This window comes from Desulfoluna sp., assembly GCF_030145185.1.
Lineage (GTDB): Bacteria > Desulfobacterota > Desulfobacteria > Desulfobacterales > Desulfolunaceae > Desulfoluna.
Genome location: NZ_JAQYWB010000020.1, coordinates 1 through 86,204, shown reverse-complemented (window position 1 = coordinate 86,204; position 86,204 = coordinate 1). Strand labels below are relative to the sequence as shown.

Here is an 86,204-nt window from a genome sequence, read left to right as displayed (position 1 = left end):
TGAAGATGTAGTGGTTTACCTCAAGGCTCTGATAACGCGGCAGATGAGTGCACCCGGCTCGCCCGAAGGGTGAGAAAATCAAACAGAATACCGTGGATTACATTTTGCATTTTTGAAACGACTGAAAATATTACGGCAAAGAACGGTCATTACGAATGATTCCTTAGTCCCGATTGTTTTTTCATGAAATATCCGGGTGAGGCCGCTGTTTTCTCCATGAGCAATATCTGGTATACGTACGCTTATGAAAGATGACACCCCCTATCCAGAAGATGGTTTTTCATCCCTGACCCCGGACGTCCTGCTGGGCGCTGTGGAAAAGGAAATAGGCGAACGCCTGACCGGGCTCACCTCCCCCTTGCCCAGCTACATCAACCGCGTGTACGAACTCCTGGCGTTTTCAGGCAAACGCTACGTGGTTAAATTTTATCGCCCTGGCCGCTGGAACAAAGAAGCCATCGAAGAAGAACACCGCTTCATGATGGACTGCGTTAAAAACGATATTCCTGTGGTGCCCCCCTTGCCCCTGGCCGGTGGAGGGACGTTGGGAGTGGTCGGCGGGATTGTCTTTGCCGTCTTTGAGAAACGCTCGGGTCGGGAGATGGAACTCAATACCGATGAGGACTGGCGCAGGGTTGGCACCCTTCTCGGCCGGGTGCATATGACAGGCGCCGCCGGAACAAGCCCCCACCGGGTTCATCTCCATCCGGAACAGTCCTTACGCCATGACATCGACTGGCTGCTGGCAGGCACCGACATCCCTGCCCACATGCTCAAGGAAGTCAAACCGACTCTGGAATCGGTTTATACCATCGCCTCCCAGGCCTTTGATGCCGTCCCGGATGCGGACATCATCCGACTCCACGGCGACTGCCACCTGAAGAACTTTCTCTCCCGCGACCAGGAAGGCCTTCTCATCATCGACTTCGACGACATGGCCACCGGTCCCGCCGTCCAGGACATCTGGCTGCTCCTCCCCAACCGGGTGGACCAGTGCAGACGCGAGTTCAACCTCTTTTTGGAAGGCTATGAACAGTTCCGTGATTTCGACGATCGAACGCTCTGGCTGGTCGAGCCCCTGCGCGCCATGCGCATGATCTATTTTCTCGCCTGGTGCAGCCGTCAGAGAAAGGACTATCGGTTTAAAACCCTCTTTCCCGACTGGGGCAGCGACAACTTCTGGCGCGCCGAGATGAACGACCTCACACGCCAACTGGCTCATATGCAAAAAGAGACACCACGGGGAAACGGGTAGGGAAAAAGGTAGGGGGGAAGAAAGGAACAGAAGGGAAAAAACAAAGGGAATAAAAAGCAGCCTCCGGCGGCGAGGTGTGCCACCTCGAAAGCGGGTTTGCGAATGCGCATCAGGAGTCGCCACTCCGCCTGAAATGCGTCCGCATTCGCGTGAAGTGCAAGAAAACGCACAGTGCATCACAAGTGCATGAGCTTTAGGTGTGCAGAATCCAACTCAGCCGTTGACTTTAACCGGAATAACTCCGGCGATTAGGTGTGCCACCTTGAGAGCGGGATTGCGAAGACTCGGCGGCGTTCGTCTAACCCTGATATTTCACGAGTTGAGTAGAAAACGGTAGGGCGACTGGAAATAAATACTCCTAATATTGGCCCCCCAGAATTCCGTTGGGATTTGACCCGAGGAACGAGGGGCAAAGCCCAGCGGAACCCTGCTTTCAAGATGGCACACCTTGCCGCCGGAGGCATTGCTTTTTGTCCTTTTATCTTTTTCTTGCAACCTTACATCAGGGTTCCCACCGCTTTTTCGGCCACTTCCATAAAAAACTGAGGAAAGATACCCACCAGAAGGATGGCGGCCATGAGGGCCACCCCGAGAAGAGAGGCGGGTTTGCCAAGGGTAAGGGTCTCACCGGGATTCTTCACGGGGGAATACGCGGCGCGAACCAGTTTCAAATAGTAAAAGGCGGAGATGCCTGCATTGATCACCGTGATGATCACCAGGGCGTAGAGGGACTTCTGGATGGCCGCGGTAAACACAAAGAATTTACCGAAAAAACCCACCGTCGGAGGGATACCGGCCATGCCGAAGGCTCCCACAGCAAGCACCAGGGCGAGCAGCGGAGACCGCTTGTAGAGCCCTGCCAGATTATCCAGGGTGACATTTTCCCCGTCTTGCCCGACGTGATAGACCACGTAGAAGCAGGCGAGGTTCATCATCATGTACCCGGCGATGTAATAAATAGCCGTGGAAAACCCCAGAAGGTTCACACAAAGAAGGGCCACCATGACGTACCCGGCGTGGGCGATACTGGAGTAAGCAAGAAGCCGCTTGACGTCTTCCTGCACCAGGGCTGACAGGTTCCCGAGCACCATGGAAAAAACCGCAAAGGCGGCCAGGATCCAATTGAAATCACCCAGGTCCACCCCTCCGGCGAGGGAGATAAAACGAATCAGGAGGGCCACGGCGGCTGCTTTGGGAATCGTGGCCACAAAACCGGCGGTCTCATTGGCCGCCCCCTGATACACATCCGGAGCCCAAAAATGCATGGGAAACATCGCCAGCTTGAAAAAGAACCCGGCGAGCATCATCACCAACCCGACGATGAGCATGGGGCTTGAGGTGAGAAGTCCGGGCACCACCGTCGCCAGCTCCGACAGATAGGTGGTATGGGCAAGACCGAAGACATAACTCATGCCGAACAGGGAGATGCCGCTGGAGAGTGCCCCGAAGAGAACGTACTTGATGCCCGCCTCCATCTGCTCCCGATGCTGTGCTCCTGCTTTCCGGAAGGGAATCACCACATAAAGGGCAAAGGAGGAGACCTCCAGGCTGATAAAGATGGTGATTAGCTCCACGGCGCTGGTGAGAAAAACAAGCCCTGTGGAACTGACGGTCACAAAGAAAAAATACTCCGGCTGCAACCGCTTTTCGATTCCGGACAAGCCTTCCCCCATGGCCAGCACGACAAAAAGGCCCATGGTGATAAAGATCTTGAAGAGCTGAGAAAAGGCATCCACCCGATACGCCCCGAAAAAGAGCGTCCCCTCCTGTCCCCAGGAAGCCACGGCACACACCACCGCCGTGGCCGACATGGCCAGGGTGAGCCCGTAGAGGCGTTTGAAATCCCAAGACGCCAAGCTGGCGAAAAAAAGCACCAGAGCCATGGTCATCAGCGCAAGTTCAGGCAGAAAAATCAACATGTTCATCTGGCCAATCCCCACATCGTCATAGTATCCATTAAAAATTGCCTCCGGCAGGTCACTTGTTCGTAAGAAACATGCCGGACAAAATGTTTCGGTAGCCAAAAGCAACCCGGACTGACAAAAACGTCCGACGGGCTGCTGTCACACCCATCAATGCTCATCGACCAACGCCAGGCCATGAGCGGCTCCGTGGTGGCCCTCATCCAACTGTTGCCGCCCCTCATCCACCTGTTCGAGAAGATGGGTGATGCTGGTGTCCATGACATTCATGAGGGGTTTGGGGTTCAAGCCGATCCAGAAAACGAAGACCAGAAGAAACCCCAGGGTCAGAAACTCCCGCAGGTTCAGATCCCAGAGAGCGTGCCCCTGATCGTCATCCTCAGGGGAGTGGCCGTGCCCATCGGAGTCGGCCCACACCATCTTCTGCGCAAGCCGCAGCATGTAGGCGGCCGCCAGAATGGCTCCCAGGATGGCGAAAGCGCCCACCCAGTTGCTTTGGCCAAAGGCCGCCACAAGAACGAGAAACTCCCCCACGAAGCTGTTGGTCCCCGGAAAGCCGAAGGAGGCCAGGGAAAAGAGGACCAGGTAGGTCACATAGGCGGGCATCAGCGTGCCCAGGGCTTTGTTGTCATCGATCTCACGGCTGTGGGTTCGCTCGTAGATGATGCCCACCAGGATAAAGAGGGCACCGGTGACGATGCCGTGGTTGATCATCTGAAGCATGGCCCCTCGAATGCCGCTGGTGGAAAGCAGAAAAATCCCCAGGGTCACAAACCCCATATGGCCCACGCTGGAATAGGCAATCAATTTTTTAATATCGGTCTGCCCCAGGGCGAGATAGCCCCCTGCCACAATCGAGACCAGAGAGAGAGCCACCAGCCAGGGCACGAAGTAGAGGGTGGCGGCAGGGGCCATGGGCAGGCAGAAGCGGAGAAATCCGTACCCCCCCATCTTGAGAAGGATACTTGCCAGGATCACAGATCCCGCCACCGGGGCTTCGACGTGGGCCGCCGGGAGCCAGGTGTGCAGGGGAAACATCGGGACCTTGATGGCAAAGGCCAGGGTAAAGGCCAGGAAAATCCACACCTGGAAGCCAAAGGAGAACACCACATCCATGAGGGCCGGGATAAAGAAGGTCCCGCACTTGATGTAGACAGCGACGATGGAGACTAGAAGAAAGACACTGCCCAACAGGGTGTACAAGAAAAACTTGATGGAGGCGTAGTCCCGTCGTTCCCCGCCCCAGACGGCGATAAGTAGGTACATAGGCACCAGCATCGCCTCCCAGAAGACAAAGAAGAGGACCAGGTTCAGGCTCACAAAGACCCCGATCATGGCGGTCTCCATCAAAAGAATCACACAGATAAATTCCTTGTGGCGTTCTTTGATGTAATTCCAGGAGCAAAGCACGCACAAGGGCATGATAAAGCAGGTCAACAGCACGAGCAGCACGCTGATCCCGTCCACCCCCACCACGTAACTCAGGTCCAGAAAGGGAAACCAGTGAGAAACTTCGGCGAACTGATAGAGGGCCGTCCCCCTGTCAAAGGCCGTAAATAGAGGCAAAGAGAGCACGGCCGTTGCCGTCGTGACCACGAGCCCCCACGCCTTAAGCATCTTCTCCCCTTTGAGAAAAAAGACCACCAGCCCCCCCAGCAGAGGAAGCAGGAGAAGGGTCGATAAAATCGGATAACCAAGGGTATTTGCGATGAGGTAGGTTTCCATACGTTCCCGCTGTCCATTAAAGTCAGATGACGAAGGTACGGTCAGGCCGTACCCCTAAAAACAATGGCCTCGCAGCCATTCCCGCGATCACACCAGCAGCAGCACGGCGGCCAGGATCACAAAGACTGCGGCCACGGCGCTGCCGATATACTGCTGAATCTGCCCTGTCTGAATCTGCCGCAGTTTGTTCCCGCCTTCCACCACCTGGCGGGCCGACCCATCGATGGTAAAATCAATGCCCTCTTTATCAAACCAGGTAAAGAGACGGGCCAAGGCCAGGGTCAACGGGGTACCGACGGTACGATACAGGGTATCCATCCATTCGTTAAACGCGTGAACCGGATGTTTCGCCAGCCACATGAACCCCTTGGCCCCTTTCCGATAAAACCAGTCGAGATCGAGGCTCATGTGATCTTCGGGGGTGAGTTTTTTCACCATGAGGTAAAAGCCCAGCCCCGTAAAGCTCAGGATCTGAAGAGTCTCGGAGAGGTGATAGGAGGTGTAGGGATGGTAATTCACATCAAAGGGCAGCATGGAATAGAGCCACGCGGTTCCCGGCCCGAACCCCAGAAAGAGGCAGAAAAAAGCGGCGATACACATGGCAAGGTTCATGTTCCAGTAGGCCTCGCGGCCCTTGACGCCGGAGTCTTTGCCGAACCAGATAAAGTAAGGCAACTTAATGCCCACCGACAGGAAGGTCCCCACAGACGCCAGGGTCAGCATCACCAAAAGGACCGGCCTGTGGGCCTCGCCCGCCCCGGCGATGATCATGGATTTACTGATAAACCCGCTGGTGAGGGGAAAACCCGAGATGGCGATGCCCCCGATCACCGTAAAGACCAGGGCGAAGGGCATCGTCTTCCACAGCCCGCCCAATTCGTTGAGTTTTGACTTGCCGGTCATCTCCAGCACGGCTCCAACGCCCATGAAGAGCAGGGCCTTGTAAAGAATATGGGCATAGGCGTGGGCGCAGGTTCCGTTCAGCGCCATGGCCGTTCCGATCCCAATGCCGCAGACCATGTAGCCCACCTGGCTGACGATGTGATACGCCAGGATCCGCCGGGCGTCGTTTTCAATCACCGCGTAGCCGACCCCGTAAAGAGCCATTACCGCGCCCAGAATCGCCAGAGCCTCAAAACCGGGGAAAGCGCGAGCCAAAACGTAAACTGCGGTTTTTGTGGTAAAGGCACACATGAACACCGCCCCTGTCACCGTGGCTTCCGGATAGGCATCGGGAAGCCAGGCATGGATGGGAGGCACAGCGGCGTTGAGCATAAATCCGACCATGATCAGATAGTCGGCCAGGGTGGCCCCGTCCTGGGCGATCTGCTCGAAGGCAAGCCCCTCAACCCCCACATTCCGATACCGAAGCAGGATGCCGCCCAGAAGAATCAGCCCCCCGGTGGTATGCACGAGGAGATAACGGAAACCGGCGTCAATGGATTTTTTCTTTCTGCGGTACCAGATGAGAAAGGTCGAGGCAAACGCCATGAGCTCCCAGAAGACAAACAGGGTGAGGTAGTCCCCGCAGAGGGTCACCCCGAGGGCACCTGCCACATAGAGAAAGGCCGCCGTATGCTGCCCACTCTCGGTCACATGCATGCAGTAAAAACCGCCAATCAAGGCCATGAGTGTAAAGACGTTCAGGAAGACAAAGGTGAGTTTGTCCACCCGCCCGAACACAAGGTCAAAGCCCATCCAGGTCACCGTCCCGAAGCTCTCGGGCAGATGATAGATAAGGAAGATGGAAAGGGCCGGAACCATCACCAGGGTCAATTTTTGCAGCATCGGGTGAATTCGATTCAACACCGGCATCAGGAGCGCCGCCAGAATGAACCAGGTGGCCGGATGCATCAATAGCGCATTACTTGTCATAGTAGTCCTCATCCTGCATCAGCCAGAGGTGATAGATCCCCTTGCAGATAAAGCCCATTGCAAGGCATCCCAAAAGCCCAAAGCCCGACCAGAAACCGATGATGGTGTCCCCAAAGAAGTGGGGCTCATGCCGGAGGGCCATGACATCAAAAACGACAGTACATACCAGCCAGAGAAAAAAGAGCCATTTCAACAGGCCGGACCTATCCCGGAGGAACCCAATGATCTTGACCATTTACAACCCCGCTGTAGCTTGCGTTAACCCGGTAAAAAAGCCAGTATCCAGCACCGAGATGATTTTAAAGAAATAATTCGGGTAGAGCCCGAAAAGCAGAGAACAAAGTGCCGTGATGGCGAGCGGAACCACCATGAAGCGGGCCATGGGTGTCTTCTCCAGGCTCCCGGTTTTCCCCTCATCTTCGGGGAGAGGCTTGCCATAAAAGGCCTTGATCACCACCGGAAGAAAGTATCCCGCATTCAGCAGACTGCTCACCAGAAGCACCGTCAGAAGAATCCAGTTGTGGATCTCCAGGGTGCCTACGGCCAGATACCACTTGCTCACGAAACCGCAGACGGGGGGCACGCCGATCATGGAAAGAGAGGCCAGGGCAAAGGCCCCCATGGTCCAGGGCATGCGATAGCCTAGCCCCCCCATCTCCCGGATATCTTTTTTCCCGGAGACGACGAAGATGACCCCGGCGCAAAAGAAGAGGGTGATCTTGGAGAAGGCGTGGTTGGTGATGTGCACCAGGCCGCCGGTCACTCCTGAGGGGGTCAAAAGGGCCACCCCGAGAAGGATATAGGAGAGCTGACTCACGGTGGAGTAAGCAAGCCGGGCCTTTAAATTGGTCTTGGTCAGGGCAATCACCGAGGCACAGATGATGGTAAAACTCACAAAATAAGCGGTAAAGAGCCCCAACCCCGAAGCGTTTAGAAGGTTCACCCCATAAACGGAGAGCATGACGCGTGCCGTGGAAAAGACCCCCACCTTGACCACCACCACCGCATGGAGCAGGGCGGAGACCGGGGTCGGAGCCACCATGGCCGAGGGCAACCAGTTGTGAAAGGGCATGATCCCGGATTTGGCGAAACCGAAGAGGAAGAGAAGATAACTGACGATGACCAGAATTTTTCCGGTCTCTGACGGGAAGAGCCCGGTCAGGACGCCGTCCGCAAAATCAAGGGTTCCTGCCGTGAGGTAAACCAGCACCATCCCGGAGAGGAGAAAGGCCTTGGAGGTAAAGAAGAGGTAGATGATATACTTCTTGCCCCCCTCATACCCCTCTTCATCCTGATGGTGCATCACCAGAGGGTAGGTGACGATGGAGACAATCTCGTAGAAGAGGTAAAGAGTAAACAGGTTGCCGGCAAAGGCAGCCCCCATGGCTCCACCCACCGCCGCCGCGTAACAGACGTAGAACCGGGTCTGGGCGTGCTCATTCAAGCCCCGCATGTACCCGATGCAGTAGAAGGCGGCCAGAATCCAGAGAAAGGAGGAGGTGCCTGCAAAAATAAGCCCCAAGCCATCGAGCTTCAGGGTCACGGAGATCCCGGGCAGGAGCTGCGCATAGGTGTAACGCAGAACCTCGCCTGACAGCACCCGCGGGGCAAGATTCACCACCGAGGCAAAGGTCAAGACCGCCCCCACCACCGACCATGCCTCGCGAACATTGGGCCGCTTGCCGGAGATCATCACCAGAAAGGCCGCCACCATGGGAATAATGGCGGTAAGGATCAACATACCGGGAGTCGTTTCAATCATCTTCAATCAGCCTTATATGATTAGTGTCTGCCTCCGGCGGCAAGGTGGTGCCACCTTGAAAGCGGGTTTGCGAATGCTCTACGGCTGGCGGTACCCTGGGCACCTCGCGTCCGCATTCGCGAGACGGGTAAGGGGTGACAACGGGTGTCGCAAGCGCATGAGCTATCGGTGCTTCCGTGTCAATTCACGAATTGACTTTAACCGGAATAACTCCGACGTCTGGGTGTGCCGACTCAAAGACGAGTTGCAAATGCACTTGCGGGCCTTATCCTTTCAGATCCGTCACACCCTGGGGATCGCCCGTGGAAAATTTACGGTAGACGGCCAGGATGAAGCTGATGGCGATGGCGGCTTCAGCAGCTGCGATCCCCATGATAAAAAGGGTGAAAATCTGCCCCACGGCGGGATCGGGAGCCAAAAATTTGTTAAAGGCCATAAAATTTAACCCCGCCCCATTTAAGACCAGCTCGGTGGAGATGAGCATGCCGATAAAAGTTTTATGTCGAATCATACCGTAGATACCGGTCATCAGAAGAAAAAGCGCCAGCATCAGATAGGTGTTCAGGTTGGCGTGAAACATCATTGGCTCCCCTCCTCACGCCCGCCCCGGGCCAGGATAATGGCACCCACAATGGCAATGAGAAGCACCACGGAAATCATCTCAAAGGCAAGGCACCAGGTCAGCAGCAGGCTCTCCCCCACATGCTCGATGGAAAAATCCCCCACCCGATGGGCCGCCGGCACCCAGTGGGTGCGCCCGAGAACCATCACCATAAGAAAAAAAGCGGCAGACCCTGAGGCCAAAAGCCCGAGAAGGGCGTTTCTCCCCATGGGCACTTTTTCGGCCACCTCATTGGGCGTGTAGCCCACCATGATGCCGAAGACCAGGACCACACAGATCGCGCCGACATAGATCAGCACCTGCATGAGGGTCAAAAAAGGGCTCCCCAGGTAGAGGTAAAGTCCGGCCACGCCGAGAAGGGAGACCGCAAGTCCCAGGACCCCATGCATCAGAATCTTCGCGCGAACGGCCAGCAGTGCCCCGGTCATGGTCAACACCACAAACCCGAAAAAGAGGACCTCCATCATGAGATTCATGCCCGCTCCTTTACGCGTTTCAAAAGATCGTAGAAAAACTCTTCCCGGGAGAAACCGGCCAGCTCGTATTCATCGGAGAAATCGATGGCGTGGGGTTTGCACGATTCCACACAAAGCCCGCAAAGGCTGCACTTGGTGAAATCCAGGGTAAAAAGGGTCAGCACCTTACCTTTGACCCCCTCCTGCTTTTCCCCTTCCACGGTAATGCACTGGCAGGGACAGGCCTTCATGCAAGAGAGGCAGACGATGCACCGATGGGTCCCGGTTGTCTCGTCTTTCATCAGGTCAATATGGCCACGAAAAGCCGGGCTCACATCAATCTTCTCCCGCGGGTACTGCACCGTCACCACGGGGCTGACCAGGGCTTTGAGGGTGACCCCCAAGCCCACCAGCAGGCTCTTGCTTCCGGTTATCAGATCGCTGAAATATCCACTCATATGCATTTCACAATCAAGGCGGTTAAAAGAAGATTCACCAATGAAAAGGGGATCAGGTACTTCCAGGCGAGGTTCATCAACTGATCGAACCGCACCCTGGGATAGGTCCAGCGAACCCAGATCATGGTGAGCATTAAGAGAAAGACCTTCAGAAGAAACCAGAGGACACCTAAGTACTCTCCGCTGAAGGGGCCGTGCCAGCCGCCGAAAAAGAGAACCGTGGCGACGGCGCAGACGATAAACATGTTGGCGTACTCGGCAATCATAAAGAGCGAAAACCCGAAGCCACTGTACTCAGTATGATAGCCGGCGGTCAGTTCACTCTCTGCCTCGGGAAGATCAAAGGGTGCCCGGTTGGTTTCGGCCGTGGCCGAGACCAGATAAATCAGGCAGGCCACCGGCTGCACGAGGCAGAACCAGACGGTCCCCTGGGCGGCCACGATCCCCTGCATGCTGTAGGTATGGGTGATCAGGACCACCGACAACAGCGAAAGCAGGATGGGGATTTCGTAGGCGATATTCTGGGAGACCGACCGTACGGCCCCGAAGAGCGAATACTTGTTGTTGGAGGCCCAGCCCGCCACGAAAATGGAGAGGACGTTGATGGAGGAGACGGCGATGATAAAAATCAGGCCGAGATTGATATCCCGCCCCACGAGGTTTTTTGCAAAGGGCAGCACCAGAAAAGGCAATACCACCGGGGTGAAAGAGAGCAGCGGAGCCACCCTGAAAACCACGCGATCCGCATCCCGTGGGACAATGAGCTGCTTGGCGATGATCTTCACCCCGTCAAGCACCATCTGAAGCCATCCCTGAAGCCCCACCTCCATGGGTCCCCAGCGCCTCTGGATTTTTGCCGCCACCTTCCGCTCCAGGTAACCCATCACCAGCGCGTTGATAAACACAATCGTGATGACCAGTAAAAAGGCGATCACCATTCGCAGCACGTCATAGAGTGTCATTTGCATCGTATCCATAATCACCTGTCGATTTCCGGTATCACCAGGTCAAGGCTTCCCATAGCCGTCACGAGATCCGAGAGAAGAATCCCTCGACACAGTTCGGGCAGGGGGCTTAAATTGGCGTAGGAGGGCACCCTGATTTTCAAACGGTAGGGGGTATCACTCCCGTCACCCACGAGGTAGTAAGAGAGGGAGCCACGCGCTGCCTCCACAGTATAGTTACACTCCCCGGCAGGGAGTTTTATCTTTTTGGTTTTGGCCATCACCGGGCCATCAGGCAGGGCGTCCAAGGCCTGCTCAATAATGCGAAGACTCTGCACAATCTCCTCCATGCGAACGAGATAGCGATCAAAAGAGTCCCCGTTCTCTCCGGTGGGGATCTCGAAATCAAAGCGATCGTAAATGGAGTAAGGCTCGCTTTTACGGACGTCGTAAGCGATGCCGGATCCGCGAAGGACCGGGCCAGTCAGCCCATAACGGATGGCCATATCCCGATCGATGAGTCCGATCTCCTTGGTTCGTTTAAGGAAAATGATGTTATCGGTAACCAGATCGTGGTACATGGGCATGCGATTCCGCATCCGATCAATAAACTCACGGGTTCGACGAATAAAGGTATCGTCGATATCCCGAGAGACACCCCCGGCGCGGAAATAGCAGTAGGTAAGGCGCGATCCCGTGATCGCTTCGAGGATGTCGAGAATCTTTTCCCGGTCGTCAAAGGCATACAAAATGGGTGTAAAGGCACCGAGATCTAAGACATAGGCCCCAATCCCCACCAGGTGACTTGAGATCCGATTAAGCTCTGCGGTGATGACCCGAATGTACTCGGCCCGTTCGGGGACCTCCACTCCGGCCATGCGCTCCAGGAGCCCCACATACCCGTGGCTGAAGAGAATCGCACCCAGGTAGTCCATGCGAGCGGTGTTGGGGTAAAATCCGCTGGTGGGCCTCACCTCAGCCATCTTCTCATGCATACGGTGCCCGTAGCCCAAGACGGGATCCAGCTCCATGGCATACTCGCCGTCCATCTCCAGCACGACCCGCAGGACGCCATGGGTACTTGGATGCTGGGGACCCATGTTGAGCAGGAACCGGTGTTTGGAACCGGCCATTCTTTCCAGTTTGGTTGCCATCGCTGCTCCACCTTGATGATGTGGCCGGATTCGGCATGAATAAAGGGGGCTTGGGCGGATCGTTTTTATGACTGAAACGCCGCGAAAACCTGGCGATTGCCAATCGCCTTTGCCCCTCATCCCGAGAAAGCAAATCCTATGGGCCGGTGCCGGCTTTGAGTAAATGGGGGTTCCCGGGTTTCGACTCCCGGGTCAATCGATTCGCAGTGTCCGCGCTCTGTTAATCAGCGGCGGGGACGTCCGCCCACCCGATCTCTTCCAGGGATTTTCGGTCCCCCTCTTTTTTCAACAGGGGTTTTAAATCTTTGTCTTCATCGCAGAGAATCAGAGGCACCAGATTGTGATGCCCGGAGAAATGGACCCCGAAAAAATCGCGGGTCTCCCGTTCATGCCAGTCGGCACCCTGATAAATATCGCTGATGGTGTCGATGGCACCGGAATCGGGCAAAGGGACCCTCGCATTGATCCGGCAGGGGTGATCGTAATGAGCAAATTGATAAATCATCTGGATGCGGGGCGAGGCATCCACGGCGGTAAGAAAATCGATGAAGAACCCTTGAGCCAATAGCCACTGGGCAAAGGAGCGCACCTGCTCCGCGTCAACGTGCGCCCGGACATGGTACCCCACCCCATTGACATCCACGGATTCCGCCTGAAATCCCGCCTCCATCAGCTTTAAAATCGCTTCACTGCTCTTCACGCTGCACCTCTCAAGTCATCTGACGCGTCTGTGGCGCCGTCAAATCAGGGAATGGGATGAATTTTAATCTCTTTTTTATGGGGGCGCTGGGGCCAGGGGTACCGCTTACCGGCGATCTTTTCCTGAAGCTTTAAAATGCCTTCGATAAGGGCCTCGGGTCGGGGAGGACACCCCGGGACATAAACATCCACGGGAATCAGCTTGTCCGCCCCTTCGATCACGTTGTAATTTTCCTCGATTTTAAAGGGGCCACCGGAGATGGCACAGTTCCCCATGGCGATCACCCACTTGGGAGCGGGCATCTGGTCATAAAGGGTAATCAAGGCCGGGGCCATCTTTTTCGTGACCGTGCCCGAAACGATCAGAAGGTCACACTGACGCGCCGATGGCCTGAACACTTCGGCGCCATAACGGGCCATGTCGATCCGGGCCATACCCGTTGCCATCATCTCGATGGCGCAGCAGGCCAGTCCGAAGGTCATGGGCCACAGCGAGTTGGCCTGGCACACCGCCAACACCTGGCGGGTCAGGGGATACTCCAGAAGCTTGGCGGCCGGCACCTCCCGGGAGGTGGCCGCGGACTCGTCCTTCAAACATTGTGCGTAGCGTTCGATCTCTTTCATGCTTTTTTCTTCTCCCAGGTAAAGACCCCTTTGGTCCACGCGTAGATCACGGCGAGGCTGAGAATCCCGATGAAGATAAAAAACTCACTGACCCCCCGCACGGCAGAGACTCTGTCAAAAACCGTAACCACGGGAAAGAGGTAGAGCACATCCACATCAAAGGCGAGAAAGATCAGGGCATAAAGGTAGTATGAGATACCGAAGCGGTAATCCCACATCTGGTTGAAGGGCTCGATGCCGCACTCATACGTCTGGTGAGAGCGATTTGTCACAACGGTTTTCGGTCGAATAAGCCAGGCGATGACAAAAGGAAGGAAGGCGGTGAGCAACCCGCCGAAAATAAAAAACATGACATACATGTAATCAATAGCTAACACCGAACTCATAAGCTACCTCTCTTACCGTTTCGCAAACTTAGTTATATATCGACACTGAAGAAAGTAGTGGACCCAGGTAACCCCATCTATTCGAACATCTTTTTTCGGGAACGGTGGATGCTTTTACCAGGCCGAAGAGAGCCTTGCATCACCCCATGAATCAAACAGTGTGACCACAAATGGCCGCCACTGTCATCGCGCTTGAATAACCCTAACAAGGAACGGAAAATCACTCGAAATGTCTTATGTTTCTGTATCATGCTTAGTCGCAGAGCAAAAAGATGTCAAGGCCTTTTTCAAGGAGGAAACGTAGAAAAAAAAAGAGGTGTTCTCTCACATGGATCACAAGGAAAAAAAGGAGTCTAAACCACGAGACGAAACATAGAATGAAGATTAAGACAGTCGTAAAATAAATCACTAAAATAGCAAGGCATAGTAGGAAAATGAGACCCTCTGCCATAAAAAAAACAGGCACACCCCTTTCGAAAACCGCCAGCCCCCTCGCCCCAAAAAAAAGAGGGCCGTGTTCCTGCGCAGTTCACGCAAAAATGACACGGCCCTCATTTTGACAGATTTTTATCGGGTCAGGGTCCCAAAAGAGACAACACCTCTGTAAAATCTTCAGGCAAAGGGGCCTTAAAGGACGTCTTTCGGCCTGTACGAGGATGACAAAAGGTTAGGGTACGGGCATGGAGAAGCTGCCCGGGAAGGCCCTGAATGGCTGCTTTCAGCTCGGGCGTTGAAGACAACCCCCGATCGGCTTTACGCCTGACGTAAATCGAATCCCCCACCACAGGGTAACCGAGCCAATGCATATGGACTCGAATCTGATGGGTTCGGCCTGTCTTCAGGTTGACATCCAGGAGCGTCGCCCCGGGGTAACGGGCCGCCACCGAGTAATGGGTCTCCGAGGCCCTGCCCGCAGAAGAGAGGACCCCCATGCGTTTTCGGTCCTTTGGATCGCGACCGATGGGCTGGTTGATAATACCCGACGCCTCAGCCACTTCCCCATAGACCAGGGCCTGATACCGCTTCACCACCTCCCGCTCCTTAAACTGGCGCGTCAACTCCAGATGGGTTTTATGGTTGAGAGCAACGACCAGGAGACCCGTGGTGTCTTTGTCCAGGCGATGTACAATCCCCGGGCGAAGCTCTCCGCCGATGCCGTCCATATGGGGGAAATGATGCAAGAGCGCGTTGACAAGGGTCCCCGACTCATGCCCGGGTGCTGGATGCACCACCAGCCCCCGCTGCTTATTGACCACCACGAGGTCGTCATCGGCATAAACAATGTCGAGATCAATCGCTTCAGGTGTCACCACCCAGGGTTTGGTCTCAGGAACAACCACCCTCACGCACTCTCCGACGCGCACCTTATGCTTGGGCTTCTTCGTGTCATCATCTACGGTGACAAAGCCGTTTTTGATAAAAAAAGCGGACTGGCTGCGTGAAAGCGCCAGCCCTTTCTCTGCCACAAACAGATCAAGGCGCCGTCCGTGATCTTCGGTAGAAACCGTCACGGAACAGGCGCCTTGCTGATCCACACTTTCGATTATCGTCACCAATGGCCTGCTTACGTCAATTCAGGTTGTGTGCCAGTCATCCCTTCATCACTGAAAAGAGACTCGATTTCATTCATCATAAACTTCTCGTCCTTCTGCTTGGCCATGCAGAGTTCCTTCAAGAGCAAGCTTTGAGCGGTATCGAGAAGCTTGCGTTCCCCAAAGGAGAGATCCTTGGTCAAACGCAGAAGAAAAAGATCTCTGAAGACTTCCGCCACATCAAAGAGAGAGCCTGTTTTAATCTTTTCCATATATTCGCGGTAACGGCGGTTCCAAGTCTGGTTATCAAAGGCACATTCCCGTTTCTGAGTCATGACTTCATAGACCTTGGGAATATCATTTTCCTCAATGACACGCCGGAGACCAACGGATTCCACATTCGCTGTGGGAATCATGATCACCATGCCGTTTTCAAGGACTTTCATAATGTAAAAGGCCATATCCTCTCCACCGATTTCTTTGATTTCGATGGATTCGATACGTCCCACACCGTGTGCCGGATATACCGCGAGGTCACCTACTTGAAACTCCAGAGTATCTGTATGTCCCATGTCCTCACCTGTTGCTACTCGAACGACAACATCAAGAGCTTTATCCAAGAAATTTGAACATTGCTATTGACAGAAGATTCAAATCGTCGTATGCAATCGTCGAGTCAAATAGTAAATTAGGGTAAATGTAGCTGGTAATATGTCATCTTCGGAAATATACCATACATGCATATTTTTATCAATATCAAAGATAACTCCCCCTGCCCAACAACCCACTAAAATGAAAATGTTTTCCGGCACATCAGGCCTTAAAAATTCCACAAAGACCCACTGACATCTTTAGCCGCCCCCTTTTCCAGGGATCCGTCAGGTATGACCGTTCCCTGGCAAGCCCCCCCTGCAAAAAAGAACAAAGGGACCTGTCAGCGAAAAAAATCCCCACCATGTGCCTTCCAGGAACCCGCTCCGACAAAAAAAGGGCTGCCCTCATCATGAAGGCAACCCTTTAAAACCCTTCAGAACATGGAGCAACCCGCCGCAAACGCCGGCTGAAATCACCCCTGTGTCCTTATTTGTCCGTTATGCAAATACTTTTTCAAGGTTGGGCACAACCTGCTTTTTGCGGCTCAGAACACCCTCAAGCCACATTTTGCTGTCTGCAGACTGACCAGCGAATGCTTTTTCAACCATGGAAGCATCGTCAGAGGCAATCAGCATCTCAGAGCCCTCTTTCATAATGTCGGTCAGAAGGAGCAGCACCGTGTGACGCGACCCTTCTTCCTTGAGAGCCTTGATATCTTTCATAAGATCGGCCTTGATGTCATCAAAGATGGCCAGGTCAACCACTTCCAGCTGCCCAACGCCCACTTTTTTGCCACCCATATTGAAATCTTTGTAGTCACGCATGACGAGATCACGGATAGAGGTCCCGGCAACCGCTGACTTGACGTTGAACATCTCAATACCCAAAGCAACCACGTCATCCACACCGGCAATCTTGGCCAAAGCTTCCACAGCTTCCTTGTCCTTGGGAGTGCATGTGGGGGACTTGAAGATCACGGTGTCGCTCAAAATAGCACAGAGCAGCAGGCCGGCGATGTCCTTGGGAACGGCAATGCCGTTGGCATCGAACATCTCTTTAACGATGGTACCAGTACAACCCACCGGACGGATCCAGCACTCGAGGGGCTCGGAGGGGGTCACATCGCCGAGCTTGTGGTGATCCACAATCCCAAGAACCTTGGCTTCTTTCAGGTCATCAGGGCTCTGAGCCAAGTCGGAGTGGTCTACAAGGTAAACAGACTCCCCCGCAAAAGAGGTCTTTTCTACCGGAGCAGCGACACCGAATTTTTCAAGAATAAAGGTGGTCTCGGGGTTCAGGCCACCCTGAACAGCCGCAACCGTGTCTTCACCCAGCTTATTTTTGAGATACGCCAGGGCAATGGGAGAACAAACAGAATCTGAATCAGGAATCTTGTGTCCAATTACATAAATGCTCATAATTTTTCCTTTCTCTTGTTAAACGTGGATCTTTATATTGTCACATAGTTGAACCTTGGGTACGCAAGGTTATAAATCCCATTTTAGACAGAACAGACCGAAAGCAGAAAGGCCTCTTAATATATATAAATACAGTCGCCGACGCGACCCCTGGAATCGGCACGCCAGAGACGACGCGGTAATCCCCACACAGGCAGCGAATCGAAGACACAACAACAAAACTGAGAAGAAAAAACGCAGGAAATACGAGGTGAGGCAGAAAAAAACGATCAAAAAAGGAAGAAGACGGAAGACGGCTCGTGGGGAACAGACAAAAAGAAAAAAAAGGAAGGAAAAACGACCCCAGAGAGGCCGCAAAAACCGACCCTCGGAGGACCGGAAGGCACGGCAGGTGCCCACGCACCGTGAGCGCAAGAACAAAAGAGAAGGCAGCCCCCAGAAGGCCCGCGTAAATACCCACCATCGGTAGATTTTCCATTCGCTCCTTCCTCCCTGCGCGGAAAAAATCAAGCCAAGCTATTTCACGCAGTTAAATGCATTCATTCCCATCTTCAGACCCTGGGTAAGAATGGTGGACACCGCATCGGCGGCCCCATCAATAAAGGGGTCGAGAGAATCGGCCTCCTCCGGAGAGAATCGACCGAGAACCCAGTCACTGACATCCATCCGCGGGTCGGGACGCCCCACACCCATGCGAATCCGTGCAAAATCTCTGACCTTAAGGGTGTCAATCAGGGAGCGGACCCCATTGTGTCCACCGTGTCCCCCCTGGGCGACAATCTTGAGACGACCAAAGGTCAAATCAATCTCATCATAAACCACAAGAATCTCGGCGGGTTCGATATCAAAATAATCCGCCAGGGCCTGAACAGGCTTCCCACTTAAGTTCATGAAGGATTGAGGCTTCGCAAGAATCAGCTCCTGCCCTTCAAGCCGTCCTTTTTCATAGAGGGCGTTAAAACGAGAGCGAGCTACCGACATACCGAGACGCGCTGCCAGCCGATCAATAACCCGAAATCCAATATTATGCCGTGTACTTTCGTAGCGGCCACCCGGATTCCCAAGGCCCACCACCATTTTGACTGAAGATTCACTCATATTTATAATCGCTTATAAGTCAGCAACCCACTCACTCATGATGTTTAGATTGCCACTGCCAAAAAAGACAGCTGAAGGAAGCTTCAATCTTTGGGCGATGAACTCCCTGATTCCGGGCTTCAGATACAGCCATGGCGACCGGAGTCGCCATGGACACAGAAAGGGCTTAAGCCTCTTCGGCTTCGCCTTCGCCTTCTTCATCGTCATCGAGAGCGGCACCTTTGGGGCGCACAACAGTCACAACGGTAAAGTTGACATTGTGGGGAATCTCAACCCCGTCAATCTTGATTTCATCCACGTGAATGGACTTACCGATTTTAAGATCGGTGACATCAATCTTGATGGAGGTAGGGATAGAAAGGGGCAGACAAAGAACATCCAGCTGACGACGAATCACCTGGAGAAGACCGCCCATTTCAAGACCAGCAGCCTTGCCAACCGTTTCTACAGGGGCCACGGCCTTAATCTTTTTATCAAGGGAAACGATCTGAAAATCCACGTGACGCATGTCATCTCGAGCGGGATCGGTCTGCACTTCCCGAATGATGGCAACCTGGGGCTCGGCATCGCCGACCTTAAGGTTCACAACCACCTGAGCGGTCTCGCTAAGCTTGAACGCCTCTTCCACATCAGAAACGAGAACATCAACAGAGATGGTTTCAGAGTTGTCGCCATAAACAACAGCGGGGACTCGGCCCTCATTACGGAGAACGCGAGCAGCGTTTTTGCCCCTGCCTTCCCTTATATTTGTCTTAAGTTCGAAAAGTTCCAAATCGATCCTCCTGAAGAACCTGCTTAATTTTTCTAGTTTGGTGTAATTACACAAACAGCGTTGTAACCGAGTCACCTCGATGACTTCGAATGATGGCCTCGCCGACCAGAGAGGCAACGGAAAGAACCTTAATCTTTTCACAAGCCATCGCCGCTTCACTCATGGGAACGGTGTCCGTTGCAACAAGACTCTTCAACGCCGATTTATCGATGCGTCCCACGGCCGGCCCCGAAAGAACGGCGTGCGTACAGCATGCGTGAACTTCAGTAGCTCCCATCTCGCTAATGGCATTGGAGGCTTCCGTCAGAGTGCCTGCGGTGTCCACCATGTCATCGAGGATAATTGCTGTTTTTCCAGCAACGTCTCCGATAACGGCCATGGCTTTGGCTTCGTTAGGACGGTCCCGACGCTTGTCTACGATGGCCAGGCCACAGCCCAACCGCTTGGCAAAAGCACGGGCTCGTTCTACCCCACCGGCATCGGGGGAGACAATCACCAGGTCATGACCGATAAATTCTTCACGGATGTGTTCAATCAGAATGGGCGCAGCGTAGAGGTTGTCCACGGGAATATTGAAAAACCCTTGAATCTGACCGGCATGGAGGTCCATGGTGATGATACGACATGCTCCGGAGTGGGTGAGCAGATCGGCTACCAACTTGGCGGAGATAGGCACCCGCGGTGCCACCTTCTTATCCTGACGGGCATACCCGAAGTAGGGAATGACGGCCGTGATACGAGAAGCAGATGAACGACGCATGGCGTCAATCATCAGGAGCAGCTCCATGAGGTTGTCATTTACGGGAGAACACGTGGACTGGATGATATACACATCCTTCTTACGCACGTTCTCCTCGATTTCTATCTGAATCTCGCCGTCGCTGAAGCGATTTACCTTCGCGTTGCCAAGGTCTTTAAACAGATACTTGGACACTTTCTGGGCGAGCTCTTTATTGGAGTTCCCCGTAAATATGGAAAGATCGTTCATTCCATTCCCGTTTTCCCGGAAACACTGCCGGTATCAATAAATTTGGCAGGGGCGGCAGGATTTGAACCTGCGAATGCTGGAATCAAAATCCAGTGTCTTACCACTTGACGACGCCCCTGCAATGTATTTTCAAACTATAACAACAATTCGGCCGAAAACAACTGCCACCCGGCATAATTTTCTGGCCTTTCCTCCCTCAGGCGCATCAGAAGCGCTTTACCCGCCTCTGCCATCTGAGATTCACCGAAAAGGCCGAAAACAGACGAGCCACTGCCGGACATCAGCACGCCTTCAGCACCCACACGTTCCAATACGGCTTTGGCGTCCCCGACGGCTGATGACAACAGCTGCGCGGAGGGCTCCAAATCGTTATGCAGGTGATCGAGGGGATCAATCATCCCTTCATTCAACAGACGACTTTTAATTTTTTTTTCGCTTTTTGTCAATCCCAATTTGAGATTTTTATAGACAGCCACGGTGGATAACCCCGTGCCCGGATAGATAATTAGCAGATGATACGGGCGAATTGCGGGCATCGGTGCCAAACATTCCCCCACGCCCGTGGCCAGAGACGGGGTACACCGAATAAAAAAAGGCACGTCGGCACCCAACTCTAAAGCAAGCGTCTCAAGCGCTTTCGTACCCAGAGGATCACCATAAATAGCATTCAGCCCTTTGAGCACCGTAGCCGCATTCCCACTGCCTCCCCCCAACCCTGCACCGGGGGGGATCGTCTTCTCGACAGCGATCCGGCACCCCCCCTTAACACCCGTGGCTCGATAAAACAGAGAGGCCGCTCGCCACGCCAGATTGGTCTCATCCTCAGGGACTCCGGGATAAGTGCAGCGAAGCGAGATCCCCTCCGCGGTGGATTCCAGCACCACACGATCATGCAACCCGATACCGCACATCAAGGAACAGAGCTCGTGGTACCCATCCGCCCGCTTACCCGTGACATGCAGAAAAAGATTGACCTTGGCCGGCGACAACAACTCCATCAGCTCTCCTGATCCTTCAGCTTAACGTACCTCAGCCGCAGATCGTGAAGCATATTGGACATCAGGTTCGTCTCTTCCCCCGTGAGGTTACCGGCGGTCTTCTCCTCCAACATCCCCAGGATATCGATGGTCTGCTTGGCCAGGGGAAGGTTGATCGCCTTTTCACGCCCACCGGGAGCCGTGATCAGCCCCAAGTGCACCAGCGCCGATGAGTTCAGAGAAAAGACAAAGGTGGAAAAATTAATCCCCGGAAGGGGCAACGAGTCATGCCGTTCCCCCTCACCTGACGCCTCACCCTGTTCATGTGCCTTTTTTTCCATACCCTCCCCTTCCTTATTAGAAGCACTCATCCCCCGAGCCTTCACCCGAAGACCCCTCGACCCGATCTCTTCTTCTGTCCACTATAAAAAAACTGAGGCGGTTCATCAAGAAAGAGTTGCTCCCAAGGCTCACACAAGCCCCAAAGAATTCAGCAGAGGGCGCGGATCCACCAGATGTTTTTTCACCCAGCCCTCGTGGCCGGGCAGCTTGGCCGCCAGGCCGATCAATTCCGAAATATAAAAAACCGGCAGGGGCTCCACCTCTTTGCCCCGGAGTTCCAGATTGACCTGGCACAGGGGACAAAAGGCGATGATACAGTTGGCTCCGGCCCGCCGGGCGTGATCCCGGATCCTGTCCACCATACCGTCCACCATATCGGGCTTGGTCACCGCCAGATGGGATCCGCAGCACTGCTTGCTGTGACTCCAGTCCAGAGTCTCCACGTCGAGGACATTCACCAGCTTCTTCAGCTTCTTTTCGTAGGGACGGATATCAAACCCGGTGATCCACTCCGGCCGAGTCAGGAGACATCCGAAATAAAGCACGCCGCGAAGCCCCGCCAGAGGGTTCACCACAGCCTTTTCAAACACGCTGGGCGCATCGGATAAAATTTCCGGAGTAAACTTCAGACGCACCCCGCCTTCGTATTCTCGGCCACAGGCCTTCGCAAGCTTGGCGTTCATGCTCGCATCGGTGGCGAGAATTTTTTCAGCCGTCCGAAGTCGCACAAAACAACTGGGACAGACCACGTAAAGGTCATCGATCCCCTGACGCTCCGCAAGAAGAATATTCCGGCCGGCAAGGAGAGTGGCATAATCTGGATTCACGCTGTGCGCCGGAGAGGCCCCGCAGCAGTTCCAGTCCTCCAGAGGCTCCACCCAGGTCCCCATAAGACGAAACATCTGAAACAGGGAGGTTCCGAAATCCCGAGCCGAGGACATCAACGAGCATCCGGGATAGTAATGCACACGCCGCAGTCGTTTTTCACCCGTGTTCCTGACGTTACTCATCACAGGCCTCCCTGATTTTTTTCATGATCTCTTTGTGCTTCACGCTGCTCGGCAGAAGCTCCAGCCGCCCGAGACGAAACATCTTCATCCCCATCACCGCGTCCTGAAACAGATTGCCCGTGGCGAGCTTGTACCGCGCCATAAATTCGAGCTCGTAAATCCGCCCGCGCTTGCCCACCTGCTTCAAAAATTCACGATGAAAAGCCCAAATATCCGGCTCACCGATCCTGACCTGCTCATGAAGCGCAATCTCTCGAAGCGCATCCATCATGTACGGAATATGAACCCGATTGGGGCACTCGGTGACGCAGGCATAACACCCAATACAAAGCCAGATCGCGCGACTTTCAAGCACCTCCTGCCTCATCCCCAGTTGAATCATCCGAAGAATCTGATTGGGTAAATAGTCCATACCATGGGCCACCGGACAACCGCCCGAGCAACACATACAGTGAAAGCACCTGGAGAGATCCTGCCCACTCCGTGCGGAGACTTCCTCAAAAAATGAATGATCAACTTTCATATCGCCCTCCCCCCGGACATTTCACCGCAGACACTCGCCTGAAAAGACCCGGGCCACGCATCACACTCAGAAAATACCCCGCCCATGGTGCCTTAACCCGCAGTAACAACGCCCAAACCAGCCCATGGCAAAAAAGGACTATTGTCTAATAGTTCCCTCTCCGTGTCAAGCCTGCGAGATCTCTCACACCCAACCGCCGGGAAGAAGGCGGGAACACCCACTTGCTTAACCCACCTTAATCGATAGGTTTATTCCTCCCAGGGACCGCGTTTATAACTAATGACTACTGAAATGTCAACAAAGGAGAGCACTGAATGGCGGATTTAAACAGCCGCCCCATACCGCAATGACGACCCCAGCCAACAGGCCCCCTCATTCGGGCAAATCGGGGTAGCAGCTGAATTTAAAAAAAGTGGAGTCGAAAAGAGTGGAGAACAGAGAAAAAAAAGGAAGGATTCACCGCTAAAAAAAAATCACTGGCAGGGCCAGCATCAAAGAGGCTCCTCGCCAGAAAGACGTACCACCGCTTCATACACCTCCCCCTTGGGGAGCCCCAGGCGCTTGGCCAGACTCTTGGCCAGACGGGAGGGGGATTCAACGGAATCGGCCAACGCCTGCAGCACCTCTTCATCAAGATCTGAAACCGGCGGCGCCTCTACCGCTCGTGCACCACCCACCATCAAGGTACACTCGCCCTTCACCACCGGACGCCCGGCAAGCTCTCCGGCAATCTCTGAGAGGGTCCCGCGAAGAAACTCCTCGTGCCGCTTGGTCAGCTCGCGGGCAAGGACAGCCGGACGATCCCCCATAAGCGATTCCAACTCTCCCAGGAGACGCACAACCCGAGAAGGGGACTCATAAAGAACAAAGGTGTGAGGAAGCAGCGCAAGGGATTTCAAGAGGTCCAGACGTTTGCCCTGCTTTTTGGGAAGAAACCCCTGGTAATGAAAGGCATCGGTGGGAAGCCCCGCAGCGGCAAGGCCAGCAAGCAGCGCAGAGGCACCGGGCAGCGGAATCACACGCACCCCAGCCTGGGAGGCCGCTGAAACGAGGCGGTAACCGGGATCTGAAATGCAGGGCGTCCCCGCATCGGTGACGAGGGCCACGCTCTCGCCGGCAAGGACCTTCTCCACCACACGAACAGAACGCTCCTGCTCATTGTGTTCATGAAGAGCCATCATGCGCGTGGAAATATCGTAGGCAGAAAGAAGTTTTCGGGTGTGGCGTGTGTCTTCGGCAGCAATGAGGGCCACCTCTTTTAAAACGCGAAGGGCTCGCAGGGTGATGTCTTCCAGGTTTCCAATGGGAGTGGAGACGATATAGAGAGCAGGACCTTCGTCCTTCTTATCGGATGGGGATGGGAAAGGCATTTTCAATCACCTGCACGTCAAAGGTATCCTGCCCCGCCAGGATGGCCACCACATCAAATCGGGCCGGCCTCCCAAGGGCATCGTGACTTTTCAGCCAATAAAGGGCCGCACGGGCCAGGGTGGCCTGTTTGGTTTTCGTAACAGCGTCCTCGGGTCGGCCAAAGAGCGTAGACGTCCGTGACTTCACTTCGACAAAGACAAGGGTGCCTTTATCTTCGGCCACAAGATCGATCTCCCCCAGAGGGGTGACAGCATTTCTGGCAAGAATCCGGTAACCCCGACGTTTTAAATATCGGGCCGCACGCCTCTCACCCCACCTGCCAAACCACATACGATAACGCGACATGGTCCCTCCGGGCAACAGATTCAGGGCAGCTCCGTCACCTCACGTGCTCGGACACACCCTTAAACGTCTTGCGATGAATCGGCGTCGGGCCAAAGGTAGCAATGGCCTCTTTGTGCGCCTTGGTGGGGTACCCTTTGTGCCCGGCAAATCCGTACTCCGGGTAGAGCTCCGCATACTCCGCCATCAACCGATCCCTCACCACCTTGGCGATAATGGATGCCGAGGCAATAGAAACAGACCGGGAGTCCCCCTTGACCAGAGCTTCCTGGGAAAGAGGCATGGGCACGTTAAAGGTTCCATCCACAAGAAGAAAATCCGGGACAGACCCCAAGGCCTCCACCGCAACGCGCATGGCCTTCAAACTGGCCTGCAGAATGTTGATGGCGTCAATCTCGCCCGCATCAATCACACCAACCCCAATGGCCTCAGCCCCGGTTTGAATGTAATCATACAGCCGATCCCGCTTTTTGGGCGAGAGCTTTTTGGAGTCATTGATCTCGCCGACGTCTAAATCGGAAGGAAGAATCACGGCCGCAGCCACAACCGGCCCGGCCAAGGGCCCGCGGCCGGCCTCATCCACCCCCGCAACACGCAAAAAACCGTTTAAAACGGCTTTTTTTTCATAGGTCCACATGCAAGCTGGCCCTTTTCTCGAAAATGTCTCCATGGCAAACGGCCCGGATTGAAACAATCCGGACCAGCCACAGATCGGTTTAGTGAAGGCGACGCTCTTTGATACGTGCTGCCTTACCTCGGAGGTTGCGGAGGTAGTAGATACGAGCGCGACGAACACGACCTCGGGTCACCACATCAACGTGGTCGACACTGGGGGAGTGCAGGGGAAAAACCCTCTCAACACCCACACCGTTAGAGATCTTGCGTACTGTAAAATGTGCGCTGACCCCGCCCTTGCTCTTGCTGACGACAACCCCTTCGAAAACCTGAATACGGGTTTTTTCACCCTCAACAATCTTCACATGAACCCGAATCGTGTCACCGGCCACAAAGTGAGGTACGTCGAGGCGCATCTGCTCTTTTTCAATTTTGGCAATTATATTCATTATTTACTCCCAAACGTAAAATTGGTCACCGTTTTATCTAACAAATCCGGTAATCAATATCAGACATCCCAAAGGGCGTCAATATAGATCATGAAGAAAACACCGGCACACCACCCCCGCCTTAGCGACCGAGAAGCCGATCCAAAATGATGGCCACAGCGGCTCGCACCGGTAGATGGTTGTAATGCGTCCCCCCCTCAACGGGTTCCAGGACATAATCTGCCGAGGCAATCACATCATCGGTAACACCCCATGCTGTTCCAAAGAGCAGCACCATGGGCCGGTCTTCCATCAGACACTCCCGACCCGCCTGCCACGTAAGCGCATCGGCGCTTCGCCGGGCTGACGTGGCTACCACACAGGGCGCTTGCCCCGATTTACTGCGAATCTCCGCCACCACGTCCTCAAGGGACCCCCGAATCTTAACCAACTCCAGGGCCTCTTTCCGTGCAGGGTTCAACTCGCCACCCCGGCCGGTGGTCCAATGGGCGATAATCTTCTCTGACAACACCTTCTGGTCTTCAAGGGTGGTCACAATATAATACCCTTTGACACCGAAAGTCCGTGAGGTCCTCGCAATATCATGGATATCAAGGTTAGTCACCGCAGAGCAGATGGTCTCACCGGTTTTACTGCGCACCGGATGATGAACCAGAACCACATAAAGCTCTGCCTGTGTTACGTTACCGTCACCCGACAAGCTCTTCGATCCTTCTGCACCATTCGGTTAATACATGTTTTTCCTCGCGACTGAACGACCGCTGTTCCAGCAGGTCCGGTCTTTTGAGAAAAGTTCGGATGAGGGAAGTTTCCCTGCGCCACCGCTCTATCTTGGCATGATTCCCGGACATCAAAACATCCGGGACACTCTCGCCTCCAAAAATCGATGGCCTGGTGTAGTGCGCATGTTCCAGAAGCCCGCCAGAAAAAGAATCTTTTTCGGCCGACTCGTCTCCCCCCAGCACACCGGGTAAAAGGCGTGTCACCGCATCAATGATCACCATGGCAGCCAACTCGCCGCCGGTCATCACGTAGTCTCCGATGGACACCTCTTCATCCACCATGCCTTGACAGATTCTCTCATCCACCCCTTCATAGCGCCCACAAATAAAAATCAGGCCGTCAGTCGCCGAAAATTCGTGCGCCATGGCCTGATCAAAGGGCCGCCCCTGGGGGGTTAAAAGAATTCGCTTCGCGGTGGGAGCTATCTCAGAGGCTGCACCTATAGCGCGGGAAAGCGGTTCAGGCTTCATCACCATTCCGCATCCGCCCCCATAGGGCTTGTCATCGGTTTCCTTATGCTTTCCATCGGCATAATCACGGATGTTCAATGCCCTGGCATCGATAAGACCACGTTCCACAGCCAGCCGAAGCATGCCGTTTTCCAGAAACGGGTTGATCATCTCGGGAAAGATTGTCAAAACTACAAACTTCACAACAACCCCTCCGGAAGATCCACCACCATGGTCCCCTTCTCCAGGTCGATCTCCTTCAGCACCGACGCAAGCGCCGGCACAAGGATCTCTTTTTTCCCATCCTTAACCACATACACATCGTTGCTTCCCGTAGGGAAAATAGAGGTCACCTTCCCAAGAGACACCCCCTGTACCGTGACAACCTGAAGCCCAATGATGTCTACCCAATAATAGGAGCCATCTTCGGGGTCCGGCAGGTCGGCGCGATCCACAAAGAGCTCACTTCCGACCAACGGTTCGAGGGTATTGATATGTCCCACCTCTTTAAAGGTGAGAAGCAGCCCCTTTTTATGGGGAGCCGCACTCTGTACGGTCAGCACAAGATCGCCACCCGGGGTTGCTGCGGTGAGCTGACAGCCTGCCTCGAAGGAGTCCATGGACTCTGCCCAAGAATAGACTCGCGCCCCGCCTTTCAGCCCGTGAGTACCGACGATCTTACCGATGGCTATACGCCTATTTTCCGAATCACTCTTACTCGACAATTTCCAGAACAGTCCTCTTCTTCACCTTAGCAGATGCTGCACTGAGAATTGTCCTCATTGCACGTGCAGTACGTCCCTGTTTACCTATCACTTTTCCCAAATCCTCTTTGGCCACCTTCAGCTCGAGAACAGACGTCTGATTGCCTTCCACTTCAGAAACCACCACTTCTTCCGGGTTGTCCACCAAGGCCTGGGCAATATAGTTGATCAGCTCTTTCATCTCGCATCTCCTTCCGGGCATATGAGAATTCGGTTAGTGCGTGAATCAGCTTGCAGAAGCCGGTACGCCTTCCTTTTTCAGGATATCACGAACCGTGTCGGTCGGAATGGCACCTTCGCCAAGCCAGTAGTCCACGCGTTCTCCCTTAACGGTTACTTTTGCAGGGTCCTTAAGCGGATCATAAGTCCCGACGATTTCAAGAAATCGGCCATCACGTCGTGCTTCAGAGTCGGCCACCACAATACGGTAAAAAGGCTTCTTTTTCGCCCCACCCCTCGCCAATCGGATCTTTACTGCCATCGCTTTTTTTATCTCCTCACCTAAAACGGAAGCATGCCTTTCAATGAGCGCATACCCCCTTTATTGAATTTTTTCATCATCTTCATCATCTGAGTATAACTTTTCAAGAGCTTGTTCACGTCCTGCACCGAGGTGCCACTGCCCATGGCAATGCGTTTTCTGCGGCTGCCATTAATAATGGCATGTTTGCGCCGCTCCTCCGCCGTCATGGAATTAATAATGGCTTCAATACGGACGAGCTCCCGATCATCCACGTCCAGGTTACCCAGCTGTTTATTCCCCGAAACTCCGGGCAGCATTTTCAGCATATCACCCAGTGAACCCATCTTACGGATGGACACCAGCTGATCCCTGAAATCTTCCAGAGTGAATTGATTTTTACGTAGCTTCTTCTCAAGGTCCTGGGCCTTTTTCTCATCCACCATCTCCGCGGCCTTCTCGATCAGGGTCAGGGTATCCCCCATCCCCAAAATACGGGAAGCCATCCGATCGGGATGGAATGGTTCCAGAGCACTCGATTTTTCTCCGGTCCCGATAAACTTAATCGGCTTACCGGTCACCGCCTTGATTGAGAGGGCTGCCCCCCCTCTTGCGTCGCCGTCCATCTTCGTGAGGACCACGCCGCCGAGATCCAATGCTGCGTCAAAAGACTGCGCAATATTCACGGCATCCTGACCGGTCATGGCATCAGCCACCAGCAGAATGTCCGAAGGCATCAACTCCGATTTGATCCGAACCAGCTCAGCCATCAGGGCTTCATCCACATGAAGCCGGCCCGCGGTATCCAGAATCAGGGTATCACACCCTTGCTGCTGTGCCGCTGCCCGAGCCGATCGGCAAATATCAACCGGGTCCATCCCCGCTTCAGAGTCGAAGACGGGCACATCCAGTTGGGACGCCAATTTTTTCAGTTGATCGATGGCCGCGGGCCGATATACATCCGCAGGTACCAGAAATGGTTTCCGGCCCTTTTTACGAAGATATAGTGCCAATTTACCGGCCGTGGTTGTCTTACCGGAACCCTGAAGCCCTGTCAACATCACAGAAACCGGATGCTCACCGGCAAGGGATAGATCTTCGTGGCTTTCACCCATGAGATCGGTCAAGGCATCATTGACAATCTTCACCACCTGCTGGCCCGGGGTGAGACTTTCCATCACCTCCTGGCCCATGGCGAGTGTCTTGATGTCACCGACAAAGGTCTTGGCCACCTTATAATGAACATCCGCCTCAAGAAGCGCCATACGCACCTCTTTAAGGGCGCTGTCGATGTTCTTCTCCGTGAGTTTCCCGTGTCCCCTCAGATCTTTAAGGACCGAGGTCAGCTTTTCGGTTAAATTATCGAACATACAACCTTAAATCATTATCAGTGGCGACTGCCGCGCATGAAAATCATTGAAATTTTTGCCAGACAAAGGTATACCAGGAAAAAGAAACTCCTTATTATACACGTTTTGCATGGAAAATATATGAAAAAAAGAGATATTAAAGATTTTTCCCGACAAGAGCTCGAAGCCTGGCTCAAAGAGCATAAAATCGCCCCTTATAGAGCGGGTCAGATTTTTAAATGGGTCTATATTCGTCAGGCCGACTCCTTTGAGGAGATGACGGATCTTGGCAAAGAATTAAGGGCATTGCTTGTCAAATACCTTACCATAAACCGCCTCGAAAAAGCAAACGTAGAAATATCCTCAGACGGAACACGCAAGTATCTGTTCCGACTCTCCGACGGGGAGTTCACCGAGACCGTCCTGATCCCCGGGAAAGCCCGGAAAACCTTGTGTATCTCAAGCCAGGTGGGATGCGCCCAGGGATGCAAGTTCTGCCTCACGGCCCAGGGAGGGTTCAAAAGAAACCTCACGGCAGGAGAGATCGTCGACCAGGTACGTGACGTCCTCCACGACCTGCCCAGAGCGGAAGGGGCCGCCGACACAGAAAAAACCTTCCAGAATATTGTCTTCATGGGCATGGGCGAACCCCTGGCCAACCTGCCCCGGGTACTGACCGCCTTGTCCATCATCACGGATGGAGACTATGGCCTGCGCTTTTCATCGCGCCGGGTCACCCTCTCCACCTGCGGCATCGTGGGGCGCCTGCCCGAGCTGGGAGAAAAAAGCCCGGTAAACCTGGCCGTCTCCCTCAATGCCACGGACAACAAAACCCGCAGCTTCCTGATGCCGATCAACGACACCTATCCCATCGAAACCCTGATCGAAGCGTTGAGAACCTATCCCTTGAGCCAGCGGGAAAAAATCACCATTGAATACATTCTGATGAGCGAGATCAACGACACCGATGCCGATGCCGCCCGACTCATCAAGCTGCTCCTCCCCCTGCAGGTCAAGATCAACCTGATCCCCTTCAACGAGCATGAGGGCAGCCCCTTCAAACGGCCCACTGACGACGTTGTGGATCACTTTCTTCAACTGCTCCACAATGCCGGATACACCGCCATCGTCCGAAAAAGCATGGGGCAGGATATTTCTGCTGCCTGCGGTCAACTTCGCGCCAACCAGATCAAAGAACGTACCGAAGATTAAATGAACCCGACCGTCCCCACCTCCCGACCTCAACCAGACAGCCCGATCGGAACGCATTCCGGTCGGGCTGTCATGCACGCAGGAAAAGGGGCTTTCGGCAGCAGCCGCGCCCTCAATTCATAAAAAAAAATCGTTAGATAATACACTCCCTGTAGGCGGCCGGATCCACGGAGGCCACCGCGATCACCCGCTGCCCGGTCTCCCCTTTGACCACGGCCTCAACGACCTCTCCCACCGGCACCTTGGCATACCCGGCGCACAGAGAGGCTCCGAGCTGAACCGTCTCTTCCGTGGCGTCCACATCCACCAGGACCGTTGGGCTGCCTTTGGCCTTTAAATCGATGAGAAGATGACGCGCCGGATCATGGTATTTAATGATCCACCGATTGTCTCCCTGGGTACGGCCGATGATCACCTTTTCTCCGGTAGCAAGCCGAAGGTGGCGCCCTTGCTTCAGCAGATGCAGGTCGCTGGAGGCATAGGCCTTGCCGTTGCCGAAAAGGTCCCGAAGTCGATCGGAATACTTTTGATCCGTCAGCAGACACCCACCGGCCGGTGACGGGTACTCTGTGATGCCGTACGCCTCGGCCAGGGCCATCTGCTCTTTTCGGGAGCGCCCTTGTATCGCCAGAAGGCGTTCTCGATCTACCAGCCCCTCGGTTTCCATCTCCGTTTCTGGAAGGACCCTGGCCGAAAGAGGCCTGAGCACCTTCCCGTCAAAGCCGGACCGTTTTTCAACGTATCGCATGGCCTGCTTGTTCTGAGAAAGGGGTCGCTGACCGGCCACTTCCCCGCTGAAGAGAAAGTGAAAACCCTCTTCGATCATCACCTGACCCGCCAGCCGAAACATCAACGCATGGCAGTCCCTGCACGGGTTCATGTGCTTGCCGTAGCCGCAAGGCGGATCCGTCAGCATCTCTAAATAGGTATCGGTAATCTCACGGACAATCAGGGGAATCCCTGTCATCTCTGAGGCCTTACGTGCCTTGTCTGCAGGAAAAAAAGGGGTCTCAAAACAGATCCACGTCACGTCGATCCCCTGTTCTTTCAGCACCAACCCGGCCAGGATGCTGTCCAGGCCTCCGGAGCAGAGCCCGATGGCCCGTACATTCTTCTTCTTATCTGTCATGGAATGCATCCTTAATAAATGATCAGTTCAAGGCAGGACGATCGCCTGCCGGGACCGGTGAGTCCTCCGAAGCGCTTCGCCCGGTCAGCAACGCGTTGTCTTCCAGGCGCTCGTCCCCCCCCAGAAGGCCGGTGAGAAACCCAGGGTCCCCGCCGGACATCAGTGACTCCACGTGGGTGGAGAGAATCCCCGCCACCAGCTCCTCGCGATCCAGCGCCTCAACATACCTCCGATTCATCATGGAGGCGCGTTTCTGACCGGGTTTCAAAAGGGCGTGAAGCTGAGCTTCGAGGACCCCCCTTAAAGCCTGGACCTTGCCGGACTTGAGTCGACGTGCAAGGGCCGCCAACCCATGGGGATCGGGAATGTTAGGCGAGCTTAAAAAGCGCCCCAGGTGCTCGGCAAATCGCTGAATACCATGGGAAATATGATGGGCTCGAACCATATTCTTACCCATCCATCCGGCGTTGATCCATTTGTAAGAGACCGCCGCCAGGGCATCGGACCCCGGGGCAGTCTCGAGATAGATCGTGATGGCAAGAGAGGTATAAATATAGGAGTCTACCCATCCAAGGCCCGCCTTGGTCAGCCCTTTTTTCCCGGAATAGCAGTAGAGTGTCCCCCCATCCCGTGTGGTCATGGGGTACCCCTTTTTGCCCACATCAGACGGGGCCGTCTGACGTGAGGCGGTCAAAAGAAACCGCCGCCCATGCCAGGAAGAGAGCAGGGTCAACTCATCCTGGTCATACCCATAATACGCACCGGAGTTGCTGTCCGGGGTAATCTCCATGACGTACCGGCTCCGCACCACAATAGGCTCCTGAGCGCCGCCGTCCTCTTCACGAAAACGAGCGCAACGGCCCTTGGTTGCCCCCTTTGCCTCACGAACCAGGCGAACGACACCCGGCACCACGGCACTCACAGGAATATCCGGGTCGTACATATACTGGATAAACCGGGGAAGCGACGAAGGCACGGAAAAGCCGACACCGACGCCGGTCCCTTTTTCCTTCCGGCTCTCTTCCCAGAGGATTCCCGGCTCAGTATTTTTATCGAGAAAAGCTAACAAAGTGTCCAGGTGCTCGGCATCCGGGGTCCCGGAGTGGTCGCGAACCATCACTTCGAAGTGATCAAATGCGGCGGAGAGATTTTTCTCCTCAAGAGAATCAGCAGCGCTGACCCAACTGCAGCTTCCCAAAATAACGGCAAGACAAATCAACACTACTTTTTGCGTCATATACCATCCCGAGCCCCTTGCGGGATCCCGGCTCAATCCTTGTGTTTCTGTTGTTGACACAGTTTTTTATCCAGGGAACCGTCAGAGACAGGCCCAAACGTTCGCCCACTGCGCCCATGAATAATGCCTTTGAAAAAAGTTCTATCGCAAACACCCCACGAGCTGCCGTCATGAACGGGACCCCGCGTGTGCGACGTTTTTGACAAAGCCACCACAAATCCGGAGCCTTCTTTCTTACCCTACCCTCAATTATTTTGCAAATACGATTCGTCATAGAGCCTGATATTACGGCGTATTCTTTTGCAGCCGGCTCCTTGCTGGAACCGCCAGCGCCATAAAAAACGGCCCTCCGTTCGGAGAGCCGTTGTCCTACCTGTACCGAATCATTAAAAGGGGCGTGCTACTTGCTGCCGAAGCTCTCTTCAGACATACCGATCACCGCATCATCCATGGATTCGATGGCGGCAAGACGCCCCAGGGTCACAGCAAGGGTGTTGTTGATATAAAAGGCGCAGGTCTTCACCTGGCCGTCATAAAAGGAAAGGTCCTTCTTCTTGGGCTTTCCGGCCAGGGCTTTTTCCGCGGTGAGTGCGCGCCAGAGAAGCAGCCAGGCAAAGGTCAGGTCACCGGTGGCGGTCAGCAGAGGATGGGACTGGGCAAAGGCGCTCTGCACCTTGGCTCCCATGGCGGCAGTGGCAAGGGACACCACCACCTCGTTATACCGAGTATAAACCGACTCGAGCTTTCCTGCCAGAGGCGCCAGACTCTCTACCTTTTTGGCCTCGTCGATGGTCTTTTTGATCCGCGCGAGAAAGGCCATAAACGGCTTGCCTTTGTTCATGCCTACCTTGCGTCCCAGAAGGTCCATGGCCTGAATGCCATTGGTGCCCTCGTAGATTTGAAAGATCCGGCTGTCCCGCAGAAGCTGCTCCACAGGAAAATCCCTGCAGTAGCCATAACCACCATAAATCTGGACACCATGGCCGCACACCTCGTTGGCCTTATCCGTGACGTAGCCCTTGATCACCGGAGTCAGCACCTCAAGAAGTTGAGCATACTCCATGCGGGTCTCTTCGTCCTCGGCCAGTTTCACCTGGTCGTGGCAGATACCGGAAAAATAGATAAGGCTTCGCATGGCATCCACGTTGGCCTTCATCTCCAGGAGCTGACGACGCACATCCGGATGCTGAATAATCGGCACACTGCCTTCTTTGGGATTCACCAGATTGGCCCCTTGAACACGATCGCGGGCATAGGCCAGGGCGTGCATGTAACTGGCCGTGGCCACGCCAAACCCCTGGAAGCCGACCAGCTGACGGGCGTCATTCATCATGATGAACATATTGCGCATGCCCTTGTTCTCTTCTCCCAGAAGTTCACCGATGCATTGGCCGCTGCTCCCCAGGGTCAGCGAGCAGGTGGCGCTGCCGTTGATACCCATCTTGTGCTCGATCCCGGTACAGACCACATCGTTAAACTCGCCCAGGGAGCCGTCTTCATTCACACGGTACTTGGGCACGAGAAAGAGGCTGATGCCCCGTGTTCCGGCAGGAGCCCCTTCGATACGGGCCAGCACCGGATGAATGATGTTCGGGGTCATGTTGTGCTCCCCGCCGGAGATGAAAATCTTACTGCCGGACAGGGAATACGTTCCGTCGGGATTTTTTTTGGCCGTGGTCTCAAGAGCTCCCACATCAGAGCCGGCACACGCTTCGGTAAGAAGCATGGTCCCAGCCCATTCGCCGGTATAGAGTTTTTTAAGGTAGGTCTTTTTCTGCGCCTCGTTGCCGATCTCCTCCACCATCTTGGCCGCCCCGTGGGTCAGGCCGTGGTAGAGCATAAAAGCCACGTTGGCACCCAGAAAATATTCGTTGGCTGCCAGAGCAACGGTCTTCGGCATCCCCTGGCCGCCCCATTCCGGTGTATCGGCCATGGCAAGCCACTCGCCCTCGATAAAAAGTGCCCAGGGTCGGTAGTAACACTCGGGCAGGGTCACGCTGCCACCATCGAAGGTACACCCAGCGTCCCCGGGCTCCTGAGTGGGCAAAATTTCCTTAATGGCCAAGGAGCGGGCCTCGGAAACAATCATGTCGATGGTCTTCTTATTGAACTCGGCGAAGGTCTCGTTGTCGGTCAGCCGCGTCACCTCCATCTGTTCATGGAGGACAAAATCAACATCCCGTCGGTCAGAAATGGGTTGAGCCATGAAAAATCTCCTTATAATTATAAGATCATCGGTCCGGGTTGATGCCGAAATCCCTTGGGTCCGGGTCCCCCCACGGCCCGATTCCAACCTCCCCCATCAGGAGTCTCAGGAATCAAACCAACCAGCCGCCCCCTGTTGCCCCAGCCTTGAACAAGGACAAAAAAAGACGCTCACTCTCCGTAAAGAGTTTCCGGGCTTTATTTTCGGCTCTTTCACCACAGACACATACATACGCGATTGTAAACATTGTACCGAAAGAAGTGAGATAGTAATGGATGTGACAGGGTATGTCAAGATGAGACCCTTCATACAGGCCCGCCTATCCAGACATTCCGAAGCCGCCCACACCGCCTCCTCAGCCCAGGGCTTTACGTGCTGCCGGCCCATACACCGAAGCGATTTCTTAATCGCATGGGTCCCTTGCAAAAGCGCCGAATTTATCACAAGCCGCTTGTACGGACCCGGTTCTCTGCGCTATGCTGTTTAAACCAATGTCAAAAGGCGCCACCCCAAGAGGACCTTTTTTCTGCAACCCGGCATGGGAAACGCATCCATGCCCACGAACCAGAGGGACGGACATGTACATCAAGTGCTGGGGCTCCCGCGGCTCGATCCCTGTCTCCGGGCCGGGCTACCTGACCTACGGCGGTGATACCACCTGTATAGAGGTGAGAAGCGACACCAACGACCTGGTCATCATTGATGCCGGAACGGGGATTCGTAATCTCGGCACGCTGATGGTCAAGGAGGGGTGCCACGCCTGCCACCTTCTCTTTACCCATGTCCACTGGGATCATGTGATGGGTCTCACCGCTTTTTCTCCCCTGTTCAACAAGGACTGCCGCGTCACCATCCCGCGCCTCCCCTTTGGGGGACACTATATTGAAGAGGCGCTTGACACCCTCTTTTCACCGCCCAGCTTCCCCGTCCCCTACCGGGACATCAAAAAACGCCTGATCTTTGCCGACTTTCCCATGGACCACTTCACCATCGGCAGCCTCACCTTTGACACCATCCCCATCAGTCACCCCAACGGGGGACTCGGCTATCGCATTCGGGAAAACAATCGGCAATTCGTCTTCCTCACAGACAACGAGTTAGGAACGCAGCATGAAGGGGGCGCCTCCTTTGAGGACTACCTTCAGTTCATCCGGGGCAGCGATCTGCTGCTGCATGACGCCGAATACACCCCGGAGGAATACGCCACGCGAACAGGCTGGGGCCACTCCGCCTGGCCCGACACCCTGCGCCTGGCCCTTCAGGCGGAGGTCAAACGCCTCGGGCTTATCCACCACAACGCCGAACACAAAGACGACGCCATCGACGACATCGTCAACGCCTGCCGGGAGGAGATTCTCCAGAGCGGCTCCTCCCTGGACTGTTTTGCCGTGGGATCCAATACGTTGATTGCCGTTTGATTTTTCAGGAGACTAAAATGGAAACACGTATTCAAAAAGCCATTGAGATCCTTTCGCGCAGTCGCCTGACCGTGGCCCTGACCGGTGCCGGTATCTCCGTTGAAAGCGGAATCCCTCCCTTCAGGGGACCGGGAAGCCTCTGGGATAAAATCGACCCCATGGAGTTCGCCCACATCGATGCCTTCATGAAAAATCCGGCCCGCGTGTGGGAGGTTCTCATCGGCAGCATGAAGACGATTCTGGACACGGCCCGTCCCAACAAAGGCCACCTCGCCCTGGCGGAACTGGAAAAGCGGCGTCTGCTTGCCACCGTCATCACCCAAAACGTCGACTCCCTCCACCAGAAAGCAGGAAGCCGGGATGTCATTGAATTTCACGGAACCTTTGCAAAACTCACCTGTCTTGGCTGCGGACACCGGACATCCAGTGCCGACATCACCCTGACCACCCTGCCGCCTCGATGCCATTGCGGGGGCGTCTACCGCCCCGACTGCGTCTTTTTTGGAGAGTCCATCCCCCTTTCAGCCCTCACCCGGGCCCAGGAATTTGTCAGCCAGTGTGAGGTGATGCTTGTGGTAGGCACCTCGGCCACGGTCCAACCCGCGGCTATGATGCCGATCCTTGCCAAGCAGAACAACGCCCGAATCATTGAAATCAATCCCACCCCCACGCCCCTGACCGCCACCAGCGATCTCTTCCTTCAGGGCAACGCGGGCCCCATCCTCACACGCCTCACCGAGGCGATTGCCATCCCCGCCGGACCGTAGGCAAACAGCGGCCTGAAACGCAAAAAGGGCCACCCATCATCTCCTGATCATGGGCCGCCCTTTTAACCACCTTGTCTTCCCCCCCCCTTATGGTATCAGGGAGATCTCCTCACTTCACCTTGACCACCAGGATGGCCATCCCCTCAAGGGCACGCACCAGTTTAATGCTGGCGTCTCCCAAGACGAACTCCTCCGCTTTGCTCATGCGCTTTCGACCAATCACTACCAGAGATGGATTGAGGTTTTTAGCCTGGTCAATGATCCCGTCCGCAATGGTGTCGTAGGGTTCGGTCACCATTTTCAGGGTCACACTCTGCGGGGGAACCCCTTTCTCCACAAACCGATCCCTGGCCTGCTCCAGAACCTCCATGTACCTTGCGGGTTGCTTTTTCATGTACTTTTGCCCCATCAGCTCCTCACCGCCCGATTGCTTCCGGAACACATGGAGCAGGGTGACCTGCACACTCTCAGGGCACCAGGCCATGGCCAGAACATAATCCAGCACCGCCTTGGAACTCATGGAATCACTCAGAGCAATTAAAATGGAATCCATGCCCACCTCCGGTTGGTAGAACCCATTAGAAAATTGAATAAAGGCATCGCGTCACGTCTTCGATCAGCTCATCCGCGCTTTCGTAATACACCTCGCCGCCCCGTGAAAAATGGAGCAGAATATTGTTCAAAGACTTGGGGATATACGGGTACACCTTGCGCAGATTCATCACCCGGTTCCCGTCCAGAATCGACAGGTCCGTGGATTCCAGCGTCTCAAAAAGATCCCCGTACGCCCGGGTGTCATACTTGATCATATGAAGGGTGTGAAACCCCTTGCCGATGGCATAAAGGAGAATATTTCCCATGCCGAAAATATCCAGCCCAAAGGGATTCTCCGTGGCCTCATAATCGTAATCAAAATCAATCCAGGTGTAATGGCCCGACTCTTTGTCGATAATGATATGGTCATTTCGCACATCCCCATGACGAAACCCGTTCAGGTGAAGATACCTGAGCCCCTCAAAGGCTTTCAGCAACCCCTTCAAAACGCCGGGAAGCACCTCCTCAAAATAGGTTTTATGGGGCATGAGAAGCCCTTCGATATAAAAATAGAAATTCTTCCCGCGTACCATCTCGATCACACGAACGCTGTTGTCCCGGTTGTCGTTGTACTCCACCCCCTGCATAAAGGAGCGGTGCCCCCTCACCAACGCCAGAATCTGTCCCTCTTTCGCCGGGTCTCGAAAACAGCGGATCTTGACTCCGCCCAGGGAGGTAACAAAGGTCTCAAAAAAAACCAGTTTCATCACCTTGCGCTCCCCGCTCTCCTCATCCACCACCCACTTCACCCACATCTTCGGGTCCTCCACCCCGAAACGCCCTTCCCGGGCATTGCCGGTGACCCGATACTCCCGACCTCCCACGGCCACACGATCGCCAATATCGATACGCATAAAATCGGAGGTATCCGTGATCAATCGCCCGGCCATCTTAAAGCCCTTTGAGCTTGCGCAGGGGAAGGCTCCCCATGGCTGCCTTCACCTCATTTAAAAAATTCTGAAGCCCATTGTTCTCAATGACCAGCCCGTACTGTTCAGTAAGCACAGAAATGCTCATGATATCGTCCTCATGCAAAATCCAATGCTCGGAGTTGTAGAGTTTGAGCAGCCCCAGAATGTGCTCACTGCGCTTGATGGGCACCGACAGCATGGACACGATCCCCTCTTTTTTCACGGCATCGGAGTGCTTGACCCGCGGGTCGTTGGCGAAATCCTCGAAATAGACCCAGCGGCCCTGGGTGAACTCACGAAACATACTCGAAAATTCCGGCACCACACGCGAATACGCATCGCTGAGGCCATGGCTGCAGACATTAAAGAGTTGTTTTTCTCGATCATCAAAGAGAAGAATACTGGCCGCCTTGATCTCAAACGAAATACAGATACTCTCCACCAGATGGTGTCCCAACATGGTGACGTCTTCATAACGAGAAATGGCGTGGCTGATGGCCCGAAACTGAGGCAGACCGATCTTTCTTTCCGGTTCAAAGGTCATGAAACCTCCTCAAAACGACGCCCACCCCAAACAATGGGGGGAAGATGTCAATTCACAAAAAAATACGAGGTACTGCGAATCAGAAAAAAAATTGGGTTGTGATATGCCGGGTGATGGGTATGACGGCTGTCCGGTGTGAAAGAAATGACTCAGAAAAGAGGAGACCGGACCCTGAGGAAAACAGACGCCCGCAACACAGCAAAAGGTGTTTTTCCATATTTACGGGATGATATAAAAGGCTACTCCAGAATCCACAGAGGAGTCAACACCCTTTTCAGGAAGAAGAAAAAAGGAGGGGAGGACGTAACTATTCAGCTTGGGCCTCCGGCGGCCCTGCCGGAGGCCGCTTTACGGAGCTGAATAGTTACGGGAGAACAAAAGATAATGAGCCATCCGGCACCTGAAGGACGTCCACATTAAAAACCTCCGACAGGCACCGTCTCATGGGATGGATACGATCAAAAAAAAGAACGCCCCCAGGCGTTATTCATTTTGCGAGGCCTCATCCAGAATGAAGAGGTGGATAAACCGCGCATCGGCTTGACAGGGGTCAATGTGTCCATACTCATCGGCCACCTCGGCAAAGAGGCGCTCCAGCCCCTCGGCAAGACGCTCACTGATCTCAGACCGGGACAGCCCGGTTTCCTGGGCGAGCCATGAGAGAAAATGGGTTTTTACCTCATCGGAAATCTGCGTCCTTTCCCCTTCCCTCGTCCAGATACCCGACAAAAGCCGTGTTACCTGCACCAACGTCAGAGGACCGGTGTGGTCAGACTCCCCAAGCCAGGCCGGAGCCCACAGGGTCAGCAGAAGACTCTTAAGCGTCAGGTTGGGGCCTTTAAACGGCTTGGGATCCGGGTCCAGCAGGCTGAGAACGGCATCAATCCCAACAATATCAGAAAAAATAGCCTCGGTGGCCTCGATGTCGGCCAGGGTCTCGAACTCCCGATAAAGGGAACCGCTGATGTAGTTGTCAAAGTAAAGGGGGCGGTTGAGAAGCAACCCGCCGGCAACCCCCATCCAGGCTTCGCCGAGAAGGGAGAGAGAAAGCCCCTGCCCCATCAGCCAGCTCTCTTTTCGCCACCTGTCCGCCTTGAACTTGAGCCTTGCGGCCTGACCATACCCAACCCTGAAGATCTCTTCGAGGCCTGCATCCGTCAGCCACGCACCCAGACTTTTCTCGACCTCGGCCTCTCGATTCAGCGCTTCAAGCCCCAGGGAAATATAGCCACACACCTTCTTGACCACAAAGGTGAGTTCAGAACGCTCACGCACCCATTTTTGATCGGCGGAGATCACCCGGTTACACAGCACCGCAAACTCCATCTGAAGGGCGGAGAGCAGGACCCCGTCATCCAGGTGCCCCAAGGCATCGGAAAAAAGAGTGCCTTCACGCACCGCCCCGGTATGGGCATGGGGAACCACGGTGTCCGCATCCAGGGGCGGCGCCTTTCGCACCCCTTTACGCAAGGCCTCCACCGCCAGAGGCGCGTAGACGCCCAGCGCCTCCTCAAAGGGAAGGAACCCTTTCTCAGAGAGACGCACATTGCGCAGGCGATAGCTCTCCTCCTCCACCTCGGCAGAGAGAACGCTCATGGCTTCGAGCATCACACTTTGAAAACGGGGGTGGTCCCCGGTGGAGAGGGTCTGCAAAATGGAGAACACCACATCGTTACGATCGTCTGGATGAATATACGGAGCACCCTCCTCCACCGGCTCTTCCGGCAGATCTCGATGACGAATGTAAAACCAGTCGTCAAAGGTAAACCAGCCAGGACCAAAATCAGAAGGGTCCTCGTTCTTCTCACGCACCCGGACATCGATGTACCGCGCCAGATAGGCTTCAAAAAACGCCGTGTGCTCGATCAGCATCCAGTTCACGCACCGCCTGGGGTCGGCCTTGAGCAGGAGATCAAACCAGCGGGTCAACCCATCGGCATCCAGAAGATCCCGCTGCCACACCTCGACATCGATGAAATACTCCCACTGCTCGGAGGAAGCCACCGCCAACACAGGCAAGGCGTCCTCCACTCCGATGTCGTTCACAAGAAAATAGAGATCCTGATGGGGAAAAGACTGGACAAGCGCCGCAGGAGTCGGGTCACTGATAATGGCATCCAGGGCCTGCTCAGACTCCATGCCCATGATTTTCAAACGACGCTGATACCGCGCCGCATCCGCGGGAGAGAGGCTCCCGTTTAATTCCATTTTCTCTTCAAGATTCATATATTTTCCTCTATGGCATGGGCCCGATGGACTCGGATATATTCAGATCAGTTAACAACCCCTACAGGGTCTTACAATGTCTTATGGTAATGCCGATCCTCTCTCCTGTCAAAGCCACAACGGGGACTTAACCCGGCTCGCCCGAAGGGTGAGAAAATCAAACAGAATATCGTGGATTACATTTTGCATGTTTGAAACGACTGAACATATTTCCGCAAAGAACTGTCATTACGTATTATTCCATAGTCCTGATTGTTTTCTCATGAAATATCTGGGTTAAGGCTTCCAGTATCGGGCAATAAGGAAGCCGATGACACCCGAAAGAGACAGAAGCAGCCCGGCCTGGACAAACCGGAGGAACATGAGACTCCCCATGCCGAAACAAAAGCTGTAAATGCCTAAGGCCCCCACGCCCCAAAGCAGACAGGCCCGACCAAAGTGATCGCGCCACTCAATATGGGGGTATTTTTTATAAATGGGCCCCCAAAAGGTGGGAAACGGCTTGACGCGTTCGCAAAAGGCCACAAGATGCGCCTCGTCATCCGGTTCCGTCAGAAAACAGACCACCAGCCAGCTGACGGTACACACCCCCACCACAATTAAAAAACGGTACTGCCACCGAACATGGGGAATGAGGTCCCAGTACCCCAGGGCCTTTGCAAACTTGGGAGAAAGAAAGGTGCTGGTCACCCCCGAAGCGGCCAGGGCCGCAATTTCCGCCCAGGCGTTCACCCGCCACCAAAACCACCGGATGACAATCACAATGCCGTACCCTGCGGTGAGCATGGACATGTAATACCAGGCATCCGCCACGGAATCTAAATGGTAGGCCACAAACACCGCCACAAGAAGCATGATCACCGTGCTCACCTGGGAAGCACGAACGTAGTGCTTCTCGGACGCATTTTTCACCATAAAACGGCGGTAGATGTCGTTGACCATATACGAGGCGCCGTAGTTGATGTGGGTGTCCACCGTGGACATGAAGGCAGCCATCAGCGAGGCCATCATCAACCCCAGAACACCGGAAGGCAGAAGCGTCGTCAACAGCATGGCGTATCCCGTCTCAGGACTCGGGGCATCGGGAAAAGCGATAATAGAGACCATGGCGGCAAAAATCATAGGCCAATAGTTAAACCCGAAGGCGAGCACCGCAAAAAAGAGGGTGGCCTTGGAGGCGTCCTTCTCATCTTTTGAGGCGATAATGCGCTGGGTAATGGCCGGCGGTGGGTTCCCCCACCACTTCAACGTCATAAAGACCACAAAGGTGACAAAAAATGGAGTCCCCACCTTTGGGAGAAAGGAGAGTCGAAAGCCCGCGTCGGCGGCGCCATATTTTGCCGTGAACCCGGCCACCACCTGATCGATCCCGCCGATGTATCGCCAGGAATAAAAAGCCAGGAGAAACGAACCGATGCTCCCGATAATAAACTGAATAAAGTCGGTGGCGGCAATCCCCCAGAGCCCGCTCATGGCGGTATAAATCAGGGTAAAAAGCAACAACACAAACAGGAGCAGATCCCGGTCGATCCCCGGCACCACAACCTCGGAAAGGGTCCACACCGCCTTTAAAATCCACCCCAGGGTGATGGCGTTGGCAAAGACCCCGAAATAGATCCCCTTGAAGCCACGCAAGGCGGCCGCCTGCGGCCCGGAGTACCGCAACTCGATCAACTCTGCCGTGGTGATGATGCGTGAGCGACGCAGCATGGCCGAAAAGATAAAGGCCCCCAGGGTCCCGGCCCCCCCCAGCACAAAAGACCAGGCAAACCACACCCCGGGAATCCCGTTGTCAGCCACCAGCCCCGTGATCCCCAAAGGGGTATCGATGGCAAAGGCTGAGGCCACCATGGAGACCCCCGCCAGCCACCAGGGGAAAGACCGGCCCGAAACAAAATAGTCGTCCACGCTTTGAAGCGCACGCCGTGAAAAAAACAGCCCCAGAGACACACTGAAAAAAAGATAACCCCCGACAATCAACCAATCCAACTGGGACATAACACCTCCGCATTCAATTGAAACCAATCCAAGATCCACCCATATCAGAATTGCCCTGCCGTGGCACGTGATTAAGGAGTGCCGCCGTGAAAGCCGATCACGAATGCACCCGGTGGTTTCTACGAAAATAAAAAACGGCCCCACTCGACAAATAAATCGAGCGGGGCCGTACGGTTCTTTCAACCCACCGGAGCGGACCCAAAAAGCAGGAGGCCCTCAGAGACTCGGCAATCACCCCCAATCACGGGGGCCCTCACCTTCAGGCGGCGGTTTTCTCCGTGAGCATCTCAGGCCTTACAACCACACCGAAGCTCTCCTTAAGGGCCAAGAGCCCCTCTTTCTGCTCTTTCAGAACCTCGAAAAAGCGGGCAGGGATGTCCTCTTCCTTGCCATAGGCATCGTTCTGCAGATCGATGCGGGCCACGATGTTGTCCACATACAGGGAGAACTGTTTGGTATAGAGCTCCTCGGGGTAAGGCTTATCGAGGATCTTGGTAAAAAGGGCTTTCAGGTCTTCATACTTGGGAAGGATGCCGATGGGCGTCTCGATGCCACGCACTTCGCCATGGAAATGGCGTTCAAGCCAGGCAAGCCAGACCTTCACATCCCGCTTCTCACCCAGGAGTTTGGTGGACTCCCCACCGCGCGCCTTGTGGGTAAGAAAATAGTTGAGACCGGCCATGAGAGGACGCTTGCCGCTGGCGATGCGCTCATTGGCCCAGAAGGCAAACTGAGCGTCCATGTACTCACCCAGAGCGCCGGGGATAAAAGGAGCGTTGGCCCAGGGAGCACGCTTCACGCCCTTGGCCCCCACCTCGGTGGCCGTGGCGGCGGAAACGATGCAGGCGCCAATGGCCACGCCATGATCGGAACTTTTTGCCACCCACACAGGCGGCATGGTGTCGGCGTCACGGCCAGAATAGGTAATGACGCTGGTCTCCACACCCTTGGGATCTTCAGAGGCCGGAGAGTAATTGGCCAGAGCGCTGGCCACCAGAGTGGCGCGGGAGTTGGGGTGAGACACGGGAACAGGCTTGCCCTTCTCATCCACCATACCGGCTTCCCACTCGCCCTGGAAGTTGCGGCCCTTTGTCGGGTTTCCGTCTCCGTTCCCAGTCCACTGGGGCAGGCCGTCCTCATCGATAAGAACGTTGGACCAGATCACCTCGGTCCCCTCTTCACGAAGCAGAGGCATCAGGGCAGGGTCCCCTTCCCAGTTGACGTCTTCCACGATACCGAAAATCCCGCTTTCCGGGTTGATGCTGCGCACGGTACCGTCTTCGGCAATCCACATCTGAGCCAGGTCATCCCCGACAAATTGGTGACCGGCCATGGCCGTGGTGGTTTTGCCGCACCCACTGGGAGCGGCACCGGCGAACCAGGTGACCCGGCTGCCGGGGCCTTCGATACCGGTGATAAACATATGCTCAGAGAGCTCGTTGCCACGATTTTTTACGGCCTTGTCCACAGAAAAACGGTGGTTACCCTTTTTCATGAGGAGGGTGTTTCCGGCATAGGTGCAGTTGATCGAGTAGGTGGTCTGATCATGTCGATCCATGTAGACCCTGGCGTTGGGAAGATCTTCGGCGCGGTTCAAACCCTGGGAATGGATGTTGGTGTAAAAATACCCGAGGCGTTCCACCTCCGCATCGAAATCGTCGAAACGGTTTCGATACAGCATCTCCGCACTGTGCGTCACATACAAAGAGCTGGTGATCTGAAGAGACGGGTTGGAGGCAGGAGCGCCCACAGGGCCACGCATATAAAGGCCGACGACCATGGTCATCCCCTTCATGATCCCCCCCATGCGCTCTTGAACATCCACCAGGCCCTCGCCACGATCGATACGGTTGGCAAGGGAGCTCACCTTCTCATCCGGCTCGGCCAGGTAATAGGTCCGATCGGTGATTCGGCCCTGCTCATCCTTGAGCTCATAGTGGATGGTATGATTTGCCATGGGAAGCGCATCTTCTTCTGCGGTGGCCAGTGCCTCCCGTCGAATGAAGGCCCCGTCCTCTTTTGAACCGGTGTTGATAAAGATGCGGTCCGGCGTACAGAGCATTGCCGCGTTGGCGATGGTGATCACCGCATCCCGGGTGCGAATCCGTTTGAGCTTCGCCAACGTATCCGCATCCATGCGAGCCTCGAGAAGAGCCATGGCCTCCTCGAATGTCTCGATCCCCCCAATCATCTCTTTTGTCTGTGCCATGTTCATCCTGATCCTGAAAAATATGATGATGATTCAACCTCACCTCTCATCGTCGGACAAGACCCTGCACCCGACGCTTCTCACACACCGTATCCCCGCAACCCCTGCGAGAATAAAACGGGCGGAAAGGTTTGATTAAAACATCATACGTTGAAATTTGAATACATCGTAAAAAAGTGTCATTCGGCCATTTGGTGGCAGGCAAAAAACCTGCCGAAGCAGGTTTTTTTATCCTCATAAGAATCTTAGTCCGTGCACTCGAACCTCTCCCGGACAGGAAGATTCAAATCCAGCCAGGTAAGGATCTTGTCAAACTCTTCCGCCACCTCTTTTAAAGCACGGCCTCTGTGGCTGAGCGTCCCCTTCTCTTCTAAAGTAAGCTCCGCAAAGGTCTTCCCTTTCTCGGGGCAATAAAAGAGCGGGTCGTAGCCAAAGCCACCGTCACCGGAAGGTGCCTGTGCGATAACCCCATCGCAACGGCCTTCATAGGTCAGTGCCGGCCCGGTGGGCACAGCAATGGAAAGAACACACTGAAACGCCGCCCTGCGATCCTCAACACCCGCCATCTTTTCCAGAAGCTTGGTGTTATTGGCTGCGTCATCCGCGTCCTCTCCGGCATATCGGGCCGAGTAGACCCCAGGCTCACCGTTTAAGGCCTCGACAACCAATCCTGAATCATCAGCAATGGCTGGGAAGCCCAAAACGCGCGCCGTAAAACTCGCCTTTTTATAGGCGTTATCATCAAAGGTTTCACCGTCCTCAATCACTTCGGGGATGGGCCCGAAATCATCGAGATTTTTCAATACCACCGGAAACCCTGAAAGGAGGGCCCGGATCTCTTCGGTTTTTCCCTTGTTCCGCGTGGCAAGAACAAGCACAACTGGTTTATCCATGGATTTCATTACCCTTCCCGGCAAAGGGACCCTTGATAAAACAGCGGCCCCACTGCGTAAATATATGATGGCGGGTCTCTGACAAACGCCTGTTCCCGTAGGAAAAAACAGGATCAAATGACCCGATCTTTAACAATTTACACCCCGTCATAATGTAAAAGCTGCGGGCTTGTAAAGGCTTTTGGGATTTAAACAGTGAAGGTTTTCCAAGCCGAACATTTCCGCACATCATTCCCCCTTGAAACGAACATCTTGTTCATTTTCGAACCATTTTTTTTCTCCAACTGCGCCGAAAAGAACACGCCTTTTAAAACAAGGTCACTTCCGATAAAAATCATGCCAAAAATCCTGTTTTCTACCGCGGGCCGCCCTCAGCCCCCTCACCCAGGCAGAGCGCCCCCCCTGTTTACCCCTTGGTTTCGGTTGCTTATCCACGCGAACGCCCCCTTCCACAGACCAGATAACAGCCGGTATCCACGACAAAACCCGCCCCCCCGTCTGCCCGCGCCCTGCCAGGCATTGTCAGAAAAGTGGTTACCCAAACCCTTGACATTCGGACCTATCACGTCTAAAAAAATGAAGATTTAACTTTAACGAGAACGTCAACACCCATCCATAAGGAATTTTGCCATGCACAAGCTTCTCACAGACAACCCGGGCCAGAAGATGCTCATGCTGGGCAACGAGGCTATCGCACGGGGCGCCATTGAAGCCGGCGTCGCGTTTACCGCCTCTTATCCCGGGACACCGTCGTCGGAGATCTCCCTCAATTTTTTCAAGATGTCGAAGGAGAGCGATCTCTATTTCGAGTACAGCATCAACGAAAAGGTCTCCGTAGAAATATCGGCGGCGGCGGCAAACTGCGGTGTTCGCAGCATGTGCGTGATGAAACATGTGGGGATGAACGTCGCCGCTGACGCGATCATGACCCTGGCCTATATCGGCGTCACCGGCGGCATGGTCATCCTGACGGCCGATGACCCCTTTATGTTCTCCAGCCAGAATGAGCAGGACAACCGGTACTACGGCAAACTCGCCGGTCTCCCTATTCTGGAGCCATCCTCCGTGGCTGAAGCCAAAGAGATGACCAAGCGTGCCTTTGAACTCTCCGAAGCCCTGGGCGAGCCTGTCATCCTTCGAACCACCACCCGCATCAACCACTCCACCGGCGTGGTTGAACTCGGAGAGATCACAGAGCGCAAGACCCAAGGGGAGTTCATCAAAGACCCCATGCGATGCGTCACCGTCCCCGCCGTCTCCCGCGGGTTGCACGTCAAACTTCTGGCAAACCTGGCCAAAGCCGAAGAGATCGCCTGTGCCTCTCCCTTTAATCGCATTGACGGAGACGGCCCCTTGGGGATCATTGTCAACGGCGTCAGCTACAACTACGTCAAAGACGGCCTGAAAGACCTGGGCGTAACGGACAAGGTAAAGATCCTTCGCCTCGGATTCTCCAGCCCCCTGCCCAAAAATCTCGTGATCGACTTTCTTAAAGGGTGTGAGAAAGTGCTCGTCGTCGAAGAGGGCGAACCGGTTATGGAAGAAGCCGTCAAAGCCGTGGCGCAGGAAAACGGCCTCATGCTGCCCATCTGCGGCAAAGGGGAGCACCTCTTCTCCCGCCTCTACGAATTCGACCCCAAAATGGTCCGAAACATTCTCGCGTCTTACTTCGGGCTGGCTCCTGTGATCAGCGAAGTCGTGGACCTTGCCGGTGTCCCCGAGCTGCCCAATCGCCCGCCAAACCTCTGCGCCGGCTGCTCCCATCGGGCCACCTTCTATGCCGTTAAAAAAGCCACCGAAGGCTTAGACGTCATGTTCCCCTCGGACATCGGCTGCTACACCCTGGGCTTTATGCCCCCCCTCTCCATGGGCGATTTCGTGGTCTGTATGGGCGCATCCACCAGCACGTCGGCCGGTTTTTCCACCGTCACCGACAAGAAAGTGGTCTCCTTTATCGGGGACTCCACCTTCTTTCACTCCGGCATGAACGGCCTGATGAATGCGGTCTTCAACAACCACAACTTCACCCTCGTGATCCTGGATAACCGTGTTACCGCCATGACAGGCCATCAGCCCAACCCCGGCGTGGATATGGATGAAATGGGCTTTACCGGCTACAACGCCATCGATATCGAAGGCCTGGTCAAAGCCGCAGGGGTCAAGCACGTCTCCGTCATCCGCCCCTACAACATCAAAAAAAGCATCTCAACCATCAAGGAAGCCGTCGCCTTTCAAGGGGTCTCCGTCATCATCGCCAAGGAGAAGTGTACCCTTTACGCCAAGAGCCTCAAGCAGCTCACCGGCAAAAAGTTTCAGGTGGACCTCGACAAGTGCAAAAACCATCGGGACTGCATCGACACCATTGCCTGTCCCGCCTTCACCACGGAAAACGGCAGGGTCCACATCATCGAGGAGATGTGCGCCGGATGCTCCATCTGCGCCCAGATCTGCCCTGAAAACGCCATCCTTCCTGTCAAAAAATAGACCGGTGGTGGTCCCATAAACGACACCGGCTCCGCCGCATAAACCCTGCGGAGCCTTCGTCATCAACCTTTTGAATAATCAAGGTGACACCCATATGGATACCAAAAGACTGATCATCGTGGCGGTGGGCGGCCAGGGCAACCTCCTGGCATCCCGAGTTCTGGGCGAAGCGGCTCTGCTCCAGGGCATCCCCGTCCACATGAGCGAAATTCACGGCATGGCCCAGAGGGGCGGCGTGGTAGAATCCTCAATCGTCTTCGGCGATGCCGAAAGCACCATCATCTCCGATGGAGAGGCCGATGTCTTTGTCAGCTTCGAACCCTCCGAGGCCCTCCGCGCCCTCGGACGCTGCAACCCGGAGACAGTGACCATCACCAACCTCTCTCCACTGCCCCCCTTTACCGTCGCCATCGGCAAAGGGGTCTACCCGGAGATCGCCACCGTGACCTCTCTGCTCGCCGAGAAGACCCGGCGCCTCATCGCCTTTGACGCCGTCAAGCTGGCCGAAGAAGCGGGCAATGTTCTCTCCGTTAACATGGTGCTCCTGGGAGCCCTCATTGAGACCGGGGTCCTGCCGGTCAGCGCCGACGCCATCCGTGAAGCCATCTCCACCACGACCAAAAAGGCTTTTTTGGATGTCAACCTGAAGGCCTTTGAGCTGGGCTTCGCCGAGGCGACAAAGCACTAGAAGGACGATTTCCGAAGCACCTGGGATCCCATAACCCGCCCAGGTGCTTCATCCCTTTTCGACCTGACAGATGCGGTGGCCTGCGACACGGCGAGGCACCCCTTCTGCCATGCAGGCCGGCGGCACTCCCCATGTCGGCTGTTTTTACATCCCCCCCCCAAGCGTATGTGACCCCTTGCCCGGTTTCAAGAAGGGCACCCTGCCACCGCAGGTTGACTTTTTTACCCGATCTTCAACCACAGGATACACGGTCCATGATTCAAAAACGGCTCACCACCTTTCTCTCCGGGATTCTTCTTGTGGTCGTCATCGGCACCGTTGGCTATTACCTGATCTTCCAGGGAGATGCCCGATGGATCGACTGTCTTTACATGACGGTCATCTCCATCACCAGTGTCGGCTACGGAGAAATCCTGGACGTCTCCAGCAGCATGATCGCCCAGCTGTTCACCATGGGCCTCATCACCTTCGGTATGGGGTTTATTCTCTATGCCATCAGCTCCATTACAGCCCTTCTGATCGAAGGGGAACTTTCCGGTGTTCGAAGGAGAAGACGCATGAACAAAGAGATCAATCGCCTGACCGGACACATTATCCTGGTGGGCGGAGGGGAAACAGGTCGCCCCCTGGCCGATGAACTGATCACCAGCGGCGAGCAGGTGGTCATCATCGAGCAGGAAACAGAGAGCCTGGCCATGCGCCTTGAAGGGCAGAACATCCTGCATATCACAGGTGACCCCACCGACGACGCAAACCTTGAAAAAGCAGGCATCCTGAACGCCAAAGGGGTGGTCATCGCCCTGCCCCAGGACAAAGACAGTCTCTACGTCACCATGACGGCCCGCATGATGAACAAAGACCTGCGCATTGTCGCCCAGGTCAGCAACCCCCGAATCGCCCCCAAGTTCACCATGGCAGGAGCCGACAGCATCGTCTCCCCGAATACCATTGGCGCACTGCGCATGGCCTCAGAGATGATCCGACCCGCCGCCGTGGATTTTCTCGATCAAATGCTCCGCAGTGAAAAAGGCCCTTTAAGAATCCATGAACTGCCCATCGTCCCGGGCTCCTCTTTGAACGGCCGGTGCCTGTCAGAAATCGACATCCAAAAGGAGTACGACCTCCTTGTCCTGGGCCTCAAAGACAAAGACGCCATTCTCTTCAACCCCAAAGCAGGCACCCACCTCTCGACGGGCATGACCCTGATCGTCATGGGCAACATTCAAGAGATCAAGCGCCTGCAAAGCCAAGCCGTGAGGGAAAGAAAAACCTGAGTCCACAGGCCTATCTGCCCTTCCGAAGCACGGCATTCGGGTGTTCCTTTTCAGGTCGGTCTCTTTAAAATGACTTTTTATCTGTCTTTCACACCCATAAAATATTATAACCGTGTTTAACGCATTGTCCGTAACCCGCAGATAAAACGTCAAGAACACCCATCAATACACATTGAACGCCGTCAAAACGACGTTCCGATGTGATAAAAAGAGCCCCCAATCAACACCCGACGGGACGCTCACAGAACCGAAAATGGTTCAAAACGCCCTTCATGAGGAAGCCGCCATGGGAATCAGAGCTCAAGAGTCATTCAATTTTTACTCACACCTCGCCGGCGTTATCGCGTCCGTCGTGGGGACCGTCTACCTCCTTCGAATCGCCAGCCAGTCCGCGTCCATGCTTATTACCGCGCTGGTCTACGCCCTCTCTCTGGTGTTTCTCTTTTCCGCCAGTTCCCTCTACCACGCCTTTAAAAAGCAGGAGAACGAACTCTCCTTCTGGCGAAAGATGGACCGTCTGGCCATTTTTTTCATGATCGCCGGGACCTACACCCCCATCAGCTACTTCTGCCTGGAAGGCAACACCCGATGGTTTATGATCGCCTTTCAATGGAGCGTCGTAGGCTTCGGACTGATCTCCCAGCTCCTGTTCCCACGGGCACCCCGCGCTCTGTATGCCATCATTTACAGTGCCATGGGCTGGTCGGCGGTCTTTCCCATCAAACAGGTTCTGGCCAGACTCACCCCGGGCCAGGAGGTCCTCCTCTTCAGCGGTGGGGCGGCCTTTACCATCGGCGCCCTCATCTACGCCATCAAAAAACCCCGACTCGTCCCGGGAATCTTCAGCTTCCATGAACTCTTTCACATCATGGTCCTGCTGGGCGGTGTCCTCCACTACGCCCTCATCTACCGGGTGTACGCCACCTCTCTGGCCTGAAAAAGACGGAAGCATTTCTCCTCCGAACAGAGGTTTAACGGCACCCCCCAGCCTGGAGGGGTGCCACGCCCCCCCCGACACCTTCCTATCCACCTCATTTTATGCCATTCATTTGCTATATATCCTGCCCAAAGAGTCTCTCTCAATGGCCGCTTCCATCATTTTAACATTCAAAAAGTAGGTTAAAAATTGCGGTGATAACAAATTTAAAGTAGGATACTCCCGCTTATGCGCTAATCTTGTGGCCTGACGCTTGAATTCTCAATGATGCAAAAAGAGGTTTTTCATGACGATTACTATTTTATGTATTGATGACTCAAAAGTATCCCGCACCTTTATAAAAAAAGGATTCAGGGACATATTGCAGGACACAGGGGTTACCATAGAGGAAGCGTCAAACGCCAGAGAGGCCTTACACTTGTGCCACCTTAAAGCCTATGATCTGGTCACCCTGGATCTCACGATGCCGGACATGAGTGGCTATGATGTTTTATCCGCGCTTAAACAAGAGGCGATCAAACAGAAAGTCATCGTCCTGACCGCCGATATTCAGCCACTGGCCGAAAAAAAAGTCATGGAACTGGGGGCTGTCGGCTACCTGGAAAAGCCTTTTGACAAAGAAAACATGGTGACTCTGCTTAAAAAGACAGGTGTCCTATGAACACCACACCGAGCCCCTTTACAGAGGATGAGAATGACCTGGCAACGGAGCTCTTCAATATTTCCATGGGGCAGGCGGGAAAGGCCCTGGCAACCTTATTGGATGCCTTTGTCGAGTTGACCGTTCCGGAAATCAAACTCGTTGCGGCAGAAAAAATTATCCCCACCATTCTTAAAGACAGCGTGTTCTCGGAAGAAGATGGCATCGTTGCCTTTCATCAGGACTTTGCAAATAAATGTCTGGCCGGGACCACCCTGGTCATCTTTGATGACAAGACAAAAAGCAGCATCTCAACGATCCTGGGTATGCAGGGAAAAATAGAGACCGTACAGGAGATGGAGTTCATGCTCGAACTCTCAAACATCCTCATCGGCGCCTGTATGAACAGCATTTCAAAACAGTTGTTTAATCAGGACATGTCGTTTGCCAACCCGGAACTTGTCTCCGAAGGAACCAACTTAAGGGAAATGGCCTACAGCACCTTTATGCGCAGCAAACTGAAATGGGGATACACCCTCCTGGTTAAAATATCCCTTTATCTCAAAAACGACCGCTTTAAATGCGACCTGATGATCTTTATGTCAGAAGAGAATACGGAAGTCGTTCGAACCTCTATTCAGAACTTGATGCCTGAGGATTAATATGCACACTGCTATCTTTGAAACGTCCTGCGCATCCATCATTGATCACATTGACAACGGAATTCTTCTCCTGGATTCAACGAACTGCATCCTCAAATGGAATCAGTTCATGGCCAGACACAGCGGCATTCAATCGCAGGCCATTCTCAATAAAAATATCTTTGAGGTGTTCCCGGACCTCCCCAGGGCCTGGCTGGAGCTCAAGCTTAAAAGTGTCCGATTGTTAAAAAACTATTCGTTTATCTCCTGGACTCAGCGCCCCTATCTGTTCCAGTTCAGCGCAAAAAATCAAATCATCGGAGACAGCCTGGAGTTCATGTTCCAGGACAGCACCTTTTTCCCCGTGACCGATCCCGACACCGGGGACACAGGCGTCTGCATTGTCATCAAAGATGTCACCGACATGGCCCAGGCAAACCGCCAGATCGAAGAGATGAAAGACATCACCCAGACCCTTTCCAATATTGCAAACTTCGACCCCATGACCGGAATATTCAACCGGAGCCATATCGAACAGCTGCTTAAAATGGAATTCAAGCGTGCCGAACGCTACAAATCAGAGTTCTCCATCATCCTGTTTGATATTGACTATTTTAAAAAAGTCAACGACACCTATGGCCATCTCGCCGGGGATGAGGTGTTGAAACAACTCTGCCAGGCGGTGTCACATCAACTCCGAGACTCGGATCTCTTCGGACGGTTTGGCGGCGAAGAATTTTTAATCATCCTGCCCAATGCCTCCGCACCCTGTGCTAAAATCGTCAGTGAAAAACTCCGGCGACTCGTTGAATCGCTGACCATTCCATTTAACGAATGGAAGATACAGATTACCATCAGCCAGGGGCTTGTCTCGTATCAGGAGAAGATGACTGACCCTCTTCAAATGATTTATGAATCAGACCTTGCCATGTACCATTCCAAAAAACAGGGGCGCAACCGGGCCTCCCAATTCATGTTTAATGAACAGTGCAGCGTCACCCTGTAACCATCCGTTCAGGTCATCTGTTGTCCTGTCCAGATTTTCATTGCCCATCCCCTTCAAAGGCAGGTAATAAGAAAGCACCGATATGGATCGGCACCGACCAAACCCCAGGGGACTGAATTGACCGACTTACCGATAAAACCGTTGGATACACGAAAGTGGGAGGCTTTGGCCCTCCACGAGATGCATCGATTTTACACCGACTACGAAACCCACGCAGTGGAAGGCGAATCCAAACCCCGGGTGATCGGTGCCCCCTTTTTCTATCGAAACCCCGCGGCCGAAACAGGCATTCTTCTTATCCACGGCTTCATGGCCACCCCCGAAGAGGTCCGGGAGTGGGCAGACTCTCTCTACAGCAAGGGGTACACCGTCTATGCGCCCCGATTGGCCGGACATGGCACCTCCGCCATGGACCTTGCCGGACGAACGGTTGCCGACTGGATGGACTCCGTGGACCGAGGTCACGCCATCCTTAAAGAATGCTGCCAGAAAATCGTCGTGGCCGGGTTCTCCACCGGCGCCGGGCTGGCCCTGGCCCAGGCCCTCTTCAAGCCCGAGGCCTTTCAATCCGTCATTTCAGTCAGCGCCCCCTTAAAATTCAAAAGCCTCTCCACCTCCGGGGTGGAAGCCCTTGATGACTGGAACCGTCTCTGCCGAACCCTGGGCCTGAAATGGCTCACCAAAGAATTGGTCACCAACCACGCCGACAACCCCCAGATCAATTACCTGAAATGCCCCATCGCCGGCCTCGTCCAGGTTAAGGCCCTCATGAAACAGGTGTGGAAGGCGCTCCCCACCCTGGCCATCCCCGCCCTCATCATTCAGGGAAAAGGGGACCCCAAAGTCAAAGACACCAGCGGCCCAAAGCTCTTCGCACGCATTGGCCACTCCCACACGAGCTACCAGGAGATCCCCTTCCACCTCCACGGCATTGTCCGCGGCCCCATCGCTGAAACGGTTTTTCAAGAAACCCTTCGATTTATCGTCCACCACGCTCAAGACGAATCCGATTATCATCAATAATTCGATCACTCCGCCACAAATATAGCCCTCTGTTCCCTGTCCATGCCCCCCTCTTTTTAGAAAAATATGATCACAACCGTGTCCACTATGTGCTCATCGATATGGACCAAACAACGGTCGCGCCTTAACCGACCCGACGCATCCGATTCTCTGCCAGATCACAAATTAATGTTCACACAACAGATCATTCCATGCTTTAATGTATTCATTTTGCCGGCCCCTCCGCCCCACCGAATCTGCCACACACCTCGAGGTCTCTATGGGCATCGCAACAGACATCACCCTGCTCGTGGTCGCGGCTTTCTTCTGCGGCCTTCTCATGCAACGCATCGGACAGCCTCTGATTCTCGGATACATCCTTGCAGGCATCGCCCTGGGTCCCAACACCAGCGGGATCATCGGCACCGGAGCCCATGAAATCGAACTCCTGGCCGAAATCGGGGTGGCCCTGCTTCTCTTTGCTCTGGGCCTGGAATTTTCCATCAAAGACCTGAAGCCCGTAAAAAAAATCGCCCTGATCGGCACGCCGATCCAGATGGGCCTCACCGTGGCCCTGGGATACGGAATCGGCAGGGGGCTCGGTATGGACTGGCGGGCCTCCCTCTGGCTGGGGGCCCTCATCTCCCTGTCCAGCACCATGGTCATTTTAAAGACCCTGATGAATCAGGGATGGATGGGCACCCTGTCCAGCAAAGTCATGGTCGGCATGCTGATCATTCAAGACCTCGCCGTGGTCCCTTTCATGATCATCCTTCCCCAGCTCAGCAACCCGGGCCTGGGCCTTAAGGCCCTGGCCATCTCCGGCATCAAGGCCGCCCTCTTTCTCATCGTCATGCTCCTTCTGGGCACACGACTCCTGCCAAAGCTGATGAAACACATCGCCAAACTCGGCTCGCGGGAGCTCTTTCTCCTGGGCATTACCGCCATCGGCTTAGGGATTGGTTACCTGACCTACATCGTGGGGCTCTCCTTTGCCTTCGGCGCGTTTATGGCGGGCATGGTCCTGAGTGAATCGGATTATGGCCACCAGGCGTTAAGCGATATTATCCCCTTAAGGGACCTCTTCGGACTGCTCTTCTTTGCCTCGGTGGGGATGCTCGTGGATCCGGACTTTCTCATGGCTCACCTCAGCGGCATCCTCCTGCTCGTCACGGTGGTCAGCCTGGGCAAAGGACTTATTTTTGCAGGGATCACCCGATTTTTCAGGTACGGAAATGTGGTTCCCCTTGCCGTGGGACTCGGCCTGTTTCAGGTCGGGGAGTTCTCCTTTGTCCTGGCACGCGTGGGCATCGCCACCGACTCCATCAGCCAGGAGCTTTACTCCCTCATCCTCTCCATGGCGCTGATCACCATGGTCCTCACCCCCCTTGTCTCCGGTCAGACCGCTCGCCTCTATGCCCTTCGCAAGCGATGGTTTCGCCACGAACCCCTGGAATCCGCCGGCCTGCCCGAAGAGGGCTTGCGAAACCATGTGATCATCGCCGGGGGCGGACGCATGGGCCGCCATGTCGCCGACGTGCTCAAGCGATTGGGGCTCCCCTTTGTCATCATCGAACTGGACCAGCGATGCGTGGATCAAGCGCACAGCAGTGGCATGCCCGTGGTGTATGGTGACGCCAGCCACGAAATTGTTCTGGAAGCGGCGGATGTCCTGACGGCCTGCCTCCTTCTCATCACCATCCCTGGGGTGGTGGTCGCACGATCTGTGGTGACCCATGCCCGAAATATGGCTGAAGAGATCACCATCATCACCCGGGCATCCGGCATGGAGTCCCTCGAAATGTTCCGGGATCAGGGCGTCGCCGAAGTGATTCTTCCTGAATTCGAGGCCGGGCTGGAGATGACGAGGCAGGCCCTGCTTCACCTGCGGATTCCGCCCACGGAAATCCAGCGCCAGACCGAGGCGTTGCGACAGAGACTTTTCACCCCCATATTGGGAAACCATGAGCGCTGGACCACCCTGACCCAACTCACACGGGCCGAGCAGCAATTCGACCTGCAATGGGTCCGCCTCGAGCCCGCAAGCGCCCTGGTGGGAGCCACCCTGGGAGAGACAAAGATACGCTCACGAACCGGGGTCTCGGTGGTGGGTGTCCTTCGCCGCGACCAGCTGATCCCCAACCCCGATATCCAACTGCGCTTTGAAGCACACGATCTCGTGGCCATCATCGGAATGGATGCCAACCGAAGCCGCTTCCAGGGACTGGCGGGCATCAACACACAGGGGCCGGCGAAAGGGTGACATCAGAAGACAGAAAATCTCCATTGATCAATGGAGATTTTCATCTTATAAACGAGGGTGATATGTCACGATTCAGCCACTCCCTTTCAAAGGGGCCTCCACTCCCCGGCCTGGATAACAAACGATGAAATGTCCCAAGTGCGATCATGAACAGAGTCCAGGGCTCGAATGCGAGGCATGCGGCATCGTCTTCGAAAAATACCTGGAGATGCAGGAGCGACTCGCCCAACCCCTCCTTACCCTTTCCGACCGAACCCCCTCACGGGCCTCCGGTCTCCACCTCTCCAGGTGGATCCGCATCGCCGTCAGCATCGTCATCCTCGGGGCCATTTTCGCCTTTGCCATGCGTCTCACCCAGAAGGCCCCTTCGGGCGAATCCCCCACGCAACCGGCCACAAAAAAGCTTGAAATCTCCGGCATCACCCAGCAACTCTACCAGTTCAAACAGCCTGGCAACGCCATTGAAACAAGTCAGTTAGCCACTGTGTTCATCGAAACACCCTGGGGCTCAGGCTCAGGATTCTTCATCGACTCCACCTGTCGGATCCTCACCAACAAACATGTCCTCACCATCGATGAAGAGGAGATCAAAGGGCTTCGCCGTGACATCCAGGTGCTGGAGTACGTCATCGCAAACAAAAACCAGAGCATCACGGACGCCGAAGGCACAGCGCCGTTTGTGGTCGACCCGACCCAGTCGGTGGAAATCAACGACTACATTCAAGAGCAGCAAAAAAACAGCGACGCCCTGACCGAACGCTACATCGATTTAAAGAGCCGCCTCATGGCCATTGAGGAGAACCGGGACAACCCCACCTACACCGTCGTCCTCTTTGACGACTCGTCCTTTTCCGTCACCGGGGCAACCTTCAGCGAAAACCACGATCTGGCCATGCTTGAACTCGACCAGGAGGCCTGTCCCTGCCTGAAAGCAGGAAAATCCAAGGCCCTTAAAGTCGGCCAGCCGGTCTTTACCATCGGCAACCCCATGGGCCTCTCCCACACCGTCACCTCCGGCATTGTCTCCGGAAGACGGACCCACGAAGAACGCACCTACATCCAAACCGATGCCCCCATCAACCCCGGTAACAGCGGCGGCCCCCTCATTGACGAAAAAGGCCGTGTGGTCGGCATCAACACCATGATCCTCGCCAACACCGAAGGCATCGGCTTTGCCATCCCCATTGAAACCGCCCTGGATGAATTTGAAGAGCTGAAGAGGTAAAGGGGGGGCTGAAGGCTGAAGGCTGAAGGCTGAAGGCTGAAGGCTGAAGGCTGAAGGCTGAAGGCTGAAGGCTGAAGGCTAAAAAACCTGGATGTCTTACGGTGTCAATTCCTAAAAAAGATTGTAGCTATTCAGCTATCCATTTTTTCTTTATGACCCCGGTCTGACAGCACCCTACGCTTTTCGTCTTCCCCGCGCAGGCGGGAATCCATGTATGAAAATTCGTATCGTCCTCATTTTTACAATGAAGTACCGGGTGGATGCGTAGGGTGCGCCGTGCGCACCGTCAGGCGTATCGTAAACCGGAAACACCGCATTTTGAAACAAGACTCGTGGTCATCGTGAACTTGCGAGGCCGATGGTCATCTCTACGGTAGAAGGTGCGGGAGCCGCACCCTACGCGGTGATAAAAAGACGTAACGTATTGGCATTTGATCTTTCTGTCATTTGCTTCGAACGACCTGGCGAAGGCAAGCTGAATAGTTACAAGAATTTTTGGCATTAATTATCATTTCGGCCCGGAGTGACGGCTCCCGATACGCATTCGCAAATCCGCTTTCAAGGTGGCCCACCTTTGTTTTTTGGTTTTCCGCTGTGGTTATTTTCCAGCCTCCCTCCCTTCCCATTTCCAGAAAGGTGTGTCATAGTAGCGCCCCTGATAATCAGAATCATTTATTCCAGAGACGCCCAAGGGTTTCACTATTTCATCCATGGAAAGCCGCTTTCACCGCCCGCGCAACGCCACGAAATATCCTTCCTGAAGGCACCACCCCAACCGTTAAGGAGTCTGCCGTGGGAACCCATGTCATTGAAGAAGCCAAGCAATGCCTCTTGTGTAAAAAGCCCCGCTGTACCACCGGATGCCCCGTCTCCACCCCCATCCGCGACATGATCGCGCTCTTTCAAAAAGGAGAGATGATGGAAGCCGGGCGTCTTCTGTTCGAGAACAACCCCCTCTCCGTGGTCTGTTCCCTGATCTGCCCCCATGAAAAATTCTGCGAAGGCCACTGTGTCCTCGGAGCCAAAAAAAAGCCCGTGGCCATCAGCAGCATCGAACAGTACATCTCCTCCTATTATCTCACCCGCCACGACATGAAGCCCCGGGAGACGAAAGAAGAACGGGTAGCGGTCATCGGGTCTGGCCCGGCCGGTCTCACCGTGGCCATTATCATGGCTTTAAAAGGCTACCGGGTCACCATCTTCGAATCCGCCGAGCGCACGGGCGGCATCCTGCGCTACGGCATTCCCGAGTATCGCCTGCCCAAAAAGGTGTTAGACAGCCTGGACGAGCTCCTGGCCAACCTCTCCGTCAAGGTGCGTCCCAACACCCTCATTGGCCCGGTCCTCACCATTGACGACCTGAAACGCGACGGCTACCAAAGCATCTTCATCGGTACCGGCGTCTGGAAGCCCCGCCCCTTGCGCATCCAGGGAGAAAGCCTCGGCCACGTACACTACGCCATCAACTACCTTAAAAACCCGGATGTTTATCGTCTGGGCCGACGGGTCGCCATCATCGGGGCCGGAAACGTCGCCATGGACGTGGCCCGAACTGCCCTGCGAAACGGGGCCGAAGAGGTGACCGTCATCTATCGCCGCGGCGAAGCCGAAATGCCCGCCACCCCCTTTGAATACGACTACGCCAAAGTGGAAGGGGTGGAGTTCGCCTTTCAGACCAATCCCGTCGCCATCACCGACGACGGCCTCACGGTCGAGACCACGGTCAGAAGCGAGGACGCCGAAGGAAACGTCACCTATACCCCGGACCCGTCCACCCGCACCCTCTTCCCCGCCGATGCCGTCATGATCGCGGCAAGCCAGACCCCCCAGGCCAATATCGTGGCCACCGCCACCGGCATTAAGGTGGAAAAAGGGGGCCTCGTCATCACCGACGACTGCGGCCGAACCACCCTTGAGGGTGTCTTTGCCTCCGGCGATGTCGTCACCGGTGCCAGAACCGTGGTAGAGGCTGTGGCCTTCTCCAAACGGGCGGTGGCTGCCATGGAAAAGGATATGGAAGGCTAAAGGCTAAAGGCTAAAGGCTAAAGGCTAAAGGCTAAAGGCTAAAGGCTAAAGGCTAAAGGCTAAAGGCTAAAGGCTAAAGGCTAAAGGCTAAAGGCTAAAGGCTAAAGGCTAAAAAAATGGCTGCCATGCGTCGCTCTGTCAAGGGAAAAAGCCATGTAAATCCGAGGACACCGCGCTTCAAAGCGGTGTGGGGAATGTCGAGAGGAAAAAAAGCCGCGACGGAGAACGGCGCGCCCAAATCCAAGGCTTATCTCGGGTTGGCGTTCTTGTTCTGTCGTCATTTTTTTCATTATGACGGGATATCATCCAGCTGGCCGAAACGATCAAGTGAGTGCCACTCACCATTCACCACTCACCATTCACCACTCACCACTCACCACTCACCACTCACCATTCACCATTCACCATTCACCATTCACTATTCACTATTCACTATTCACTATTCACTATTCACTATTCACTATTCACTATTCACTATTCACTATTCACTATTCACTATTCACGGATCACGATGCACCCATGCGTCAACGGGCTCACCACCGAACGCCCCGTGCTCGAACCGTTCCATCAGGCGCATCACCGCCTGTGCCCCAAGCTCCGTGTCCACATAATCCAAGGGTCTCTTTCCTTTCAGGGCGTGGGCGGGCTTCATCAACCAGGCCGCCGCTGTCCCGGCGTTCCCCTGCATCAACTCGATGGCGCGCTCCACCACCATGGCGATCCGAAAAAGGCGTTCGGATTCATCGGCATGGAACCGTTCCTCCTGCTTGCGACGTGCCAGGATCCGCGGATTGATCCGTACTGCCTCCGCGAGTTTTTTTTGAGAAATACCCACGGCGTTCCACAAAGACTCAAACGCGCGATAGGGCAACCCCGCCTCCAGCGCGGTGATTACCGCATCCAGGTCCACAGCGTCCACCCCAAGGAGATGGCACCCATACCTCGGCCGTTCATCTGTAAGCATAAGCCCTCCAAATTTTAGGTATGATTCATTCTACAAGTGCCTTGAGACCGGGTCAAGGCGAAGGGAGGGGGAGGCCTTGTAAAAGCCAGGAGACCTGAATCATTTCAATCGAGAATGTAACTATTTAGCTTACGCCTCCGGTGCCCCTGCCGGGGCCAAACTTTTTTTCAATCGGGAATCAAAAAAGAAGCTGAACGGGCCAGAAATAGCACATTGGGAAAACCAGGGATGGGATGGGTTAATGAGAAAGGTGTGTTCAACAGGATTCAGGGTGCTGGGGACTTTTAAAGCCAGGGTCTCTCCCCAGGCCACCCAGGCGTCCCCAAGCAGTCGCGTAGAAGAGGGGGCCGGGTAGCTTGCCCAGTTTTCTGGAAGGATTGACCGAGAGAGAGGGGTAACAAAGGCCTCCGGGACCTCAAGGATAAAGTAGACATAGCGTCGTGAGAGCATCGCCTCATCGATATGAACCAGCATTTCCAGCATAGCAAGAGAAAGCGTTTCAGCGGTGTAGACAACGGCAGTCCCCCCACTGTTCCACCGACCGGGATAGAGCCTGGCGCCGTCCCCGCTAAAGGCGTCTTCGGCATGAGCCCCAAATCGACGGGTGGTGATACGGTAAAGGGGTCTCAACTGAACACCCCGTGCTCAAGACGCCCGATCAGAGTCATCACCTCTCGTGCGCCGGGTTCCGTATCCGCATAATCCAGAGGTGATGTCCCTCCCAGGACCCGGCTGGGCTTCATCAACCAGGCGGCTGCCGCCTCCGAGTCCCCTTCCATGAGCTCAATGGCTCGCTCCACGACCCGGCCGATCCGAAGAAGCCGCTCCGACTCGTCGGCATGAAATCGCGTCTCCCGCTTGCGGCGGGTCAGAGTCCGCTGATTGATGTTGGCCACCTCCGCGAGCTTTTTCTGTGGAATGCCCACGGACTGCCACAACGCCTCAAACGCACTGTAAGGAAATCCCGCCTTAAGGGCGGCAATGACCGCATCCAGATCGTCCGTCTCGATCCCCAGGGTATGGCACCCGTAGACATGTCGTTCCTCTGCAAACATAAGCCCTCCAAAAAAGACCTGTTTCTATCCATAAATCATATGGCTATTCTACGATAGCCATATGTCTACGTCAAGACGATGCAGCCCCTCTGCCCACCGAAGGCTATTCTTTCATGCCCTTATCCCTTACCCAGTTCCCGTTCGCACCAGGCCACCACATCGTGGAAGGGCTCGGTCTCAAGGGCGGCGAAGCCTTTCTCTTTTCGGGTGCGGGCCAGGGAGGGTGAGGGGATACCGCAGAGAAATTTGGCGATAAGACGCGGATTTTTATCGGTAAGTTTGGAGACAAAGGGGCCGGCGAGATCCATGAGACGCAGCGAGGAGAGGTCCTGCACAGAAGGAGCCGGAGGAAGGGGACGATACACCCCTTTGCAGACCGAACAGAACCCGCACGGGGCGGAGAGGGGCTCTCCAAAATAAGTAGAGAGGGCCTGCGGCAGACAGGTGTTCTGATCGGCCAGATCTATAATTTGATGAATCCGAGCCACTTCGGTGACCTCTTTTCGACTGAAAAGATCGTAAAGGTGTTCGGTTAACGCAGGGACATCGATCTCTTGCTGGAGAATCTCGAAGACATCCACGGCACGGCCCTGTTTCAGGGTGATCATCCCCTGCTCTTCAAACCAGGAGAGGGCGGTCAGGATCCGCTCCCGGGGAGAACCGGTCTTCTCCCCAATGGCCTGCATATCGGGGTAGCTCCACACTTTTTTATCGGCACTGCCAAGGACAATGGCTTCAACGAAGGCCCGCCTCTCACCCTGGAAAGCCCCGACAATAGCCTCTTTGGGGCGTTCGTACTTAAAGGCGTAATTTTCAAAGAAAACCCGCAGGGGCTTGATCACCCCGAAGAGCTCGAGATACACAAGCAGAGTTTTCAAGGGCAGAGGCCGCATATCCAGGTGCTTGGAAAGCTCAAACTGCCGGACCTCCCAGTGCCTCTCTGGATGGGATGCGATCTCGGACAAGAGGGCGTGGATGCTCTCTCGGGACGGGGTGTCCCCGTAAACGAAATTTTCCAGGGTATGGAGACCCTCCCGGGAGCCGATTAAGGTACAGGCCGACTCAGCACCATCGCGCCCGGCACGCCCGATCTCCTGGCTGTAGCCTTCAATGGATTTTGGCGGGTCAAAGTGAATCACCTTACGAATGTTGCTCTTGTCGATGCCCATACCAAAGGCGATGGTGGCCGCCACGGACGGCAGCGTCCCGGCCATAAAGCGGTCCTGAATGGACGCCCGGGTCTCGGGATCGAGCCCGGCATGGTAAGCCTCACAGGGAAATCCGTTCTCCGATAGAAAGGTTGCGGCCGCCTCCGCCCCCTTCTGAAGCGTCGTGTAGATAATGGAAGGCCCTGAGGGCTCCTGACACATCGCCTCAAGAAGCTTGCCTCTTTTCTCCCCGAAGCTGGCCGCCGGCATCACCTGGAGATGCAAATTGGGCCGATAAAAACCCGTGCGCACACAGCTCTCCTCCCCCATCCCAAACTTTCCGCAGATATCCTGGGCCACCTGGGGCGTGGCCGTGGCGGTAAGCAAAAGCACCTGAGGAATCTTGTAGTACGCTTTGTACTCGGGAATTTTAAGATAATCGGGGCGAAAATTATGGCCCCACTCGGAGATGCAGTGGGCCTCATCCACCACAAGCAGGGAAAGGGTCATGCGCTTCAGCTGCTCGCGAAAGATCTCATTTCGCAGCCGCTCAACCGATACCATGAGAATCTTAAGGGTTCCGGAGATGGCCTCCCCGATAATCCTTCGGGACTCCTCTTTTGTCAGTGTGGAGTCCAGGCGGGCTGCCGGAATCCCCTTTCCTTTCAGAAAGTCCTCCTGGTCCTTCATCAACGCGATGAGCGGTGAAATCACCAGGGTCAAACCGTTCAAGCCCAGGGCCGGCAGCTGATAACAAAGGGACTTGCCCGCCCCCGTGGGAAACACCGCCAGGGCCGACTCCCCACCCAGAATACGATCCACCACCCGTTCCTGTCCCTGCCGAAAACCTGAGAATCCAAATCGATTCAACAACTCTGATTTGTCCATGGTTGTCCTTAATCTGATGTTTAAAAGCTGCCTTATAAGCAAAAGCCTGCCTCCGGCGGCGAGGTGTACCACCTCGAAAGCAGGTTTGCGAATGCGCATCGGAAGTCGTCACTCCGGGCTGAAATGCGTCCGCATTCGCGTGAAGTGTAAGGTAACGCACAGTTCATCGCAATAGCATGAGCTGCAGGTGAGCAGAATCCAACTCATCCGGTGACTTTAACCGAAATAACTCGGCGGCAAGGGTGGTAAAGCCGCTGCACCACCCTTCACCAAGTAAACGGGTACCGAAAAAAGCCGTCATGTAAAATGGATATTTGCCCACAGGCAGGTGCAAAAGGCTTGAATCAAATTCTATAATCAAGAAGTTCCCCTTTTGGCAAGGAGAAAAGTTTGACATCTCTTTCACCCGGCTATCCGAGTATTAAGTTACCGGATTAGACAGCCGTTCAGGTTGAACCCATGAAGTCAAAAGAAGAAAGGACACCCTGTTGAAACAAAAGAAAATGCGCTTTGCCCAGAAAAACAAGGGGGACAAAGCGCATCGGCTACCAACGTCCGAGGTGTTTTTACCTTTTACCTTTTACCTTCTACCTTTCGCCTTTCGCCCTCTTTTTTCACACCTTAAACCGTGCCACCATCGTCGTCAGAGAATCTGAAAGGCGAATCAAATCCGCAGCGCTGTTACGGAGCACTGCACTGCTGGCGGCCACTTCGCCACTGGTAGCGTTCACCCCGCGAATCTCCGTGGCGATGTGCTCAGAGACCGTCGAGCTTTCGGCTACATTGCGGTTCACCTCCTCAATGCCCTGGGCTGCCTGGGCCACGTTCCCGGCAATCTCCCGGGTGGTGACCGCCTGCTCCTCCACTGCGGCCGCAATAGTGGCCACGATATCGTTCACCTCCACAATCACATCAGAAATGGTGCGGATCTCGGACACAGTCTCCTGGGTCGCCCCCTGAATGCCTTCCACCTGCCGCTTGATCTCCTGGGTGGCCTCGGCCGTTTGTGCGGCCAGGGCCTTGATCTCATTGGCGACGACGGCAAAGCCTTTCCCGGCGTCCCCGGCCCGGGCAGCCTCGATGGTGGCGTTTAAGGCCAGCAGATTGGTCTGCTCGGAGATATCGGTAATCGCTTCCGTGACTTTGCTGATCTCCTGAGCGGCTCCGCCCAGACGATCCACTTTTTCCGTCGCGACCCGTGCTTTGCCCATGGCGCTCTGGGTCATCGTGCTGGCTTTTTCCGAATTGGCGGCGATATCCTGAACCGTGACGCTCATCTCTTCCGAGGCGGCGGCCACCATCCCCACATTACTCGCGGCCTGCTCGCTGGCAGCGGCCACCGAAACCATGCTGCCACTCATTTCGTCTGCGGAATCGGCCACGGCCTGCAATTTGGAAGCGGCTTCCTCTGCATTCTGGGAGAGGTCACTCGATACGGAGGAGAGCTCGCCGGAGGCCCGGCCCAGCCCTTGAGCGTTGTCCGCCACATCACGAACAATCCCCTGAAGATTTTCAATAAACGCATTGATCCAGTGGGCCAACTCCCCGGTCTCATCCTGGCTCCTGATCTCAAGGCGGGTGGTGAGATCCCCGTCCCCTTCTGCGATCCCCTTAAGTCCCTCGATGGCTTGTTTCAAGGCGTGCGTAATCCCAAAGGCCAGGGTCAGGGTTCCAGGCAGAATCACCAGCAGAAAAAAGGCGCCGGCGATGCCCGCCACCATCATAGCCCCCTTGTCGACATCTTTGGAAATGAGTGATTCGATGCGGTCCGTCTCTTCATTGATGTTGTCGACATAGACACCGGTTCCGACCCAGAAAGAGGTTCCGGGGATCATCTCCGAATATCCCAGCTTGGGCTGTATGCCTTTGCCGGGCTTATCGAACCGAAAAGAGACAAACCCCCCGCCAGAATGGGCCGCTTTTTTAAGTTCGCGAACAAAATAGACGCCATCTGCATCCCGGGCGTCTTTCAAGCTCTTCCCGGCAAGGGAGAGGTTGGAGGCCACACACACCACGGTCGTATCGTGATACACAAAATAGTATCCTGACCGGTCCTTTTCAAACCGAATCGGCTCGATAAGGCCCTCGACGATGGCCCTGACTTCATCGGGGTCTTCCTTGCCCTCAAGCGCCTGTCCAAGAAGAAACGCCACCGAGTGTGCCGCCACTTTCACCTTGTCCTTCTGCCCCGAAAGCATCACCGCTTTCGCTTCCCGAATGCCCGCTTCCCTTGCCAGCCGCCCCGTCTCAAACGATCCAAACAGCATCCCCGCAAAAAGAACCATGACCATCCCGACAATAATAAAGATCCGAGCCTTGATTGATACGTTCTTTAGCATCTCCACTCCTTCGCAGCCATATCGTGTTTCCCCTTCTCCATCGAAAGATGGACCTATCCTATTCTCCTGACTTTCAAGGCATTCCCCGCGACGTGCGTCATACGTCTTGAACGTGTCAAGCCCCCCTGATACCTCTTTTCGTCAGTCGTTTGGATTTTTCAACAGCGAGTCAAATGAAACAAAAGTGAGAAAATAAACGCCCCAAACAGTCTCTACATGGCGTCAGGGTGTCAAACATCGTTCTATAGATAGTTTATCGCCATTCCGGCGATATTATGAAGCGAAATCTCAGCACCGCAGGCTCTTTCCCATCCTAACCTACAGGCCAAATCCCCGATTTTCTGATACACTCTCCCCGTAAAAAAAATTCAGGTGTTCCGAACCATATCAACCCGACCGCCAAACCCTGGCGGTCCCCCATGGACAAGCCCCCCCCCTATTAACTCAACCCAAACGCATCGAAGCACGTAACGGTCTGAAATACTGGAGAACATGCAACCATAAAAACCAAAGACAGCAACGGCACTCTTTTAAATGACGGCGACTCGGTTCAGCTCATCAAAGACCTGAAGGTCAAAAGAGGAAAAACCCTTAAAAAAATTCACCTCACCGACAACCCGGAGAATATCGAGTGCCGTGAAGGAAAAACCACCATGGTGCTGAAGACCTGTTTTTTGAAGAAGGTGTAGGGAAAGGGCAAGGAGAAAAGGGGGCAAGACGTGCATCTCAGAAAGAGATAAAAACACCTTAAAAGCAGGTTGCGGATGTGAATTTCGTATCAAGCATACGTTTTAAGACCTGTTTGTTAAACTTTTTAAAAGTTTAGCCCCCGGCAGGGCCGCCGGAGGCACTTTTTATCTCTTATTTCATAAACATCCGCGGAAATCCCATCAGCACGTTGCCAAGGCCTTTGGCTTTTCCTTTCCAGGTAGGAGCATAAAGGGCCTGGGCCACCCCCTTGACGGTTCGGTAAACCTTGGGGCTGAAGGGGTGCCACCACAAATTTTTCTTCACAAAGGGGAGCACGTCCTGGACCACGACCTGGGGAGTGGTCATCTCGGCAAACCCGATGGCGCCGTGGGAGCGCCCGATACCCGACTCCTTAAAGCCGCCCCAGGGGGTTTCGGCCAGGCCGTGGCTCATCAGGTGATCGTTGATGGTAATCGCACCCGCCATGATCTGCCTTGCCAGCACCTGCGCTTTTTTCCCTTTTTTGGACCAGACCGACCCGGTCAACCCAAGGTCGGAATCATTGGCAAGAAGAATCGCCTCATCCATACTCACCACCTTCATCACCCCCAGAAGCGGCCCGAAGGTCTCTTCTGCCATCACCAGCATCTCATGGGTCACCTCCGTCAAAACCGTGGGCGGATAAAAATGGCCCTGCATGGGGTCTTTGGGGGGCTTGGATTGCGCGTAGATAACCGCCCCTCTGGCCAGGGCGTCGTCCACATGGCGTTTCACCGTCTCCAACTGACGTTCGGTTGCAATGGCCCCGATGTCCATGGTGTGATCCCGGTCGTATCCCACCCGAAGTCCCTCGACCTTCGTCTTCATCAGTTTCATAAATGGCTCGTAGACCGAGGCGTGAACATAGATCCGCTCCACCCCGCCACAAGACTGTCCGGCGTTTTGAAGACCGGCCCAAACCGCCCCATTGACGGCTCGATGCAGATCCGCGTCCTCGCAAACCAGCATGGCATCGTTGCCCCCAAGCTCCAGAGAAACGGGCGTCAAGGTCTCGGCCGCCTTGGCCATCAGCTTCTTTCCCACAGAGACAGACCCGGTGAAAAAGAGCTTATCTATCCCCGACTCCAAAAACGCGTCTCCGGCGATACGGCCCGGCATATTAATAAAGCTGAAAAGCCCTCGTGGCAGGTCGGCCGCGTCCATGCATTCCTTCAGGGCAAGCCCCACCGCCTGGGTTTCTGAAGCGGTCTTCAGCACCACGGCGTTGCCCGCCAGAAGCCCCATGACCACCTCGGAGAAAGGAATGGTGAACGGGTAATTCCAGGGCGAGATCACCCCGATCACCCCAAAGGGCACCTGATGAATCTGGCTCCACTTGTTGGAAAGAAACAGGTTCCCCGGCACCTTCCGCCGAGACTTGAGGAAGCCCCTGGCCTTACCGCAATAGTAAGTCAGGGCCATGGTCGCAGGCAGTATTTCGGTGGCCAGGGCGTCGATGCGTGTCTTCCCCACATCCCGGGCCACGGTCTCCGCCAATTCGTCGAGGTGGGCCATCATATAAGCCCGCACCGCCTTCATCCGCTTCACCCGCTCTTTGACCGGCATCGCCGCCCAAATTGCCTGGGCCTGCCGACCCGCCGCAATGGCCTCTTTAAGCGCCTCCACCGTGTGCAGGGGAGAATACCCCATAATATCCCCTGTCACAGCATTGCAACAGGGCGTTGCGTCAATATCGGGTACAGCCTGTACTTCCATGGAACCGCTCATGTAAGCCTCCTTTTCCGACCCGTAACCACGGACCCGTTTCAGATGGACCAACCATTCATCCCTTGATTCCCAAGCCTATCAGTCGGCCAGCTGGCCGACAAGCCACTCAACCATAGCCTCAGATGACAACCCTGTCAATATATGAGAAAAAATCAAGGAAAGGGAAAGCGAGAAAAACGTTCCTGGTTCCTGGTGCGTCGTTCTTCGCTCGAGGAATGCGCTTCGCTCATGGCTCTTTTTAAAAAGACACCCTTGCTACAGCAGAGCCGACGTTTCCAATCGAAACTGAACGCGTTGAGGGGTTGAAAGCTGGTTTGCGAATGCTCCGCGCCCTCCTACAAAGTCTCTCTTGACCCTCACCCTCAAGCCAATTAGCATACAAAACAAGAAAAAAGAGTCATAACCTGAAGCTTGAAGCCACACCTGGGATCGGAAACGCTTAGTACAGGGTGCAACGAAGCCTCGAATTAATACAACGCAGCTTAAAAACATCATCGAACCATATGAAGCTTATGATGTTTCGCTCTCAGGTTCTACCTAAATGAGTGTCGGGTGCAATGCTCTGCCTTGCCGGTATGTGAAACGGCAACGTGAGTGGTAAAATTCACAGGTTACGGTGCTCTCACGCATGGAGTCAGAGCCTCCAAGGAGCATTCGGAACGAGAAACTCATGCAAAAACTGATGCCTTTAGGACAGCCTAACACGCCTCCCCCATCAACCCGCTTTCGAGGTGGCACACCTCGCCGCCGGAGGCACGCTTTTTTCTCAACAATCATGACCCGCCCCCCAAGGAGAGTATCCCAATGGACAAAAGTGAGCATCTGCTTGGCATCATTTGCCAGGGTGAAGGGATGGCTGTGGAGTTCAAGGAGGCACGAACCGGCCTTAACAAGGATCTCTTTGAGACGATCTGTGCGTTTTTGAACCGGTCCGGGGGGCACCTTTTTCTGGGGGTGAGGGATGACGGGGAGGTGTGCGGGGTGGAGGAGGCCTGCCTTTCTGAGATGGTGGGGAATCTGGTGACCCTGGACAACAACCCGCAGAAGCTCTTTCCGCCGGTCTACCTGGCTCCGGAGGTGGTTGATCTTTCGGGTCAAAAAATCATCTATCTCTTTGTGCCGGAGAGTTCCCAGGTGCATCAAACCGCGGGAAAGATCTTTGACCGGAACGACGACGGGGATGACATCCGCACCAACCTCATGGACAGCTACGACCGCCTCATGGCCTTTGTGGCCAAACACCTTCCCGATCCCTTTTACCTGGAGGGGGACGTGCGCGTCAGCCTTCGGAGCAAGATCTTCCGGGAGGCCGTTGCCAACATCCTCATTCACAGGGAGTATGCCAGCGCCTTTCCGGCCAAGATGATCATCGAAACCGATCGGGTGGTTTTTGAAAATGCCAACCGTCCCCACGGTCATGGGCTCATTGACCCGAGACTTTTTACCCCGTTCCCCAAGAACCCGTTGATCGCCAAGGTGTTCAAGGAGATCGGATTTGCAGACGAGTTGGGCTCCGGGGTGCGGAACCTGTTTAAATACACCCCTGTTTTTTCCAAGGGAAAGATGCCGGAGCTTTTCGAGGATGATATCTTCAAAATGGTCATCCCCACAGTGCCTGCCCAGGCTACCGCGCAAGCTACCATGCAAGCTACCATGCAAGCTACCATGCAAGCTGAAAGAACGAAGACAATCCTGATATTTTGCAAAACGCCAAAAAGCAGGGATCATATCCAAGATCATATCGGAATCAAAAACAGGGATTATTTTCGCAAAGTGATTCTAAAACCTCTGATTGACTCGGGGCGACTCAAACCGACCCTGCCCGATACGCCCAGGAGCCCGAATCAAATGTATTATACGACCCAAGAAAGTGAATCGAGAAAAACGACATAAGCCATGCATCAAGCATGATCAGCAAGGTGTGCCACCTTGAAAGCAGGTTGCGGATGCGTTTTGCCCCCTTGTCACGGCGTAGCTGACTTTTTCAAGCGTCGCTGAACACGAAGACGGATCGATTGTCGCGCCGAAGGCTTTTGCGTAGGCGGACTTATCGGGTCAAATCACATTCGCCTTGGGTTTTAGATTACCCAAGATTGTTTTTTAAGGCCTGTTTGTCAAACCCAGGCCATACAAATCGGCAAAAGTTTGGCCCCCGGAGGCGTCAGCTGAATAGTGAATAGAATGCGAATCCATTGAACGAAGACCCCAGAACGTCGCACCAGAAACGCCTTTCCTGTTAAACCCTACATCCTGAACTGCCCCACCGCCGTTTCAAGATCTTCGGAGAGGTGGTTCAACGAGGCCGCTTCGGAGGCCACCTTGGTGCTGCTTGCGCTGATACCGAGGGTTTCCCGATTCAGCTCGGAGATGTCATGGGCGACGCTGCCCACGGCCACGGAGGTATCGGCGATATTCACGGCCACGTCCTGGATGCCGAGGGAGGCCTGACCGATATTATCAGAGATCTCTCGGGTGGTGACGGATTGCTCTTCCACGGCGGCTGAAATCCCTCCCACCACCTCGTTGATGCCGTGAACGACCTCATTGATACCCGTTATTTCACCCACGGCGTCCCGGGTGGCGTTCTGGATCATGGTCACCTGGGTGCGAATGTCCTGGGTGGCTTCGGCGGTCTGTCGGGCCAGTTCCTTGATTTCATGGGCCACGACGGCAAACCCTTTGCCTGCGTCGCCGGCACGGGCGGCCTCAATGGTGGCGTTTAAGGCCAGGAGGTTGGTCTGCTCCGAAATCTCGGTAATGGCCTCGGTGACCTGGCCAATCTCATTGGCGGCCCGGCCAAGGACGGAGATCTTATCGGCCGATGTTTCCGTTTTACTCACGGCGTCGGCCGTGATCTCGGTGGCTTTTTCGGTGTTGGACGCGATCTCCACAATGGTGAGCATCATCTGTTCGGTGGAGCCGGAGACGATGCCGACGTTGGTGGAGGCTTGTTCTATGGCGGCCGCCACGGAGTTCATGTTGTTGCTCATCTGTTCCGCTGAAGCGGCCACGGACTGGGACTGGGTGGCGATGGAGGAGACGCTGTTGGCCATGCCGCCGGAAAGGGAATTCAGCATCCCGGAGGTGTCAAAAAGGGTTTTGGAGTTGCGAACGACGCCGGTGAGCATGGTTTTCATCTCGACAGCCATGCCGTCGAGGCTCGCTCCGATACGGCCGAGTTCATCCCGCCCGGTAATACCGGAGGTGGCGTTGAGGTCACCGGAGCCAAGGCGCCTGGCAAACTTCTCTACCCTGGCAAGACGGGTCAGCAGGGTAAAGGCCGTGCGGATACCCAGGATCATGATGAGAAGGCCAGCCACGATCCCCCCCATCTGAAGGGTGTAGAGAAGGGAGAGTTTTTTCTCGGAGGCGTCCTGCATCAACACCACGGCAGCGTTCATCTCGGAAAGGAGTTTCACATTATTAGCCTTCACCCAGGTTAGGCTGGCACCCGCCCCGCTGCCGCCAGCAACAATGGCGTCGAGGTGCCCGTAAAAAGTCGTCCAGAGGGAGGAGACCTTCAAAAGTTGGGCACGAACCTCCCCTGTAGACGCTGGACACTGGCGGGCCTCGGTCTGTTGAAGGTTCAGGGGGGCCTTGCCGGAATCAGTGAGGGCTTTTAAGGTGAGATCGAAGACTTGGGCGGTGTTCTGAATGGTGTCTGTGAGGCTGGGATCGGAGGTGGCCGAATAATCGTAAATTTCCTTGGTCATTTTCTGGGAAAGCATGCGCTGCCGCCCCGCCAGGTTGATGACCAGTCCGTCATCCTTCATTCTTCCCGACACCACCACCGTCGAGAGAAACATAAACACCACAATCACCGAAAAACCAACCATCAAAAAAATCTGCTTAACCTTGATACTCATGTCGTCCAACTCCGATGCACCTGTATCTGTAATCCCACTGTCTCACCCGATGTGACACATAAAAATAAAGCGGTTAATCAGCAGGTCAGGGTCCCCCCGGATCCTTGGATACAGACCCTGCTGATCAACGCCACCCTTCACTACAACATCTGTGCCAAACAATCCTTTACGGCCATCATTGTCCACCGCCCCTCTCGTCCCCGCCCTCTGTTCCCTTTGAACAAAGCTTTTTGCCAAAGACCGCCACGTTTCATGATCTGAAGAAAAACACTGGCTTGTCTCCAGCAAACGTTTTCTCACGGACTGATTCGATAAAGATAAAGGCTCAGTCGACCTCTGCCGACACATGCCCCTTTCGCCTTTCCAACCCTGTGTCCAAGACGCAAAACATGTCCCATTGCTGATTTTCTGGTCCAAACTGTCTCAAAAAAGCTGAAACACATTCAACGTTCATGCCAGGGTGTGTCCCCTTGCCACCGGAGACCGCTTTTCATGAAATATCCGGGATCAAGCCTGTCCGTGGAGGCCTCATGGACAAATCCCGCGTGCCAAACCCCCACCGATATCGTATGACTGTCAAAAGAATACGCCCGAGGGGATAGACCTTTCGGCCGGGCCAAACAGGCAAGAGGAGAGCCCTGGGCATGAGTCCATACGACAGCGAAACATACCAGCAGGACATGGCCGTTTTCCGCATCCGGGAACTCAACGCCCCCTGGCGTGAGATCATGCATCTCGGAGAACGAAAGGTCCTCCCCCGGCACCATGAGCTCGGCAGCACCGAGGTCGAAACCTTCTTCTTTCTGAATCGGGGACACCTGCGCCTCTCCTGCATCGCCGAAGACGGCCAGGAACGGGTGGTGATGATCATGGAAGAGGGGGTCCTCTTCGGTGAGATCACCTTCATGCACAAATCCAGTGTCCACTTCCACAGCCTGCGCACCCTGACAGAATGCGAAATCATCGTCTTTCCCAACACCCTTCTTGAAGACCTCGCCTTCTGCCGGGAATACCCCCATCTGGTCCTCAACCTCGTCAAATCCCTGGGCGTCAAGGGCGGGGCCTTTTTCAGCCAGATCTACGATTCCAACCTCCTGGACGCCCGAGGGCAGATCTGCCGCATGCTCTCCCACATCTGGCGGGAACAGGGGGAAAAGGAAACCGTCAACCCCGACCTCTCCCAGGTGGACATGGCCAATCTCCTCGGCATCCACCGAAGCAGCGTCTGCCGCGTCATCCATGAGCTGCGGGACGAAGGCATCATCGGGCGATTTTCCAAGACCCGCCTTGAGGTCCTGTCCCCCATAAAACTCCTGGAACACGGCAAAATCCTCTGCCTTCTCACCCCCGAATAGCCCCTCGCCTTAAACCGTGACAAAACGGTACCCATCCTTAATCCCCCATGTCGTCCCGTGGGGCCGCTGTCTCAGGCCCTGGCCGTTCACGCCCTCCTTTTCGGTTGTCCGATCCGCCCTCTTTGATCAAAATTATTGATGATATAATTCAATGAATTTTCAGAAAGTGTCTTATATGAAGCAGAATTTTTCCTCCGAATGCCCTACCCTTTTCCCATTGTCAAACAGGTCCGCGGCGAGCCCTTACCACTCCCGCCCACCGGCAGGCATCACCCGCCGGACAGACAGACCCCCTATCGTGCCGAGGAAACACACATGGCTTTCAACCGAGACAAGATCAAAAACGTCGTCTTCATCATGCTGGACACCCTGCAGTTCAACTACCTGGGGTGCTACGGCAACGATAAGATAAAAACCCCCCATATCGACCGCTTCGCGCGCCAGTCGACGCTTTTCGAAAACGCGTACAGCGAAGGGCTGCCCACCGTACCCGTACGGCGTGCCCTCATGACAGGCCGGTTCACCCTGCCCTACGGCGGCTGGGAACCCCTCGGCGGGGAGGACACCACCCTCACCGACATCATGTGGGGCAAGAACATGCAGACCGCCCTCATCTACGACACCGCCCCCATGCGGCTGCCCAAGTTCGGCTACTCACGCGGTTTTGACTTCGTGGATTTCTGCCCCGGCCAGGAGCTCGACCACACCTCCTTTGCCGATGTCCCCCTGGACCCGGCCCTCAAACCCGAGGATTTCACCTCCGCCTCCATGGTGTGGGACAAAGAGGGCAACCTCATCGACGACGACAGCAAGCAGCTTTTAGACGAAATCGGCTGCTTTCTGCGACAGCAGCAGCACAGGCGAACCAACGCCGACAGCTACGTGGCCAGGGTGGTGAACCGCACCCTGGACTGGCTGCAGGAACGCCGGGACAAAGAGCGCCCCTTCTTCCTCTGGGTGGACTCCTTTGATCCCCACGAGCCCTGGGATCCACCCTCGGTCTGGAAAGGTGAGCCCTGCCCCTACGACCCCAACTACGAGGGCAACCCCATCCTCCTGGCCCCCTGGACCCCGGTGGAAGGCCGCATCACCGAACGGGAATGCGAGCACATCCGCGCCCTTTATATGGAAAAGATCACCCTGGTGGACGAGTGGATCGGAAAGGTTCTCGACAGTATCCGCCAGCAGGGCCTCTGGGACGAAACCATGGTGGTCCTCATGTCCGACCACGGCCAGCCCATGGGCACCGGCGAACACGGCCACGGCATCGTGCGGAAATCCCGCCCCTGGCCCTACGAAGAGCTGGTCCACGTGCCCCTGATGATGCACATCCCGGGCGTTGAAGGCGGCCAGCGTATCGACAGCTTTGTTCAGAATGTGGACGTCTCCGCCACCATCATGGATGTCATGGGACAACTCGACACCGAAAGCGGCGTCAGCGACCACGGCATGAACACCTTCGGCGCCGAAGAGTTCCAGGGCGAGAGCCTCCTGCCCCTCATGCAGGGCGAGGTGGACAAGATCCGCGATTTCGCCATCGCCGGTTACTACGGCATGTCCTGGTCCATCATCACCGAAGAGCACAGCTACGTGCACTGGCTGGTGAGCGAAGAGGAGAAAAACAGCGTCGACTGCGTGGCCGGTTCTGAAAAGACCATGGACGAAGAGATGTGGACCTGCACCGCAGGTGCCAAGGTGGAGATGCCCGAGCACAACGAGCTCTATGACCGCAAAACCGACCCCTTCCAGCTCAACAACATCGCAGAGGCCAACCCTGAAAAAGCCGAAGAGCTGCTGCAAAAACTGAAACTCTTCATCGGCGAGCTGCGCACGACGTAAGGGAAAGAATGCCTCCGGCGGCCCTGCCGGGGGCCAAACTCTTGAAAAGTTTGACAAACAGGTTTTGAACACATGTTCTTTTGTATTCATTCCTAAGCTGAACAATGATGCTTTATTTACTGGAGACCCGTATGTTTACCACCCTTGACGACACCACCTACAAAAACACCCTCGCCGAAACCGACGCCGGGGTCCTCATCTGCTTCAAGGAGAACTGTCCCCACTGCAAGAACATGGAAAAGGTGCTGGAAAAATTCGCCAAAAAAAATGAAGACGTCACCTTCTTCGACATGGATTCCGAGGAAAACCCCGAAGCCAGAGAAGAGCTGGGAGCCCAGCGCGCCCCGACCCTCTTTATCATCAAAGGAGGCGTTATCGTCGCCACCAAAGCGGGCCTGATGAACCCCAAAGAGATGACGGCCTTTTATAAAAGCGCATAGCACCAGGGAGACGCCCTTCCGGCCGGAGGACGCTCCTTTGGACCCATCAACCATCCCCCACATGATCGCGACGTGTGGACCCTTTGCCTCACCCCGGCTGGGTAAGGCGCACCTTATTTGGAGAAATAAAGATGAAACCGGAACAACACGTCGACCTGGTCATTGTCGGGGGCGGTCCCGCCGGGATGACAGCCGCGGTCTATGCGGCCCAGGCCAATTTGAGCACCGTGATCCTTGAGGAGAGCGTCACCGGGGGGCTCGTGAACTCGACCCACACCGTGCTGAACTTTCCCTCCTACCCCAAAATCCACGGCATGGAGCTGATGGAGAAGATGCGCGCCCATGTGGACAGCCTCTCCGTGCCCGTGGAAGAGATTTGCGAGATAGAAGCCCTCAGCCTTGAAGGGGAGATGAAAACCGTTGAGACGGATGAGGAGCTCTTCCGCAGCAGGGCGGTCATCCTGGCCACCGGACGCAAGCCCGTCCCCCTGGACCTGCCCACGGAATGTGATGAAGTGCACTACTGCGCCATCTGCGACGGCGGCGCGTACAAAGACAAGCGCGTCCTGGTGGTGGGGGGAGGCAACAGCGCCTTTGACGAAAGCCTTTATCTGCTTCAGGTCGGGGTCTCAACGCTCACCCTGGTGGAAAGCCAAAACCGCTTTTTTGCTGCGGACACCACCCAAACACAGCTCCTGGCCGATGATCGGGTGGAGGCCCGCACCGGAACAAAGCTGGTGGACCTCTGCCTCGAAGAAGGCCGCCTTGCAGGCGCCATCCTCGAAAACCTGGCCACCGGGAACCGGGAAACCCTCCCCGTGGACGGAATCTTTGTCTTCCTCGGACAGTCCCCCAACAATGATCTTTTCAAAGACCAGATCACCTTAAGCGAAAAAGGCTACATCCTGGCCGGCGCCGACATGGGGACCAACCTCCCCGGTGTGTATGGCGTAGGCGACATTAACGAGAAGATTTTTCGGCAAATTACCACTGCGATGGGTGACGCAACGGTTGCAGCTCTCTCCGTTGAACGCTATATTCGCACCCTCAAGGGGAACATGACATGATTCAAATCCTTAGATCACAAAAAACCCGGGGCTGGGCTTTAAGCCTCCTTTTCGCCGTCCTCGGTGCCTTTCTGCTGTACACACCGGAAACCCCGAAGGTCACCACTTACTGGTTCCTCACCATCTTCGCCATCTCCGGCTTTGCCTTTGAGATCATGCCCCTGTTCACCACGGCGGTGCTGCTTATGATGATGTACATCATCACAGGCGTCGCCTCCCCGGACCTGGCCTTTGTTGGCTGGACCACCCCCATCCCCTGGGTCATCCTCTGTGGGATGCTCATCGGCGGCCTCATGGAGCGTACGAAACTCTCCGACCGCATCGCCCTTCTGACCATCGACCATATCGGCACCACCCCCATGCGACTCTACGGGGCCTTCATCATCGCCGGCTACATCGTGGGGGCCATCATCCCCGACGTCATCACCGTGGTGATTTTGTTTATGACCATCGCCTCCGGCATGTGCAGTAAAATGGGGCTCGAAAAAGGGTCCAAAGCGGCTACCACCCTGATCATGGCGGCTTTTTTCGGTGCCACGGTCCCGGCCACCAACTTCCTGCCCAACAACGTCGGCATCGTGGGCCTGCTCATGGTCAAAGACATGGGTGTTCCCATCGAATGGATGAGCTTCTTCATCGACAACCTGGGCTACAGCCTCTTAAACGCCCTCTTCTGCATCGGAATCCTCCACGTTTTCGGAAGCCGGGAGCTGGGGCAGTACATCGACCAGTGCCGGACCCACGCCCATGAAGAGATCGCGGCCATGGGCTCCATGAGCCGTGATGAGAAAAAGACCCTTCTCCTCACCCTCCTGGCCGTCGTCGCTTTTGCCACGGAAAAATTCCATGGCGTCCCCGGCTACTACGCCTTTTGCGGCATCATCCTGCTTGGGTTCACCCCCCTGTTCAGCCTCTTCAAGGTCGACGACGTCAAAGAGGTCCAATTTCCCATCCTCTTTTTCATCATCGCCTGCATGGCCGTAGGGATTGTGGCAGGAAGCCTGGGCATCCCGGCCTGGATGGCAGGCAAAGTGGTGCCCTACCTTCAAAACATGGAGAGCCTGGCCGGTACCTCGATTTTTGCCTACGGCGTGGGGATCCTGGCCAATCTGGCCCTCACCCCGGTGGCCGCGGCCAGCTCCCTGAGCATCCCCATGGCCGAAATTGCCGCCAATCTGGGGCTCAATACCCAGCCCCTGCTCTACAGCTTCTTCTACGGACTCGACCAGTTCCTCTTCCCCTACGAACTGGCCCCGGCCCTCATCATGTTCGCCACGGGATACGTCCGCATGAAATACCTCATCCAGATCATGATCCCCCGCATGGTCCTCTCCGGCGTGGCCGTCGTCATCGTGGCCACCACCTACTGGCAGTGGATCGGGTATTAAAAATTCGCGAATGCTCCGGCCTTCGTACCTCAGGCCCGTCACATTCGCTGACGGGCTTCGCCCGTGACCAGCGGGGGCATTCACGTTTTGTCATCTCATGGCTAAAAAACATCCATGAGATGACAAAAAGCCCATCAAAGGCGGCCCTGCCGGGGGCCAAGCTTTTGAAAAGTTAGACAAAGGGGATTTAAAAAAAATATCAGACCACCAACGCTTTCGATCTTCCTGATTCACCAAAACCCCTGTGCTTTTCCCTGAGAAACGAAGGGAAACGCACAGGGGTAACCCACTTTCGAGATGGCTCACCTCGCCGCCGGAGTTATTCCGATTAATGTCAACCCATGAGTCGCCAGTGAAAAGCCGTCGGCTCACGCATGTGCAACGCACGTTGCTGACCGTCACACGTCGGGCGAATGCGGATGCATTTCAGTCTCGAGAGGCGCCTCCCGATGCGCATTCGCAAACCCACTTTCAAGGTGGCACACCTTGCCGCCGGAGGCTGTTTTTTAATTTTTTCTCTCTTCTGTTTATCATTTAAGGAAACCCCCATGCCCACGGCCCTTTTATTCTTGCTCCTCGTCGTCGCCCATATCATCTGGGGCGGCGGTTTTATCGTCATCAAGCTGCTCATCGGCTCCTTTACCCTGCCACAGATCCTTTTGGGCCGAGTGTTCCTGGCGGCTGTGATCTACGCCTTTATCTGGCATAAAATTCCCAAGCCCGAGTACCGGAAAGGGGACCTTAAATTCCTCATTCTCCTGGCCCTGTGTGAGCCCTTTCTTCTCTTCAGCTTCGAGACCCTGGGGCTTGCCTGCACCTCCGCCTCCCAGGCGGGCATGATCGTGGCCTGTGCGCCCCTTGCCGCCGCCATCGGGGCCTTCCTGATCTACCGGGAAAAAGTAAGCCCCACATGCTGTATAGGGATTGCCCTGGCCGTTGCCGGCGTCATCGTCGTCTCCGCCTTCGGGGCAGACGACGGCGCGGCCACACGGCCCCTGCTCGGAAACTTTTTCATCCTCTGCGGCGTCCTCTCCTCCACCGCCTACGCCCTGACCATCAAGCACCTTGCCGAGCGTTACTCCTTTCTCTATCTCTCGGCCATTCAGGTCTTCGGGGCCACCCTGCTCTTTCTGCCCGGCGCCCTGGCCGGCCCCATGCCCGCCGAGATCTCCTGGGCAGCCCTCGGCAGTTTTGTCTACCTGGGTGTTGGCCTCACCTTCTTTGTTTACTTCATCATCAACTACGCCCTCACCCGGATCAAGGCCGCCCACGTCATCCTCTTTGCCAACCTGATCCCCGTCTCCACCCTGGTCCTGGCCTATTTCATCCTGGGCGAACGGCTTCTCCCCCTCCAGTATTTAGGTGCCGCCTTAGTCGTCGGCGGCGTGCTTCTGGCCGGGGCTCCAGAGAGCTCGGAGGTGACAGAAGAACCCAAAGCCATCCATGGCGTTGCCGGTTAAGGGGAAAGCCATCTTTCCAGCTCTCTGCTGGCAATGGAATGCATGCCCCCTGATGCGAATCAGGGGCTTTTTTTTCCCATATCCCCCCACCCCAAAACATGAGATACTCTTGGACTGAATTTTGCTTGACACTCAAGAGCAACGCTTAAGATCGGCCCGACATACATCCGAGGCAACTACCTGAATCAAGCTGTATAATCAACAAGGATCTCATCAAACAGGACGTTCCATGGCAAAAACCATTCTTAGGAAAATGCTCCCCTTTCTCATTTTTCTCATTTTCTGGGAAGGACTTGCCGTCATGATTCAACTCAGGCGGCATGTGGCCTTCCCCACCCCCTGGGAGGTGGCCCAGACCCTGGCCGCCCTTCTGGCTGGCGCCCCGCTGTCTGAAGCCTCCCTCATACGCCACATCGGGGACAGCCTTCTGCGGTGGGTCACCGGCTTTAGCATCGCCGCGGTCACTGGCATTGGCTACGGCCTCCTTTCGGGATGGTCGAAGGCCTTCCGCGACGCGACCCTTCCGATCCTCCATGTCCTGCAGCTGATTCCCGGGCTGGCCTGGATCCCTGTGGCCATCCTTTGCTTCGGTATCGGGGAGACGGCCACCATCTCCATGATCGCTGTCACCGCCTTTCCCCCCATTGCCTTAAACGTCCTGTCAGGCGTGCAACAGCTCGACGAGACTCTGCTGCGGGCGGCCCGCATGATGGGGGCCAAGGGCCAAACCCTTCTCTTCAGGGTCCTCCTGCCCGGCGCCCTGCCAGCCACCATCAGCGGCCTTCGTATCGGCCTGGGCAACGGGTGGCGGGTCCTGGTGGCGGCCGAGATGGTGGTAGGCACCGGGACAGGGCTGGGATACGCCATCATCGAGGCCCGTTGGACCCTCGACTACGCCTCGGCCTTTTCCTGCATCGGCATCATCTGCCTCATCGGTCTCCTGGTGGAGAACCTCCTGTTCAAACCTCTTGAAAAACGGACCATCACCCGATGGTATCTGACGAGGGACGGCGCATGATCTCCCTTTACGAGCTCGAGAAATCCTATGGAAACAACGGCACCACCGGCCCCCAAATTTTGCAGAACGTCTCCCTGTCGCTCCCCCGGGGAGAATTTACCTGTGTCTTAGGGCCCAGCGGATGCGGAAAAACCACCCTTCTCAATCTCATCGCCGGATTTACCCGCCCCACGTCCGGAAACCTCCACGTTGACGGCTGCGAAATCACCGGACCCGGCCCAGACCGGGGGGTGGTTTTCCAGGAAGCCACCCTCTTCCCCTGGCTGACGGTTTTAAAAAACGTGGAATTCGGCCTCCGCCAGCAGGGCAAAACCAAAGGCACCTGCACCGAAGAAGCCATGCACTGTCTGGGCCTGGTGGGCATGGCAGACCAGGCCAACGCCTACCCCCACACCCTGTCAGGCGGGATGAAACAACGGGTCGCCATTGCCAGAGTCCTGGCTCTCAAGCCGGACGTCCTTCTCATGGACGAACCCTTCAGCGCCTTAGACGCCAACACCCGGGAGAGGCTTCAGGATGAGCTGCTCCGCCTCTGGGAAATGTTCGGACAGACCGTCTTTTATGTCACCCACAGCGTGGAGGAAGCGGCCTTCCTCGCAGACCGAGTGATCATCATGGGGCCGTCGCCCCACAACATCCGTGCGGACATTCAGATCGACCTGCCGCGCCCCCGAATGCGCTATTCTCAGGAAATGGAAGCGGTCGTACACAACCTGAGACATGAGCTCAATACCCTGCCCTGCTGCATCGGCCCATCCAAAGGAAAGATCACATGAACAGGCCTTCTCTCTTTCGAGCCCTCTTGGCGCTCTTGATCATCGGCATCCTGGCCAGCCTGACCGCCTGCACCGATCCATCTAACAGGCCTCCCAAACCTATCCGATTCGTCTTTCAAAACCGCATCGGAAGCGCCCTGCCCGTCATTGCCCTTGCAAAGGGGTTCTTTGCCGACCAGGGCCTCACGATTCTGCCTCTGCGCTTCAACAACGGCCCCGCCTGCGCCGAGGCCATCTACTCAGGCTCCGCCGATTTCGGGACCATGGGAGACACGGCGGCCATCATCTGCACCTCCCGCACGAAAAACCTGACGATGATCGCCAGCCACTGCACCGGAGAGCATCGCCACCGCTTAATCGTCCCCGCCGACGCACCGTACCAGAGCCTTGCCGACCTTGCCAGCAAACGCATCGGGATCAAAAAAGGGACCTCCACCTACGGCGGATTGCTTGCTGCCCTGTCAGCCGCGGGCATTTCCGCAGGGGAAATCACCATCGTGGACCTCTCGCCGTCTACCCTGCCCGAGGCCCTCGCCGCAGGCTCCATCGATGCCTTCGCCGCCAGTGAGCCCACCCCCTCCATGGGAGAACTCAAGGGAGGCAGGGAACTCATGACCTTCGGGGGGCTGGGCAACCAGTATCCCATCATGCTCCTGGCCCAAAATGAATTTCTGACAACACGTAGACAGGATACCTTGGCCTTCATGGTGGCCCTTAAGAATGCCGAACGCTTTGTCCTGGGCCACCCCGAGGAGACCGCCGAGATCATGGCCAAAGCCACCGGGCTTCCCCTGGCCGCCATGCGCTCAGCCATGACCCGCCACACCTATGCACTGGCCCTGGATGCCCCCATCGTAAACAGCCTGGCAGAGACCGCCGCCTTCCTCAAAGCGCACGGAAAAATCAGGCAGGTGCCCGATCTCGGAAGGGCCAGCACGACGGATTATCTTCCGTGATGTTTACTTCATAAGACCCTGTCCACAGAGCCCCTGAGGCCTTACCTCTCTTTCCATGGCAGGCCTCAAAAAAGATACAACAAAAGAGCCACATAACTTTTTTATACCGGAAGTTAAATAAGTATTGACCAACCGTTCTACGGTATGCTTTTATTTCTAACTAGGTGATCAATAATTGGCTCATGAGGTGCCTCACTACAGCTCGCATTCTCATATTGCCAGTTGCCTCTTCGAGAGGCCACCATCACCCATTTTTCCTGTTTTTATTAAATCAGGATTCCATCAAACCCTCGATCGCTTACCGCTGCCGAGGCCGATGCTGGAAAAAGCCAAACCTGTTGTGAAGCAGGGACGGAAAGCCACGGGTCTTCAAAGAATGAAGACAGCCGGGTTACCCACACATTTCGATTGATGATCATCACCGATGCCCGGCACAGGCCGCGCACCGATCCATGATCTACGTGATGAAGGCCCCAAGCGCCCCTCTATGCCTCACCCAAAGGCGTCACACCGGAATCACGTGCCATTCATTGTATCGAAACCGTCAAAAAAACGGGTTGCCTCACCGGGTTTGCTTTTTCCACTCCATGTAAGGATTTAAAAAGGTCTATTCTTTTTATAAACCCACCAAGAGTAAGGAGAAAAAGCAGACATGAAACAGTTTCAGAAGACAGTTTTCTTTGCAGTCATCCTCATCCTCCTGGCCTCCACCGGCTATGCCATGAACCTGGAGCACTGGCCCAGAGCCGAACGGCATAAACTCATCCGACTCATTCAACGCAACGCCTTTCAGGGAAAATTCGCGGTTTTTGACTGCGACAACACCATCTGGTACCGCGACCTGGAAGAGTCCCTGCTGCCCTACATGGAAAACAAAGGGCTCATGAGTCCGGAGACCATCGACCCCTCCCTGAAAGTCATCCCCTTCCACCCGGAGGACAGCCTCACCTCCTATGCCTACCGACTCTACGACATCGACCACAAGGTGGGCTATCCCTGGATCGCCCAGGTCTTTGCCGGCTTCACCCTCGAAGAGCTGAAAGGCCACGTGGACGACCTGTTTGCCTTAAACGGCGAAAAAATCCCCGCCAAATACTGGAGCGGCGGATCCCTCGTGGATTTCGAAGTGGAGACCCCCCGGATCTACCCCGGCATGCGTGAGCTGGTCAACGCCCTGCAGGAGAACGGCATAGAGGTCTACTTTATCTCCGCTGCCCTGGAAGAGCTGGTCCGCATGGTCGCCTGCGATCCCCAATACGGGCTGAACATCAAGCCCGAAAATGTCATTGGCGTCAGCACCCTTTTAAAGGATCGCACCACCGAGGAGATCACCACCGCGCGCCTCCAGATCAAAAAGGGCCACTTCTTTGATGAGATTTATCCGAAACAAAAACACATGGCCATGGAACTGACCCCCACCCTGTGGAGCCCCAACACCATGTACTTCGGAAAAGTCTGGGCCATCAAAGACTATATCCACCCGGTCAACCGCCCCATCCTCGCAGCCGGTGACTCCCTCAATGACCACCCCATGCTCTTCGAAACGGAGCCGTTTGGGGGGATCAAGCTCTGGATCAACCGCAAGGAAAAATACTGGGATGCCACAAAAGAAGCCCGAAAAATCCGTGCCCGGCAACAACGCGAAGCCTGGGAATATCCCTCCGCCAATAAACGCTGGATGATGGTCCGACCCGCGGACATCGGCATCCATTAACCTGTGGTTTCGGGGAGCCGTTCTTCTTTCCACGCCTAAGCAGCTGCCAGTCCAGCGGCATCCCCCCCTTGTGCCAGGCGACACGAAGGGGGGCCGGTTCCCCCGCTCCGCCCCCTCCCCCCCCCCCCCCCCCCCATCCCAAGGGGGGGGCGGGGCCCTTCCCCCCCTTCCCCACGAGGGGCCGCCGTTTAACCCGGCCCTTTCCCGGAAAAACGAACCCGCCCCCGC

The 86,204-nt window shown here is 55.2% G+C and carries 77 protein-coding genes, 1 tRNA gene and 1 riboswitch; of the genes, 27 read left to right on the top strand and 51 right to left on the bottom strand.

Translation table 11 applies throughout. The annotated features are described in order from the left end of the window. Nucleotides 1-244 precede the first annotated feature (244 nt). Complete coding sequence (locus Q1Q75_RS08595) at nt 245-1,255, top strand: serine/threonine protein kinase (RefSeq protein ID WP_300669306.1); 1,011 nt, start codon at nt 245-247, stop codon at nt 1,253-1,255. Nucleotides 1,256-1,752: 497 nt separating this feature from the next. Here Q1Q75_RS08595 and Q1Q75_RS08590 read toward each other — a convergent pair whose 3' ends face one another. From Q1Q75_RS08590 to ffh, 34 genes are all read right to left on the bottom strand, one after another. After that, nucleotides 1,753-3,180 carry an NADH-quinone oxidoreductase subunit N gene (locus Q1Q75_RS08590; protein WP_300669303.1) on the bottom strand — a complete coding sequence of 476 codons (1,428 nt, stop codon included), beginning with the start codon at nt 3,178-3,180 and terminating at the stop codon, nt 1,753-1,755. A gap of 147 nt (nt 3,181-3,327) precedes the next feature. Further along, the gene (locus Q1Q75_RS08585) at nt 3,328-4,902 is read right to left on the bottom strand and encodes a NuoM family protein (RefSeq protein ID WP_300669300.1); all 1,575 of its coding nucleotides are present in this window, start codon (nt 4,900-4,902) and stop codon (nt 3,328-3,330) included. A gap of 87 nt (nt 4,903-4,989) precedes the next feature. Then, the gene (locus Q1Q75_RS08580; RefSeq protein ID WP_300669297.1) at nt 4,990-6,777 is read right to left on the bottom strand and encodes a Na(+)/H(+) antiporter subunit D; all 1,788 of its coding nucleotides are present in this window, start codon (nt 6,775-6,777) and stop codon (nt 4,990-4,992) included. After that, complete coding sequence (locus Q1Q75_RS08575; protein WP_300669294.1) at nt 6,767-7,012, bottom strand: hypothetical protein; 246 nt, start codon at nt 7,010-7,012, stop codon at nt 6,767-6,769. The genes Q1Q75_RS08580 and Q1Q75_RS08575 overlap by 11 nt, the downstream gene beginning before the upstream one ends. Then, nucleotides 7,013-8,539: a monovalent cation/H+ antiporter subunit D family protein gene (locus Q1Q75_RS08570; protein ID WP_300669291.1), complete on the bottom strand. Its 1,527-nt coding sequence runs from the start codon at nt 8,537-8,539 to the stop codon at nt 7,013-7,015. A 265-nt stretch (nt 8,540-8,804) separates the two neighbouring features. Beyond that, nucleotides 8,805-9,122 carry an NADH-quinone oxidoreductase subunit NuoK gene (gene nuoK / locus Q1Q75_RS08565; protein WP_300669288.1) on the bottom strand — a complete coding sequence of 106 codons (318 nt, stop codon included), beginning with the start codon at nt 9,120-9,122 and terminating at the stop codon, nt 8,805-8,807. After that, entirely contained in the window at nt 9,119-9,637 is a 519-nt protein-coding gene (locus Q1Q75_RS08560; RefSeq protein WP_300669286.1) for an NADH-quinone oxidoreductase subunit J, read from the bottom strand. The genes nuoK and Q1Q75_RS08560 overlap by 4 nt, the downstream gene beginning before the upstream one ends. Next, nucleotides 9,634-10,074, bottom strand: coding sequence for an NADH-quinone oxidoreductase subunit I (locus tag Q1Q75_RS08555; RefSeq protein ID WP_300669284.1), 441 nt, complete (start codon nt 10,072-10,074; stop codon nt 9,634-9,636). The genes Q1Q75_RS08560 and Q1Q75_RS08555 overlap by 4 nt, the downstream gene beginning before the upstream one ends. Continuing rightward, nucleotides 10,071-11,036 carry an NADH-quinone oxidoreductase subunit NuoH gene (nuoH, locus tag Q1Q75_RS08550; protein ID WP_300669282.1) on the bottom strand — a complete coding sequence of 322 codons (966 nt, stop codon included), beginning with the start codon at nt 11,034-11,036 and terminating at the stop codon, nt 10,071-10,073. The genes Q1Q75_RS08555 and nuoH overlap by 4 nt, the downstream gene beginning before the upstream one ends. A 17-nt stretch (nt 11,037-11,053) precedes the next feature. Next, nucleotides 11,054-12,172 (bottom strand): NADH-quinone oxidoreductase subunit D, encoded by a 1,119-nt coding sequence (locus Q1Q75_RS08545; protein WP_300669280.1) that lies wholly within the window; start codon nt 12,170-12,172, stop codon nt 11,054-11,056. A gap of 220 nt (nt 12,173-12,392) precedes the next feature. Beyond that, complete coding sequence (locus Q1Q75_RS08540) at nt 12,393-12,872, bottom strand: NADH-quinone oxidoreductase subunit C (protein WP_300669277.1); 480 nt, start codon at nt 12,870-12,872, stop codon at nt 12,393-12,395. A gap of 44 nt (nt 12,873-12,916) precedes the next feature. Further along, nucleotides 12,917-13,495 (bottom strand): NADH-quinone oxidoreductase subunit NuoB, encoded by a 579-nt coding sequence (nuoB, locus tag Q1Q75_RS08535; RefSeq protein ID WP_300669275.1) that lies wholly within the window; start codon nt 13,493-13,495, stop codon nt 12,917-12,919. Further along, entirely contained in the window at nt 13,492-13,881 is a 390-nt protein-coding gene (locus Q1Q75_RS08530) for an NADH-quinone oxidoreductase subunit A (protein ID WP_300669273.1), read from the bottom strand. Before Q1Q75_RS08530 ends, nuoB begins: the two co-directional genes overlap by 4 nt. 575 nt (nt 13,882-14,456) lie before the next feature. Beyond that, nucleotides 14,457-15,434 carry an RluA family pseudouridine synthase gene (locus Q1Q75_RS08525; protein ID WP_300669270.1) on the bottom strand — a complete coding sequence of 326 codons (978 nt, stop codon included), beginning with the start codon at nt 15,432-15,434 and terminating at the stop codon, nt 14,457-14,459. 11 nt (nt 15,435-15,445) lie between these two features. After that, on the bottom strand, nt 15,446-15,985 hold the full coding sequence (locus Q1Q75_RS08520; protein ID WP_300669312.1) for a CarD family transcriptional regulator: 540 nt from the start codon (nt 15,983-15,985) through the stop codon (nt 15,446-15,448). Nucleotides 15,986-16,504: 519 nt separating this feature from the next. Then, a complete protein-coding gene (locus Q1Q75_RS08515) occupies nt 16,505-17,425 on the bottom strand; it encodes a manganese-dependent inorganic pyrophosphatase (RefSeq protein WP_300669267.1) in 921 nt (306 codons plus the stop codon). 516 nt (nt 17,426-17,941) lie between these two features. Continuing rightward, on the bottom strand, nt 17,942-18,523 hold the full coding sequence (gene pth / locus Q1Q75_RS08510) for an aminoacyl-tRNA hydrolase (protein WP_300669264.1): 582 nt from the start codon (nt 18,521-18,523) through the stop codon (nt 17,942-17,944). Nucleotides 18,524-18,689: 166 nt separating this feature from the next. Continuing rightward, on the bottom strand, nt 18,690-19,295 hold the full coding sequence (locus tag Q1Q75_RS08505) for a 50S ribosomal protein L25 (RefSeq protein WP_300669261.1): 606 nt from the start codon (nt 19,293-19,295) through the stop codon (nt 18,690-18,692). Nucleotides 19,296-19,341: 46 nt separating this feature from the next. Then, a complete protein-coding gene (locus tag Q1Q75_RS08500) occupies nt 19,342-20,283 on the bottom strand; it encodes a ribose-phosphate pyrophosphokinase (RefSeq protein ID WP_300669259.1) in 942 nt (313 codons plus the stop codon). A 43-nt stretch (nt 20,284-20,326) separates the two neighbouring features. Further along, nucleotides 20,327-20,401, bottom strand: a tRNA-Gln gene (locus Q1Q75_RS08495). A 16-nt stretch (nt 20,402-20,417) separates the two neighbouring features. Continuing rightward, nucleotides 20,418-21,281 carry a 4-(cytidine 5'-diphospho)-2-C-methyl-D-erythritol kinase gene (ispE, locus tag Q1Q75_RS08490; protein WP_300669256.1) on the bottom strand — a complete coding sequence of 288 codons (864 nt, stop codon included), beginning with the start codon at nt 21,279-21,281 and terminating at the stop codon, nt 20,418-20,420. Further along, on the bottom strand, nt 21,281-21,601 hold the full coding sequence (locus tag Q1Q75_RS08485) for a DUF1844 domain-containing protein (RefSeq protein WP_300669254.1): 321 nt from the start codon (nt 21,599-21,601) through the stop codon (nt 21,281-21,283). Before Q1Q75_RS08485 ends, ispE begins: the two co-directional genes overlap by 1 nt. Nucleotides 21,602-21,730: 129 nt before the next feature. Then, the gene (locus tag Q1Q75_RS08480; protein WP_300669252.1) at nt 21,731-22,612 is read right to left on the bottom strand and encodes a heterodisulfide reductase-related iron-sulfur binding cluster; all 882 of its coding nucleotides are present in this window, start codon (nt 22,610-22,612) and stop codon (nt 21,731-21,733) included. Then, nucleotides 22,605-23,135 (bottom strand): 4Fe-4S dicluster domain-containing protein, encoded by a 531-nt coding sequence (locus Q1Q75_RS08475; protein WP_300669250.1) that lies wholly within the window; start codon nt 23,133-23,135, stop codon nt 22,605-22,607. The genes Q1Q75_RS08480 and Q1Q75_RS08475 overlap by 8 nt, the downstream gene beginning before the upstream one ends. 491 nt (nt 23,136-23,626) lie before the next feature. After that, a complete protein-coding gene (gene rsmI, locus Q1Q75_RS08470) occupies nt 23,627-24,505 on the bottom strand; it encodes a 16S rRNA (cytidine(1402)-2'-O)-methyltransferase (protein ID WP_300669247.1) in 879 nt (292 codons plus the stop codon). Beyond that, complete coding sequence (locus Q1Q75_RS08465) at nt 24,480-24,851, bottom strand: YraN family protein (protein ID WP_300669245.1); 372 nt, start codon at nt 24,849-24,851, stop codon at nt 24,480-24,482. The genes rsmI and Q1Q75_RS08465 overlap by 26 nt, the downstream gene beginning before the upstream one ends. Before the next feature lie 34 nt (nt 24,852-24,885). Further along, entirely contained in the window at nt 24,886-25,485 is a 600-nt protein-coding gene (locus tag Q1Q75_RS08460) for a ribonuclease HII (RefSeq protein ID WP_300669242.1), read from the bottom strand. A gap of 79 nt (nt 25,486-25,564) precedes the next feature. Continuing rightward, nucleotides 25,565-25,912, bottom strand: coding sequence for a 50S ribosomal protein L19 (gene rplS / locus Q1Q75_RS08455; RefSeq protein ID WP_366945182.1), 348 nt, complete (start codon nt 25,910-25,912; stop codon nt 25,565-25,567). 121 nt (nt 25,913-26,033) lie between these two features. After that, on the bottom strand, nt 26,034-26,612 hold the full coding sequence (locus tag Q1Q75_RS08450) for an RNA methyltransferase (protein ID WP_300669240.1): 579 nt from the start codon (nt 26,610-26,612) through the stop codon (nt 26,034-26,036). Continuing rightward, entirely contained in the window at nt 26,602-27,348 is a 747-nt protein-coding gene (gene trmD / locus Q1Q75_RS08445; protein WP_300669238.1) for a tRNA (guanosine(37)-N1)-methyltransferase TrmD, read from the bottom strand. Before trmD ends, Q1Q75_RS08450 begins: the two co-directional genes overlap by 11 nt. Then, entirely contained in the window at nt 27,345-27,869 is a 525-nt protein-coding gene (rimM, locus tag Q1Q75_RS08440; RefSeq protein ID WP_300669236.1) for a ribosome maturation factor RimM, read from the bottom strand. The genes trmD and rimM overlap by 4 nt, the downstream gene beginning before the upstream one ends. After that, entirely contained in the window at nt 27,859-28,089 is a 231-nt protein-coding gene (locus tag Q1Q75_RS08435) for a KH domain-containing protein (RefSeq protein ID WP_300669234.1), read from the bottom strand. The genes rimM and Q1Q75_RS08435 overlap by 11 nt, the downstream gene beginning before the upstream one ends. Nucleotides 28,090-28,134: 45 nt before the next feature. Next, on the bottom strand, nt 28,135-28,389 hold the full coding sequence (gene rpsP / locus Q1Q75_RS08430) for a 30S ribosomal protein S16 (RefSeq protein ID WP_300669232.1): 255 nt from the start codon (nt 28,387-28,389) through the stop codon (nt 28,135-28,137). Between the two features lie 20 nt (nt 28,390-28,409). Beyond that, nucleotides 28,410-29,738 (bottom strand): signal recognition particle protein, encoded by a 1,329-nt coding sequence (gene ffh / locus Q1Q75_RS08425; protein ID WP_300669230.1) that lies wholly within the window; start codon nt 29,736-29,738, stop codon nt 28,410-28,412. A gap of 120 nt (nt 29,739-29,858) precedes the next feature. On the opposite strand from ffh, the gene rlmN reads away from it, so the two are divergent. Beyond that, nucleotides 29,859-30,929, top strand: a complete 1,071-nt coding sequence (rlmN, locus tag Q1Q75_RS08420; protein WP_300669228.1) for a 23S rRNA (adenine(2503)-C(2))-methyltransferase RlmN — start codon at nt 29,859-29,861, stop codon at nt 30,927-30,929. A 133-nt stretch (nt 30,930-31,062) separates the two neighbouring features. On the opposite strand, the gene Q1Q75_RS08415 is transcribed toward rlmN, so the two are convergent. The 3 genes from Q1Q75_RS08415 to Q1Q75_RS08405 all read right to left on the bottom strand — a co-directional run bounded on the left by Q1Q75_RS08415 (nt 31,063) and on the right by Q1Q75_RS08405 (nt 35,501). Continuing rightward, nucleotides 31,063-32,058: a tRNA 4-thiouridine(8) synthase ThiI gene (locus Q1Q75_RS08415; protein WP_300669226.1), complete on the bottom strand. Its 996-nt coding sequence runs from the start codon at nt 32,056-32,058 to the stop codon at nt 31,063-31,065. A gap of 22 nt (nt 32,059-32,080) precedes the next feature. Next, on the bottom strand, nt 32,081-33,295 hold the full coding sequence (locus Q1Q75_RS08410) for a hypothetical protein (RefSeq protein ID WP_300669223.1): 1,215 nt from the start codon (nt 33,293-33,295) through the stop codon (nt 32,081-32,083). Nucleotides 33,296-33,695: 400 nt separating this feature from the next. Further along, nucleotides 33,696-35,501 (bottom strand): acyl-CoA dehydrogenase, encoded by a 1,806-nt coding sequence (locus Q1Q75_RS08405; RefSeq protein WP_300669221.1) that lies wholly within the window; start codon nt 35,499-35,501, stop codon nt 33,696-33,698. Nucleotides 35,502-36,079: 578 nt separating this feature from the next. On the opposite strand from Q1Q75_RS08405, the gene Q1Q75_RS08400 reads away from it, so the two are divergent. Beyond that, complete coding sequence (locus Q1Q75_RS08400) at nt 36,080-36,919, top strand: MBL fold metallo-hydrolase (RefSeq protein ID WP_300669219.1); 840 nt, start codon at nt 36,080-36,082, stop codon at nt 36,917-36,919. 17 nt (nt 36,920-36,936) lie between these two features. Beyond that, a complete protein-coding gene (locus Q1Q75_RS08395) occupies nt 36,937-37,686 on the top strand; it encodes an NAD-dependent deacylase (protein WP_300669217.1) in 750 nt (249 codons plus the stop codon). Nucleotides 37,687-37,795: 109 nt separating this feature from the next. Here the strand turns inward: Q1Q75_RS08395 and Q1Q75_RS08390 are convergent, their stop codons facing one another. The 7 genes from Q1Q75_RS08390 to Q1Q75_RS08360 all read right to left on the bottom strand — a co-directional run bounded on the left by Q1Q75_RS08390 (nt 37,796) and on the right by Q1Q75_RS08360 (nt 47,061). Beyond that, nucleotides 37,796-38,239, bottom strand: a complete 444-nt coding sequence (locus tag Q1Q75_RS08390; RefSeq protein WP_300669215.1) for a universal stress protein — start codon at nt 38,237-38,239, stop codon at nt 37,796-37,798. Nucleotides 38,240-38,264: 25 nt separating this feature from the next. Further along, a complete protein-coding gene (locus Q1Q75_RS08385; protein WP_300669213.1) occupies nt 38,265-39,170 on the bottom strand; it encodes a protein kinase in 906 nt (301 codons plus the stop codon). A gap of 1 nt (nt 39,171) precedes the next feature. Further along, nucleotides 39,172-39,735 (bottom strand): GAF domain-containing protein, encoded by a 564-nt coding sequence (locus tag Q1Q75_RS08380; RefSeq protein WP_300669211.1) that lies wholly within the window; start codon nt 39,733-39,735, stop codon nt 39,172-39,174. Between the two features lie 483 nt (nt 39,736-40,218). Continuing rightward, on the bottom strand, nt 40,219-41,961 hold the full coding sequence (locus tag Q1Q75_RS08375) for a DUF6178 family protein (RefSeq protein WP_300669209.1): 1,743 nt from the start codon (nt 41,959-41,961) through the stop codon (nt 40,219-40,221). Nucleotides 41,962-42,237: 276 nt separating this feature from the next. Beyond that, the gene (locus Q1Q75_RS08370) at nt 42,238-43,959 is read right to left on the bottom strand and encodes a sodium:solute symporter family protein (RefSeq protein ID WP_300669207.1); all 1,722 of its coding nucleotides are present in this window, start codon (nt 43,957-43,959) and stop codon (nt 42,238-42,240) included. 259 nt (nt 43,960-44,218) lie between these two features. Further along, complete coding sequence (locus tag Q1Q75_RS08365) at nt 44,219-46,168, bottom strand: phosphoenolpyruvate carboxykinase (GTP) (RefSeq protein WP_300669205.1); 1,950 nt, start codon at nt 46,166-46,168, stop codon at nt 44,219-44,221. 245 nt (nt 46,169-46,413) lie between these two features. Continuing rightward, nucleotides 46,414-47,061 carry an XTP/dITP diphosphatase gene (locus Q1Q75_RS08360; protein WP_300669203.1) on the bottom strand — a complete coding sequence of 216 codons (648 nt, stop codon included), beginning with the start codon at nt 47,059-47,061 and terminating at the stop codon, nt 46,414-46,416. A gap of 630 nt (nt 47,062-47,691) precedes the next feature. Here Q1Q75_RS08360 and iorA point away from each other — a divergent pair. The 11 genes from iorA to Q1Q75_RS08305 all read left to right on the top strand — a co-directional run bounded on the left by iorA (nt 47,692) and on the right by Q1Q75_RS08305 (nt 61,246). Then, a complete protein-coding gene (gene iorA, locus Q1Q75_RS08355; protein WP_300669201.1) occupies nt 47,692-49,545 on the top strand; it encodes an indolepyruvate ferredoxin oxidoreductase subunit alpha in 1,854 nt (617 codons plus the stop codon). A gap of 94 nt (nt 49,546-49,639) precedes the next feature. Beyond that, entirely contained in the window at nt 49,640-50,233 is a 594-nt protein-coding gene (locus Q1Q75_RS08350) for an indolepyruvate oxidoreductase subunit beta (protein ID WP_300669199.1), read from the top strand. A 254-nt stretch (nt 50,234-50,487) separates the two neighbouring features. Continuing rightward, nucleotides 50,488-51,507, top strand: a complete 1,020-nt coding sequence (locus Q1Q75_RS08345; RefSeq protein WP_300669197.1) for a TrkA family potassium uptake protein — start codon at nt 50,488-50,490, stop codon at nt 51,505-51,507. A gap of 286 nt (nt 51,508-51,793) precedes the next feature. Beyond that, nucleotides 51,794-52,444 carry a hemolysin III family protein gene (locus Q1Q75_RS08340; protein ID WP_300669195.1) on the top strand — a complete coding sequence of 217 codons (651 nt, stop codon included), beginning with the start codon at nt 51,794-51,796 and terminating at the stop codon, nt 52,442-52,444. Nucleotides 52,445-52,730: 286 nt separating this feature from the next. Further along, a complete protein-coding gene (locus tag Q1Q75_RS08335; protein ID WP_300669193.1) occupies nt 52,731-53,105 on the top strand; it encodes a response regulator in 375 nt (124 codons plus the stop codon). Then, nucleotides 53,102-53,746, top strand: a complete 645-nt coding sequence (locus Q1Q75_RS08330) for a hypothetical protein (protein WP_300669192.1) — start codon at nt 53,102-53,104, stop codon at nt 53,744-53,746. The genes Q1Q75_RS08335 and Q1Q75_RS08330 overlap by 4 nt, the downstream gene beginning before the upstream one ends. 1 nt (nt 53,747) lies before the next feature. Next, a complete protein-coding gene (locus Q1Q75_RS08325; protein WP_300669190.1) occupies nt 53,748-54,731 on the top strand; it encodes a diguanylate cyclase in 984 nt (327 codons plus the stop codon). 117 nt (nt 54,732-54,848) lie between these two features. After that, nucleotides 54,849-55,754 (top strand): alpha/beta fold hydrolase, encoded by a 906-nt coding sequence (locus Q1Q75_RS08320; RefSeq protein ID WP_300669188.1) that lies wholly within the window; start codon nt 54,849-54,851, stop codon nt 55,752-55,754. A gap of 259 nt (nt 55,755-56,013) precedes the next feature. Beyond that, on the top strand, nt 56,014-57,996 hold the full coding sequence (locus tag Q1Q75_RS08315) for a cation:proton antiporter (RefSeq protein ID WP_300669186.1): 1,983 nt from the start codon (nt 56,014-56,016) through the stop codon (nt 57,994-57,996). 124 nt (nt 57,997-58,120) lie between these two features. After that, entirely contained in the window at nt 58,121-59,221 is a 1,101-nt protein-coding gene (locus Q1Q75_RS08310; protein ID WP_300669184.1) for a trypsin-like peptidase domain-containing protein, read from the top strand. Nucleotides 59,222-60,013: 792 nt separating this feature from the next. Then, nucleotides 60,014-61,246 carry an NAD(P)-dependent oxidoreductase gene (locus Q1Q75_RS08305; protein WP_300669182.1) on the top strand — a complete coding sequence of 411 codons (1,233 nt, stop codon included), beginning with the start codon at nt 60,014-60,016 and terminating at the stop codon, nt 61,244-61,246. A 499-nt stretch (nt 61,247-61,745) separates the two neighbouring features. Here the strand turns inward: Q1Q75_RS08305 and Q1Q75_RS08300 are convergent, their stop codons facing one another. The 5 genes from Q1Q75_RS08300 to Q1Q75_RS08280 all read right to left on the bottom strand — a co-directional run bounded on the left by Q1Q75_RS08300 (nt 61,746) and on the right by Q1Q75_RS08280 (nt 67,640). After that, nucleotides 61,746-62,210, bottom strand: a complete 465-nt coding sequence (locus Q1Q75_RS08300) for an antitoxin Xre-like helix-turn-helix domain-containing protein (RefSeq protein WP_300669180.1) — start codon at nt 62,208-62,210, stop codon at nt 61,746-61,748. A 129-nt stretch (nt 62,211-62,339) separates the two neighbouring features. Next, on the bottom strand, nt 62,340-62,840 hold the full coding sequence (locus Q1Q75_RS08295) for an RES family NAD+ phosphorylase (protein ID WP_300669178.1): 501 nt from the start codon (nt 62,838-62,840) through the stop codon (nt 62,340-62,342). Next, nucleotides 62,837-63,265, bottom strand: coding sequence for an antitoxin Xre/MbcA/ParS toxin-binding domain-containing protein (locus Q1Q75_RS08290; RefSeq protein ID WP_300669176.1), 429 nt, complete (start codon nt 63,263-63,265; stop codon nt 62,837-62,839). Before Q1Q75_RS08290 ends, Q1Q75_RS08295 begins: the two co-directional genes overlap by 4 nt. Before the next feature lie 119 nt (nt 63,266-63,384). After that, nucleotides 63,385-65,301: an ATP-dependent DNA helicase RecQ gene (locus Q1Q75_RS08285; protein WP_300669174.1), complete on the bottom strand. Its 1,917-nt coding sequence runs from the start codon at nt 65,299-65,301 to the stop codon at nt 63,385-63,387. A 614-nt stretch (nt 65,302-65,915) separates the two neighbouring features. Beyond that, the gene (locus tag Q1Q75_RS08280; RefSeq protein ID WP_300669172.1) at nt 65,916-67,640 is read right to left on the bottom strand and encodes a methyl-accepting chemotaxis protein; all 1,725 of its coding nucleotides are present in this window, start codon (nt 67,638-67,640) and stop codon (nt 65,916-65,918) included. A 500-nt stretch (nt 67,641-68,140) separates the two neighbouring features. Here Q1Q75_RS08280 and Q1Q75_RS22600 point away from each other — a divergent pair, with 500 nt between their 5' ends. Then, nucleotides 68,141-68,329: an alkylphosphonate utilization protein gene (locus Q1Q75_RS22600; RefSeq protein ID WP_366945184.1), complete on the top strand. Its 189-nt coding sequence runs from the start codon at nt 68,141-68,143 to the stop codon at nt 68,327-68,329. 172 nt (nt 68,330-68,501) lie between these two features. On the opposite strand, the gene Q1Q75_RS08275 is transcribed toward Q1Q75_RS22600, so the two are convergent. After that, nucleotides 68,502-70,097: an aldehyde dehydrogenase family protein gene (locus tag Q1Q75_RS08275; RefSeq protein ID WP_300669170.1), complete on the bottom strand. Its 1,596-nt coding sequence runs from the start codon at nt 70,095-70,097 to the stop codon at nt 68,502-68,504. Between the two features lie 804 nt (nt 70,098-70,901). Here Q1Q75_RS08275 and Q1Q75_RS08270 point away from each other — a divergent pair. Continuing rightward, nucleotides 70,902-71,990, top strand: a complete 1,089-nt coding sequence (locus Q1Q75_RS08270) for an RNA-binding domain-containing protein (RefSeq protein WP_300669168.1) — start codon at nt 70,902-70,904, stop codon at nt 71,988-71,990. A gap of 350 nt (nt 71,991-72,340) precedes the next feature. Here Q1Q75_RS08270 and Q1Q75_RS08265 read toward each other — a convergent pair whose 3' ends face one another. Continuing rightward, entirely contained in the window at nt 72,341-73,963 is a 1,623-nt protein-coding gene (locus Q1Q75_RS08265) for a methyl-accepting chemotaxis protein (protein WP_300669166.1), read from the bottom strand. A gap of 644 nt (nt 73,964-74,607) precedes the next feature. Here Q1Q75_RS08265 and Q1Q75_RS08260 point away from each other — a divergent pair. From Q1Q75_RS08260 to Q1Q75_RS08215, 10 genes are all read left to right on the top strand, one after another. After that, on the top strand, nt 74,608-75,318 hold the full coding sequence (locus tag Q1Q75_RS08260; RefSeq protein ID WP_300669164.1) for a Crp/Fnr family transcriptional regulator: 711 nt from the start codon (nt 74,608-74,610) through the stop codon (nt 75,316-75,318). 315 nt (nt 75,319-75,633) lie between these two features. After that, the gene (locus Q1Q75_RS08255) at nt 75,634-77,157 is read left to right on the top strand and encodes a sulfatase (RefSeq protein WP_300669162.1); all 1,524 of its coding nucleotides are present in this window, start codon (nt 75,634-75,636) and stop codon (nt 77,155-77,157) included. Nucleotides 77,158-77,288: 131 nt separating this feature from the next. Next, nucleotides 77,289-77,597: a thioredoxin family protein gene (locus tag Q1Q75_RS08250; protein ID WP_300669159.1), complete on the top strand. Its 309-nt coding sequence runs from the start codon at nt 77,289-77,291 to the stop codon at nt 77,595-77,597. A 131-nt stretch (nt 77,598-77,728) separates the two neighbouring features. Continuing rightward, nucleotides 77,729-78,664 carry an NAD(P)/FAD-dependent oxidoreductase gene (locus Q1Q75_RS08245; protein ID WP_300669156.1) on the top strand — a complete coding sequence of 312 codons (936 nt, stop codon included), beginning with the start codon at nt 77,729-77,731 and terminating at the stop codon, nt 78,662-78,664. Next, complete coding sequence (locus tag Q1Q75_RS08240) at nt 78,661-80,052, top strand: SLC13 family permease (protein ID WP_300669154.1); 1,392 nt, start codon at nt 78,661-78,663, stop codon at nt 80,050-80,052. The genes Q1Q75_RS08245 and Q1Q75_RS08240 overlap by 4 nt, the downstream gene beginning before the upstream one ends. A 548-nt stretch (nt 80,053-80,600) precedes the next feature. Further along, nucleotides 80,601-81,512 carry a DMT family transporter gene (locus tag Q1Q75_RS08235; protein ID WP_300669151.1) on the top strand — a complete coding sequence of 304 codons (912 nt, stop codon included), beginning with the start codon at nt 80,601-80,603 and terminating at the stop codon, nt 81,510-81,512. Nucleotides 81,513-81,741: 229 nt separating this feature from the next. Continuing rightward, nucleotides 81,742-82,530, top strand: a complete 789-nt coding sequence (locus tag Q1Q75_RS08230; RefSeq protein ID WP_300669149.1) for an ABC transporter permease — start codon at nt 81,742-81,744, stop codon at nt 82,528-82,530. Further along, nucleotides 82,527-83,306: an ABC transporter ATP-binding protein gene (locus Q1Q75_RS08225; protein WP_300669146.1), complete on the top strand. Its 780-nt coding sequence runs from the start codon at nt 82,527-82,529 to the stop codon at nt 83,304-83,306. Before Q1Q75_RS08230 ends, Q1Q75_RS08225 begins: the two co-directional genes overlap by 4 nt. Beyond that, on the top strand, nt 83,303-84,262 hold the full coding sequence (locus tag Q1Q75_RS08220; protein WP_300669144.1) for an ABC transporter substrate-binding protein: 960 nt from the start codon (nt 83,303-83,305) through the stop codon (nt 84,260-84,262). The genes Q1Q75_RS08225 and Q1Q75_RS08220 overlap by 4 nt, the downstream gene beginning before the upstream one ends. Before the next feature lie 318 nt (nt 84,263-84,580). After that, nucleotides 84,581-84,661, top strand: a riboswitch (cyclic di-GMP riboswitch). Between the two features lie 253 nt (nt 84,662-84,914). Beyond that, nucleotides 84,915-85,976 (top strand): HAD family phosphatase, encoded by a 1,062-nt coding sequence (locus Q1Q75_RS08215; protein WP_300669141.1) that lies wholly within the window; start codon nt 84,915-84,917, stop codon nt 85,974-85,976. Nucleotides 85,977-86,204: the final 228 nt, after the last annotated feature.

Bases quoted from the DNA above. Each gene is read 5' to 3' on its own strand.
- Q1Q75_RS08595 (WP_300669306.1), top strand. From the start codon at position 245: ATGAAAGATGACACCCCCTATCCAGAAGATGGTTTTTCATCCCTGACC.
- Q1Q75_RS08590 (WP_300669303.1), bottom strand. From the start codon at position 3,180: ATGAACATGTTGATTTTTCTGCCTGAACTTGCGCTGATGACCATGGCT.
- Q1Q75_RS08585 (WP_300669300.1), bottom strand. From the start codon at position 4,902: ATGGAAACCTACCTCATCGCAAATACCCTTGGTTATCCGATTTTATCG.
- Q1Q75_RS08580 (WP_300669297.1), bottom strand. From the start codon at position 6,777: ATGACAAGTAATGCGCTATTGATGCATCCGGCCACCTGGTTCATTCTG.
- Q1Q75_RS08575 (WP_300669294.1), bottom strand. From the start codon at position 7,012: ATGGTCAAGATCATTGGGTTCCTCCGGGATAGGTCCGGCCTGTTGAAA.
- Q1Q75_RS08570 (WP_300669291.1), bottom strand. From the start codon at position 8,539: ATGATTGAAACGACTCCCGGTATGTTGATCCTTACCGCCATTATTCCC.
- nuoK (WP_300669288.1), bottom strand. From the start codon at position 9,122: ATGATGTTTCACGCCAACCTGAACACCTATCTGATGCTGGCGCTTTTT.
- Q1Q75_RS08560 (WP_300669286.1), bottom strand. From the start codon at position 9,637: ATGAATCTCATGATGGAGGTCCTCTTTTTCGGGTTTGTGGTGTTGACC.
- Q1Q75_RS08555 (WP_300669284.1), bottom strand. From the start codon at position 10,074: ATGAGTGGATATTTCAGCGATCTGATAACCGGAAGCAAGAGCCTGCTG.
- nuoH (WP_300669282.1), bottom strand. From the start codon at position 11,036: ATGACACTCTATGACGTGCTGCGAATGGTGATCGCCTTTTTACTGGTC.
- Q1Q75_RS08545 (WP_300669280.1), bottom strand. From the start codon at position 12,172: ATGGCAACCAAACTGGAAAGAATGGCCGGTTCCAAACACCGGTTCCTG.
- nuoB (WP_300669275.1), bottom strand. From the start codon at position 13,495: ATGAAAGAGATCGAACGCTACGCACAATGTTTGAAGGACGAGTCCGCG.
- Q1Q75_RS08530 (WP_300669273.1), bottom strand. From the start codon at position 13,881: ATGAGTTCGGTGTTAGCTATTGATTACATGTATGTCATGTTTTTTATT.
- Q1Q75_RS08520 (WP_300669312.1), bottom strand. From the start codon at position 15,985: ATGGGACATACAGATACTCTGGAGTTTCAAGTAGGTGACCTCGCGGTA.
- Q1Q75_RS08515 (WP_300669267.1), bottom strand. From the start codon at position 17,425: ATGAGCATTTATGTAATTGGACACAAGATTCCTGATTCAGATTCTGTT.
- pth (WP_300669264.1), bottom strand. From the start codon at position 18,523: ATGAGTGAATCTTCAGTCAAAATGGTGGTGGGCCTTGGGAATCCGGGT.
- Q1Q75_RS08500 (WP_300669259.1), bottom strand. From the start codon at position 20,283: ATGAACGATCTTTCCATATTTACGGGGAACTCCAATAAAGAGCTCGCC.
- ispE (WP_300669256.1), bottom strand. From the start codon at position 21,281: ATGGAGTTGTTGTCGCCGGCCAAGGTCAATCTTTTTCTGCATGTCACG.
- Q1Q75_RS08485 (WP_300669254.1), bottom strand. From the start codon at position 21,601: ATGGAAAAAAAGGCACATGAACAGGGTGAGGCGTCAGGTGAGGGGGAA.
- Q1Q75_RS08480 (WP_300669252.1), bottom strand. From the start codon at position 22,612: ATGAGTAACGTCAGGAACACGGGTGAAAAACGACTGCGGCGTGTGCAT.
- Q1Q75_RS08475 (WP_300669250.1), bottom strand. From the start codon at position 23,135: ATGAAAGTTGATCATTCATTTTTTGAGGAAGTCTCCGCACGGAGTGGG.
- rsmI (WP_300669247.1), bottom strand. From the start codon at position 24,505: ATGCCTTTCCCATCCCCATCCGATAAGAAGGACGAAGGTCCTGCTCTC.
- Q1Q75_RS08465 (WP_300669245.1), bottom strand. From the start codon at position 24,851: ATGTCGCGTTATCGTATGTGGTTTGGCAGGTGGGGTGAGAGGCGTGCG.
- Q1Q75_RS08460 (WP_300669242.1), bottom strand. From the start codon at position 25,485: ATGTGGACCTATGAAAAAAAAGCCGTTTTAAACGGTTTTTTGCGTGTT.
- rplS (WP_366945182.1), bottom strand. From the start codon at position 25,912: ATGAATATAATTGCCAAAATTGAAAAAGAGCAGATGCGCCTCGACGTA.
- Q1Q75_RS08435 (WP_300669234.1), bottom strand. From the start codon at position 28,089: ATGAAAGAGCTGATCAACTATATTGCCCAGGCCTTGGTGGACAACCCG.
- rpsP (WP_300669232.1), bottom strand. From the start codon at position 28,389: ATGGCAGTAAAGATCCGATTGGCGAGGGGTGGGGCGAAAAAGAAGCCT.
- ffh (WP_300669230.1), bottom strand. From the start codon at position 29,738: ATGTTCGATAATTTAACCGAAAAGCTGACCTCGGTCCTTAAAGATCTG.
- rlmN (WP_300669228.1), top strand. From the start codon at position 29,859: ATGAAAAAAAGAGATATTAAAGATTTTTCCCGACAAGAGCTCGAAGCC.
- Q1Q75_RS08415 (WP_300669226.1), bottom strand. From the start codon at position 32,058: ATGACAGATAAGAAGAAGAATGTACGGGCCATCGGGCTCTGCTCCGGA.
- Q1Q75_RS08410 (WP_300669223.1), bottom strand. From the start codon at position 33,295: ATGACGCAAAAAGTAGTGTTGATTTGTCTTGCCGTTATTTTGGGAAGC.
- Q1Q75_RS08405 (WP_300669221.1), bottom strand. From the start codon at position 35,501: ATGGCTCAACCCATTTCTGACCGACGGGATGTTGATTTTGTCCTCCAT.
- Q1Q75_RS08400 (WP_300669219.1), top strand. From the start codon at position 36,080: ATGTACATCAAGTGCTGGGGCTCCCGCGGCTCGATCCCTGTCTCCGGG.
- Q1Q75_RS08395 (WP_300669217.1), top strand. From the start codon at position 36,937: ATGGAAACACGTATTCAAAAAGCCATTGAGATCCTTTCGCGCAGTCGC.
- Q1Q75_RS08390 (WP_300669215.1), bottom strand. From the start codon at position 38,239: ATGGATTCCATTTTAATTGCTCTGAGTGATTCCATGAGTTCCAAGGCG.
- Q1Q75_RS08385 (WP_300669213.1), bottom strand. From the start codon at position 39,170: ATGGCCGGGCGATTGATCACGGATACCTCCGATTTTATGCGTATCGAT.
- Q1Q75_RS08380 (WP_300669211.1), bottom strand. From the start codon at position 39,735: ATGACCTTTGAACCGGAAAGAAAGATCGGTCTGCCTCAGTTTCGGGCC.
- Q1Q75_RS08375 (WP_300669209.1), bottom strand. From the start codon at position 41,961: ATGAATCTTGAAGAGAAAATGGAATTAAACGGGAGCCTCTCTCCCGCG.
- Q1Q75_RS08370 (WP_300669207.1), bottom strand. From the start codon at position 43,959: ATGTCCCAGTTGGATTGGTTGATTGTCGGGGGTTATCTTTTTTTCAGT.
- Q1Q75_RS08365 (WP_300669205.1), bottom strand. From the start codon at position 46,168: ATGGCACAGACAAAAGAGATGATTGGGGGGATCGAGACATTCGAGGAG.
- Q1Q75_RS08360 (WP_300669203.1), bottom strand. From the start codon at position 47,061: ATGGATAAACCAGTTGTGCTTGTTCTTGCCACGCGGAACAAGGGAAAA.
- iorA (WP_300669201.1), top strand. From the start codon at position 47,692: ATGCACAAGCTTCTCACAGACAACCCGGGCCAGAAGATGCTCATGCTG.
- Q1Q75_RS08350 (WP_300669199.1), top strand. From the start codon at position 49,640: ATGGATACCAAAAGACTGATCATCGTGGCGGTGGGCGGCCAGGGCAAC.
- Q1Q75_RS08345 (WP_300669197.1), top strand. From the start codon at position 50,488: ATGATTCAAAAACGGCTCACCACCTTTCTCTCCGGGATTCTTCTTGTG.
- Q1Q75_RS08340 (WP_300669195.1), top strand. From the start codon at position 51,794: ATGGGAATCAGAGCTCAAGAGTCATTCAATTTTTACTCACACCTCGCC.
- Q1Q75_RS08335 (WP_300669193.1), top strand. From the start codon at position 52,731: ATGACGATTACTATTTTATGTATTGATGACTCAAAAGTATCCCGCACC.
- Q1Q75_RS08330 (WP_300669192.1), top strand. From the start codon at position 53,102: ATGAACACCACACCGAGCCCCTTTACAGAGGATGAGAATGACCTGGCA.
- Q1Q75_RS08325 (WP_300669190.1), top strand. From the start codon at position 53,748: ATGCACACTGCTATCTTTGAAACGTCCTGCGCATCCATCATTGATCAC.
- Q1Q75_RS08315 (WP_300669186.1), top strand. From the start codon at position 56,014: ATGGGCATCGCAACAGACATCACCCTGCTCGTGGTCGCGGCTTTCTTC.
- Q1Q75_RS08310 (WP_300669184.1), top strand. From the start codon at position 58,121: ATGAAATGTCCCAAGTGCGATCATGAACAGAGTCCAGGGCTCGAATGC.
- Q1Q75_RS08300 (WP_300669180.1), bottom strand. From the start codon at position 62,210: ATGCTTACAGATGAACGGCCGAGGTATGGGTGCCATCTCCTTGGGGTG.
- Q1Q75_RS08290 (WP_300669176.1), bottom strand. From the start codon at position 63,265: ATGTTTGCAGAGGAACGACATGTCTACGGGTGCCATACCCTGGGGATC.
- Q1Q75_RS08285 (WP_300669174.1), bottom strand. From the start codon at position 65,301: ATGGACAAATCAGAGTTGTTGAATCGATTTGGATTCTCAGGTTTTCGG.
- Q1Q75_RS08280 (WP_300669172.1), bottom strand. From the start codon at position 67,640: ATGCTAAAGAACGTATCAATCAAGGCTCGGATCTTTATTATTGTCGGG.
- Q1Q75_RS08275 (WP_300669170.1), bottom strand. From the start codon at position 70,097: ATGAGCGGTTCCATGGAAGTACAGGCTGTACCCGATATTGACGCAACG.
- Q1Q75_RS08270 (WP_300669168.1), top strand. From the start codon at position 70,902: ATGGACAAAAGTGAGCATCTGCTTGGCATCATTTGCCAGGGTGAAGGG.
- Q1Q75_RS08265 (WP_300669166.1), bottom strand. From the start codon at position 73,963: ATGAGTATCAAGGTTAAGCAGATTTTTTTGATGGTTGGTTTTTCGGTG.
- Q1Q75_RS08260 (WP_300669164.1), top strand. From the start codon at position 74,608: ATGAGTCCATACGACAGCGAAACATACCAGCAGGACATGGCCGTTTTC.
- Q1Q75_RS08255 (WP_300669162.1), top strand. From the start codon at position 75,634: ATGGCTTTCAACCGAGACAAGATCAAAAACGTCGTCTTCATCATGCTG.
- Q1Q75_RS08250 (WP_300669159.1), top strand. From the start codon at position 77,289: ATGTTTACCACCCTTGACGACACCACCTACAAAAACACCCTCGCCGAA.
- Q1Q75_RS08245 (WP_300669156.1), top strand. From the start codon at position 77,729: ATGAAACCGGAACAACACGTCGACCTGGTCATTGTCGGGGGCGGTCCC.
- Q1Q75_RS08240 (WP_300669154.1), top strand. From the start codon at position 78,661: ATGATTCAAATCCTTAGATCACAAAAAACCCGGGGCTGGGCTTTAAGC.
- Q1Q75_RS08235 (WP_300669151.1), top strand. From the start codon at position 80,601: ATGCCCACGGCCCTTTTATTCTTGCTCCTCGTCGTCGCCCATATCATC.
- Q1Q75_RS08230 (WP_300669149.1), top strand. From the start codon at position 81,742: ATGGCAAAAACCATTCTTAGGAAAATGCTCCCCTTTCTCATTTTTCTC.
- Q1Q75_RS08225 (WP_300669146.1), top strand. From the start codon at position 82,527: ATGATCTCCCTTTACGAGCTCGAGAAATCCTATGGAAACAACGGCACC.
- Q1Q75_RS08220 (WP_300669144.1), top strand. From the start codon at position 83,303: ATGAACAGGCCTTCTCTCTTTCGAGCCCTCTTGGCGCTCTTGATCATC.
- Q1Q75_RS08215 (WP_300669141.1), top strand. From the start codon at position 84,915: ATGAAACAGTTTCAGAAGACAGTTTTCTTTGCAGTCATCCTCATCCTC.